Annotated in this window: 112 protein-coding genes and 7 pseudogenes (2 of these 119 cut by a window edge); 35 read left to right on the forward strand and 84 right to left on the reverse strand. The window is 48.7% G+C overall.

What is annotated here, in order from left to right; all coding sequences use genetic code 11:
• The 3 genes from BQ5375_RS04310 to BQ5375_RS04320 all read right to left on the reverse strand — a co-directional run.
• Positions 1-84: the 5' portion of a DUF1819 family protein gene (locus BQ5375_RS04310; protein ID WP_076917464.1), read on the reverse strand. 522 nt of this gene lie to the left of the window's left edge; the window shows 84 of its 606 coding nt (coding positions 1-84); it begins with the start codon at positions 82-84; its stop codon lies off the left edge, out of view.
• Positions 85-96: 12 nt separating this feature from the next.
• Positions 97-315 carry a helix-turn-helix domain-containing protein gene (locus BQ5375_RS04315; RefSeq protein WP_076917465.1) on the reverse strand — a complete coding sequence of 73 codons (219 nt, stop codon included), beginning with the start codon at positions 313-315 and terminating at the stop codon, positions 97-99.
• A gap of 444 nt (positions 316-759) precedes the next feature.
• Positions 760-1068 (reverse strand): helix-turn-helix domain-containing protein, encoded by a 309-nt coding sequence (locus BQ5375_RS04320; RefSeq protein WP_076917585.1) that lies wholly within the window; start codon positions 1066-1068, stop codon positions 760-762.
• Positions 1069-1240: 172 nt separating this feature from the next.
• On the opposite strand from BQ5375_RS04320, the gene BQ5375_RS04325 reads away from it, so the two are divergent.
• Together BQ5375_RS04325 and BQ5375_RS04330 are read left to right on the forward strand one after the other, a co-directional pair.
• Positions 1241-1711, forward strand: a complete 471-nt coding sequence (locus tag BQ5375_RS04325) for a hypothetical protein (protein WP_076917466.1) — start codon at positions 1241-1243, stop codon at positions 1709-1711.
• Between the two features lie 26 nt (positions 1712-1737).
• On the forward strand, positions 1738-2247 hold the full coding sequence (locus BQ5375_RS04330; protein WP_076917467.1) for a hypothetical protein: 510 nt from the start codon (positions 1738-1740) through the stop codon (positions 2245-2247).
• Positions 2248-2301: 54 nt separating this feature from the next.
• On the opposite strand, the gene BQ5375_RS04335 is transcribed toward BQ5375_RS04330, so the two are convergent.
• From BQ5375_RS04335 to BQ5375_RS04470, 25 genes and pseudogenes are all read right to left on the reverse strand, one after another.
• Entirely contained in the window at positions 2302-3711 is a 1410-nt protein-coding gene (locus BQ5375_RS04335; RefSeq protein ID WP_076917468.1) for a relaxase/mobilization nuclease domain-containing protein, read from the reverse strand.
• Positions 3712-3771: 60 nt separating this feature from the next.
• Entirely contained in the window at positions 3772-4077 is a 306-nt protein-coding gene (locus tag BQ5375_RS04340; protein WP_083687507.1) for a hypothetical protein, read from the reverse strand.
• A gap of 105 nt (positions 4078-4182) precedes the next feature.
• Positions 4183-4515: a plasmid mobilization protein gene (locus BQ5375_RS04345; RefSeq protein ID WP_076917469.1), complete on the reverse strand. Its 333-nt coding sequence runs from the start codon at positions 4513-4515 to the stop codon at positions 4183-4185.
• The gene (locus BQ5375_RS14615; protein ID WP_456264882.1) at positions 4515-12674 is read right to left on the reverse strand and encodes a helicase-like domain-containing protein; all 8160 of its coding nucleotides are present in this window, start codon (positions 12672-12674) and stop codon (positions 4515-4517) included. Before BQ5375_RS14615 ends, BQ5375_RS04345 begins: the two co-directional genes overlap by 1 nt.
• A 16-nt stretch (positions 12675-12690) precedes the next feature.
• Positions 12691-12900: a transposon-transfer assisting family protein gene (locus BQ5375_RS04365; RefSeq protein WP_076917471.1), complete on the reverse strand. Its 210-nt coding sequence runs from the start codon at positions 12898-12900 to the stop codon at positions 12691-12693.
• A complete protein-coding gene (locus BQ5375_RS04370; RefSeq protein ID WP_076917472.1) occupies positions 12897-13499 on the reverse strand; it encodes a YodL domain-containing protein in 603 nt (200 codons plus the stop codon). Before BQ5375_RS04370 ends, BQ5375_RS04365 begins: the two co-directional genes overlap by 4 nt.
• A gap of 12 nt (positions 13500-13511) precedes the next feature.
• Complete coding sequence (locus tag BQ5375_RS04375; RefSeq protein WP_076917473.1) at positions 13512-14348, reverse strand: LPD16 domain-containing protein; 837 nt, start codon at positions 14346-14348, stop codon at positions 13512-13514.
• Entirely contained in the window at positions 14345-16423 is a 2079-nt protein-coding gene (locus BQ5375_RS04380; RefSeq protein ID WP_076917474.1) for a DNA topoisomerase 3, read from the reverse strand. Before BQ5375_RS04380 ends, BQ5375_RS04375 begins: the two co-directional genes overlap by 4 nt.
• Positions 16424-16520: 97 nt before the next feature.
• Entirely contained in the window at positions 16521-17219 is a 699-nt protein-coding gene (locus tag BQ5375_RS04385; protein WP_076917475.1) for a DUF4366 domain-containing protein, read from the reverse strand.
• The gene (locus BQ5375_RS04390) at positions 17209-17466 is read right to left on the reverse strand and encodes a DUF4315 family protein (RefSeq protein ID WP_076917476.1); all 258 of its coding nucleotides are present in this window, start codon (positions 17464-17466) and stop codon (positions 17209-17211) included. Before BQ5375_RS04390 ends, BQ5375_RS04385 begins: the two co-directional genes overlap by 11 nt.
• Before the next feature lie 19 nt (positions 17467-17485).
• Positions 17486-19237, reverse strand: a complete 1752-nt coding sequence (locus BQ5375_RS04395; protein ID WP_076917477.1) for a C40 family peptidase — start codon at positions 19235-19237, stop codon at positions 17486-17488.
• A 3-nt stretch (positions 19238-19240) separates the two neighbouring features.
• Complete coding sequence (locus tag BQ5375_RS04400; protein ID WP_076917478.1) at positions 19241-21628, reverse strand: VirB4-like conjugal transfer ATPase, CD1110 family; 2388 nt, start codon at positions 21626-21628, stop codon at positions 19241-19243.
• Positions 21588-22022: a PrgI family protein gene (locus BQ5375_RS04405; protein WP_076917479.1), complete on the reverse strand. Its 435-nt coding sequence runs from the start codon at positions 22020-22022 to the stop codon at positions 21588-21590. Before BQ5375_RS04405 ends, BQ5375_RS04400 begins: the two co-directional genes overlap by 41 nt.
• Before the next feature lie 18 nt (positions 22023-22040).
• Complete coding sequence (locus BQ5375_RS04410) at positions 22041-22907, reverse strand: VirB6/TrbL-like conjugal transfer protein, CD1112 family (RefSeq protein ID WP_055230815.1); 867 nt, start codon at positions 22905-22907, stop codon at positions 22041-22043.
• 23 nt (positions 22908-22930) lie between these two features.
• Positions 22931-23026: pseudogene (locus BQ5375_RS14620) on the reverse strand (Maff2 family mobile element protein); the annotation flags it as partial.
• A gap of 87 nt (positions 23027-23113) precedes the next feature.
• A complete protein-coding gene (locus tag BQ5375_RS04420) occupies positions 23114-24538 on the reverse strand; it encodes a recombinase family protein (protein WP_143529425.1) in 1425 nt (474 codons plus the stop codon).
• Positions 24539-24563: 25 nt separating this feature from the next.
• Complete coding sequence (locus BQ5375_RS04425; RefSeq protein WP_005934733.1) at positions 24564-24959, reverse strand: recombinase family protein; 396 nt, start codon at positions 24957-24959, stop codon at positions 24564-24566.
• Positions 24956-26563 carry a recombinase family protein gene (locus BQ5375_RS04430; protein ID WP_076917480.1) on the reverse strand — a complete coding sequence of 536 codons (1608 nt, stop codon included), beginning with the start codon at positions 26561-26563 and terminating at the stop codon, positions 24956-24958. Before BQ5375_RS04430 ends, BQ5375_RS04425 begins: the two co-directional genes overlap by 4 nt.
• Entirely contained in the window at positions 26564-28270 is a 1707-nt protein-coding gene (locus BQ5375_RS04435; RefSeq protein WP_076917481.1) for a recombinase family protein, read from the reverse strand.
• Positions 28271-28285: 15 nt separating this feature from the next.
• A complete protein-coding gene (locus tag BQ5375_RS04440; protein ID WP_076917482.1) occupies positions 28286-29920 on the reverse strand; it encodes a recombinase family protein in 1635 nt (544 codons plus the stop codon).
• A gap of 214 nt (positions 29921-30134) precedes the next feature.
• Complete coding sequence (locus BQ5375_RS04445; protein WP_006573495.1) at positions 30135-30377, reverse strand: DUF6870 family protein; 243 nt, start codon at positions 30375-30377, stop codon at positions 30135-30137.
• Between the two features lie 511 nt (positions 30378-30888).
• Positions 30889-31371, reverse strand: a complete 483-nt coding sequence (locus tag BQ5375_RS04455) for a hypothetical protein (protein WP_005934739.1) — start codon at positions 31369-31371, stop codon at positions 30889-30891.
• A 208-nt stretch (positions 31372-31579) separates the two neighbouring features.
• A complete protein-coding gene (locus BQ5375_RS04460; protein ID WP_005934741.1) occupies positions 31580-31822 on the reverse strand; it encodes a hypothetical protein in 243 nt (80 codons plus the stop codon).
• Entirely contained in the window at positions 31822-32550 is a 729-nt protein-coding gene (locus BQ5375_RS04465) for an ImmA/IrrE family metallo-endopeptidase (RefSeq protein ID WP_008816141.1), read from the reverse strand. The genes BQ5375_RS04460 and BQ5375_RS04465 overlap by 1 nt, the downstream gene beginning before the upstream one ends.
• Positions 32547-32873 carry a hypothetical protein gene (locus BQ5375_RS04470; RefSeq protein WP_033119693.1) on the reverse strand — a complete coding sequence of 109 codons (327 nt, stop codon included), beginning with the start codon at positions 32871-32873 and terminating at the stop codon, positions 32547-32549. Before BQ5375_RS04470 ends, BQ5375_RS04465 begins: the two co-directional genes overlap by 4 nt.
• Before the next feature lie 203 nt (positions 32874-33076).
• On the opposite strand from BQ5375_RS04470, the gene BQ5375_RS04475 reads away from it, so the two are divergent.
• From BQ5375_RS04475 to BQ5375_RS04615, 29 genes are all read left to right on the forward strand, one after another.
• On the forward strand, positions 33077-33505 hold the full coding sequence (locus BQ5375_RS04475; RefSeq protein WP_005934745.1) for a helix-turn-helix domain-containing protein: 429 nt from the start codon (positions 33077-33079) through the stop codon (positions 33503-33505).
• A 68-nt stretch (positions 33506-33573) separates the two neighbouring features.
• Entirely contained in the window at positions 33574-34110 is a 537-nt protein-coding gene (locus BQ5375_RS04480) for an ImmA/IrrE family metallo-endopeptidase (RefSeq protein ID WP_005934746.1), read from the forward strand.
• Positions 34111-34134: 24 nt separating this feature from the next.
• Complete coding sequence (locus BQ5375_RS04485) at positions 34135-34959, forward strand: hypothetical protein (protein WP_033119694.1); 825 nt, start codon at positions 34135-34137, stop codon at positions 34957-34959.
• Positions 34960-34992: 33 nt separating this feature from the next.
• Positions 34993-35301 carry a hypothetical protein gene (locus BQ5375_RS04490; RefSeq protein WP_006573501.1) on the forward strand — a complete coding sequence of 103 codons (309 nt, stop codon included), beginning with the start codon at positions 34993-34995 and terminating at the stop codon, positions 35299-35301.
• Positions 35302-35421: 120 nt separating this feature from the next.
• On the forward strand, positions 35422-36153 hold the full coding sequence (locus BQ5375_RS04495) for a hypothetical protein (RefSeq protein ID WP_006573502.1): 732 nt from the start codon (positions 35422-35424) through the stop codon (positions 36151-36153).
• Positions 36146-36625: a flavodoxin gene (locus BQ5375_RS04500; protein WP_006573503.1), complete on the forward strand. Its 480-nt coding sequence runs from the start codon at positions 36146-36148 to the stop codon at positions 36623-36625. The genes BQ5375_RS04495 and BQ5375_RS04500 overlap by 8 nt, the downstream gene beginning before the upstream one ends.
• 34 nt (positions 36626-36659) lie before the next feature.
• Positions 36660-37079 carry a nuclear transport factor 2 family protein gene (locus tag BQ5375_RS04505; protein WP_006573504.1) on the forward strand — a complete coding sequence of 140 codons (420 nt, stop codon included), beginning with the start codon at positions 36660-36662 and terminating at the stop codon, positions 37077-37079.
• 44 nt (positions 37080-37123) lie between these two features.
• Positions 37124-37333, forward strand: coding sequence for a hypothetical protein (locus BQ5375_RS04510; protein WP_006573505.1), 210 nt, complete (start codon positions 37124-37126; stop codon positions 37331-37333).
• A gap of 19 nt (positions 37334-37352) precedes the next feature.
• Entirely contained in the window at positions 37353-38396 is a 1044-nt protein-coding gene (locus BQ5375_RS04515; RefSeq protein WP_076917484.1) for an O-acetyl-ADP-ribose deacetylase, read from the forward strand.
• 5 nt (positions 38397-38401) lie between these two features.
• The gene (locus tag BQ5375_RS04520; RefSeq protein ID WP_076917485.1) at positions 38402-39934 is read left to right on the forward strand and encodes a hypothetical protein; all 1533 of its coding nucleotides are present in this window, start codon (positions 38402-38404) and stop codon (positions 39932-39934) included.
• Positions 39935-39956: 22 nt separating this feature from the next.
• On the forward strand, positions 39957-41465 hold the full coding sequence (locus BQ5375_RS04525; protein WP_076917486.1) for a Y-family DNA polymerase: 1509 nt from the start codon (positions 39957-39959) through the stop codon (positions 41463-41465).
• Positions 41462-41884, forward strand: a complete 423-nt coding sequence (locus BQ5375_RS04530; RefSeq protein WP_008396798.1) for a YolD-like family protein — start codon at positions 41462-41464, stop codon at positions 41882-41884. The genes BQ5375_RS04525 and BQ5375_RS04530 overlap by 4 nt, the downstream gene beginning before the upstream one ends.
• 101 nt (positions 41885-41985) lie before the next feature.
• On the forward strand, positions 41986-42642 hold the full coding sequence (locus tag BQ5375_RS04535; RefSeq protein ID WP_076917487.1) for a VWA domain-containing protein: 657 nt from the start codon (positions 41986-41988) through the stop codon (positions 42640-42642).
• On the forward strand, positions 42642-43301 hold the full coding sequence (locus tag BQ5375_RS04540; RefSeq protein ID WP_076917488.1) for an SIMPL domain-containing protein: 660 nt from the start codon (positions 42642-42644) through the stop codon (positions 43299-43301). Before BQ5375_RS04535 ends, BQ5375_RS04540 begins: the two co-directional genes overlap by 1 nt.
• 236 nt (positions 43302-43537) lie before the next feature.
• A complete protein-coding gene (locus tag BQ5375_RS04545; protein WP_076917489.1) occupies positions 43538-43867 on the forward strand; it encodes a plasmid mobilization protein in 330 nt (109 codons plus the stop codon).
• A complete protein-coding gene (locus tag BQ5375_RS04550; RefSeq protein WP_076917490.1) occupies positions 43828-45192 on the forward strand; it encodes a relaxase/mobilization nuclease domain-containing protein in 1365 nt (454 codons plus the stop codon). Before BQ5375_RS04545 ends, BQ5375_RS04550 begins: the two co-directional genes overlap by 40 nt.
• 194 nt (positions 45193-45386) lie before the next feature.
• Entirely contained in the window at positions 45387-45605 is a 219-nt protein-coding gene (locus BQ5375_RS04555) for a helix-turn-helix domain-containing protein (RefSeq protein ID WP_020990070.1), read from the forward strand.
• A 52-nt stretch (positions 45606-45657) separates the two neighbouring features.
• Positions 45658-46263 carry a DUF1819 family protein gene (locus tag BQ5375_RS04560; RefSeq protein WP_008982893.1) on the forward strand — a complete coding sequence of 202 codons (606 nt, stop codon included), beginning with the start codon at positions 45658-45660 and terminating at the stop codon, positions 46261-46263.
• Between the two features lie 16 nt (positions 46264-46279).
• Entirely contained in the window at positions 46280-46834 is a 555-nt protein-coding gene (locus BQ5375_RS04565) for a DUF1788 domain-containing protein (protein WP_008982892.1), read from the forward strand.
• A gap of 13 nt (positions 46835-46847) precedes the next feature.
• On the forward strand, positions 46848-50393 hold the full coding sequence (brxC, locus tag BQ5375_RS04570) for a BREX system P-loop protein BrxC (protein WP_076917491.1): 3546 nt from the start codon (positions 46848-46850) through the stop codon (positions 50391-50393).
• Between the two features lie 15 nt (positions 50394-50408).
• Positions 50409-54095: a BREX-1 system adenine-specific DNA-methyltransferase PglX gene (gene pglX / locus BQ5375_RS04575; RefSeq protein WP_076917492.1), complete on the forward strand. Its 3687-nt coding sequence runs from the start codon at positions 50409-50411 to the stop codon at positions 54093-54095.
• A gap of 16 nt (positions 54096-54111) precedes the next feature.
• Positions 54112-55230, forward strand: coding sequence for a DUF4238 domain-containing protein (locus tag BQ5375_RS04580; protein ID WP_008982889.1), 1119 nt, complete (start codon positions 54112-54114; stop codon positions 55228-55230).
• Between the two features lie 32 nt (positions 55231-55262).
• The gene (gene pglZ, locus BQ5375_RS04585) at positions 55263-57851 is read left to right on the forward strand and encodes a BREX-1 system phosphatase PglZ type A (protein ID WP_076917493.1); all 2589 of its coding nucleotides are present in this window, start codon (positions 55263-55265) and stop codon (positions 57849-57851) included.
• 14 nt (positions 57852-57865) lie between these two features.
• Positions 57866-59935, forward strand: a complete 2070-nt coding sequence (brxL, locus tag BQ5375_RS04590; RefSeq protein ID WP_008982887.1) for a protease Lon-related BREX system protein BrxL — start codon at positions 57866-57868, stop codon at positions 59933-59935.
• Between the two features lie 32 nt (positions 59936-59967).
• Positions 59968-60843 carry a hypothetical protein gene (locus BQ5375_RS04595; RefSeq protein WP_076917494.1) on the forward strand — a complete coding sequence of 292 codons (876 nt, stop codon included), beginning with the start codon at positions 59968-59970 and terminating at the stop codon, positions 60841-60843.
• A 7-nt stretch (positions 60844-60850) separates the two neighbouring features.
• Positions 60851-61483, forward strand: coding sequence for a hypothetical protein (locus tag BQ5375_RS04600; protein ID WP_020990057.1), 633 nt, complete (start codon positions 60851-60853; stop codon positions 61481-61483).
• A gap of 56 nt (positions 61484-61539) precedes the next feature.
• The gene (locus BQ5375_RS04605; protein ID WP_076917495.1) at positions 61540-62934 is read left to right on the forward strand and encodes an NYN domain-containing protein; all 1395 of its coding nucleotides are present in this window, start codon (positions 61540-61542) and stop codon (positions 62932-62934) included.
• Positions 62935-62963: 29 nt separating this feature from the next.
• Positions 62964-65012 (forward strand): ATP-dependent DNA helicase, encoded by a 2049-nt coding sequence (locus BQ5375_RS04610; protein ID WP_076917496.1) that lies wholly within the window; start codon positions 62964-62966, stop codon positions 65010-65012.
• Between the two features lie 74 nt (positions 65013-65086).
• On the forward strand, positions 65087-65698 hold the full coding sequence (locus BQ5375_RS04615) for a hypothetical protein (protein WP_076917497.1): 612 nt from the start codon (positions 65087-65089) through the stop codon (positions 65696-65698).
• A gap of 276 nt (positions 65699-65974) precedes the next feature.
• Here the strand turns inward: BQ5375_RS04615 and BQ5375_RS04620 are convergent, their stop codons facing one another.
• Positions 65975-66550 (reverse strand): SLOG family protein, encoded by a 576-nt coding sequence (locus tag BQ5375_RS04620; RefSeq protein ID WP_076917498.1) that lies wholly within the window; start codon positions 66548-66550, stop codon positions 65975-65977.
• Between the two features lie 151 nt (positions 66551-66701).
• Here BQ5375_RS04620 and BQ5375_RS04625 point away from each other — a divergent pair, with 151 nt between their 5' ends.
• Complete coding sequence (locus tag BQ5375_RS04625) at positions 66702-67031, forward strand: helix-turn-helix domain-containing protein (RefSeq protein ID WP_006573527.1); 330 nt, start codon at positions 66702-66704, stop codon at positions 67029-67031.
• Positions 67032-67174: 143 nt separating this feature from the next.
• Here BQ5375_RS04625 and BQ5375_RS04630 read toward each other — a convergent pair whose 3' ends face one another.
• The 31 genes and pseudogenes from BQ5375_RS04630 to BQ5375_RS04780 form a co-directional block, all read right to left on the reverse strand.
• A complete protein-coding gene (locus tag BQ5375_RS04630) occupies positions 67175-67396 on the reverse strand; it encodes a hypothetical protein (protein WP_076917499.1) in 222 nt (73 codons plus the stop codon).
• On the reverse strand, positions 67393-69165 hold the full coding sequence (locus BQ5375_RS04635) for an antirestriction protein ArdA (protein WP_235849978.1): 1773 nt from the start codon (positions 69163-69165) through the stop codon (positions 67393-67395). Before BQ5375_RS04635 ends, BQ5375_RS04630 begins: the two co-directional genes overlap by 4 nt.
• 13 nt (positions 69166-69178) lie before the next feature.
• Positions 69179-69394 carry a transposon-transfer assisting family protein gene (locus BQ5375_RS04640; protein ID WP_008396825.1) on the reverse strand — a complete coding sequence of 72 codons (216 nt, stop codon included), beginning with the start codon at positions 69392-69394 and terminating at the stop codon, positions 69179-69181.
• A gap of 1 nt (position 69395) precedes the next feature.
• Positions 69396-70589, reverse strand: a complete 1194-nt coding sequence (locus BQ5375_RS04645; protein ID WP_076917501.1) for a MutS N-terminal domain-containing protein — start codon at positions 70587-70589, stop codon at positions 69396-69398.
• Positions 70590-70601: 12 nt separating this feature from the next.
• Positions 70602-71819, reverse strand: coding sequence for a DUF3849 domain-containing protein (locus BQ5375_RS04650; protein WP_235849979.1), 1218 nt, complete (start codon positions 71817-71819; stop codon positions 70602-70604).
• Positions 71806-72843 (reverse strand): tyrosine-type recombinase/integrase, encoded by a 1038-nt coding sequence (locus BQ5375_RS04655; protein WP_076917502.1) that lies wholly within the window; start codon positions 72841-72843, stop codon positions 71806-71808. Before BQ5375_RS04655 ends, BQ5375_RS04650 begins: the two co-directional genes overlap by 14 nt.
• The gene (locus BQ5375_RS04660) at positions 72840-73775 is read right to left on the reverse strand and encodes a tyrosine-type recombinase/integrase (protein WP_076917503.1); all 936 of its coding nucleotides are present in this window, start codon (positions 73773-73775) and stop codon (positions 72840-72842) included. The genes BQ5375_RS04655 and BQ5375_RS04660 overlap by 4 nt, the downstream gene beginning before the upstream one ends.
• On the reverse strand, positions 73768-74997 hold the full coding sequence (locus tag BQ5375_RS04665; RefSeq protein WP_076917504.1) for a tyrosine-type recombinase/integrase: 1230 nt from the start codon (positions 74995-74997) through the stop codon (positions 73768-73770). Before BQ5375_RS04665 ends, BQ5375_RS04660 begins: the two co-directional genes overlap by 8 nt.
• A 150-nt stretch (positions 74998-75147) precedes the next feature.
• Positions 75148-75942 (reverse strand): annotated as a pseudogene (locus tag BQ5375_RS04670) (ArdC-like ssDNA-binding domain-containing protein); the annotation flags it as partial.
• 16 nt (positions 75943-75958) lie between these two features.
• A complete protein-coding gene (locus tag BQ5375_RS04675) occupies positions 75959-76717 on the reverse strand; it encodes an adenine nucleotide alpha hydrolase family protein (protein WP_076917505.1) in 759 nt (252 codons plus the stop codon).
• Positions 76714-78783 (reverse strand): DNA topoisomerase 3, encoded by a 2070-nt coding sequence (locus BQ5375_RS04680; RefSeq protein WP_076917506.1) that lies wholly within the window; start codon positions 78781-78783, stop codon positions 76714-76716. The genes BQ5375_RS04675 and BQ5375_RS04680 overlap by 4 nt, the downstream gene beginning before the upstream one ends.
• On the reverse strand, positions 78780-79559 hold the full coding sequence (locus BQ5375_RS04685; RefSeq protein ID WP_076917507.1) for a DUF4366 domain-containing protein: 780 nt from the start codon (positions 79557-79559) through the stop codon (positions 78780-78782). Before BQ5375_RS04685 ends, BQ5375_RS04680 begins: the two co-directional genes overlap by 4 nt.
• Positions 79552-79788 (reverse strand): DUF4315 family protein, encoded by a 237-nt coding sequence (locus tag BQ5375_RS04690; RefSeq protein WP_076917508.1) that lies wholly within the window; start codon positions 79786-79788, stop codon positions 79552-79554. Before BQ5375_RS04690 ends, BQ5375_RS04685 begins: the two co-directional genes overlap by 8 nt.
• Positions 79789-79804: 16 nt before the next feature.
• A complete protein-coding gene (locus tag BQ5375_RS04695) occupies positions 79805-82009 on the reverse strand; it encodes a C40 family peptidase (RefSeq protein WP_076917509.1) in 2205 nt (734 codons plus the stop codon).
• The gene (locus BQ5375_RS04700) at positions 82009-82962 is read right to left on the reverse strand and encodes a DNA-methyltransferase (RefSeq protein WP_076917587.1); all 954 of its coding nucleotides are present in this window, start codon (positions 82960-82962) and stop codon (positions 82009-82011) included. Before BQ5375_RS04700 ends, BQ5375_RS04695 begins: the two co-directional genes overlap by 1 nt.
• A gap of 28 nt (positions 82963-82990) precedes the next feature.
• Positions 82991-83614, reverse strand: a complete 624-nt coding sequence (locus BQ5375_RS04705) for a nitrogen fixation protein (RefSeq protein WP_076917510.1) — start codon at positions 83612-83614, stop codon at positions 82991-82993.
• 14 nt (positions 83615-83628) lie between these two features.
• Entirely contained in the window at positions 83629-86028 is a 2400-nt protein-coding gene (locus BQ5375_RS04710; RefSeq protein WP_076917588.1) for a VirB4-like conjugal transfer ATPase, CD1110 family, read from the reverse strand.
• Position 86029: 1 nt separating this feature from the next.
• Positions 86030-86410, reverse strand: coding sequence for a PrgI family protein (locus tag BQ5375_RS04715; RefSeq protein WP_076917511.1), 381 nt, complete (start codon positions 86408-86410; stop codon positions 86030-86032).
• The gene (locus tag BQ5375_RS04720; protein ID WP_076917512.1) at positions 86379-86867 is read right to left on the reverse strand and encodes an XF1762 family protein; all 489 of its coding nucleotides are present in this window, start codon (positions 86865-86867) and stop codon (positions 86379-86381) included. Before BQ5375_RS04720 ends, BQ5375_RS04715 begins: the two co-directional genes overlap by 32 nt.
• On the reverse strand, positions 86855-87424 hold the full coding sequence (locus tag BQ5375_RS04725; RefSeq protein ID WP_008816178.1) for an MT-A70 family methyltransferase: 570 nt from the start codon (positions 87422-87424) through the stop codon (positions 86855-86857). Before BQ5375_RS04725 ends, BQ5375_RS04720 begins: the two co-directional genes overlap by 13 nt.
• A 13-nt stretch (positions 87425-87437) precedes the next feature.
• Complete coding sequence (locus BQ5375_RS04730; RefSeq protein WP_007046101.1) at positions 87438-88307, reverse strand: VirB6/TrbL-like conjugal transfer protein, CD1112 family; 870 nt, start codon at positions 88305-88307, stop codon at positions 87438-87440.
• Positions 88308-88346: 39 nt separating this feature from the next.
• Positions 88347-88445, reverse strand: a pseudogene (locus tag BQ5375_RS04735) (Maff2 family mobile element protein); the annotation flags it as partial.
• Between the two features lie 148 nt (positions 88446-88593).
• Positions 88594-90480: a group II intron reverse transcriptase/maturase gene (gene ltrA / locus BQ5375_RS04740; RefSeq protein WP_076917513.1), complete on the reverse strand. Its 1887-nt coding sequence runs from the start codon at positions 90478-90480 to the stop codon at positions 88594-88596.
• A 722-nt stretch (positions 90481-91202) separates the two neighbouring features.
• Positions 91203-91331 (reverse strand): annotated as a pseudogene (locus tag BQ5375_RS04745) (Maff2 family mobile element protein); the annotation flags it as partial.
• Between the two features lie 157 nt (positions 91332-91488).
• A complete protein-coding gene (locus BQ5375_RS04750; protein ID WP_076917515.1) occupies positions 91489-91809 on the reverse strand; it encodes a hypothetical protein in 321 nt (106 codons plus the stop codon).
• 16 nt (positions 91810-91825) lie between these two features.
• Positions 91826-92638, reverse strand: a pseudogene (locus tag BQ5375_RS04755) (VirD4-like conjugal transfer protein, CD1115 family); the annotation flags it as partial.
• 86 nt (positions 92639-92724) lie between these two features.
• A complete protein-coding gene (locus BQ5375_RS04760) occupies positions 92725-93090 on the reverse strand; it encodes a hypothetical protein (RefSeq protein ID WP_007860222.1) in 366 nt (121 codons plus the stop codon).
• A 77-nt stretch (positions 93091-93167) separates the two neighbouring features.
• Positions 93168-93362, reverse strand: coding sequence for a transposon-encoded TnpW family protein (locus tag BQ5375_RS04765; RefSeq protein ID WP_002596333.1), 195 nt, complete (start codon positions 93360-93362; stop codon positions 93168-93170).
• A gap of 43 nt (positions 93363-93405) precedes the next feature.
• Positions 93406-94269 carry an ATP-binding protein gene (locus BQ5375_RS04770; protein ID WP_007860224.1) on the reverse strand — a complete coding sequence of 288 codons (864 nt, stop codon included), beginning with the start codon at positions 94267-94269 and terminating at the stop codon, positions 93406-93408.
• On the reverse strand, positions 94266-95015 hold the full coding sequence (locus BQ5375_RS04775) for a phage replisome organizer N-terminal domain-containing protein (protein WP_021413286.1): 750 nt from the start codon (positions 95013-95015) through the stop codon (positions 94266-94268). Before BQ5375_RS04775 ends, BQ5375_RS04770 begins: the two co-directional genes overlap by 4 nt.
• A 113-nt stretch (positions 95016-95128) precedes the next feature.
• Positions 95129-95527, reverse strand: a complete 399-nt coding sequence (locus BQ5375_RS04780) for a cysteine-rich VLP domain-containing protein (RefSeq protein ID WP_007860226.1) — start codon at positions 95525-95527, stop codon at positions 95129-95131.
• A 126-nt stretch (positions 95528-95653) separates the two neighbouring features.
• Here BQ5375_RS04780 and BQ5375_RS04785 point away from each other — a divergent pair, with 126 nt between their 5' ends.
• Complete coding sequence (locus BQ5375_RS04785) at positions 95654-95932, forward strand: type II toxin-antitoxin system RelB/DinJ family antitoxin (protein ID WP_005924829.1); 279 nt, start codon at positions 95654-95656, stop codon at positions 95930-95932.
• Complete coding sequence (locus BQ5375_RS04790; RefSeq protein ID WP_002596328.1) at positions 95929-96219, forward strand: type II toxin-antitoxin system YafQ family toxin; 291 nt, start codon at positions 95929-95931, stop codon at positions 96217-96219. Before BQ5375_RS04785 ends, BQ5375_RS04790 begins: the two co-directional genes overlap by 4 nt.
• A 107-nt stretch (positions 96220-96326) precedes the next feature.
• Here the strand turns inward: BQ5375_RS04790 and mobQ are convergent, their stop codons facing one another.
• From mobQ to BQ5375_RS04850, 12 genes are all read right to left on the reverse strand, one after another.
• Positions 96327-97772 (reverse strand): MobQ family relaxase, encoded by a 1446-nt coding sequence (gene mobQ / locus BQ5375_RS04795; protein WP_076917517.1) that lies wholly within the window; start codon positions 97770-97772, stop codon positions 96327-96329.
• A gap of 190 nt (positions 97773-97962) precedes the next feature.
• A complete protein-coding gene (locus BQ5375_RS04800) occupies positions 97963-98253 on the reverse strand; it encodes a DUF3847 domain-containing protein (protein WP_007860237.1) in 291 nt (96 codons plus the stop codon).
• Positions 98254-98281: 28 nt separating this feature from the next.
• Positions 98282-98743, reverse strand: coding sequence for an RNA polymerase sigma factor (locus BQ5375_RS04805; protein ID WP_007860238.1), 462 nt, complete (start codon positions 98741-98743; stop codon positions 98282-98284).
• Positions 98744-98753: 10 nt separating this feature from the next.
• Entirely contained in the window at positions 98754-99206 is a 453-nt protein-coding gene (locus BQ5375_RS04810; protein ID WP_021413289.1) for a sigma-24, read from the reverse strand.
• A 103-nt stretch (positions 99207-99309) separates the two neighbouring features.
• On the reverse strand, positions 99310-99723 hold the full coding sequence (locus tag BQ5375_RS04815; RefSeq protein WP_007860240.1) for an RNA polymerase sigma factor: 414 nt from the start codon (positions 99721-99723) through the stop codon (positions 99310-99312).
• 455 nt (positions 99724-100178) lie between these two features.
• Positions 100179-100640 carry a hypothetical protein gene (locus BQ5375_RS04820; RefSeq protein WP_007860242.1) on the reverse strand — a complete coding sequence of 154 codons (462 nt, stop codon included), beginning with the start codon at positions 100638-100640 and terminating at the stop codon, positions 100179-100181.
• 7 nt (positions 100641-100647) lie between these two features.
• Positions 100648-101427 carry an ABC transporter permease gene (locus BQ5375_RS04825; protein ID WP_076917518.1) on the reverse strand — a complete coding sequence of 260 codons (780 nt, stop codon included), beginning with the start codon at positions 101425-101427 and terminating at the stop codon, positions 100648-100650.
• Between the two features lie 2 nt (positions 101428-101429).
• Positions 101430-102215 carry an ABC transporter permease gene (locus tag BQ5375_RS04830; RefSeq protein ID WP_076917519.1) on the reverse strand — a complete coding sequence of 262 codons (786 nt, stop codon included), beginning with the start codon at positions 102213-102215 and terminating at the stop codon, positions 101430-101432.
• Complete coding sequence (locus BQ5375_RS04835; protein WP_007860248.1) at positions 102208-103134, reverse strand: ABC transporter ATP-binding protein; 927 nt, start codon at positions 103132-103134, stop codon at positions 102208-102210. The genes BQ5375_RS04830 and BQ5375_RS04835 overlap by 8 nt, the downstream gene beginning before the upstream one ends.
• Before the next feature lie 135 nt (positions 103135-103269).
• Entirely contained in the window at positions 103270-104187 is a 918-nt protein-coding gene (locus tag BQ5375_RS04840) for a sensor histidine kinase (RefSeq protein WP_076917520.1), read from the reverse strand.
• Positions 104188-104192: 5 nt separating this feature from the next.
• Positions 104193-104885 carry a response regulator transcription factor gene (locus BQ5375_RS04845; protein WP_007860251.1) on the reverse strand — a complete coding sequence of 231 codons (693 nt, stop codon included), beginning with the start codon at positions 104883-104885 and terminating at the stop codon, positions 104193-104195.
• Positions 104878-105066 carry a helix-turn-helix domain-containing protein gene (locus BQ5375_RS04850; protein ID WP_007860253.1) on the reverse strand — a complete coding sequence of 63 codons (189 nt, stop codon included), beginning with the start codon at positions 105064-105066 and terminating at the stop codon, positions 104878-104880. Before BQ5375_RS04850 ends, BQ5375_RS04845 begins: the two co-directional genes overlap by 8 nt.
• Positions 105067-105210: 144 nt before the next feature.
• Between BQ5375_RS04850 and BQ5375_RS04855 the strand changes: the two genes are divergently transcribed.
• The gene (locus tag BQ5375_RS04855; protein WP_007860255.1) at positions 105211-105579 is read left to right on the forward strand and encodes a helix-turn-helix transcriptional regulator; all 369 of its coding nucleotides are present in this window, start codon (positions 105211-105213) and stop codon (positions 105577-105579) included.
• A gap of 27 nt (positions 105580-105606) precedes the next feature.
• Here BQ5375_RS04855 and BQ5375_RS04860 read toward each other — a convergent pair whose 3' ends face one another.
• The 12 genes and pseudogenes from BQ5375_RS04860 to BQ5375_RS04920 all read right to left on the reverse strand — a co-directional run.
• A complete protein-coding gene (locus BQ5375_RS04860) occupies positions 105607-105906 on the reverse strand; it encodes a hypothetical protein (RefSeq protein WP_007860257.1) in 300 nt (99 codons plus the stop codon).
• A 16-nt stretch (positions 105907-105922) separates the two neighbouring features.
• Positions 105923-106276, reverse strand: a complete 354-nt coding sequence (locus BQ5375_RS04865) for a TnpV protein (protein WP_007860259.1) — start codon at positions 106274-106276, stop codon at positions 105923-105925.
• Positions 106277-106302: 26 nt separating this feature from the next.
• Positions 106303-108183, reverse strand: coding sequence for a recombinase family protein (locus tag BQ5375_RS04870; RefSeq protein ID WP_007860261.1), 1881 nt, complete (start codon positions 108181-108183; stop codon positions 106303-106305).
• 90 nt (positions 108184-108273) lie between these two features.
• A pseudogene (locus tag BQ5375_RS14650) lies at positions 108274-108498 on the reverse strand (VirD4-like conjugal transfer protein, CD1115 family); the annotation flags it as partial.
• A gap of 133 nt (positions 108499-108631) precedes the next feature.
• A complete protein-coding gene (gene ltrA, locus BQ5375_RS04880; RefSeq protein ID WP_076917521.1) occupies positions 108632-110542 on the reverse strand; it encodes a group II intron reverse transcriptase/maturase in 1911 nt (636 codons plus the stop codon).
• Between the two features lie 691 nt (positions 110543-111233).
• A pseudogene (locus BQ5375_RS04890) lies at positions 111234-111965 on the reverse strand (type IV secretory system conjugative DNA transfer family protein); the annotation flags it as partial.
• Positions 111965-112447 carry a PcfB family protein gene (locus BQ5375_RS04895; protein ID WP_076917523.1) on the reverse strand — a complete coding sequence of 161 codons (483 nt, stop codon included), beginning with the start codon at positions 112445-112447 and terminating at the stop codon, positions 111965-111967. The pseudogene BQ5375_RS04890 and the gene BQ5375_RS04895, both read right to left, overlap by 1 nt.
• A gap of 34 nt (positions 112448-112481) precedes the next feature.
• Positions 112482-112796, reverse strand: a complete 315-nt coding sequence (locus BQ5375_RS04900) for a DUF5720 family protein (RefSeq protein WP_076917524.1) — start codon at positions 112794-112796, stop codon at positions 112482-112484.
• Positions 112797-112805: 9 nt separating this feature from the next.
• Positions 112806-113447: a DUF3846 domain-containing protein gene (locus BQ5375_RS04905; protein ID WP_076917525.1), complete on the reverse strand. Its 642-nt coding sequence runs from the start codon at positions 113445-113447 to the stop codon at positions 112806-112808.
• 54 nt (positions 113448-113501) lie between these two features.
• On the reverse strand, positions 113502-114017 hold the full coding sequence (locus BQ5375_RS04910) for a hypothetical protein (protein ID WP_076917526.1): 516 nt from the start codon (positions 114015-114017) through the stop codon (positions 113502-113504).
• An 11-nt stretch (positions 114018-114028) separates the two neighbouring features.
• On the reverse strand, positions 114029-114955 hold the full coding sequence (locus BQ5375_RS04915) for a ParB/RepB/Spo0J family partition protein (protein ID WP_076917527.1): 927 nt from the start codon (positions 114953-114955) through the stop codon (positions 114029-114031).
• Positions 114912-115343: the 3' portion of a ParA family protein gene (locus BQ5375_RS04920; RefSeq protein WP_076917528.1), read on the reverse strand. Its footprint extends 396 nt past the window's final position; only the last 432 of its 828 coding nucleotides appear in the window; the start codon falls outside the window, past its right edge — the gene reads right to left on this strand; its stop codon occupies positions 114912-114914. Before BQ5375_RS04920 ends, BQ5375_RS04915 begins: the two co-directional genes overlap by 44 nt.

Below are 115343 nucleotides of genomic sequence, written 5' to 3' on the forward strand. Positions count from 1 at the left end.
TAATAATTTTGCCGTTGTTCGCATCTCATAAAACAAAAATGGTTCCCTTGTTAAAGATGCAATATATGGATATGTATTGTCCATCAAAAGCCCCCCTTATGATCTTTCTCTTGTTTCAGGAAGGACTTCCATAATATCTTCGATGCCGCAATTTAATTTTCTGCAAATGCGCACGATGACTTCCATAGAAACAAGTTCATTCCTTGAAAGTTTTGCGAGGGTATTTGGACTGATACCAACATCTTTTGCAAACTCCATTTTTTTCATTTCTTTGTCTATCAACAGCTTGAAAAGCTTATTATAGGTTACGTCCATACTTGACCTCCATCTTCAAAACTATTGCTTAAAAAGTTCTATTCTAAATTATAGCACAATTACATTCAAAAAGGGATAATAAATTTTGCATTTGCAGAGTTTTTTTCTTTTTCTTATAAATCAGTTTTTTGTTCAGGTAACTATTTCCCCAAACATGAAAGTCTGTGAAGGATGCGTAGGATTCACAAATTGGCAAGCAGTGTAAACCTGTACAGGTTCACTCATTTTCTCGAATTTCCCTTTGGGTCATTCTTCGCAAATTTGCTTGTTGGGGAAACATCCCCAATCCCCTTTGAACATCATCTGCGATGATGGCTGCACAGTCATTCTGACCGTTTTGTTTTACTTAAAATAGAAAACCTGAGTAGCCATAAAACTACTCAGGTTAATTTTTTATATCCATATTCATTTATCCAATGCCCAAATTCTGATAAGCATTGATTATTATGTGATCCAGTTTATAAAAGTGGAGATTTTCTCTAAATCTTCATCACTGAGCATCCGCAACTGTTCGCAGAGCTTACGATAGGGAGTGTCATCATTCTCCAATGGTGCAAAAAACTCTGAAGGTGTCATATCAAAATACGACATAATATTGAAAAGTTCTCTAAGTGAGGGTAAAGCCGCACCACTGGTTACTCCACGAATATAAGAACCGCTTTTTCCTAAATCCAAACTCATCCGATGTTCAGAAACATCTTTTGCAATACGCAATTCCGTAATGCGAGTTCGGATAAAATCTTCGTATGGCATATCAACCACTGCATCTCCTCCCTTCCATAATTATTTTATTACGAATCAGGAGATGACATTGGTAATGCTAAAGTCAATTTTCGCTTTCTTCTTCTTTTGATTGGTAGTATAATTATGAATATAGAAAATTGTTGGTGATTACATTACTAATCTTTCCTGTGGAGGAGATTTTATGAATTTATTTTCGGTCAGTTTTTTCGGGCACAGGCAAATCGACAATCCACTTCACATAGAATCACAGTTAGAGGAAATTATTAGCTCTTTGTTAAAACGAGAAGAATATATTGAATTTCTGGTCGGACGTGACGGTGAATTCGACCAGCTCGTATCCTCAACCATACGCAGATGCAAAAGAAGAATTCGGGACGATAATAGTGCTTTGATCTGGGTCATGCCGTATCCGACCGCTGAATTTCGTGATAATGAAGATTCATTTCGTGACTATTATGACGAGATTGAGATTTGCGAACAGGCGGCAACGACACACTACAAATCTGCTTTTCAAATCCGAAACCGGGTAATGGTAGACCGCTCTGACTTAGTGATTTTGTATGTAGAGCATCCTTCCAGCGGAGCATATCAGACCTTTCGGTATGTCCAAAAATCAGGGAAAAAATTTATCAATCTGGCTGCTGAAGAATAGCCAGTCAGTAAGAGGCAGGAGGAACCATGGGAAAAAAACGAAATTTATTTATTCCAGTTATTGTAGTGATTTTATTGATAGCAGTTGCATTTTGGTTGGTAAAATTAAATCCAACGGATACCGCATCATCTGATGTTGATGAAATGGTACAGCGGGTAGAAAACGCTTTAGGTGATAACTTCAAGAAACAATCCAAAACAGAAGTGGCGGCAACTTTGGTGTACGGCAACGGAGAAGAAGATGCAAATATCAATTACCATATCCTCAAAACCACCTATTACGAGGCTGATCCCAACGAGATAACCGGTCTGAATATAGATGCCCTCAACGTTCTTTTTAACCCTGAATCCGCCAACAGCTGTGAACAAATGAAAATTCAGGACTGGGATGCCGTACTTTATAAAACAAAGAGCCGTGGCTATTTATGCTGGACGGATTCTCCGGAAGTCAGCTATGTTCTGGAATATAATCCACAAACAATCGCTGATGAAGAAATCATTAAAATGGCTGAAAGTGCAGAACCATACGAAAAATAAAAAAGAAAGCCATAGGCTAACCCAGGAACAGGGCTGCCTATGGCTGTTTCTATTCTACTGTCGATTTTCTTCTTCTCGCTGTTTTTCTTTTTCTTCTCGTTTCTTCCTGTCAATGCCCAGAATATGCTCCACAGTCTGTTTTGCAGTCAGATATTCTTGCATATCTTTTCGGACTTGTCGATACTCAGCATAGGCTTTTTTCTTCTCTGCTGACAACCGATAGAACTCCTCGTTTAAGGTTTTTCTGGACGGAACTTTCTTATCCGGTAGCTGGTCAAATGCCTGCTTTGCAGCTTTATGAATCTGGATTTCTTCACGATGTTCTTCAAAGAATTTTCTGCTGTATCCAGATTTTCGATAGGCTTCATACACAGATCTGGTTCTTGAATAGTTGTTGATGTGAGTCTGTAATGCTCCAATCTCAACCATTCTTTTTTCATTGGCTTTAATAGTATCGGATAGCTCCGCAAATCGGTGGCTGAGCTGCTCTGTCAAAGCAGTCAATTCTTCATAATTGCCGATACCTTTTTCTTTCAAAAGGCAAACTGTCCTGGCAGCTTCTTTGCGGTTATATTTCTTTGCCCACCGCTCATAGCCCGCTGATTTACCTTCTGCCATCTTCGCCTGAATATCTATCAGCAAATTAAAATTTCTTTGAGTATGAACCTGCTTGCTTGCTCTGGATGCTTTCTGAACAGACTTACCGGACAGAATCGCAATTATATCCTCCTGACTGTATCCCTTTCCAAGAGAGCGCAGACGAATAAATCGCTTCTCCCCACTATGCCGGAAAGCCGGTTGCTTTCCATCCTTAAATTCATACCCAAGCTCTGAAAGCTGAAGAACAAAATCCGAAAAATCCTTTGGTTTCTTTTTTAATATCTGGTCGATTGCCGCACACAGCTCATCACGTTTGGTACGCTTTTTGGGAAAGGTCGTTCTCTTGACCCGTTCCCGGTATGGCTTTGGCTCTATGACTGATAAGCCATGCTCAATACAAACCATATCGCTTAATCGCTGAACCGCAAGTCCGGAAAGAAAAAAGTTCTTGAATTTACGGGTACAGTCCAGAGAGGTCGAATTATAAATGATGTGGTTGTGGATATGGGAACGATCAATATGTGTCGCCACGATAAAGGCGTGTTTTCCTTTTGTCCAGCGCATTGCTGTTTCATATCCGACCTGGTTGGCTTCTTCTGGAGTAATCTCTCCCGGCTTAAATGACTGGCGTATCTGATAAGCAATGATGTTATTTTTCTGCTGTCTACCTGTGATATGTTGATATTGCCTCTTTGTCAGAAGAAATTCTTCATCGGCTGTTTTCGGGTCACATTCATAAGCGCTGATATACTTCCCATCTTCTGTTTTGGCAGCATTTTGGGAATAATCTGTACGATCTGCCAGACACTGCGCTACCGTTTTCCCCTTGTTAATATGAAGGGCAATCAGTCTTGTTGCCGCCATTTTCTCACCGTCCTCTCAAAAAAATAAGACTGCCCGCAGGCAGTCTTACAGCATATTTTCTTATGAAAAAATAAAATCACGAAGGTTTCCCTTTATGCTTTCTCCAATCTCCTGAAATACAACAAAGAGAAACAGTGCCGCATAGATCGCTAAGCCAATTCCCACAAGAAGTGCAAGCTGCAACCACAGAGACTGAAAAACACAATAAATACAGCACCCGATGATATACAGAATCAATGCGCCTATAAAAAAGGACGACAGCTCAAAGGCGATTTTCGCCAACAGGCAAACAAGACCTAAAACCAGTAATACCGGCAGCGCAATCAGTTTTAAGATAATCTTCAAGAAAAAACCAAGGATTTTCACGATCACACACTCCTTTCTGTTTTTATTGTACCGCCTTGCGGCTGATAACACAACGATGTCAATATGTACGGCTGCGGCATTTTCTGCCACAGCCCTTTTTTATGATTACTGAATACTGGACAGGCGCACCAGCACCTCCTTCATATCTGTCCAGATTTCCTCCAATCGTTCCTGCAAATCCCTGATGTCCGACTCATAAATATTGCCGGTTTCATTGGCTCTTTTAGCATACTGATTCAGGTTGTTGCTGCATCTCCTCAGAAGAGAAACCAGCTCTTTCACATCCTGTAAATCCAGGTTGATGCAGTATCCATCCAGAGCCATCTTCCTGAGATATGCCCCCATGCTCCGGATACCCAGCTCATTCATTTTTTCATGGATTCGCTGTACTTCCTCTTTCGATGCCAGGAAGTGAACATCCTGATCCCGTCTGCCCATTACAGCACCTCCTCACGCCCACCAGATGCCCGATACGGAGGAATATGCTCTGACTTGGCTTTCAGATCTGCCAGCACAGAAGGTTTATCCGCCTGTTCTGCTTCCTCACGCTCCGGCATGGAGTCCTCCATATTAAGAGCCGCATCCAGTTCTGCCAGACGAGCACTTTTTTCAGCAAGCTCCGCTTCCTGCGGGAAGGGTTTCCCCAGTTCCGCTCTGGTCGCTTCCTGCTGATTTTGAAGATTGGTGAGCTGTTCATGGGCTTTCTCCAGCTTCTCAGGGATGCTGGAGAGGGCATTGTCCAGTCGGACGATATTTCCCCTGGCATCAGTTCCAAGCGATACACGATGGCTTACAGCGCCTTTCAGGGTAATATCAAAGTCATGCCGGAAACTATCAAAGGAAAGTTCCATCTGAAAGCCACGATAACTGCCAAGAGGGATTGGCTCGGTCGTTTTCATCTCCTTGCAGGCGGCAAGAATCATTTCACCGGCATCCTCTTTTTCCGTATAGTGCTTGCCCAAAATTTCCATACCGCAGAATCCTTCCGCAATCTGGGGATGAGCTGTAACCGTTTGGATGTCTGCTTCAAAGCCACGAATATAGCCTGTCTGCCTTTCAATCTCCGCAGGGAAGTATTTCAGGAGTTTATCTTCCATGCGATACTGCTGGCTCTGATGGTCGGCTTTTAGAACCTTAAGCCTTGCCACATCAATGTCCAAGTCCATTTTCTCTTTAATCAGCGGATTCCCGGCACATAGAGCCTTAATTTCGGCATAGGACAGAGCTTGCTCGTCTACATCGTCACAGGAACGGACAGGCGATTTCGAGGTCATAATCTGAGAAATGAATTTTTGCTTGTTTTCCAGTGTCTGATAAAGATACGCATCAAAAGTTCCCTCGGTTACATACTGATAGATCTGCACCTCCTTGTTTTGGTTGCCCTGACGGATAATTCGACCATTTCGCTGGGTCATATCAGATGGACGCCAGCCCACATCCAAGTGATGAAGCGCCACCAGGCGATCCTGGCAGTTTGTTCCGGCTCCCATTTTCTGTGTACTGCCCATCAGCACACGAACCTGACCAGTACGCACCTTTGCAAACAGTTCTTTTTTCTTTGCTTCAGAATCTGCATCGTGAATAAATGCAATTTCTTTCTCTGGCACACCGGCTGCTATCAGCTTCGCCTTGATGTCATCATAGACATTAAACGTGCCATCGTTTTTCGGGGTGGAGAGGTCACAGAACAGGAGCTGGGTCAGTCTGTCAGCCTTTCCTTCTTCCCAAATCCGCAGCACATTTTGCACACAGGCATTGAGCTTGCTTTCCGGATCATCCGGCAACAGAGGATTGATTAAACGCTGATCTAACCCCAACTTTCTTCCATCGCCTGTAATCTTGAGCATATTGTCCTCGGATGGGTCAACCATACCGGAATGAACCGCCGCTGCACGTTCCGAAAGGTCTGCTACCATGTCTTGCTGATAATCAGAAGGCTGCACAACAACCGTTTCAAATTTCGCATCCGGCACTGGGAGATGAAGTTGGTCGGAGGTTTTAATATCCGCAACTTCCTTAAACATATTCATGAGTTCCGGAAGGTTAAAAAACTTTGCAAATCTGGTTCTGGCACGATAGCCGGTTCCTTCCGGAGCCAACTCAATAGCGGTGGTTGTTTCACCAAAGGTAGATGCCCAGCAGTCAAAATGGGTCAGATTCTTCTTTTGAAGTGTCCCGTACTGAAGGTATCGCATAACCGTATAAAGCTCCGTCATGGAGTTCGATACGGGAGTACCTGTTGCAAAGATAACGCCACGCCCGCCGGTCAATTCATCCATATAGCGGCACTTCATAAACATATCCGAAGATTTCTGTGCTTCCGAAGTGGAAAGACCAGCAACATTCCTCATTTTTGTGTACAAAAAGAGGTTTTTGAAAGCGTGGCTTTCATCTACAAACAGCCGATCAACGCCCAGCTGTTCAAAGGTAACAACATCATCCTTTCTGTCAGTAGAGAGAAGTTTATCCAGTCTGGTTTGCAGGGATTTTCTCGTTTTCTCCATCTGTTTGATGGTGAAATTCTCGCCGTTCTGATATTTGAGTTCTGCAATCGCTCCCTCAATCTCATCAATCTGTTCCCGCAGCTGGCGCTCCTGACGTTCCGGAGAAAGAGGGATTTTTTCAAACTGACTGTGACCGATAATGACTGCATCATAGTCACCGGTGGCAATTCTCGCACAGAATTTCTTGCGATTTGCCGTTTCAAAATCCTTTTTGGTTGCCACCAGAAGTTTGGCACTGGGATACAGATGAAGAAACTCATTTGCCCACTGCAAGGTCAGATGGTTGGGAACAACAAACAATGCCTTCTGGCTCAGTCCCAGGCGTTTACTTTCCATAGCGGAAGCCGCCATTTCAAAGGTTTTGCCCGCACCAACCTCATGTGCCAACAGGGTATTCCCACCATACAGCACATGGGCAATGGCATTTCGCTGGTGTTCCCGAAGGGTTATATCGGGATTCATGCCACCAAATCGGATATGGCTGCCATCGTATTCACGAGGTCTGGTGGAGTTAAACAGTTCATTATACTTGGTCACAAGTGCTTCACGGCGGTGCGGGTCTTTCCAAATCCAGTCCCGGAACGCATCCTTGATTGCCTGTTGTTTCTGCTGTGCCAGAGTAGTTTCCTTTTTGTTCAGCACACGCTTCTGCTTGCCGTCCGCATCCTCAATGGTGTCGTAGATACGAATATCTTTCAGATTCAGAGTTTCCTCCAAAATGCGGTAGGCGTTGGCACGTTCCGTACCATAGGTCGTGTATGCTGCCACATCATTTTGGCTCGGAGAACTCTTTCCGTTGATTCTCCATTCTGCTGTCAGTTCCGAAAACTTGACCTCAATCGTGCGGCGGAGATAATACGGGGTTTCAAAAGTTTCCTGCATAAACTGCTGGATATAGGCAGGGTCAATCCATGTTGCGCCCAGACGGACATCAATCTCAGAAGCATCCAAATCCTTTGGCTGTGCCTTTTCCAGTGCCTGCACATTGATTTCAAAAGAACTGTCTTTCTGTGCCGCCATCTGTGCAATCCTCAGCTTACTTCGTACATCGCCGGAGAGATACTCATCAGCTGTCTGCCAGCCCGAAACAGGGTCATCCGGAGCCATCGGGTCTTTGAAAATCACACCTTGCAGCTCAGTTTTAATGGAATCATATTCGCCGGGAGTCCCCAGCAGTTCTGCCATATAGGGCAAATCCACCTTGCCATGCTCACCAATAGAAATCGCCAGTGCTTCAGACGGTGTATCCACGCTGTTCACTTTACGTTCCGGTTTAATGGTACGCTTAGTGAACATATCCGCTTTGCTCTTGAGATGACCATCCTCATCCAAGTTTTCCAGTGAACACAGAAGATAATAGCTGGAATCATCAGCAAAAGCCTGACTGTTGGCTCTGTTGTTGATTAACCCGTTTTTTGCGGTAAACGCATCATAGGCAGCATTCAGCTCTGCCTGTTTTGCCTGAATCATATCATCCGGATAGTCCTCCAGCTGATATTCAATCAGTTCATTTACAATGCGGCGAAGTTCCACCATGCCGCTGACACGTTCTTTGGCTTTGTCATTCAGCTCTACCAGACGCATGACAGAGTTTTCCCGGAAATATACCTCACCGTCTACAACCGTGTAGGAGAAGTTTTTCACATCTGGGCGGGCAGGAATGGTAATCTGTTCTTTTTCCTGCCTGTCTGCTTCTTCAGTTAGCTCCGCAGGAGCATAAGTGCCACCGATACGGGTAACAGCTTCACGAAGAAGGTCAGCCAGTTCCATATCTTCACGGGGACGGACTGTGAGATCATCCTTACCATATTGGGTACTTTCCATAGAAAGTTCTCCCAAAACCATTTCCGGATGCTCTACAAAGTAGCTGTTCATGGTGTAACCGTCCGGTGTAGTATTCAGCTGCACCCAGTCCGGCATGATGTCGATGGGGTGGTCACGCTTTTGCAGAAAGATGATGTCAGATACAACCTCTGTACCGGCGTTTGCCTTAAATGCCGTATTGGGCAGTCTAATGGCTCCCAGGAGTTCCGCTCTCTGTGCCATATATTTTCTGGCATCAGAATTTTTTGAGTCCATCGTAAAACGGCTGGTCACAAATGCAACCACACCGCCCGGACGAACCTGATCGAGCGTTTTTGCAAAAAAATAGTTATGAATAGAGAACCCAAACTTATCATAGGGCTTATCCGAAACCTTATAGTTGCCGAACGGAACGTTGCCGACTGCCAAATCATAAAAATCCCGGCGATCCGTAGTTTCAAAGCCCGCCACCTTGATTTCAGCGTTAGGATAGAGTTTCTGAGCGATACGCCCACTGATGGAGTCCAACTCCACTCCATAGAGATTGCTGTTTCGCATGGCGTCAGGGAGCATACCGAAAAAGTTACCGATACCCATTGCAGGTTCCAGAATATTTCCTGTTTCAAATCCCATCTGTCCGACCGCATCATAGATGGCACGAATGACAGTAGGACTGGTATAGTGGGCATTCAGGGTACTGGCTCGTGCTGCGGCATATTCTTCCGGAGACAGGGCTGTATAAAGTTCTCTAAACTCCTCAGCCCAGCTTGCCTTGTTTTCATCAAAAGCATCTGCAAGCCCACCCCAACCGACATATTGGGAAAGGATTTCCTGTTCTTCCGGAGTAGCATTTCGCTCATCAAACTCCAATTCTTTTAGGACACGGATTGCATCCATATTGGCTCTGAATTTTGCTTTCGCTCCGCCCTCGCCAAGATGGTCATTTGTGATGTGAAAATTGATTGCTGGAATATCGGGACTTTCCTTTGTTTGAATCGCAGTTTCAATTTTTTGAACCAAGTCCAGAATCTCAGGGTTTTCCCAACCAGCAACTTTTGTGTAGTCCTGGACAAGTTTATCTTCGCCATCTTTACACTGAATCAGATCCAGGCTACCGGGGAATGGAGTCCGTGTGTTTTGCACTCCCAGAGCTTTCATTCTTTCAGCTGGAAGGGACTGGTATGCTCTCATTGCGTCCTCGAATGTGCTGTACTCCTTGAGCTGAAGCGCCCCTCGAACCTGCAAATCTTCTACCACATAGTAATGGTCGATAAAATGTTCCGGCTCAGCTGTGGCAACAGTTTTTTCCGGTTCTTCACCTGAAATAAATCGGGCATTGCGTTCATCCTGTCTTAAAAGACGTTCAAAATTCTCTTTGCTTTCTGCCCGATAAATTGGGTACACCATTCCTGGAGGCAGCAACTGTACATCAGTAGTTCCAATGGCAGTGATATTGTATGCTTCTCCTTCCAGAAAAACAGTATCGCCCACCTGATATTCCGGTTCCTGTGTTGCTTCAAATTTAGAGCGTTCATTGTACAGCCACTCTGCAGCTTCTTTTTCGGAAACCGCCTTTTTGACCTCCTGTAAATAATCATTTGCCTGCCACTCACTGGTGAATTCCTCACTGACACCTTCATCATCTACATAGATTTCATCCCGAATATCATCCCAGATAGCATAACCGTTTTCCGTTTCAATCACACTGAATCGCTCATAGGATTCTTCCCCGGCAGCAATAGCTTCTGCATCTCGCATAACCTGTGCAACAAACGGGCTTTCCTCTGCTTCATCCACAGAGAGAGCTTCTTCCTCCAAGCCGATTGCCGGAGTATCTTCTACACGGAAGCCTCTCGGCGGCGGGTCGAGTTCACTGAGAAAGTCCTGTGGGATGGTTTTTCCTTGTTCATCCCGGTACAGAACCACAGTGAGCGGAACACCATAGAATGTCTCATCCTCAATTTTTTTCATAAACCGTTCCGGATCAGTATATTCAATAACTTCACCCGGTCTGCCATTTGTTCCAAGATATTCAATGCGTCCCACGGGCTTCGGCTCGTTTTCTTCATCTGGTACACGTTCTCGTTGAACCTCTTTCAGTGCTTCAGGGGAAATATAACGCTCCTGCTTAATCAACGAATCAATGCGGTTGGCAACCTGTGTCCAGGATAGCTGCACCTTATCACAGCCGCTTTTGGTGTATCGAATTCCTTTGGCATCGTGATCTTCACCACTGCCAGAAGCACCGGAAAGTGCATGAGAGTGACCGCCTGTCCCATACTCATTTTTCAAAAAATCCGCCTTTTCTTTTGCAGAATGTTCTTCCTGCCAATATTCATAGATACGGACTTTTCCACCGGAGAAACCACTGCCTCCGGACAGGGATTCATTGATTTCATCATCAGTAATGAACTGACGGACAATCGGGGGCATGGTCATACTGCTCTGGTATTCTCTGAGCGGCAGATCAAGCTCCTCCAGCCGCTGTGCCAGGCGTTCCAGCTTATGATAATGGAATCGCAGCAAAGAAGAATCCTCATTGTGTGCCTGTAAAAAGTTCTGATATTCAACTTTCAGTCCGGCTCTAAATTGACTGTCATTCAACTTTTGAGCCAGCTCTGCTGTTTCTGCCGGAAATCCCACGCTACGGACTTCCTGTAAAGACGGGAAGAAGCCTTGTTCTCTGGCATTATCAGAAAGATCATGATACAAATACCAAAAAGATTCTGCAATCTTTGTTCGCTCATAACCCGGAGCCTCCACCAGCTCTACATTGGTGGCGTATTCACCATTCTCCAGCAGCTTACCGATACGCTCGGCGGCTTCCTGCCAGGATACGATCTGTCTGGACGGTGCAAAACGGGCAGTCTTTCCTCTAGCAAGATGAATACACTGCTCATCAAACCATGCGCTGACCTCATGACCGTCCAATTTAAAGCCATTGCTGCCACGATAGAGTTCAGGCAGACGCTTTGCAATCTCCTCTGTGGATTTTCCTTTCATATATTCCAGCGCCACCATCATTCGGAGATTAGCTTCATTTCCTCCAACAGTGAGCACCTGGTCGATCTGATTTTCAGATAAAGAAAAAGCAGAGAGCGTTTTGCTCTCTGCTTCGTCAATAAAGCTGATTTGTTCTGATTCTGAAAGGAAAAGGTTCAAACTCAGCTGTTGATAAGCTCCGCTGTCACGATTTCCTCTGCCTGTGCTTTCAGGCTGTTCATGTGCTGCACCCATGCCATCTGCTGTGTCGCTTTGTCCGGTGCCGGATTCTTCTCCAGCAGTTCTGTCATCAGCTGCTCCACTCTGCGGTGCGCTGTCTCGTCGATCTCCTGGAGATGCGGGAACAGCTGCTCGCTGAGAATCAGGTCGTTCAGCAACATCGGGTTGTTCTCTTGCAGAAACGCCCTCCGCATTCTGCCGTACTTGCCCAACGGTTTCGTTTCGGTATTCTTCAGTTCGATGTCCGGAATCCGGTAATCCCCGACCTGTGTGTAAGTCATTTCGTTCATAATCATGGCTCCTTTCCACGTTTTTTGTCTGTTCAAAGGCTTCTATGGCTTTTTCGATTTCTCCAAACATTCGGGAGCTGACTGCATTGACCGCCGTACCAAGAGCATTTACCGTCTGACGGGTATTAAAGTCGAATACATTTTGAAAATCTTCATGCTCAAAATAGTTATCCGGATTCTCGGTAATACGGCTGTACATCGCATAGGAGACACTATTTGCCACTGCGGTCTTAAATGCTACCTCGATGTTATATTCATCATACTCCTCAAGGAAGCTATCTGCAACGATGTCGAGGATCGGCTTTTTGAAATCGTCCCAATACTCTCTGGCAAGGTTGATTGCGATATTTTCCAGCTGATATTCCAGAATTCCCTCTGACGGAACCTGAAAGACACGCTCCATCTCATCCATTACAAAACGGCGGTTTTCATCGGTCACTCTCCACGGTGTAATAGCCGGGGAAGAACGACGCACACCTGTATCAGCCACATCAAAGACATACCGCAGGTACGGTTTATCCTGGTTCATCACAAAAAGGGCAATACCAGTGGAACCCCTTTTTACATAGCGTCGATACTGCTCTGTGTTCCATTCCTCATAAGGTTTGCACAGGGTAGCATTGGGACGCTGTGCATAAATCATCACCTGTTCCGGATAGGTGAAATCATAGTTTCGAGCCATCGTCGCCAGAAAAGAAGTCCAATTTTCTCGGTTGGCAGTGATTTTATGGATTGTTTCTCTTGCCACACCGGAATAATACCTCTCTTTCGGATTCATTGTTTCCCTCCAATCTTCATAAATCCAGAGAAAGATTCAGCTTTTCAAAGGTTTCATCATCCATATCCGATAATTTCTGCAAAACAGAATTGGTCAAATCCAAAAGTTCTGTTTCATCCTCCTCAAGCTGTTCTTTCATTTGCTGCAATGCTCCATACAGCCCCATTCTGGTTCCTGGACTGTATAAGAGTATCAGCATTTTTTCATCAATGGTTAAATCCATCATTCCATCTCCCTCTCTGAGTGAGCTTTGGGCGGTTTATGGGGACTATCCAGAACAGGCTGTTCTTTCAGCTGTGCCAGGACAGAAGAACGTTCTTCCGTGGCAGGTGCTTTGCCATTATTGATAACGCCATCCAGCATCCCATAATCGTCCTCCATCGCCATCTCTGCATTTTTCAGGTAGTTCTCCAGCTTCATAAAGCCCTGAAGCTCCTGAAAGCCGATAGAATCCACATAGTGAAAAGATACCACAGCATCGGTTTTCAGTGCCACGATGTCGCTAACGGACAGGCTGTGTCCCCGGAAATCCTCTGGACGATCCACATTAAACTTCGTGTACAGTCCTTCCAGCATGGCAGTCTGGTCAGTATAAGAGGAGAGCGGAGCCATATAGACCACATCATAATGGTCAATGTCCGGCTCTTTTCCCTGACGTTTCAGGGCTTCATAGGATTCAAAGCGTTCATAAACGGTTTCGTCTGTACGGCGCAGCTGCAAAATCGCATACGCATCCGTGGTGCTGTCCAGAAACGCTTGCATCTTTTCCTCATTACCGAGATTGCCATCGACTTCATTCCAACGTTCAATCTTTTCCTGTGACATAGATTATCCTCCTTATCTTTCGGGTTCCTTGAAGCTGTGCGACATTTTCGATGGTGTTGTCTGTCCCGAAATCTGCTTTAACTGGTCAATCACGGATTCTTTAGGTCGAGAAACCGCCTTATCCAACTCATTCTTTAACTGTGTTGCTGTCTGTACCACAGAAATTTCATCCGAATCTTCAATAACCTGTTCTAAAAAATCCCGGTACGGAGCAGCGTTTCCATTTGTGAGATCATGATAAATCTGAACAATGTTGCTCTTTTTATCATCAACTCTGTCAGCATATTCATAGTGATCGTACTCATCAGAGAACTGGTCAATTTGTTTTGCCAGGTCAAGCAAAGCAGCATTTACAGCTTCAACAGCCTCTGCTTTTTCCATGACTTCTTCATATACTTGTACTCGCAGTTCTCTCATCTGAAGTCCAAATCCAGCCAGAATTTCAGCTCGTGCTTCCAGCATAGACAGCTCTGGATTGTCCAGCTGACCGCCATCAATCTCATGAAATTCTTTATCAAATAGCGTATAGTCATAACCATCTTCACAGGTCTGGATTGCAAGATACTGATCTCGCCCAACCTGCCATGCAGCTTCATCACCCATGATTTCCGGCTCCGCCTGACAATAGCTTCCGTTACGCTCCAGGAGTTCTGCAAACTGGCAGATATGGAACACATTGTTTCCAATCTGTGTATGGTACTCATCAATAAACTTGCAAGGTTTAATGACTACCGAATCATCAGAGTAGTGTACCTGAATCGTTCCGCCATCCGGGATGCGAAACAAATCTCTGTAATGGCTGTCAATGAACCGAATGTCCTTGCCATCCGGATTAAACTCATTCATCATTTACTGTTTCCTCCGTTCTCAAAATTCATATTAAACTGCGGTTTACCTTCCTCCGTTACTGTCATCACAACGGTTGCATCGTACATTCTGCCGGTCTTAGCAGATTTACATCCTTTGAGCTTAACCTCTCCATTGGACAGGAGCTTTTGTGCCACCGCTGATGTCAGGCTTTTTCCGATGCTCTCGAAGTAACGGCTGTTTTTCCATAGAGCGAAATGGCATTCTCTTTTGGAACAGAAAAATCCTTTCTGCCGTTCTATGACGGAACTGCCACAGACAGGGCAAACCCCCACCGTCTGCACTTCCTTTGCCATCAGCACATCAGACCCTTTTACCTTTTCATAGGTCTGCACCAGTGCAGAAATCATATCCTGAATTTCTTTCAGAAAAGCATTGCTGTCATATTCTCTACGCTCAATCATGAGCAGCTTTTCTTCCCAGTCAGCGGTCATGGATGGAGATTGAATCTGTTCCGGCATCACGGTTACAAGTGCGGTTCCTTTATGGGTAGAAATCAGGTGCTTGGTTTTCTTATCACCTTTACGTTCCAAAAAGCCGATTCGTACCAGCTTTTCAATCGTGGCAGCACGAGTCGCCGGTGTCCCCAGTCCCTTACGCTCTGCATCTTCCGGCATTTCATCTGCACCGGCAGTTTCCATACTTTGCAGAAGAGTGTCCTCTGTAAAATGCTTGGGCGGTGATGTTTTTCCTTCTTTTACCTCAGCGGAATGAACACTCAAGCCCTCACCAACTGTAAGAGAAGGAAGCTGCTTCTCACTCTCTTTATCCTTATCAGCAGGTTTTCCAGAGAAAATTTTCCATCCAGGCTGTACTATTGTTTTGCCCTTGGCAGAAAAAATATAATTTCCATCCGAAAGTTCAATCACGCTTTCACTGTACCGGAAAGGCTCACCGACCGCACAAAACAGGCGGGTTGCAATCAGTCGAAGAATCGCCTGTTCGCCTTTAGGCAGTTCCTCCAGACTGAATTTTAGAGTTTCTTTGGTGGGGATAATTGCGTGGTGGTCAGAAACTTTCTTATCGTTGATCACTTGCTCCGCATGAACCGGAACGTTTTTCACATCCTCCACAGGGAAAATGTTGAAAAGCGACTTTATCAATTCCGGAAGCATATCCTTCATGTCACTTGTCAGATAACGGCTGTCAGTACGGGGATAAGTGACCAGCTTTTTCTCGTATAGACTCTGGGTATAGTCCAGTGTCTGCTGTGCTGTGAATCCCAACACCCGGTTTGCATCCCTCTGCAAAGAAGTTAAATCATACAGGGCAGGCGGCTTTTCAGATTTTTCCTTATTTTCTGCCTTTGTGACATTCAGAACCGAACCAACACACTTCCGGGCAACATCATCCGCAAGAACTTTTTGCTTCATCCGCTCGCCAGACGCAGTGAAGTCCTGAAAAGCCAGCTCTACTGTATAAAAAGGCTCCGGTCTAAAAGCTGAGATTGCAGCTTCACGCATCACGACCATTGCCAGAGTAGGGGTCATAACCCGTCCCACATTCAACGTCTGTCCATAAAGGGTTGAAAAAAGCCGGGTAGCGTTAATTCCAACCAACCAGTCGGCTCGCTCCCGGCATAATGCCGCTTCATACAAAGCATCATATTCTGTTGACGGTTTCAGCTGCTCAAAGCCCTCTCTGATAGCGGAATCCTCCATAGAGGAAATCCAGAGCCTTTCAAAGGGCTTTCGGCATCCAGCCTGCTGATAAACCAGACGGAAAATCAGTTCACCCTCACGTCCGGCATCTGTCGCACACACAAGGCTCTCTACATCTTTTCTTGCCATCAGTTTTTTGAGAATTCCAAACTGCTTTTTGGTGCTGGCAGACACCTGATACTTCCACTGATCCGGAAAAATAGGGAGGTCTGCATACGCCCATTTATTATATTTCTCGTCATAGGCTTCCGGCTGTGACAGCTCCACCAGATGCCCCACACACCAGCTGACCACATAACCGTTTCCCTCCAAGTATCCGTCCTCACGCTTTGTCGCACCCAGCACCTTTGCAATACTTTGTGCCACTGATGGCTTTTCAGCCAATACTAATTTCATTTGCATCTGCTCCTTTCTGGAAAATAAAAAAGCAGCCATATACCAAAATATAAGACTGCTATGTAAGACAGCCTGAAGGCTGTCCGCCGATGGTCATTTACACCGGCTCGTTGGTATCTTCCTCATCCAAATACTCTGCATCATCCTCATCGGGAGACTGGCTATCGGATTCTTCATACCCGTAATCTTCATCATCTACATAATCGGCATCCGGGTCAGGCTTTTCCTGGGCTTTTTCTGCTTTCTTACCCTTGAGTTTTTTGAAAGCAAAGAAACCACCACCGCCGGCAAGCAGAAGGATGGTCAAAATAGCAGGAAGAACATTGGGTTTCTTTTCCGGCTCCGGCTCTGGCTCTTGAACTTCAGTGTCAGGCTCAGGTTTGGTTTCCGGCTCAGGAGTCGGTGTCGTTTCCTCAACAGGTTTCAGTTGCTCCAGTTCTCCTTCATCCATCAGTTTCATCAGATCAGCTTCGTCTACCTGGTTCAGGAAGTGAACTGTTTCTTTACCTTCATCATCACGGTCGATAATGAGATAGAAATAATTGCCGGTTTTTGTTACAACGGTGATAAACTGTTTCCCCGCAGAAGGGTGTTCCCCCTCATCGTCCACCAGTGTCATATTGCCATCCGGAGTAAGCGGCTCCATCGGCTCACTGGTTTCCGGTACGGTTTCTTCTGTCTGCTCCTGCGTAGTTTCAGCAGGAGCCTCAGAAGCATAGGCAAATGCCGTTGTGGAAAACATCCCGATGCTCAAAAGCAGCGCCATACAGGTAGCGCCCAGATATTTAATTTTCATGTGTAGTTTCCTCCTCTTTTACAGATTGAATCGTTCCCGGCTTCGGTGCGGAATCTTCCGCAAACATTTTAAGAAGTTCGGAAAGTTGGTCAGGGGTCAGGTTCGCAGCGTGTACCATCTCGTGAATCTCGGAGTTTTCCTCCTCACGGTATCTGCGCTCCAAATCCTTTACTCTGGAATCCCATTCTGCTTTCTTTTTTCGTGCCTTTGCAAGTTCAGCACCAAGCCTTTCTAATTTTGCGCCCATAGTTCTCCTTTCCGGCAGCTTAAGGGATTCTGCCAAAGCAGTAAAAGTGTTGCTGCCAATAATTTGTTTCGATGGAAGCATAAGAAATCGGATCACCACAGTGAATCATCATTCCATTGCCCACATAAATCCCCACATGAGAAGCGCCCGATGTGTTGTAGGTTCCCTGAAAGAAAATCAGATCTCCTGGTTTCGCTTCAGAAGGTGGGATAATATCACAGAGATTTTTAAGCCCGTTCGCAGTTTGTCTGCCAACGCTCCAACCGTTGCCACAGTTATTGATGACCCAGCTGACAAACCCAGAGCAATCAAAACTGGTAGAAGGAGAGGAACCACCCCATACATACGGATAACCGAGATATTTTTCAGCTTCCCGTATCATGTTGGCAAAGGCAGTGTCCGTCAGTGCTTCACCTGGAATATCATAGTCGGTGTATTCACCACCACCTCCGGGAGCAGAGGAAATATCTTCACCAAACAAATAGGAGCGATTTCCCAAGGTTTCCAGCAGCACTTCGTATCGCTCAAGCTGATCTGCGCTCAATCCGGATGAACGAATCACACTCCCCAGACCATAATTTCGCAAAGTCACATTGAGAATATAATATTCATATTCGACTTCCACCTCGTATTCATATTCTTCTTCCCAAGTCTCTCCGGTTTCCGGGTCAGTGTGCGTTCGAGTGCCGGTTCTGGTTTCTGTTCTTGTGCGGATTTCCACTTCTTCTTCCAGAATCAGTTCGTACTGCTGTTCAAAAAGTTGCTGCAAAGTTGCCTGCACTTCTTCACGGGTATAATCCTCAAAGACAACCGTCAAATAAGCTGCCAGTTCATAGGGGTTGTGTCCGATTTCATCAAGAGCATAACGGTATTCGTCGTATCCCGGATGGGTAGACTCAATATTGTCCACCTGGCTTCGCAAATCATTTTCCAAAGCAGTATAATCTTCATCTGCCCCCAGAATATCCTCATCTTCCGCAGTAAAAGAAGTCCCCAGCACCACCTGAGTTCCTCCCTGGAACATGGTAGAGCAGGCGGAGAACATTCCGGATATGACCATGAATAACAGTCCTATTGCCAGAACCCAGAGCAATGCTGTCTTGTGTGATACACAAAAATCGGTAATCTTCTGTGTCAGATTTTTTGCCCCTTTTGCAGTCTTTTCTGCACCCTTTGCCGTAGCCTTTCCGCCTTTTCCGGCTCGTGCTGCGGCATATTCTTTCTTGATGTTATGCTTTTGCTGCCATCGTGAAAGAGGATTGGAAGAAGCATTGGGATTGTCCTTTTTGAACTTTTCAAACAGTGCATTCACATTTGCCTTATCTGATTTGCTCACCAGCTTTTCTGCCTTGTCATAGGCTTTCAGTTTATGACTGTAAACCGCATGATCGGCAACATGGTAAGCAGTTTCCGCACCAAGCTCTGTCTGATGGGCTGTCTGAACGCCCACATTATCATCTTCATATCGAGAGATAGATTTGTGGACATTCGCAGACAGGGTATCTACCGGTGCATGAGTTGCCGTTCGTTTGATACCGGAAGGCTTTGGGGGAATATCATCTGCCTTTGCCTTGCCAAAACGAAGTTTTGCAGTCCTGCTAGCGGAAACATCAGCTTCCTGCCGCAGCTTGCGGTGTTTCTTTGGAGTGATTTTATCCACTGCCTTTTCTGCCTTCGCTGCGGCTTTTTCCGCTTTCCCAGCAGCCTTTTTTACCGCATCGCTGGACAAATCATCCTCAGTAAAACGGAGTCGGGTAGGTCTTTTCGCCATCTATTACCCCTCCTTTTCTTTGGATACCTCAGACAATTTGGTGGTCATAATACGGTACAGCTCAATGTCCTTCGGGAATCGGTCAACAAACGGAAGAATCACGTTGCCATAAAACAAAAGTCCTTCACCCTCACCGGAGTTCGTGACATAGGAAAGCTGATGGGGAGAGATATTCAGGCGCTGAGCCAGAATGGTTCTGTCCTCGCTTGCCTGGTTGAGCATATAGATGAAGTCCGAATTTTCCAAGATGTTGGCAATCTCCGGACTGCGAAGCAGGTCTTTTACATTCTGGGTGATGCCGGTCGGAATACCGCCCCATTTACGGAATCGCTTCCAGATTTCAATGGAATAGGTTGCTGTCTGTTCCTCTTTGAGCAGCAAGTGGAACTCGTCGATATAATATCGAGTAGATTTTCCTGCATTACGGTTTTGGGTGACACGCCCCCAGACCTGATCCTGTACAACCAGCATCCCAATTTTTTTCAACTGATTGCCCAGTTCCTTAATGTCGTAACACACCAGACGGTTCTGAATATCTACATTGGTTCGGTGATTGAACACCTTCAGAGAACCTTTAACATAGATTTCCAAGGCAGTCGCAACATGGTGTGCTTCTTTTTCTTCCTGTTTCAGAAGGGCATTGTACAAATCCTCCAGAATAGGCATATTTTCCGGTTTGGGATCATCAAAATACCGCTGATAAATTTGATGCACACAGCGGTCAATAACTGTCTTTTCGACCGGCTGCAATCCGTCCTTACTGCCTACAATCAGTTCACAGAGGGACAGGATAAAATCAGCTTTCAATGCCACCGGATTGTCGTCCTCTGAATAATTGATGTTAATATCCATTGGATTGATATAGTTGGTGCTGGAAGAACTGATTTTCACGACCTGTCCATGGAACTTGTGAACTAGGGCGGTATATTCCGCTTCGGGATCACAGATAATGACATCATCGTCCGTCACCAGGAAGGCATTGGTGATTTCTCGTTTTGCACTGAAGGACTTACCGGAACCGGGAGTACCCAGAATCAGTCCGTTTGGATTTTTGAGTTTCTTTCTGTCCACCATAATTAGGTTGTTGGAAAGTGCGTTCAGACCATAATAGAGCGTTTCGCCGCCGCTCTGGAACAGTTCCTGTGTAGTGAACGGTACAAAAATAGCCGTAGAACTGGTAGTCAGTCCACGGCGAATCTCAATCAAATTTTGCGCCAGGGGCAGGCTGCTCATCAGTCCCTGCTCCTGCTGAAAATCCAGACGTCGCAGATTGCAGTTGTGCTTCTGAGCGATACTCTGTGCCTGAAACACGTTGTTTTCCAGTTCCTGCTCAGTGCGTCCGGTATTCATAATGAGGAACGTGACCATGAACATACGCTCATTTTGGCTTTGCAGCTCCTTCAGCAGTGCCTTGGCATCCCTGCCATAGGTAGCAAGGTCACTCGGAATGATGTCCATATCATATCCGGCACGAACTGCCTTTTTCTGCTCCTCAATCTTACTGCGGTCAAGCTCTGTGATGGTGCGCTTAATGGTTTTGATAGCAGCGGTCTGGTCTACCGACTGAATATGCATGGTGACAATCTGACTGGATTCCATATCCAGAAAATCTGCCAGCATCCGGTCACTGAGATCGGATGCCGTAATAGATAGAAAGGACATGGAGCCATGCAGACTGCCCATCTGAAAAGTGCGGTTTCCTTTGAACGCAAAGGCGGTAGGGGCGATGAAGTCCTTTACGGAAAGCCCGGATTCTACCAGCCACTTCCAATCAAAGAAGAACTTATCATCGTCCCCCATGTGGAACATAGCGTGCATCAGGCGCAGCCGCTCTTTACCATCCATCGGAGTTGCAATGACACCCAAACGGCGGAAATTATTGAGAAGGTCATTTTCAATATGAGCCAGTCTCGGCTTTGCCTGACGCATAGATTCTGCTTCAATACCGAAGGTCAAATATTTTGTTTTGGTCAAGCCGTTATTTCCCTGAGCCAGCTGCTTCTTCAGCATCTGGCTGTACTCCGCACGAACAGGATTGAACTCGTCCTTTTTGAATGGGATACGGACACTTTTTTCAAAGCTCTCCGCATCAGTCCCCATGTTCATAAAGGACAACTCAAAGTGAATGGAACTGTCAAAGAAATTCAGGAAGCTGCACCATTCATCGAAAATGGCAGTTTTGTCCTCCTGCTGTGCCAGCTGGTAGTTGATGTCTTGGAACTGAATGGTTTTGGTGTAATAATTGTCTGTCACACGACAAATCCCATCCGGGAACATTCTCTGAAACGGGATAGACTGCTGGGCAGTCTGCGGAATCCCGTTATCTTTTTTTGCTCGTTCGACAACAGCTTTAATTTCTCTCTGCTGTTTCCGATTGAGATGGGCGGGCATTTTTATTTCTCTTGCCTGGTTTTTCTTCTGGAAAAACAATGCGTTCTACCTCCTTTTCGAGTTGGTACTGACGAAGCAGTACGTCATAGTAGTTGTCGGTCTGATATGGTCGGATTTTGGGGCGAACAAACTTCGCCTGAATAAAGTGGTGTGCGATAACCTCAAGCGGCTGCCCGTCTTTTTCGTACATTGCCAGGAAGAACAACGGAAGCATGACGATAATCATGCCCAATGCTGCCAGACTGACATTGCCAGAAGATTTGAGCAAAAAGAAAAACGGCACTCCGATGAGCGCCGCTGCTCCAAAGCAAATGAGCTGTCGTTTTGTCAGGTTAAAGAACACCTTGGATTTTACCCTCGTCAGGTCACGAGGGACAGGGATATATGCTGCCAAACAAACACCTCCTCTCTGTTAGTGTGCATTGAATACGCTCTTTGCAAGCGTTCCTGTCTTAAACAGGGTAAAGCAGAGCAATACGGTGTAGCCCATGATCCCCCAAATATCCGCAATAATATCATCTGTAAATGCGAGGGACTGTACCAGTACCGCATAAATGCCAACACAGATGATGATTAAAAAGCCCTGAAAACCGAGAGCAAATAAAGAGCGCAGATAGTTCTGCCCGATCTGATTTTGTTCACGATTTGCAAAAGTCGAGAACGGAATGGGTGCAAGGCTCACCATTAAATAGATTTCAATCATTCTGCCATAAACAATGACAAAAATGATAATGGCAAGGGCAGACATCGTGATCTGCACAACAAAAGATTGCAGCAACAAGCCAATCAGCGGACCTAAGTCCATTCCCTGAAGTGTTTCTTCCAGCGCTTCCAATCCAGAAGCGTCTATGGCTGTGTTACCGGCTATAATGCCGCCACTGGCATTTACAACGTGCTGCGCTACATCGAAAACCGCCATTGTAATATTGAACGTGTTGGTGATGAGCATGACCGCAACAAAGGTCTTAAAAACCCATTTGAAGAAAATCCAGGTTTCAAAATTAGCAAGATTGTTGTGGTCAATTATCAGCTGAATCAGCTCATAACAGGCTATGAATGTTAAAATCAAGCCTGCTATAGGAATAATTACCGATTCGGAGATGTTGCGAACCATAGCAAAAATCTCCGGAGAGAAGCTCTCCGGAGTTCTGCCAACGGAGGTTGCTATCTCGCCAACCTGATTGTTGACGGACTCAAACATCCCCGACAGATTTCCCATAATGGCACTAATAAGCATTTCTTTCAGCCAATCTGTGATCTGTTGGAGTATGCTGTCCAAAGGCGATTACCTCCTTTTTCTGTTTAGCCAAACAATCCGGAAAGCAGCGGAACCAGCATGGTTCCGATCAGAGCGACACCGCCGCCCGCCATCAACTGTTTCATTCCCTGTGACTTTGCTTATGTGTGATAAAGAAGCAATAGAAGTGCAAAAAATTTTGCCGTTCCTATCCGACACTTGGCCATTGTGTCGGATAGGTCGGGCGGTTATTCGGGCAAGTCAATCTTGCCGACAAAGCTGTAATAAATCTCAATGTCCTGCCTGCGGGTGCCGTTCTCATCATAGCTGCACTCATGCACCACAATTTTCTCGATCATTTCCCGCAAGAGAGTGGGGGTCAGTTCTTCAAAGGCAAGGTGCTTGCGGACAATGCCCATAAATTTCTCGGCGTTGACGGTAGCTGCCTGTGACTTGTCCAGTTCGGCTTGCAGGGCGGCGGCTCTCTTTTTCAGCTCCGCTTGCTCGGCTTCGTAGTCAGCCGACAGTTCCATGAAACGCTCATCGCTGATTTTGCCGTTTACATTGTCCTCATACAGCCGCTTGATAATGCGGCTGATTTCAGAAATGCGTTCCTGCGCCTGTTCAAGCTGCTTGATGGCTGCGGCGGTCTTTCGCTTGCCGCCGATCTCGTTCTGCTGGACAAGTAGTTTCACAAACCGGCTCTCATGCTTGGCTGCGTATTCGGTCACTTGCCGGAGATTTGCCAGGACACCAGCGGTCAACAGATCGGTGCGGATAAAGTGCGCCGTACAGTTGCGGGTGCGCTTCTTGTAGCTGCCGCAGATGTAGCAGTCCTGTTTGCGGTCTTTGTTCTGATACCGCTGCTGATACAGCACATGGCCGCAGTCGGCGCAGAACAAAATCCCGGAGAACAGCCCCACTTCATCGTAGCGGTTCGGGCGTTTGCGCTGTTTGCGTAACTCCTGCACCCGTTCCCATGTTTCCTTGTCGATGATCGGCTCATGGTGGTTCTCGAAAATGGCCTGCTTCTCGACGGGGTTCTCTATGCTGTGCTTGACCTTATAAGAAGGCTTTTCCGTTTTGAAGTTCACCAGACATCCGGTGTACTCTCGGTTTTCGAGGATATGAACGACGGTGTTGGTCGCCCATTTGCACTCATAGCCTGGGTGATAACGGCGGGTGCTGCCTGTCCGCTGATATTCCAGCGTCCCCGGCGTGGGGATTTGCTGCTCCGTCAGCATACGGGCAATCTTGGTCGGGCCGTTCCCGGCAAGGCAAAGCTGGTAAATCTGCTGCACCACCGGGGCGGCTTCCTCGTCTATAATAAAATTCTCGTCCTCGTCCATCACATAGCCGTAAACCGGCTTGCTGGTAACAGGCTTGCCGCTCATGCCTTTTGACTTTTTCACTGCCTTGATTTTCTTGCTCGTATCTCTCACCAGCCATTCATTGAACAGATTTCGCAGCGGGGTAAAATCGTTGTCCATGCCCTCGCTGGCACTGTCCACATTATCGTTGACAGCGATAAAACGCACACCCTTTTGAGGGAACAGCATTTCCGTGTAAAACCCTACCTGCAAGTAGTTTCGCCCTAACCGGCTCATGTCTTCTTGTGTCAAGTAGGGACTAAAAAAATTTTGAGAATTTACAAGCCGTTCATAGGTGGACAACCACCCGTGAACGGCTTGCGTTTCTCTATGCTCTTTTGCCGTTCTTTGTGCGACGTTTCTTATACGCCGCTTCAAACGCCTCCATCATCGGAGTGACCGGAAGCTCGTTGTCAGGCTTGGACAGATACTCGAACCGGATGCCGTTCTCCCGGAACTTTCGCTCAAACCTCATGAAAGAGGAAGTGTCCCGGCTGATTCGCGAGGTGTCGCGGGTGAGGATCGTACCGATGTCCTGACGCTTTGCTTCATTCAGCAGGAAGTTCATGATACCTTCCGTATGGACGCCGGAGATGCCGTCTGCCGCCACAGCAGCAGCCACCTCATAGCCTTTGTCCTTCGCATAGCGTTCCAGCTCTTCCCGCTGGTCTGCTGCCGCAAGCTGATCCGCACAGGCAACGCGGATATAAAGAAATACTTTCATTTGGTTTCTCCTTCTGAGGTAGTGAGGAAGTCCTTGACCTTCCAGACGATTTCTATGTTGTCAAGATCGTAAATGTAGACCGCAGAAATGAATGCGTGGGTCAGCTCATAGGTCAGAGCTTTGCAGTCGGCGTACTGTTCGCAGACCGCATCCAGCTTTTCATCTGAACAGGCGGTCTCGGAGTCAAGCTCCTTCATCCGCTCGTGACTGCGCTGGATTGCTCCATCGTTTTCAGCAATCTTCACATCCGCTGCCGCCTTCTGCTGAATGTACGCCTCCTTCGTGATGCTTCCGGCTGCATACTTCTCGTAGAGCCTCAGTTTGGACGCCTTGTGCTGCTCGTTCTGCTTTTGCAGAGTGCGGATTTTATCAGCACATTCCTTGATGGCAGATTTCCGCAGATCACCGACTTCGCGGTTCTGTATTGCTTCCTTCTGTGCCAAAGCAAGAAACTGAGTAAGGGCATGGAAGACAACCTTCTCAATATCCATTTCCGGAAAGCTCCTGCCAACCGGACAGTCTGTGTTTCCGTTGTTGACCGAGTGAATGCACTGGAAGTATCGAATGCCAGCCTTGTTCTTTCGGCGTGTCATAGCACGTTTACAGTTACCGCAGCGGACGAGTCCCTTGAGCGGATAGTCATGCTGCTTGCGCGTGGGATTCCGTCCTCCGCCTCGAATGACCTTCTGAGCAAGCTCAAAGTCTTCCTTGCTGATAATAGCTTCATGCGTTCCTTCTACGATAATCGGCTCATTGACAACACGCTTTTTTGAGCCGACACCGCAGGACTTCATTTTGCGGCTGACCAGTGTTCCGGTGTAAACAAGGTTCTTGAGAATGTTATAGACCATCACGGTTTCCCAACTGATTTTCTCGCTCATGTTACTGAACTTCTTCTTGTCGGGATGCTTGCTCTTGAAGTATTGCCCCGGCGTCGGGATGCCTTCATCATTCAGGCTGCGGGCGATCTGAGAGGTGTTGCTGCCTTCCAGTGCCTCGCGGAAAATACGACGGATCACATCAGCCGCCTCCGGGTCTACGGCAAGTTTGTTCCGAATGGTGGGATGCAGGACGTAGCCGTATGGGGCGTAGCCACCGACATACTTGCCCTGCTTCATCATCTGGATTTTTGCCGATGTGGTCTTTACGGAAAGGTCTTTGCTGTATGCGGCGTAGATGATGCTGCGCATAACCACTTCCAGACCGCCCGTTGTGCCTTTGTAATCGTCGCTGTCATAGCCGTCGTTGATGGAAATAAAGCGGACGCCCATGAATGGAAAAGTGCATTCCAGATAGTTTCCCGTTTCAATGTAGTCACGAGAAAAGCGGGAAAAGTCTTTGACGCAGATCAGATCGATTTCGCCGCGCTTGACCTTCTCCATCATCTGCGTGAACTGAGGACGGTGAAAGTTCGTGCCGGTATAACCGTCATCCGCAAACTCAGACCGCTGACAGTGAGACAACTCCGGATGATTGTCGAGAAAGCGATTGATGAGCATACGCTGGTTGCCGATGCTGTCACTTTCCGCCTTGCTGCCATAGCCGGTATCTTCATCAGCCATTGAGAGGCGGATGTAGATGCCGATGTTGTATTCCTTGCTCATTTACATCGCCTCCTGTACTTCCTTGATACTCTGAACGGTCAGAGCGTAAATATCGCCGTATTTCATGACCAGCTCGATTGAGCCGTCCTCATGGACTTTCACAAGCTCTACGGACTCGTCAACTAACTCCTGAGAGAGTTTTGCTGCGCCGCTGGCAGATTTCATCAGCGTGAGCCACTTATTGTCCTCGGACATTGCCTCGGCAAACTTTACCTTCCGCTGAACCGCTTCATCCAACCGCCGTGAAAGATCGACATACTGCTCATCGTAGGCTTTCTTGGCAAAGGCGTATTCCTCTTCATCGAGAACGCCTTCCGTGAAGTCCTCATAGAGACGGGTACGCTTCTTGGAAATACCGCTGAGTTTCAGATTCAGGCTTGTAATGAGCGCATTCTGCTGATCTCGGATGCTGCGTTCACCTTCGCTGTTTCTCAGTTTGGCAAGCAGCTTGTCGTAATTGAGAGCCGCCTTGACTTGAAGCTGAATCGCCGCAAGCACATCGGCTTCGAGTTTGTCCTGCCGCGTATAGTGTGGCGTACAGAGATTGCCGCGCTTGACGGATGAACTGCACTCATAGAAGGCGTACCATGCGCCGTCCTTGCGCTTGTCAACGCGCTTGCGATGGAAGTAGAGCTTTTTGCCGCAGTCTGCGCAGACGATTTTGCCTTCAAAGAGATTGATCAGCGTAGCGCGGATTTCTTCCGTGCGCTCCATCTTCTCAACCCTTGTCCTTGCAGCAGCGTTCCGCATTTCTCGTACCTTCTGGAAGTCCTCACGGGAGATAATCGCCTCGTGAGTATTGGGAAAAACAATCCATTCCTCACGGTCAATGTGCTGATTCTTGACGCCCTTGTAGATGGCGTTCAGCGTCCGTCCGAGAACGGTATCTCCGACGTAATGGGGATTATCCAGAATGGTAGTCAGTGAAGACTTGTTCCAAATCTTCTTTGCCGTAGCATTGCCTGTGCGGACGCCGACCTGATACTTCTGAAACTCCGGATTGGGCGCGTTCATTGCATCAAGCCGGTCTGCAATCGCAGGAAGGGACAGTCCTTCAATTTTCCATTGGAAAATCTTCCGGACAATCGGTGCGGTTTCTTCATCGAAAACCATATTGCTGTGTTCTTCATCCCAGCGATAACCATACGGGAGATTGCGCTTCTTGAACTCTCCACTTTCCATCTGTGCTTTGAGCGCAGTAGAAACCTTGCGGGAGATGTCCTTCGAGTAAAGGGTGTTGATCATGTTTTGCAGAGGGATAATGAGGCTTTCGCCGGAGCCGTCCGTATCAAAGTTGTCGTAGTTCTCTTTGATGGCGATAAACCGAAGCCCGATCTGCGGAAAGACCCGTTCCAGATAGGTTCCAGCCTCGATGTAGTCACGCCCGAACCGGCTGAGATCACGAACTACAAGGCACTTGATCCTGCCGGTGCGGATGTCGTTCATCAGCCGGTTGAACTCCGGTCTATCAAAAACCGTTCCTGTTCGTCCGTTGTCCACATAGGTATCTATCAGATTCAGGTAGGGCCGCTCTGCAATGTAGGACTTGCAAATCTCAATCTGATTTGCGATGACATCCACCTTTTCGGACTTGCCGCTGTTTTCAACGGAAAGACGGGCATAGATGGCTGTTGAGAAGACCTCGGAAGAAACAGATTCGATAACCGGCTCTTCGACTGCAATTTGCTTTCTGCTTTTTCTTGCCATTTGCTCATCCCTCCTTTATACGGCAATATCCAGTTCATCGGCATAGCCGAGAACGTATTCAATCGTCTGCTGGTATTCGTCCCTGTATTTGAAGACGATTTCGATTGCATGGTTTTCGTGAATCAGAATGCGGTCAACAAGGGACATCAGCACACGGCGGTTCAGTTCTTCGACGTTTTCATACTGCTTGAAAAGCGTTACCCAGTTCCGTTCGGTCGTGCCGGTTGTCACCGTCTGCTTCATTTCTTTTTTGACCCGCAGAAGTGCCTCCTGTTTGTCCTCAATGATTTTGGTGTAGCTGCTGCGGAACTCGAAGTATTCCGATTTATCAATGACGCCGCCGATGAAGTTCTCGTAAAGCCCCAGCTTGAGCTTTTGGTACCGTTCAATCTCTTCCTCGATTTTGGCGATCTGAGCTTCGTAATTGAAAGCCTTACGGCTCTGAGACGGAAGCCGTTCTATCATCGCAAGCGCGTGTTCCAGATTGATGACAAGCTCGATCTGGTCATGAATGGCACGGAAGACCTTCTCTTCAACCTCTTTTGCGGCGATGCTGTGCGGGCTGCACGTCCGGGTGTGCTTATTGGTGGAGCAGACGTAGTAGATATACTTTTTCGTCTTCGACGGGACGGTCTTGCGGATCATTGGCTGCTGACAGTCTCCGCAGAACAGGAAGCCGGAAAACAGATGCGCTTCGTCCTGATCGGGCGAACAGCGCATATCCCGCTGCATCATGACCTTGACTGCCATGAAGTCCTCGTAGGACACAAGAGCTTCATGCGCATTTTCTACCTTGACCCACTCGGATTCATCCTTGCTTTTCACAACGCGGACTTTGTAGTTGGGAGTGCCGCGCTTGCCTTGCGCCAGAACGCCGATATAAACCTCGTTGGTGAGAATACGCTGGACGGCTTTGTATGTCCATTTTGCGGTATCGCCGGTTTTGAAGACGGTATCGAACTTTACACCGGCGGAATGCTTGTATTCCATTGGGGACAGGACGCCCATCTGGTTCAGACGCTTTGCAATGCGCCCAATGGAGAAGCCGTCCTTGTACATGGAAAAGATCATCTGCACATATTCGCTGACCGCTTCATCCACGATGAGCTGGTTTTTGTTCTCCGGCGATTTCATGTAGCCGTAAGGGGCGAACGAACCGACGAACTCACCGCTCTTCTGCTTGACTTCCAGACTGCTTCGGATTTTCATGGAGATGTCCTTGCAGTAAGAATCGTTAATCAAGTTTTTGAACGGGATAACAAAGGAGTCGGATTGCGGATCACCGGTCAGACTGTCATACGCATCATTGATTGCGATGAAGCGTATGCCGAGCTGCGGGAATATCTTCTCAATGTAACGTCCGCCGTCGATGTAGTTTCTTGAGAAGCGGCTGAGATCCTTGACTACAATGCAGTCAAGCGCACCCTTGCGGATTGCCTCTTCCAGCTTTTCGAACTGAGGACGATTGAAGGAAACGCCGCTGTAACCGTCATCCACAAACGGCTCACAGACAAGCTCCAAATCCTCATGTCTTGCGATATAGTCCTCGCAGATGGCTCTCTGGCTGGCGATGGAGTTGCTTTCTACTTTGTCTCCATCCTCACGGGACAGACGGCAGTAGATCGCCGTGCGGTAAACCTTGTCTGGCATAAAAATAACCTCCGTTTTTCTGTTTGGTGTGGTACATCAAATCAGAAAGACGAAGGCTTGCTTCAACTCTTATGAAGAGGAACACGAAAACGCCACATGACCATCAAGGCAAGCGGCTTAATCCGTATTCTTCTTTTTTTGACCGATTAAATTATACCACAGGCTCAATCGCTTGTCCATAGAACCGGGCGAAAAGATTCAGACTGTTCATAAATCAAAGACCTCTCAGATAGTGTTCCAGACAATCTTCCATTGTCGTATCCGTCTCGGTGAAGCTGATCTTCACCACAGTTTTTCCGTCCAGATAACAATAGGGATTTCTGATCTGCTTAATGAACTCCCTCAGCCTGTCCTCTCGCGGTGCCGCAGGATCAAGCCGGATGCTGCTTCTCTGAACGAGTGTGCTTCGGTCAACCGTTTTCGGGCTGACATTTTTCATTGTTTCAATGCCCATCATATTCTAAGCACCTCCTGTTTCGTGAAAATATTCAGGACAAAAGGATATGGCAGAGCATCTTGTGAAGATACCCTGCCACATAGTTTTCATCCTGAAACTATATAGTAAGTTTCTTTTGGGTTTGTTTCATTGTCCGGCATATTTGCAGCACGCGCCCCTGCCAGAAGAACTTTGCAGTTCCGGGAATGCTGCGGACTACCAATGGTCAATCGGTATCATGGGACTCTCACCCCTCCGAGGATCGCTCCGAGCCGCCCATTCAAAGAAAAGACGGAAGTATCATTATACCCGGCATCTGCATCGTCGCAAGCAGCCGCACCACACGACTGTTATAGCTCTCCGGAGGTCGCTCACTCCCTTTCGGGAGGTCTTGGCGTCGGAAGCTGTGTTGCTTCGCAGAAGCGGAAAGATCCGCAGCACTGAACTATTCAGTTTTCAAGGAGCAGTGAAGTGGTCTGATTGACCCTTTCACTTTACAACGGACATCTTTTTGCCGTTTGTTGAGTACCGCTCAAAAAATTCTTTGAAATTTTTTCTGCACCGCTGCTTTGAGGTCAAATGCAGCTCTGATGCCGATGCCTTTCCTTCGGGCAAACTCTCGAAGAGTCAGTCCTTCACGGGTCATCGCAAGATACAATTCGCGCTGCTTCTCGGTCAGAATGGAAAGAAGCTCCTTCTCTTTGAGGGCGGTAATCAGTTCCTCCATGCAGTCGCGGGAGTCTGCCAGCCATGCAGCGGACTTCACATCGTCCTCCGGCATAGCGTCAAGGGACAGCACGGTATCAGAAATTTTCTCTGCGCCGTCCTCATCCTCAGAGGTGTTGTCAGAGCCATACGAGCGTCTGATCCGCTTTTCCTCTGCGCGAAGGATTCTCATAACCTTGCGGTCAACCTCGGAAACTTCGCCGGTTCGTTTCACGCGCACCATGCACTTGCCGTCCTCCGTAGTCCAGAGGTCGTAATCGAACGCGATAGGGGTCTTAGGGATTTTCATTGTTCATCCTTTCCGCTGCGCGGGAGCAGCGGGAAGGGTGAAGACAGAAAAAGAGCCGCATGACGGTGAGGTTTGAATCCCATGCCGATAAAACAGAGCAATTAAACTCTGTCTCATGCGGCATTAGGATGACTTCACCTATCAGGCGGCTCCACAGCTCAGCTATGACATATATTTTATTTTAGAACAGAGGCTTGTCCTCCGGTTTTTACTTGGTACGCGGTCGCAGTCTTCTCATATTCAGCACATCAAAGACTGTGATCCGCCCGCATTTCTTGCACTTGGATTCTACATGACCTCTCGTGTCCTCGTAGACAGCAATGGCATTATGCTGACAATAGGGACATTTCAGGTATCGGGGCTTTTGCTGGGAAATGGCAACTCTTGCCCTGCGGATTTTTTCGATCAGCTCCGGCGTCGGTTCCTGAACCCGAATGGATGCTCTCTTCATTACCACACCTCCAATGGGTCAACATACTCACTGAATGGACGATCTACCATGTAGCCGAGCTGACGAAGGCGGATAGACGCCGTTGTCTTGGAGACACCGAACAACCGGCAGAAAAGGCGCAGCGTTAAGTGATCACCATACGAATACCTCCCCTCGTAATTGATCAGCGGCGTTTCTGCAAACCGACGCATTGCCAGGTCAACCTCTTTTTGAGGAAGCAGGATCGCCGCGCCCAAGACATTTGCTTGCCACTCGTTCCAGTCCTCGCGGGTTTTCAGCTCTCGCGGCGTATAGGCTGTCCGTGCGGAATATTTCATTTCGCAGGAAGCCTTTACCTCTTCCGATTCCAGTTGGAAGAGAATCTGATGGGCGCACTCGTGGGCAAGGGTAAATCTGCGCTTGGCGCAGAGCCGCTGCACGTTGCCGGATCGAATGAAGCTCTCGTCCAAGATGACCTGATTACGCTTCAAAGCCAGTGTGCGCGTAATACCAAGTTCCGTGATCTTGTACTCAGTGTCGGCATAGGCAGTGACACCGCAGATGCTTCCATCCGGCGAGAGACGGGCGAATGATACGCGAAGACCGAGATAATTCTTTGCAAACTGATCAATGGGTGTTGGCAAAGCTGATCGGTCGGGCTTGTCCGCCTCATCCCCGAAAAAGAACCGATTGAAGTCCTTTGTTGTTGAGGCTGCAATTTCTTCAAGTTGGCGCTGGGATAAAATCATGAGCAGTTGTCCTCCTTTGCTTCGACAAACCACTTGTCTCCTTCGTGAAAAAGAAATGACTCCTTTCCGCGAATCTGAACTGTGTAACGGATGCCTCCGCCCCCAACCTTCTTGGATGTGGCGCGGCATTTGTAAAGAATCTGGTCGATTTGAAAGATTACACCGTTGTCCCACCAGATAAGGCGAGGGAGGATTGCCCCCTCCTTGTCCACATCCAGCGTAACCGAGACGTATGCTTTTCTGTACTGTGTAGCCATTTCTGTTTTTCTCACTCCTGTTCCCTCATACCGGTGTATGCCGGTACGGATGATCTTCGGCAGCATAAATGCCTGTCCATTTGAACTGCTCAAAAGATGTAACTTTTTCGTGTACAACTACTCATGCCCCTTGACAGGATGAGCAATTCAGGATATACTATGAGTAGTTGGATTGCTCAGTCATTATTATACGCACTTCAAGTGCCTTTGTCAATAGACTTGCGCAATTTGATGTCGCAAACTTTTTGTGAACAGGAGTGATTACCAAAATGACGTTTGGAGAGAAATTCAAGGCTGAACGGGAGAAGCGGAAGCTGACCCAGCAGGAAGTAGCCGATGCACTAGGGATCAACAGGCGTATGATTACCCGGTACGAGAACGGCATTTCCTTTCCCCGTACCAAGGACGCTTACAGAAAAATCGCGGAATACTTCAAGGTGGATGTGAACTATCTGCTGACCGAGGACGAAGAGTTTGTGGTTCAGGCATCCGAGCAGTACGGCTCCCGTGGCATGAAACAGGCAAAGGACCTGATTGAAGGGATGTCCGGTTTGTTTGCGGGCGGTACGCTGTCCGAGCAGGACAAGGATGCGGTGATGAAGGCGTTGCAGGATATATATTGGGAATCCAAAGCCCGGAATGTTGAGAAATACACGCCGAAGAAATACAAGAAGACCGGTACGGACGCAGAGGAATAACTGTCTACGTCTCGGTTTCTTGACGGATTTACTTTGACTGTTTTCAACATGAAAGGGGTGAAGGTCCCGTGATAATTCGCTCCGAGGAAATATACAAAAAGGCGAACAGCATTGTCAAAAGCTGTGGAACAAGAGATACCTTGAAGATTGCCCGTGAGCTGGGCATTCATCTCCATTTTCTTGACAATCTGAACGATCTGCTCGGAATGTACACCTACCGCCATAAAGAGCGGCATATTCTTCTGAACTCCAACATGGAGTATCTGATCATGCAAATGGTTTGCGGTCACGAGATCGGGCATGATACCTTTCACCGTGATCTTGCCAAAGGAAACGAACCGCTCCCGGAGTTCGTGCTGTTCGATATGCGCACAAAACACGAATATGAGGCGAATGCGTTTGCCTCACACCTGATCATTGACGATGATGAGCTGATTGACCTGATGAAGCAGGACTACGATGTGGTGCAGCTCTCGGCTGCAATGGGAACAAACATCAACCTGATGCTGATCAAGCTCAACGAACTGAACCGCATGGGCTGGCAGCTCAACTTGCCTTATGTACCGCACTCTGACTTCCTGAAAAATGTCAGACCGGAGGGCTGAATGAGGATGAAGGATAGCAATTAGATGAACAACAACGACTATAAAGAAGCCCTTTTCTATGCCGCTTCCATCTTTAACGAACGCTTGGGAACGGAGTTCGGAGTGGACAATCTTGTGCTGCGCTGCTTTCAGACGGAAAACCAGCAGGAAGTCTTTGAGCAGTTCTGCAAGCAGTATTTCCCGGATCGCCTGACAGATCAATATAAAGAGGACGGCTATTTTGACTTTCACGCTTCCGCTTTCGTTGGCAAAGAAGATGGCGTGGACGGGATCCTGCTGCGGACAGACATAGCGCGTCATCCGGCAGAGTTGAAGCACATTCTTCTGCATGAGCTGGCGCATATCTTCTGCACCCGCAACGAGCTTGGCGGAGACAACTTCTATGAACGATATTGCATGGACGATACCATCAGCCGCGAAGAGGACGGAACCATTAACGCCGGATATGCGGTCTGGCGGGAACTCGCGGCGGAGCTGATTGCATTTGAGCTGGATGACAACTGCGACGTAGTTCCGCTCCGACGCAAGAAAGACCTTCTCAGCTATTACGAAGGAGAACTCCTGACCGGCAACGGGAAAATGGGCGTCAGCATGATTCTCTGCGAGGCGATGACCAGTGCTGAGGGCGAGGCGTCTATGACATGGGACGCTGCCAAAAGCAAGTTTACGCGGTTCAAGCCCTTTGATGATCCACTGTACAAGGACTTGCTGGAACTGGTTTTTACACACGTTAGAGAATACTTTATCGTGATCGACCGCGACTTTATCTATGAAATTGGAGTTTTGTATCTAAGCATTGCCGCACAAGCGATGATTGCGTCCCTAAAGAACAGATTTCAGGAAGAATAGACAGAACGATAGAGAGAAAGGACGGGCAATGATATGAAATATAAGCTGTTTCGCTCCCCCGGTGATCTGGACAAGGCGGTCCGGAAGCACGAACTGGTTGCCGTGGAGACCGGCAAAAGCATTGATGATGTGGCAGATGCGCTTATCCGTGCCGTTCGGGATGATCTTGCGGAAATGCCGGAGTATGCGCACTGCGAGACTGCCGCCTATGTACCGGAACCGGTTAAGTCGTTTCGCAGGGTGAGGCGTTACCGGTATGAGATGATGGGTATTGTCTACCCGAAGTACGCCGAAGAGAACGTCCTGATTGACTACGGAATTATCGAGGAAGAAGAGGTATGAGCAATGAGTAATATCATTGAGACCCGCAGGAATCTAAAGAACGTATCCTAAAACATCTGCAATCACGTCTGCCTAACGCGACCAAAATGCAGCTTGAGAAAATCATAAAGGGGTAACGCAATGGACGATATTATCTTTGAGAAGGATTACCGGGAAACCGAGTCTGCCGAATACGATAAATGGTGCGATGAGGTGTTTGACCGCGCAGTTAATTGTGGTATGCTGAAAGCGTACTCCGAAGCAATGGACAAGATACCAAAGATCATTGTACCGGAGGACAAGAAGAACTACGAGTATCTTCTGGAACGCTGTGATGCGTTTGTCAAGCAACACCGCGGGTATATCAAGGGAATCGTGGACTATCATCGTTGGCACGCGGAAATCAATATGTTTCTTCCGTTTGCGGAGTTCGATGACTCAGAAGACCTTGCATTTTTGAAAGAAATTGCAGAAAAATCGCAAACCGTCTGCTTCTCCCCGGACGAAGAAGGTGGCATTCGCGTTCATATTTTTATCAACTACTTTGAAGAATTGATGTCAGCCGAACACAAGTCATACATCGAATACGATGCTATTATGCAGGACAAGAAACTATCTGAGTTACTTGGCATACCGGAGCTTTCTGACGAGGAAAAAGAACTCGCCCTGAAAATGAAGGGCATACTTGACCGCATTGATGAGGAAACAAGGATTGACCGTACCACGGCTTTTCGAGCCGTGCTTGATAAGATGACAAAAGAGCCGGAAGAAAACTGGTCGCTTCATTATATGGCAACATTGCTGGAAGCTCTGCTATACTTCATGCTGAATGAAGGAAATGAAAAGATTGATGAGGAAGAACACAATGAGTAATAAACTTGTAGCATATTTTTCTGCGTCCGGCGTGACTGCAAAGGTAGCCGAGACGCTGGCTGAGGCAATCGGCGCGGACATCTTTGAGATTGAGCCGAAGGTGCCTTACACGGAAGCTGATCTGAACTGGATGGAAAAGAACGCCCGCAGCACGATTGAAATGAACGATCCCGCTTCACGACCGGAAATTGCCGTGAAGCGGGACAACATGAAGGACTACGATACAATCTTTGTGGGCTTCCCAATCTGGTGGTACGTTGCGCCGACGATTATCAATACGTTCCTTGAGAGTTATGACCTGAGCGGCAAAACGATCATCCCGTTTGCAACCTCCGGAGGAAGCGGCATTGGCAAGACGAACGAACGCCTTGCGCCGAGCTGCAAAGGCGCAAAGCTGATGGACGGCAAAGTTTTCAAGGGCAACGTCGGGCATCAGGAGCTTGCGGCGTGGGTTGAAGGACTTGGACTTTAAGGGGCAGACAAATCGGAAGTTGTGGAGGTGCTTTATGAACGAGAGAGAAAAAATTATCCGATTATGGTTTGATATGTGGATTAAGAAAGCAGATTTAGGAATTGACAATATTTTTACAGATGATGTTGTATATACTGAGAGTTGGAGTCCTAAATATGAAAACCGCAAAACGGTAAAGCACTGGTTTGACGAATGGAATACACGCGGAAGTGTTCTTGTCTGGGAGATTAAGCAATTTTTTCATCAAGGCAATCAAACAATCGTGGAGTGGTATTTTAAAAACAAAATGAATAATGGAAATGTTGAAGAATTTGACGGAATATCTTTAATTGTATGGACACAGGATAACAAAATAAAATCATTAAAAGAGTTTGGTTGCAATCTTCATAATTACAATCCATATCGAGATAGTGATATTCCCGTATTTCGAGAAGAAAAAGCAAATTGGTTTTGAGAGGACTATAAATTCCAGTTTAACGAACAGGAGATGATGATCGCATGAAAATCCTACATGAACTTTCTTGGCTATGGGAAACGCTGGGCATTGCGCTTGTTGCTGCGGCTGTCTGCATGGCTTGCGCTGCGCTGATTGGCAAGGCAGCGAAGAAGAAGCTCGACAAAAAGGTGTTGGCGGTCGTAGGGGCAGCGGCATTTGTGGGCGCGATTCTGGCGGTCATTCTGATCGCCCGGACACCGATGCCGCTTTGATAGGACGGAGGATAGAATCATGCCGCTTCAAATCGTCAGAAATGACATCACGAAAATGAAGGTGGACGCCATCGTCAACGCTGCCAACGAGTCGCTGCTGGGTGGCGGCGGTGTGGACGGCTGCATTCATCGTGCTGCAGGACCGGAGCTGCTGACGGAATGTGAAACGCTCCACGGCTGCAAAACCGGGAGCGCAAAAATCACGAAGGGCTACAAGCTGCCCTGCAAATATATCATTCATGCTGTCGGTCCGCGCTGGTATGACGGACGGCATGGTGAGCGCGAACTACTGACATCCTGTTATCGGACATCGCTCATGCTGGCGAAGGAATACGGCTGCGAATCGGCTGCGTTCCCTCTGATTTCCTCCGGCATTTTCGGCTATCCGAAGGATCAGGCTCTCAAAGTGGCGATTGACACCATTAGCAGTTTCCTTCTCGAAAATGAAATGACGGTGTACATCGTCATTTTTGACCGCAAAGCCTATCAGATCAGCGGCAAGCTGTTTGCCGATATTGCAGCGTACATAGATGACCGCTATGTGGATGAGCATACTGATAATCGTTCCGAGCGTCTGCGCAGGATGAACGCCTTCCGGATGGAAGAACCCATGCCTTGCGAGGCATCCGTTTGTGAAGAGGCAATCGAACAGCTCATGCCTCCCGTCTCTGCGGCGGCTGCCCCCAAAAAGGCGGCAACCCTTGATGACGCGCTGGGACAGATCGACGAGAGTTTTTCCGAGATGCTTCTGCGAAAGATTGATGAGCGCGGCATGACGGACGCGCAGTGCTATAAGAAGGCGAATATTGACCGGAAGCTCTTCTCGAAGATCCGCTCGGACAAGTCTTATAAGCCTTCCAAGCCCACGGTCATTGCGTTTGCCATTGCCCTTGAGCTGCCGCTTGTTGAAATGAAGGATATGCTCATGAAGGCTGGCTTTGCGCTCTCCCACTCCAACAAGTTTGACATCATCGTGGAGTATTTCGTGGAGCATGGGAACTATAATGTCTTTGAGATCAACGAGGCTCTGTTTGCCTTCGACCAAAGTTTAATAGGAGCATAAGGTCTATGGATAAAGTGTTTCAGAAATTTTTGCGAAGTGGTATTGACCTTTCGCCCGTAGGGGTGGAGCGTCGTGAAGATAACAACCCATACTTTTGCACGCCAAAAGGTGCATCTATTTTTGGCTGGGCGGGTGTGGACGGCATCCACTTCTGCTTTGTTCGAGACTTTGGCGGTATGGTATTTTCCGTCAGTCCCATGAACTCGGCTCCGGATTTTGTTCATCCGCTGGCAAACGATTTTGAAGACTTTCTGAGGTTGCTCCTTGCTTGCAGTGATTCGGCAGCGCTGGAACAGGCGTGGATGTGGGATAAAGCCCAGTTTGAAGCCTTTTTGCAGGACAACCCTCCAACGCAGGATCAGCAAAGAACGCTATCAGAGCTTGCTGAGAAAATGAAATTGACGCCTATGGAACAGCCGTGGGTATACATCAAAAAGCTGCAAGCATCTTTTGATTATAGTAAGATCAAGTACACCGAGGACTATTATGATGTTGATATGAACCCAGAAGCAGAACCGACCATGCCTGAGTGGAAGGTCTACTTTGATGGAAACTTCTGGGGACATTCGGGAAAAGACCATGCCGGAACGGAAATCCGGTTGAATAAGCAATTTGACTGGGCGAGGCATCATTGGGTTATTCCTGCGGCGTATTCTTGCAGCAAGGGACTCGTCATGGACTTTTGTATGCGTACCCCGGAAGAAGACATTCGCAAGTTCATAACTAAATGGGATTTACACCCCGAAAACGACTCCTGCGAATACTTCACGCAGGAGCAGCAAATGCAGATAGATTTAGACAATCCACTTTGCCTTAACTTTATTCCTCGTTTGGAATTGAACGGGAAAACAATGCTGACCTCCCACGGCTGTTCCGTGGTCTTTAATCCATGTTTGCCAGACGGGATGATCAATGAAGCGGAAGCAAAGTGGGCATTGGAACACTATGATTTGGATACATCCTATGGATGGATGATTTTTCGGGCAGCTTTTCCGTGGACAAGCAAACGCCGTCCTGAAATAAAAGCCCTCTCCCTTACAATGGAGCAGCAGTCGTGTCGTGTCCCGGGACCACATTTCAAGGCACACGCTCCCGGTGATTCGTTTTCTTTCCTCCATCCGGTCAGTGGAAAAAAATACACATTGACTGTACAGGAATTAGAGCAGCAGACAATTTCCGAAAAGCGTTACGGTTCTGACCGCTGGTTTTATCCTACGCATTTTACTGCTATGAGCTATACACTTTCTCCTGAACCTGACAGCGATGTTACGATCTGTGATTGCGCTGAGGGGGACAAGCCTTTGGAAATTGCGCCATGCTCTGACCGCTATGCACCAGAGGCACGAAACGATATTGCTTGTATCGGCATTATCGGCGGAGCGGACGGTCCAATCGCAATCGTGTGTGGAGACAGCTCAAAAGAAAAACTTCATGCAGTTTGTTCCTCTCTACACTTTGAGCCGGTGGAGGGTGATATTGAATGGCGTATCGTATTCAACATTAAAAGCTCCAATGAAATGTCATTAGGGCTGATCTAAGAAGAAAGCGGAGGCAAAGAAGGTGAAACAACACACTTACATCGCAATCGACCTGAAATCCTTCTACGCCTCCGTGGAGTGCCGGGAGCGCGGCTTAGATCCTCTGGACACAAACCTTGTTGTTGCGGATGAAAGCCGTACCGATAAGACCATCTGCCTTGCCGTCACGCCCTCCCTCAAGAGCTACGGTATCTCCGGACGCGGGCGGCTGTTTGAAGTCAAGCAGCGTGTGAAGGAAGCAAATGCCGGACGGCAGCACGACGCACCGGGACGCAGACTGGACGGCACATCACACTTCTTCTCGGAGTTGCAAGCAAACCCGTCTCTGGCGATTGACTTTATCATTGCGCCGCCCCGAATGGCGTATTACATGGAGTACAGCACCCGCATCTATCAGGTCTACCTCAAGTACATCGCGCCGGAGGACATTGTGGTCTATTCCATCGACGAGGTGTTCATGGACGTGACGGACTACCTGAACACCTACAAGCTCTCGGCACATGACCTTGCCATGAAGATCATCCTCGACGTGCTTGAGACAACCGGCATCACGGCAACCGCTGGGATTGGGACGAATCTCTTTCTCTGCAAAGTGGCAATGGATATTGTGGCGAAGCACATCCCCGCCGACAAGAACGGTGTCCGCATTGCAGAGCTGGATGAGATGAAGTTCCGGCGTGAGCTTTGGTCTCATCAGCCTCTCACGGACTTCTGGCGCGTGGGTCGGGGCATTGCCAAGAAACTTGAGCAGAACGGGATGTTCACGATGGGTGATGTTGCCCTCTGTTCAGAGCGGAACGAGGACTTGCTTTACAAGCTGTTCGGCAAGAATGCGGAATTGCTCATTGACCATGCGTGGGGATGGGAACCGACCACCATTGAAGCAATCAAAGCGTACCGTCCCAGATCCAACAGCCTCAGCTCTGGTCAGGTTTTGCACTGCCCCTATGAGCCGCAGAAGGCGAAGCTGGTTGTGCGGGAAATGACGGACTTGCTTGTGCTGGACTTGGTAGACAAGGGGCTTGTCACCGACCAGATGGTTCTCACAGTTGGCTACGACATTGAGAACCTGACTGATCCGGCGCGACGGGCAAAGTATCACGGCGCGGTGGAGACAGATCATTATGGGAGGCAGATTCCGAAACAGGCGCACGGCTCTATTAACCTCGACGGTCACACATCCTCTACTCGCAAAATAATGTGTGCTGTGTCAGAACTCTTCGACCGGATCGTGGATAAGAATCTGCTTGTCCGCCGTATGTATGTTGTTGCAAATCATGTCCTGCCGGAAGCTGATGTACCGAAGAAAAACGACGGTGCAGTCCAGCTCGACCTCTTTACCGACTATGCCGCCGAAGAGGAAAAACAGAAAGCCGAAGATGCCGCTTTGGAGCGTGAGCGGAAGATACAAGCCGCCACGCTTGCCATCAAGAAGAAGTATGGAAAGAACGCCATCCTCAAGGCAATGAATCTTGAAGAAGGTGCAACCGCGAAAGACCGCAATGCGCAGATTGGAGGGCATAAGGCGTGAACGGAAAATACGACGAGATCATGGGACTTCCTCACCACGTTTCCAAAACGCGACCACAAATGCCGATGTCAGATCGTGCAGCGCAGTTTGCGCCCTTTGCCGCCCTCACCGGCTATGATTCTGCAATCAAGGAAACCGGACGTCTGACCGACGAAAGGATTGAGCTTGATGAGGGAGCCTTGACCGCTTTGAACATGAGGTATCAGCTTCTCATGGATGCCCTTGATGAAGAGCCGGAGGTTGAAATAACCTACTTCAAACCTGATGAGCGCAAAGCTGGCGGTGCGTATGTAACTGCAACCGGCGCAGTCATAAAGGTTGATGACTTTGAGCGCCTGATTACCATGCAGGACGGCACGAAGATTCCGATGGATGACATCCTAAGCATTGACGGAGAGCTGTTCTTGTCCTTAGAATAATGTCGCTTGCCATGCGACCAAATGAAGTGAATACCGAAGTACAATATGACTGTAAGGTGAGACACCAAGCAGTCATATTTTTATATACGGAGGTACAAAACATGAGAAAGAACTTGACGGAGATCGTATTCATCCTTGATCGCAGCGGCTCTATGAGCGGACTGGAAACAGACACCATCGGAGGATTCAACTCCATGATTGAAAAGCAGAAAAAAGAGAATGGCGAGGCATTGATCTCTACCGTTCTCTTTGACAACGTGAGCGAGGTTATCCATGACCGTGTGCCGGTTCAGAAGGTGGATCCGATGACCGACAGAGACTATTCCGTTCGCGGCTGCACCGCGCTTCTGGATGCTATCGGCGGAGCGATTCATCACATTGGGAATGTCCATAAGTACGCAAGAAAAGAGGATGTCCCTGAACACACACTGTTCGTCATCACAACGGATGGCATGGAGAATGCAAGCCGCCGTTATGACAGCGAGAAGGTCAAGAAGATGATTGAGCGACAGAAGGAAAAGTACGGCTGGGAGTTTCTTTTCCTCGGTGCAAACATTGATGCAGTTGAGACGGCAAAGCATTTTGGAATTGGAGCAGATCGAGCGGTCAATTACCACTCTGACCGCGAGGGAACGCAACTCAACTATGAAGTTCTGAGCGAAGCGGTTTCCGCTGTCCGATGCAGCGTACCGCTGGGTACGAATTGGAAAAAGCGTATTGATGAGGACTACAATTCCAGAAAGGACGGGAGAAAGTAATGAGAATAATCACCGTAAAAGGGACAGGCAATGTCTCCGCAAGACCGGATTACATCATCCTATCCCTGAACATTGAAGTCTTATCTGAAACCTATGACCGCGCAATGTCGGAAGCTGCCGAGAGAATCGAAAGACTGCAAGGTGCCGCAGTCCGCGTTGGGTATCGCAAGGAAGACCTGAAAACCACGAGCTTTGATGTCCAGACAAGGTACGAGAATGTCAAGGATCGGCAAGGAAATTACAAGCGAGAGTTTGCCGGATATGCTTGCAGCTATCGCTTGAAACTTGCCTTTGACTTTGACAGCAAGCAGCTTGCAAAGGTCATTTCTGCGATTGCGGATTGTGGGGCGCAACCAGAACTCAGCATTGCGTTCACCGTGAAAAATCCGGCAAGAGTCAGCGAAGAGCTGCTGATCAATGCGACGGAGAACGCCAGGGCAAAGGCGGAGATTCTTTGCAAAGCATCAGGCAGTACGCTTGGGCAGTTGCTCAACATCGACTACAACTGGGGCGAACTCAATGTTTTTTCCAGAACAAGCTACGATGTTGAAGACTGCATTCAGCCTCTCATGGCGATGAGCAAGTGCGCCGCACCTGAGATTGAGCCGGTTGATATTGATGTGACAGACACAGTGGCTTTCACATGGGAAATCCAATGATTTTTTGACTTTTTTGAAATCCGGTACTCAACAAACGCCCTTTTTGTGTCCGTTGTAAAGTGAAGGGACATTTCACGGAGGAATCTTCGGGGAATACGATTTTGGGAGATTAGCAAGCAAATCCGGTGAGTACCCACCGGAGAAAAATCAGTTAAGGGGACCCTGCCCTTAACATTAGATTTTTGCTTGTTGGGATAGTCCCAAACCCTTCTAATCTTTACGACGGAGGGCGCAGCATGGTACGAAGAACACGAGACATTCAGAAGAAGATTTGGCTGACACCACAGGAAGAACGAACGATTGCAAAGAAGATGGAAATGATCGGCACGGAGAACTTCGGTGCGTATGCAAGGAAGATGCTGATCGACGGTTACATCATTGTCGTAGACTACACAGAGCAGAAAAAGCTCGCCGCCGAAATCAACAGGATCGGCGTGAACATCAATACCGTCTGCCGCAGAATCAACTCGACGGGACGATTCTATCAGGACGATATTGACGAGCTGAAAGAAAAGATGGATGCGGTATGGCAGTTACTAAAATCAAAGCAATCCGAGGAACTTTGAGCAAGGCAATCGCGTACATTCTGAATCCCGAAAAGACCGACGAGAAGCTGCTGGTCTCGTCCTACGGCTGTGCCAGCGAGACCGCAGCGCGGGAATTTGAATGGACGCGGAAAATAGCCGAGCAAAAAGGGATGAATCCGGTCAGGATCATAGCCCGTCATGTGATCCAGTCCTTTGAAATTGGAGAGGTCACACCGGAGCTTGCCCACGAGATCGGCAAGCAGTTTGCAGATGAAATCCTCGGAGGAAAATATGAGTATGTGCTGACCACGCACATTGACAAAGACCATGTTCATAACCATCTGATTTTCAATGCGGTTGACTTTGTGAACTACCACGCATACAAGAGCTATAAGCGGATTTACTATGATATGCGTGAGGTCAGCGACCGGCTCTGTAAGGAAAACGGTCTCTCTGTTATCCCTCCCTCTCAGAACAAGGGCATGGGCTACAAGGAGTACACCGAAGCCAAACGCGGCACGAGCTGGAAGCAGAAACTCAAGCAGACCATCGACCGGCTTGTCATTACAGCGAAGGACTACGATGACTTTCTGCGGCTCATGCAGGAAGCCGGTTATGAAATCAAGACCGGCAAATACATCTCCTTCCGCGCTAAAGGTCAGGAGCGGTTTACCCGGTCTAAAACCATCGGAGAGAACTACACCGAGGAACGCATCAAGGAACGGATTGCCGGACGGACGCCCCGAAGAAGTCAGAGACAGACCACGCCGAAGGGCATCTCTCTCATCGGAGATATTCAGGAGCGGATCAGGCTCATCGACAGCAAGGGTTACGAATATAAAGCAAAGCTCACTATCCTCAAAGAAGCTGCACGGACACTCAACTATCTCACGGAAAACAACTTGCTCCAATACGCCGATCTTGAGAAGAAGGTCGAGGACGTTCACAGCTCCTATGACCGCACCGGCAAGGAACTGAAAGGCGTTGAAGCACGACTGCGGGAAGTCCAGCCGCTTATCAAAAACATCTCCAACTACCAGCGCCTCAAGCCCGTATATGACGCATTCCAGAAGGCAAAAGATAAGTCGGGTTTCAAAGCAAAGCACGAAGCCGAGCTTGTGATCTTTGAGGCAGCGAGAAGCACATTACTTGCCATGCAGGGCGATGAAAAACTGCCGAGCTTGAAGACACTGCAAGCGGAACAGCAGCGACTTCTTGAAGAGCAACAGCGGCTCTATGATGAACGTGCGAAGCTCAAAAAGGAAGCTCGGATGATCGACACCATGAAGGCAAATGTAGATATTTTCCTCAAGCCGAGTGTAGTCCAAGAGCCTGAGCAAATTCAAGATAATCAAAGAGAATAACAGAAAGACTGTGCTGGTTTTTGACCAGCACAGTCTTTCCCTTTAGCTGTATATCATCCAAATCGAAAATGATGAATGTCTCGTGCAAATCGGTCGTATTCACCCAAAGTTTACGAAACTCTATTGAATAGCAGACCTTCTTGTGCTATAATATAAGTTAGGTTTATTTTACATACTTTGCTGAGGTGAAAGTCATGAAAGCAAGCTACAAAAAGTTGTGGAAACTGCTCGTCGATAAGGAAATGAGCAAGGGTGATCTTCATAAGGCGTCCGGTCTTTCTTCAAGCACAATGACCAAGCTCAGAAAAGGTGAAGACGTGTCAATGGAAGCTCTGAGAAAAATCTGCATTTGCCTTGACTGCAATATCGGTGACATTGTGGAGTTTGTCCCTGACAACACAACACAGTCCTAAATATGGGACAGGAAATATGGTACAGTATGCTATTAGGAATGGAGCAAATATAATGGATCAGACGCACCCTTATAACGGCAGCTTAACTGCTGAACAGTTTCTCTTCTACGAGATAAGAATTGCTGCAAAATACTATGTTTCTGGCTTGAAAATTGATGAGGCAATCGAGCGGATTAAGAAGAATAACCTCTTTCAATATCCAACAGAGAGACAAGTTTCCCGTTTGGCAAGAGCTTGTTATAAGCGGCTGGACGCGCTCGGCAACGATCAGCTTGTTCACGAGCTTGCCTCTGCACCAAATGAGATTGCAAAGCAGATCAATCTATACGCGGTGATGAGGTATAATCGTTTGGTCTGGGAGTTTATGATTCAGGTGATAGGCGAAAAATACCGAAATCAGGACATGAACTTCTCAAGGAAAGACATGAATGCGTTTTTTTCCAGATTGCAAGCACAGGATGATTCTGTTGCCGCTTGGAGTGATGCGACAATCACCAAAATCAAAAGTGTTCTCGTTCGGATGCTGATAGAGACAGGGTATCTGGACGGGCTGAAAGACACCACGCTGAATCCCGTTTTTCTCTGTGAAGAACTTGAACGAGGTATCGAAGCAAACAACGATTATGATGCACTTCCGGCATTTAATTACTTTAGATAGGCGGGCGGACACGACCATGATAAAACAGGAATTAGACAGGATCAAAGAGCGTATCTCGAATAAGGATTTCCTTGAAAACAAAGGACTGAGCAACGAAGTTGGTATCCATGTTTTCTGCTACAAAGCGGAGGATGAGTTGATCGTTCAGGATTATATTCGCAGATTAAAAAGTGAGGTGAACACGCCATATCGGATCATTGAGTGCGACCTTTATGAAGTGTTTCTCTCCCTTTTGGAGGACAAGCGCATTCTGAAATCAGTTGCAGGGTTAGAAGAAAAACGAGGCAAAAAGTATCTTCTGGATCAGTTGCAGAAGATCGCCACACCGGAAGCTCTCCTTGCCAAGATGGACTATTCACCCCATATCAAAGGGCAGGATGTTCTCTTCATGACAGGAATTGGAAAAATTCATCCGTTTATGCGTTCCCATAAGATGCTTGATAGTATGCAGCATCTCTTTGAAGACATCCCTATTGTGATGTTCTATCCCGGAACCTTCAATGGACAGACGCTCAATCTATTCGACGAGTTCAAAGAAGGCAATTATTATCGGGCATTCAATCTGCTATAATGGAGGTAGCAACGTGAAAATACAGAATATGTTCCAGAAGGACATTGAAAGAGACATCAACGGCGTTATCAAGGTTATGCAGGATGATGACCGGAGTTTGGAACAGGAACTCAGCGAATACATAATTACCAAGGAGCTTCGCCGTCACTTCCGCACATTCTTTGACAACTACACAAAGGCTATCGACCAGCCGACTGATAAAATCGGCGTGTGGATTTCCGGCTTCTTTGGAAGTGGTAAATCTCATTTCCTGAAAATCCTCTCTTACCTGCTTTCCAATCAGGAAGTCTGCGGTAAAAGAGCGATTGACTACTTTGCAGACAAATTCGATGACCCGATGATGTATGCTCAGGCGGTTAAAAGTGTGTCCGTGCCTACGCAGTCTATCCTTTTCAACATTGACATCGAAGGTCCTCTCACGAAGGATAAGACCGCAGTGCTGCGCGTCTTTGCAAAGATGTTCTACAATCACTGCGGGTTTTACGGCGATGATCTGAAAATTGCCAAGCTGGAACGCTTCATTGAAAAGCAAGGCAAGACGCAGCAGTTCCGCGAAGCCTTTGAGAAGGTCAATGGTGCGCCTTGGACGGAGACTCGCGATTCCTTTGCGTTCTTTGAGGATGACATTGTTTCGGTTCTGCAATCTACGCTCGGCATGAGCGAACAGGCGGCGCGGAACTGGTTCAATGGTGAGGAAACGAATGAGCTGAGCATCGCCCAGCTCGTAGCTGACATTCAGGAATATGTAGACGGCAAGGGCAAGGATTTCCGACTGCTGTTTATGGTGGATGAAGTCGGTCAGTACATTGGTGACGATGGTGACTTGATGATCAATCTGCAATCTCTTGTAGAAGAGATTGGCATTCGCTGCCACGGCAAGGTTTGGGTCATGGTGACAAGTCAGGAGGCGATTGACTCCGTTGTCCATATCACCGGCAATGACTTTTCCAAAATTCAGGGACGCTTCAATACGCGCCTCAGCCTTTCCTCGTCCTCCGTTGATGAAGTTATCAAAAAGCGTGTTCTGGCGAAAACAGATGCGGCAGATCAGCTTCTTCGCATGGTCTATGACAAGGAACACGCCGTACTCAAAAACCTCTATACTTTCAACAATCCCGTTCTTGACATCAAGGGCTTTACGGATGGTGCGGAGTTTTCTGCAACTTTCCCCTTTGTGCCGTATCAGTTCATCGTGATCCAGAAGGTGCTTGCCGAGATTCGCAAGCACGGCAATTCCGGCAAGCATCTGTCCGGCGGTGAGCGTTCCATGCTCTCCGGCTTCCAAGAAGCAGCACAGGATGTGAAGGATAAGGATGAAAATGCTCTGGTTCCATTCCATCTTTTTTACAATACAGTTCACACATTCCTCGAAAGCCCCATCCGACGGGTTATCGACCGCTGCCAGACTGCGGCAGACAATCACGATGGGCTTGAGCAGCAGGATGTCAGCGTCCTGAAGCTCCTTTACCTTGTACGTTATATTGAGGACATCAAGGCGAATATCGACAATATCTCCATCCTCATGATCGATGACATCCGCACAGATAAGATTGCGCTGCGGGCTTCGGTTTCCGCCTCGCTGGAAAGGCTTCTCTCGCAGAACTACATTTCTCGCAATGGCGATACCTATGCCTTCCTGACGGACGAGGAACAGGACATTGCCATCGACATCAAGAACACACCGGTTGACAGCGCACAGGTCATCACCAGCATTGCACAGACCGTTTACGGAGAAATCTATCCCTCCAAGAAATTCAAACATGACAAGTATGACTTCGCCTACGACCAATACATTGACGAGACCCTGAACGGCTCTGCTTGCGGAGGAATGCGGCTTCGCATTGTTACCGTGGCAAGCGACTACTACGGTGCGCCGAACGAACGGCTTATTATGGATTCTCAGGTCAACAACGAAGCAATCGTTGTGCTCTCCAATGAGACGCCGTATTTTGATGAGCTGGAACAGGCGATGAAGATCCGCAAGTATGTCAAGCAGCGGAACGTATCTCAGCTTCCCGAAAGCATTCAGGACATTATCCGCAAGCGGCAGCAACAGGCGCGCATTCTGGAAGAAAGAGCGCGTAGCTATATTGAAAAAGCTATCGTCGGTGCAAAGGTCATTGTCCACGGCGAGGTCATGGACATCAAGACTGGCAACGCGAAAGACAAGCTGGACGCCGCGATGAACGGTCTGGTTGAGAGCGTCTATTCCAAGCTCAACATGGTCAACCGGTTCGTAGAGAGCGACGCAGACATTCTTTCCATCCTGAATGGAACGGATGACGGGCAGATTGCCTTCACCGGTCAGGGCGCAAACAACGAGGATGCGCTGAACGAGATCAGCCAGTGGCTTGAGCTTCAAAATCAGAAGATGCTCAGCACCTCAATGGGCGATGTGCAGCGCCGGTATCAGGCGATTCCCTACGGCTGGCGTGAAATTGATATTGCTGCGCTGATTGCTCGTTTGATCTCTCAGCAGAAAATCTCCATCAAATACGGCGGTGCTTTGGTTGGCAAGGACGAGCGTAGACTGGTTGATTATCTGCGCAAAAAATCCGAGATCGACAAGGCAGTCGTTACCCGCAGAATTGCCCCGTCCGAGGACCTTATGCGCAAGAGCATCGCCTTCCTCCGGGACTATCTTGGCGCGATGGATATTCCTTCTGATGAGGATGGGCTGATCCGCTTCGTGCTGGACACCTTTACCCAAAAGCAGGAGCATTATCAGGAGCTTCTTGATAAAGCCTATTCTGAGTTCCGTTACCCGGAAAAGGAAGTTGTCACAAAAGCCCACGACCTTATGAATGATGTTCTGAGTCAGCGTAGGGACAATGTTGCGCTTCTCACACGCATGGTGCAGCGTCAGGAAGACCTTCTGGATTGCTCTGAGGACATGGAGGGTGTGGAGTTCTTCTTCAAGTCGCAGCGGAGTGTGTATGATGAGGCACGGCGTCAGATGGAGCGCGTGAACAAGGAACGTGACTACTTTGCTTCTGATGCGGATACATTGGAGGTCTTCCATACTATTGCGACCATCCTTGCACAGCCGAAGCCCTATGACCGCATTGGTGAGCTGCCGGAGCTGATTCAAAAGGTCAAAACGGCATACTCCGGTCTGCTGGATTTGAAGAAGGATGAGGTTGTCGAGAATATCCGTCAGTGTATGCAGGACGTTCATCAGCTTGCAACCGAGGCACGGGATGCTGGAGTTCTGCTACGTCAGGCAGACGATTACTTTGTCGGCAAGCGTGAGGCGGCGAAGAACGCATCTTCTCTCACCGAGTTGGACGCTATGATCACCCAGCTTCTCACCTACAAGGACAATATCTGCCGTCGCATGGAGGTTATGTCTGCATCTCATCAGGAACGCACTACCCCGGTCGGTACAGGTACGGCACAGCCCGCTCCGAAGATGCCGAAGATTACGACACTTCGCCGGTATGACCTCTGCTCTGTCAAGCGTCTGCAATCCAAGGAGGATATTGACCGGTACGTCGATGGAATCCGCGAGAAGCTGCTGAAAACGTTGGAAAGCTGCGACGGCGTTCAGATCAACTAAAGGAGAATTACGAGCATGAATAAAGGTGCAATACAAAGATTTGCAATCTGGGCGCGGAACGAGCTGATCGCTCAGGTGTCGCAGAGAGCTTATCAGTATGGAATCACGAAGGAAGGCTGCGGCGAGGCAAACGCCGTGACGGTGGGCGGACGCGCACTGACTGGCGATGAGCAGAAGCAGCGCAAGGAGCTTGTCGATCAGATCCGCTCAAAAGGCTATACACAGGTTATGGAAGAGGTTGCCTACACTTGGTTCAACCGTTTTATTGCCCTGCGCTTTATGGAGGTCAACAACTATCTGCCCTCCCACATTCGTGTCTTTTCCGACAGTACCGGCGCGTTCAAGCCGGAGATTTTAAGTGATGTCCTGCACCTTGACCTTCCGGGACTGAACCGGGAGAAAGTTGCGGAGTATATCGAAAGCAACGACACCGAAGGTCTCTATCGCTATCTGCTGCTGACGCAGTGCAACGCACTGAACGACCCTCTTCCCCGTATGTTTGAGAAAATGGGCGGCTATACCGAGCTTCTGCTGCCGAACAACATTCTGAAACAGGACAGCGTTCTCGGTCACATGGTTGCGGATATTCCCGAAAAGGACTGGACGGATCAGGTGCAGATCATCGGCTGGCTGTACCAGTATTACAACTCCGAACTCAAGGATGACACCTTTGCTCTGCTCAAGAAGAATGTAAAGATCACCAAGGAACGCATTCCTTCTGCAACGCAGCTCTTCACCCCGGACTGGATTGTCCGCTATATGGTTGAAAACAGCCTCGGCAGAATCTATGTAGACAAGCGCAAGAACGAGGGCATCTATGCGGACGGTCGCGGCTTGGATGAAATGACTTGGCACGAAGCGGAATCTGAACGCATTGCAACAGAAACGCTGATTGCCGACAAAATGGGTTGGAAGTATTACTTGCCCGAAGCGGAACAGACGCAGGAAGTACGCAAGCAGCTTGACGAGATTCAGAACGAGTACGCCACGCTGGATGTCAAAGACATCAAGGTCATCGACCCCTGCATGGGCAGTGGTCATATTCTTGTCTATGCCTTTGATGTGCTGATGCAGATTTATGAGGCAAGCGGGTATAGCCAGCGGGACGCTGCGCAGAGCATTCTTGAAAACAACCTCTACGGTCTCGATATTGATGACCGTGCAGCGCAGCTTGCCTATTTTGCTGTCATGATGAAGGCACGGCAGTATGACCGCCGCGTATTCTCCCGTGGCATTCAACCTCATGTGTATGCTATCGTCGAGAGCAATGGGCTGGACAGCAGCTCCGTTGAATACTTCACCAACAACGATCCGAAGCTCAAGAAGGACTTTGGAACTCTGATGGACGAGCTGCGAGATGCAAAGGAATATGGTTCCATTCTGAACATTTCTCAGGTGGACTTTGCCGCCCTCTATGCCAGAGTCGAGGAAGTGCGGGCTGACATCAGTATGTTCCGCGAGATCGTGTTGAACAGCATTCTGCCGCTGATTCAGGCTGCTGAGGTTATGGCGCAGAAGTATGACGTGGTGGTCACGAATCCGCCGTATATGGGGATAAGTAACGCATCAGAAAAGCTAAATCAATATGCGAAAAAGGCTTATCCTATTTCAAGGTATGATTTAAGCACTATCTGCATGGAGAAAACTCTTTCCATGTGCAATAAGACCGGAATGATGGCAATGATAAACATTCCTGTTTGGATGTCTAAGTCGAGTTTTGAAGACCTCAGATACTCATTGCTGACTAAACATACATTTGTAAATATGCTGCATTGTGGAAGAGGTATTTTTGGATCGGACTTCGGTACAACTGCCTTTGTTATCAGAAAATCCTTTGAAAAAGGATATGCTGCAACGTTCCATCAACTTTTTGATGAAATGGGAGCGGTTGATTCTGTTGAGCAAAAAGAACGGTGGTTTTTTGAAAGGAAAGGTCTCTACATTGCTGAGCAAAAGAAATTCTTGAACATTGGGAGCTATCCGATTGCTTACTCAACAAGTAAACGGCTTTTGGAGATCCTTGACACTGAAAAACCCCTGAGCGACTTTGCGTACCCCCGTAAAGGACTAACTACGGGAGACAATGATACATTTATCCGCTTGTGGTTCGAGGTATCTGGTCAGAAATTCAGCATGACTGGTAACGGGCGCAAATGGTTCCCGATGACCAAAGGAGGAGACTTCCGACGCTGGTATGGAAATAACGACTACGTTGTAAATTGGGAAAACAATGGATTTGCATTAAGGAACTTCAAGGATGAAGATGGAAAACTTCGATCCGTTTTGCGAAATACACAGTTTTACTTACGAGAGTGTATTTCGTGGAACGATACTACTGCAACCGGAAAGATTGCATTTAGGTATCAGCCCGAAGGGTATATTTCCAATGCGTCCGGACCGTGCGTATTCGCAGATCACGACTTGTTCTATCTGTTTGGACTTCTCAATTCTATTGTGTCGCAGAAGCTACTTGAAATTCTGGCTCCAAACATGAAGTTTGAAGTTGGTCAGATGGCATTGGTTCCGATTATAAAGAAGCAGTCTAACTATATTGATGATTTAGTCCGCAAGACAGTCGATATAGTGAAGTCTGACTGGGATTCGTTTGAAACCTCATGGGATTTCAAACTTCACCCATTGGTTGAAAACCAGCAATACGCCGCTACTTATCATTTCGATGAGCAAAACTCTCCTGCTCATCATATTAGCGCAGCCTATCAGATGTGGGTAGCAACAACTGAACGAAGATTCCAGCAATTAAAAACTAACGAGGAAGAACTCAACCGTATCTTCATTGACATCTACGGATTGCAGGGAGAACTTACGCCCGAAGTTGAGGACAAGGATGTCACTGTGCGAAAGGCTGATCTTGGAAGAGATATTCGTTCCCTCATTTCTTACGCCGTAGGATGTATGTTCGGGCGGTATTCGCTGGATAAGCCCGGTCTGGTTTTTGCCGGGTACAGCAAGATCGAGCAAACCACAAAGACGCTTGACGGTGAGGATCCTGAGCTTGAAAAGTTCGCAAAGCAGAACGCGGATGGTTCTGTCTCCTATGGCTCCTATTATCACGAGGTCAATCAGAATAACTATAAGTCCTTCTCGATTGACACGGACAATATCATTCCCATCTGTGATGATGACTATTTCGACGATGACATCACCGGACGTTTTGTGAAGTGGGTCGAAACCGTTTACGGAAAGGAAACGCTGGAAGAAAACCTCAAGTTTATCGCAGATGCGCTCGGCGGCAAGGGAACACCCCGCGAGGTCATCCGAAGCTACTTCCTGAATGACTTCTATGCTGACCATTGCAGCACATACTCCGTTACTGGTTCGGGCAAGCGTCCGATCTACTGGCTCTTCGACAGTGGCAAGAAGAACGGCTTCAAGGCTCTGATCTATATGCACCGCTATCAGAGCGACCTTCTTGCCCGGATGCGAACCGACTATGTTCACGAGCAGCAGGAGCGTTATCGCACCCAGCTTACCCATCTCGCGGACGCCATCGAACACGCCGGAGCTGCGGAGCGTGTGAAGTTGACCAAGCAGCAGAAGAAGCTCCAAGAACAGGCACTTGAGATTCAGAAGTACGAAGAGAAAATTCATCATCTTGCCGATCAGAACATCCAGATCGACCTCGATGACGGTGTGAAGCACAACTACGAGCTGTTTGCCGATGTGCTGGCGAAGATAAAGTGACGAAAGGAGTGTAACTGTGGGAACAACTAAAAAGCAGCATTATGTGCCTCGTGTTTACCTCAAAGCGTGGGAAACATCAGTCACAACAGATCAAGAACCAAACAAGCAGATACAAGGTGTTTACAGACTTGACCACGATGAGAAACGTGGACATGGAACGCCAATAACTGCTGTACTTTGGGAATCCAGACTATATACTGTTGACTTTGCCCACAGCTACATCACACAATCTTGCCCAAAGATACTGGCTGATTTTGTTGAGCAGATATATGAGATCCTGCGAATAAAGCGCACACCGCCTGTTTATGGAAAACTTGGTTATAGTGTAATCAAAACGAAATCAAGCATTCGCAAGCATCTCTCGGAGATTGACCAATGGGATTTCTTCTATGACACAGGAGATCGCGCCCGAAAGAACGCCATCCTGAATGATATTCATGCCATCAACTCTTATTTGATTGAAGATGGTCTGGATTCGCATTTTGAAACACATTGGCAATCTCTATTGGAGCAGTTCATCACTGAAATGAACTCAGATGAATCGGGAATTGATGGGAAAAGCGAGAGGCACATTTCTATGGAAACAGCAAAGGATATGCTTGCGTTTTTCTTTATGATGCTTTGTCGAAATCCCCGGTTTGATGGGACAGGTATATATAGCTGGATTCGAGACGATATACTCGTTCCAGCTTTTCGCGGAGAACCTGATACACAGTCTGGCGAGAGCAACGGGAACGAAATTGAAGGATGGGCTGATGGCTTTATAGATGGCTTATGGTATGCAGAACTATACCGAATGCTATATAAAAACAAAGGCGGTCATTTCCATACATTCTTGGATATTGGAAGTCAGCGGCTCCAAATGATTCTATTTGAGGCTTACGGCGATGCCGGAGACTTTATCACTTCGGATAATCCAGCGTTTCAATATCATAGCGTTCCAGAATCGAAAAACATGAACGGCTATATCTTTCCGTTGTCTCCCAAGTATCTGTTGTTCATAGGTTCTGGCAATCTTCCAATCAATATTGTCGATATGCGATATGCTGATCGCAACACAGTTGCCTATTTCAATCAAGCCATCAGCCGAAACAAAGTCCAAACGGTCATTTCGCGTTGCAGGGACTTATCGTAATGGCTGTCATTCGCAATTAAGGAGAAAGAAAAATGTCCGAAGAACGCATACAATTTGATCTAATAGAACGCTTTACCGCCCCTCTACCTGAGTTCTATCAAAGACGGATCATCTTCTGGCAGGACGAGGATCGAGAGTTCGAGTCTATGCTTGACGAGCTTTACATCCCCGATGTAACAATTCTCAAGCTCACCGGCACGAACAACTTTGCCGTGAAAAAGTTGCTTCTGCACGATGATCTAACAGACAATTATCTGATTTATAATCCCTTCTCTTATGCTGACCCAAAGGATAATTGGCTGCTGGATATTGAAAAATTCAGTGAAGAATACCGTTCCGACCTCATCTCCACGCGCATGAATGAGCTGAATATTGAGGCAAGTCCGGCGATGCGCAAGACGGTAAAACTGTACGCAAAATTCTTTGACAGCAAAGAGCGGATTGAAAGGCTGAAAAGAATTGGGCGAGAATACCATACACCGTTGCAGCTTCATATTGACATTATGGCTGTGCTGGCAGGACTAAACGGCGGCTCTGCGCAGGATGTATTTATTGCTGTCCTTTCTGCAGGACAGGGTGAGGAAAACAATGCCGTCCTCAGCAATATCAAAAAGTTCGGCAACATTGACGCTTTCTGGCAGCTTGTCCGCAAGTACACGGGCTACATCCATGAGGATGAAAAAGCGCTTGACCTGTTCGCTGCCCATGTGCTGCTGACCGCCCTTGCGCAGACGATGAATCCCAGCGTTCTCAAAGGCTTGGAGCGTTTCATCTCTGATTCCAACAAGGCGTATTGTTACAGTATTGTCCACGAATGGCGCAACCGCGAGGACAACGGTGCGCTCTGGGAATTGTGCCGCAGTGTGGAGCAGGAGTTGCATCTTGCTTCCCGATTTGAAAAGCAGGATATTGAAACGCTGCTGACAGCAGACATTTTCCCGTCCATTCATGAGGTCATCCTGAGCCGCTTCTTCTCCGAAATTGCAGATCATGTGGTAAAGACCGAGCTGATGCTGAAAACTGCGGAAAACCGCCGCACTTCCGGATGGATTGAGCGGTTCGAGAACTATTATGACTGTCTCTACTATGTTGCAAAGATGCAGAACTTTTATCAGGAGAATGCAGCAGGCTTCCATATCGTAGAACCGAAAGTAATCTGGAAGCTCTATACGGAGAAGGCGTATGAGATGGATAGCTTCTATCGGCACTTCCACTATGCCTTCGGATGCACTCTCAAGAACAGCAATGTGCTTCTGGAAGATAAGCTGAAACACGCAGCAGATTACGTTGAGGGGCTGTATCAGAACTGGTTCCTCAAGGAGTTGACCGGCTGCTGGACAAAAGCAATTTCTGACAACCTTGCCGCATTGGGTTATGTGTCCGAGATCGGCAAACAAAGAGACTTCTACTCTCACTATGTTAAGCCGCTTGCGGGGAAAAACTCCCGCGCTTTCGTGATTATATCCGACGCTCTGAGATATGAAGTTGCTGCGGAGCTATGCGATACCATCACCCGGACAACCAAGGGAACAGCGAAGCTCGATGCTGTTCAAGCAGTTTTTCCCTCAATCACAAAATTCGGTATGGCGGCTCTTCTTCCGGGGCGAAAGCTGTCTGTCAATGACGGCATGGATGTTCTCGTGGACGAAATGCCCACCCGTTCTACTGATGAGCGTGGCAAGATACTCTGTGCTGCTAACATGAACAGCGTGGCAGTTCAATACATGGACGTTCTGAACATGAAACGCGCCGAGCGGCGTGAGCTTGTGAGCGGCAAAGAAGTCGTGTATATCTACCACAACACGATTGATGCTATTGGTGACAAAGCTCCAACTGAGAAAAAGGTGTTTGATGCTTGCGAAGACGCTATGCAGGAGCTTTCCAATATTCTTCGTATTGTCATCAACGATATGCAGGGAACAGACATTTTCATCACCGCAGATCACGGTTTCCTCTACACATACAGTCCTTTGACCGAAAGCGATAAGCTGGGTAAGGACGCGATCAGCGGCAAGGTCTATGAAATTGGACGGCGGTATGTGCTGGCAGAACCCTCCGCAGCAGCAGAGTACCTTGTGCCGGTTCAGCTTGACGGTGAGATCGTCGGTACTCCGGTCAAGGGCTACACGCCTTTTGATTCCACACGCATACGGGTTTCTGGTGGCGGTGAGAACTATGTCCACGGCGGTATCAGCTTGCAGGAGCTTGTTGTGCCTGTTATTAGCTTCAAGAATCTCCGCTCCACAAGCAAGAAGTATGTGGAGGTTTCCAACGCAGAATTGAAGCTGTTGAGCGAAAGCCGCAAGGTGTCCAACCTGCTATTCTCTCTGGATTTCTACCAGCGTCAGCCAGTCGGGGAGAAGATTCAGCCCTGCACCTACTACATCTATATGACGGATGATGAGGGCGTGGTCATCAGTGACCGTCAGACTGTCATTGCAGACCGCACAAGCACAAATGCTTCCGAGCGCGTCTTCCGTGTGCGCCTCAATTTGAAAGCCGGTGCCTATGACAAAAACAAGATTTACCGCCTTGTTATTGCCAACGATACAGATGTCCCGGAAGAGGCTGAGTTCCATATAGACATTGCCTTTGCGGATGACTTCGGATTTGACCTGTGAAGGAGAAGCAGAAGATGAGCGAGTTTATTGAAACGGTATCACAAGAGGATGCAAATGCCGTAATCGACAGCAAACTGCGCAAGGTGTTCGACGGCAGGATTGTCCGCAAAGACCTCACAAAGAAAATCAAGGAAGGGGCAAATGTCCCCGTTTATGTCCTTGAGTTTCTTCTTGGACAGTATTGCAGTTCCGATGACGAGGATGTCATTGAAACCGGGGTTGCAAACGTCAAGCGGATTCTGGCTGAAAACTACGTCCGTCCCGACGAGGCGCAGAAGATCCTTTCTGTCCTCCGTCAGCGAGGCAGCTATACCGTGATTGACAAAATCACGGTGAATCTCAACATTAAGACGGACAGCTATGAGGCTGAGTTTTCCAATCTTGGAATCAAAGCTATTCCTATCTCTGAGGATTACCCGACTAAATACGACCGGCTTCTCTGCGGCGGTATCTGGTGCATTGTCCAGCTTGAATATGAATATGTGGAAGAGGATAAGCGCAGATCCCCAATACTCATTCATAAGCTCACGCCTATTCAGATGCCTCATGTGGACATTGAGGAATTGAAGCAGGGGCGAAAAGCGTTTACGCAAGAAGAATGGATCAAGATCCTACTTCGCTCCATCGGTATGGAACCGGACAAGTTGAACGACCGCGAACGCTGGCTTCTGCTTGCCCGTATGCTGCCGCTTGTCGAGAACAACTTCAACCTCTGTGAGTTAGGTCCGCGAAGCACTGGTAAATCCCATATCTACAAGGAAATCTCCCCGAACAGCATCCTTGTTTCCGGCGGTCAGACCACCGTCGCGAACCTGTTTTACAACATGGGCAGAAAAACCGTGGGCTTGGTTGGCTTGTGGGACTGCGTAGCGTTTGACGAGGTTGCCGGTATCAACTTTAAGGACAAAGACGGCATCCAGATCATGAAGGACTATATGGCGTCCGGCTCCTTTGCCCGTGGCAAGGAAGAAAAAGCCGCAACCGCTTCTATGGTCTTCGTCGGCAACATCAATCAGAGCGTGGATGTGCTGCTGAAAACGTCCAGTCTCTTTGACCCATTCCCTCCCGAAATGGGAACGGACACGGCATTTCTCGACCGTATGCACTGCTACATCCCCGGCTGGGAGATACCGAAGTTCCGCCCCGAACATTTCACCAATGACTACGGATTCATCACCGACTATCTGGCAGAGTTTATCCGGGAGCTTCGCAAGGAGCAGTACGGCGATGCGCTGGACAAGTATTTCCGCCTCGGCAAAAACCTTAATCAGCGCGATACCATTGCCGTCCGCAAGATGGTCGGCGGAATGATCAAGTTGCTCTATCCGGACGGGGAGTTCACGAAAGAACAGCTTGAAGAAATCCTCAAGTTTGCGCTCGAAATGCGCCGCCGCGTCAAGGAACAGCTCAAAAAGCTGGGCGGTATGGAGTTCTATGACGTCAATTTTTCGTACATTGACAACGATACCTTTGAGGAACATTTCGTGTCTGTCCCGGAACAGGGCGGCGGAAAACTCATCCCCGAAGGAATGTGCAATCCCGGTCAGGTCTATACGGTTTCTCAGGGAAAGAGCGGTATGATCGGCGTCTTCCGTCTGGAATCGCAGATGCTTCCCGGCAACGGCAAGTTTGAGCGGACAGGACTGAACTCTGACGGAAAGTGCAAGGAAGCGGCAAATACCGCATTCAACTATCTGAAAGCGAACGGCAACCGCATCAGCGGCACGATTAGCACAACAACAAAGGACTATATCATCAACTATCAGGATTTGCAGGGCATCGGCATGACCGAGAAACTTGCGCTTCCCACGCTGATTGCACTCTGCTCGATTGCGCTTGGGAAACCGACCCTCAGCAGTCTGGCGGTGCTGGGCGAGATCAGCATTGCCGGAACCATGCTCAAGGTGGACGAGCTTGCAAATGCCCTTCAGGTCTGCCTCGATAGCGGTGCAAAGAAGGTGCTTCTTCCCATTACCTCTGCGGCTGACCTCGGAACAGCTCCCGCCGATCTAATCGGCTGCTTCAACCTGATTTTCTATCAGAGTGCGGAAGACGCTGTTTATAAAGCATTGGGCGTTGAGTGACGCCAAAGCCCTGATTGGAAGGAGGCGTACCCGTGTCCAAGAAAAAACGTTCAAAGAAGCGTGAGCGTATTCCCGTAATAGATACCTTGATTGATCTTGCCGGAGCAATGACCTTGGATTATCTTGCAGCAAAACGTAGGCAGAAATATGGTACAAAGCACAGCAAGAAAATTGATCCATACGCTGCCACCGGTGCTGCAATGGGCATGGGTCTAATTAAGGACACAGATGACCTCATCAAGTTTGGCGGTGTCCTTGGCGCAATGGGAGCTTTTGATTCTGATGATGATTCACCAGTCAACAAAGTCGCATACATGGCTCCCCGTGATAACCGCTACGCTTGGCGCCTGAATTGCGAGGATGGCAGCGCATACGGTATTGATCCAAACAATTATGAGACAAGAGACGAATATAATGAGGCTCTAAGCAGGGAAAAACACGGATGGCGTGATTACTGTGAAGATGGCTCAGACTACGGGATTTCACCAGAAGACTACGAGACTGCGGAAGAATATAGTGCAGCAATAGATTCAGCGGAGTTCAATAGCTTTAATGAAAACGAGGATGATGAATTGATCATCCCGGATGATTCCTCCGAGAATATTGTGGGTGAGACATCTCCCGAATGCACGTCAAAAAGTGGCAGTGACCCGATTGAAAAACATGATCCGTATGCAGCAGATGATTTCCATGTATATATTTACTGCCTTGTAAAGCTGGATGGAACAAACACGATAAAGTTCTACCGAACGGAGGATCGTACCTTGAAGCGAGGTGAGGCGGTTTTCGTTCCAGACGAAAGCTCAGGCAGTAAATTGAGAGGAACAATATGTTCTATTGAGCATCACATGAGTTTTTCTGTTCCAAAGCCCGTAGAGGAAACTCCTGTAATCATTGGAAGGGCGTGATCAATGAATGGATTGGGACTCCTATTATGAGAAGTTCTACGAATGGGCAACCAGCACGCAGATCAAGAAGATGTCCTCATTGACCTCGTTTGGTGCATCCGCCGAAATCTCTGAGGTCGCGCAGGAGTATATGGATGAGAAGGCAGCATCACGACTTATAAAAAAAGCGGTTGCCTATGGTGTCCAGTTCACGCCAGATGAAATCTATGACCTTTCCGGCTGCTGCGATATATCAGCCATGAATGAACTACTGAAATCTGCAAAATGCACCTTTACGCAGGAGCAGTTGGAAGACCTTTGGGGTGCCGTAGACGATGAAGTTCTTGAGCTTGTAGCAAGGCGCAATCATGTGACTATGTTTGCAGATGACGAGAATGAAGCCCCTTCCGTAGAAGAGGAGATCGATTTTGACGAACCGAAGCAAAAAGAGCCAAAGCTCGGGTTCTTCTCAAAGCTCGGTATGGCACTTGCGATTGGAAGTCTTTTGGATAAGAAAAGCCAGTCTCACGACGGACATTGTACTGGTGACTGCGCAAATTGCCCTCCGCATTACGGGTACCGCTATGGAAGGTGGTATTATGGGCATGATCATACACACGGTTGCGAGTTTGGCGGAAATAAAGGCGGAGGCGGACTGTAAAGCACAGGATGAAAACAAACTCACTGCTTTTCGACTGAACGTGATAGGAGGCACACATGGATAACCCTTCTCTCAATCAGAATGGTATCGAATACAACGGAGAACAGATTGCCTACAAAGACAGCACCTATGAGCTTGTGTCAAAGGTAGCCTACCTGATCGGCGTCCCGCTCCGTATTTTTCAAAATGAACACGAGCCGCCGAAGATAGAGATATACGACCGGCTTGAACAGGATAAAAATGCCCGTATCATTCGCAATCTCTGTATCATCCGCACCGCCATTGAGCGCAACTACCGGAAAATAAATGACATCATGCGGATGGAATACCGTGGGCTTCTTTCGATGCCGGAGATCCTTCCAACATCCAGTATGCAGCAGCTTTCAAACGACGGAATCAGCTTTATCAAAAAGTCGAGTACAAAGCTCTGCCACCACATTATCGAGATTAACCGGCTGATTTCAGACCGCATTAACAACTGCAAAAGCCTCTTTCCAATCTGGATTAACTGGACGTACATAAAAGAGCTGTTCATTATGCCAAACGGCTTGACAGAGGACGGAACGAAAGATGCTGCCGATATTTATTACGCAAGTCTCTCCTACTACCCCTATCAAATGTATATCAACTGGGTACCGATGGACGAGGGTAATGTCCTCTATAATGATAAGAAGTTTGCTACCCTGCTTTATCAATGGCATTGCGACGCCTTCACGGAATACAGTAAAGTCTCTGATGCAGGGGCTTTTGTAAAAAACAATATCTATGACTTCATTGATGACAGCGAGAAGACCGTATTGGTAGTGGACTGCGAAAACTCCGACCCGTACAAGCTGTGTGCCACGCTCAAAAATCTTGATTATGAGGTCATGCAGAAAATTACGGCGATCATTCTCTTTGATGACGTACATACCGCTACGGCATGGCGGATTCTTGAAAACTACACCCGCATCCCCGTTGAGCATATCATGATTGAGCGGATCAAGCAGAACAAATCACTGGTAGACATCAAGCTCACCGCAAGAGCCTGTCAGGAACACTACCAGAAGCAAGTGGATTCCTTCGTCATCGTCTCAAGCGATTCCGACTACTGGGGGCTTATCTCTTCCTTGCCGGACGCCAGATTCCTTGTCATGATTGAGCGGGAAAAATGCGGACCGGATATGAAGGCGGCACTCGCAGAATCCGGGATATTCTACTGCTATCTGGATGACTTCTACTCCGGCAACAGCGAGGACATCAAGAAAAACGCACTGTTCAAGGAGATGTACCGCTGGATTGACAACTCCGTTCACCTGAACGTCAACGATATGTTTGACGCTGCTCTGCGAAACACGAGGATCGAAATGTCTCCCGCAGAGCGGTGGCAGTTCTATGAGAAGCACATCAGACACATGACGCTGACCATCGACGAGAACGGAAACGTCAGCATTGAACTGAAACGCGGATAGCATAGGTTTCTATTCCGGGAGGAATGTGGATGAACAACAGATTCTATTTTGGATTCAATACATCGGAGGAACGGAAAAAGCGCAGAAAAGCAGAGCTGTACTCCATGAGTGAGCAAGTCAGCACCTTCTTTTGGGATGAAGCCCCGCAGCATGGCTTGGAAATGCGTGAAGGACAGCAGGATATGTCCTTTGAGATTGTGGACGCCCTCATAAACGATCAGCATTTTGCGATTGAAGCTGGCGTGGGCATTGGAAAGTCCTTTGGCTATCTTGTGCCGGTGCTGCTGTACAGCAAACGCATGAACAAGCCGGTTATCATCGCAACCTCGACCATTGCGCTTCAAGAACAGCTCTGGCGCGATGTCCACGCGGTAATGCCCCTTCTTGGGCTGAACAGAGATGTTATCCTCGCAAAAGGACAGACCCATTATCTCTGCAACAAACGCGCAGATGAGTATATGTGTGACCCGAAAGCAGACCCACCGGACGCGATCAAAGAAGGAATCAAGCAAGGGTATGAGGAACGCAAGGATTTCCCGGAGTTTTTGCCGCAAGGAGTCTGGGACAAGGTAAACGTGCAGCGGTTCAGCATGAAGAATTGTGGCTCCTGTGAAAAGAAGTGCAAGTATTACAAAGTCCGCGCAGCATTAAAGTTTACGGATGGAGTGGTACTGTGCAATCAGGATTTTTTAACCCAGCATCTCATGAAACTCCGGCGCGGTCAGGAAGGGCTGATTAACGCCGCCGCTGATCTGCTTGTCGTGGATGAAGCACACAACTTGGATGATAAGGTGCGGAGTGCCACAACGGAGCGTTTCGGGCAAGGTATGCTCTTTGGAATGATTAAGAACGCATTCTATGAGCTGCGATCCTTTGACCAGAGCAGTGTGTCAGGTGAAAAGCGAGAGGCAGAGAGCGCAATCATCGCCTTCTATAACTGTCTGAAAGCACAAGTCCAAAAGCAGATCAACGAGGCAGAACAGGATATGCGCTACGCTGACCGCTTTTTCTTCGACAACAATGGCAGTGCGATTGAACTGCTTACCGAGATGAACGCCGCCATACACAACCTTTCGTCCAGCATTCAGATTTATTCCAGCATGGATTTCAGAAACAACCGTTCCTTTGCTGCCTCTGATGATCTGGATGCCGTCAGCGAGTCCCTTTCAGAGCTTCTTGACCAGATAGACGATATGCTGATCTGGATTGAGCAGCACGGCAGCAACACGGAACTCGTCTATTGCCCTAAAAACACAAAAGAAATTGTGAGCCGCCTATACTTCAATGGTGATGAAAGAACCATCTTGACCTCTGCCACGCTGACGAACGCCACGAGCGGGTCTCTGGAAGAACAGTATTCTTACTTTATCAGCAATACCGGCTTTCCCGCTGGTGACCGCGGCTGCTTATCCGAGCCAAAGCCTTCCCCATATCCATACGATGAACACGCCATGATCTACTATTGCGACGATCTCCCGCACCCGACCAGAGAACATGAAGCCTTCATTGAAAAGGGTGTGGAGCGACTGCTTGAGATCCTGAGCATTTCCAACGGAAAGGCACTCGTGCTGTTTACGGCAAAGACCGACATGGAAGAGGTCTACTCCATTCTCAGTGAGAAAAATCTTCCGTACAAAATCTTGATGCAGCAGCCGGGATCGTCGCAGGACAAGGTGCTGAATGAGTTTAAGGAAGATACGAACTCCGTGCTTCTGGGGACGGGTGCATATTGGGAAGGTATCAGCATTGAAGGAAAAAGCCTTTCCAATGTCATCATTTTCCGGCTTCCGTTTCCTGTCCCCGATCCAATTATCGAGTATAAGTGTTCCGTTGCTAAGGATGCCCTGATGGATGTTCGTGTTCCCGAAATGATTATCAAGCTCAAGCAGGGCATCGGGCGATTGATCCGTAATTTCACAGACACCGGCATTGTCTGCATCATCGACCGAAGACTGCGGGATGAGCCGCCTGAACGCTATCATGACATTACATGGGACTCCCTGCCTATCAAAAATCGGACAAGCAGTTTGGAGGAACTGAGGAAGTTTTACGAAGGGCTGCCATCAGCCAAGGAATGATGATACAAACGGCAGTCTCTTCGGAAACATAGAGCAGCCCCCCAAAAACGAGAATCAGAAAATGGAGGTGTATCATGGTGTACAATGAAAATCTGCACGAAGAAGAACAACATCTGATCCAGCAGATCGCCGAACAAACAGAGAGAGGTAAAATCGACTGGGAACTAACAGAGTACAATCCGCTGTCCTTTCTGAATGAGGACAAGATAGACAAGAACCCAGCAGTAATCTGTCAGTCCTTCTCCTTTGAAGCGATCATCGGCGGCTCCCGTTACGAGCTTGATGTCATGGAGAATATTGATGTGCCGTCCGGTATGGGAGACTACACCATAACCTTGACGCGGGATGAAATCGAAAATTATCTTAAAATTGAGGAAGCGCTTTCCTTTGACTGTGACCGCTATGAATGCACACCGGAGGAAGTCGCAGAGCGATTTACGGACAGCCCCATTGTCCGTCTCTGCAACGCCATCATTCCTGCCACGCTTGGGCAGGAAGATTTAGAAGAGGTCTTCACATGGGCAAGGTTTTTCAACGAGACTGGCATTTCTGCAAAGCTGATGAATCATCCGCTGACCAAGCTCTGTGAAAAGCTGTTCGACGAACACCGTCTGATGGACTTCCATCGCTGCGTCTTGGATGTGGGCTATCGAAAGCTGCTCCTAAATGAACTGGCTCATAACTAAGACACGGAAAAACGCCCCCGACACTGTGCCAGACGCACAGTGCCGGGGGCGTTCCCGTTTCCAGCGATTTATTTTTCTCTCGGCAAGGGACTGTTCATAAGGTGACACTTTCCGTTTTGCGAAGCCGTGAAAATTCGATGTGTTCCGTGGAGATGTTCACTGGGCAGCATACGCCGTACACGTTTCCAATAATCACCGAGTAGTGCAATGTGTATTCACTATCGGGAAATACTTCACGGTTTTCGCAACGCTTGATTCAGGAGTGGGATTTTTGCCTTATTCCCGCGTGACATCAAGGGAAACCGGATTGATGACGATGATGGTCTTGCTCTTTTGGTGGGCATATCTCACAGTATTCCCGGTACCGCTGGGGCATCCATTCCATACTGCGAGAATATAATCGGCGTGATCGACCATGTACCGATTTCTCTTGTCCATGCAGTCCGGCGTGTACTCCCGTTGCAGCATGGCCTCCTTGTCACACTTTGCCGCGATATTATAATACCGTTCCCGTGAAGCCACAGACCATTTGATCGCTTGTGTCTCACAAGGGATTGCGCTTTCCAGAGTAATGTGAGGGTATTTTGATTTCAAATCGAGTACAATTTCCGCAGCGTACATATCGACGCCAAGAGCCATGCCGGTAATAAAATGCGTGACGCCCTCGTTCTCAATGAGTGCTACAATCTGATCCCGCATAACAGACTTCAAAGAAGTACAACGCTTATCGGATTCATCAAAGCCGAACGGAAGACTCTGCGGTCTATGACCGGTAAACGCACAAGTCATGCCTTGAACGGATTGCTTTTCAACTTTTTGAGCAGACTTTCTAAACTCAATAATGCGCAACATGACACCCCTTCTTTCACTCCTTTGGTAGGTAACTCCATTCTATCACCCTCATCACGGACAGTCAACGCATTGTCGTTAGCAAAATCAACGACGTCGTACCGTGGATAATGACCCCGCCGTTAGGTACACTAAATGCAAAGGTGGTGAGGCTATGCGAGAGAAGAAGGACATCAATATTGAAATCGGCGGCAATATTCAAGTGGCAAGAGAACAGGCGGGCTATACGCAGGACACGCTCTCAGAAATGCTTGGCATGACGCCGAATCACCTGAGCGCTATTGAGCGTGGTGCTTCCGGTATTTCTCTTGAAGCCTTGCAGCGTCTTTGCCGTTTGCTGGGCGTCAGTGCGGACCGAATTATCTTTGGGACCGATGAGCCAGAAGCGGAAGCCCTTGCGCTTGCCAGACGTATTTCGGATATAAAGCCGGAATACCGGCAACAGGTTCAAGAGCTGCTGTCCGCTATTTTGAATATGTCATAAAAAAAGAGCCTCTGCCGACGCCCAAAACGGGCATCGACAGAGGCTCTTGGTTCGTTTTCCGGGCATTCAAACAAGTGCCGAAATCGACACTTATTTCCGCGCTAAAGATGAAACCACGCAGGGAATACAATCACTTAGGCTGGTCAATTTGCGCCGCTCTGGGGCTTGCAATCACAGGCTATTTCGCCCCTTAACTGTCTACACTGCGATGCCTTGCGGGAGAAATGCGGACAGGCGATGAGAACGGCACGGAAGCTCTGCTTGCAGCTATGGACGCAGCGGACGCAGAAGCGGTTATACTTCCGGCGTCCGCTGTCCCCGATGAAGAACGACCACTCATGCCGCCATTTCTGACTTCTGCTCATAAGTCAAGCTCTCCTTTGTGCTTTTTGGGAGGGCAGCATTCCTTCTGCTTTTCAGCCTTTGCAGACTTGAGCCTGTCCATGATGGAGGACTTCTCGCCGGTTTCGGGGGCTTTGGCATCAAGGGTCTTGTCCTCCTTCGGACCGTTGTTGATGATCCCGTCAATCATGCCGTAGTCATCCTCCATCGACATCTCCGCTGCCTTGAGGTAGTTTTCCTTCTCAAGAGCTGCCATCCAGCTTTCCTTGCTGATACCGAGCATTCCGCCCTTTGCCGCATGGTCGGCAATCTCCTTGGCATCCACGCACAAGCCCTCGGTGTTATCGGAATAGAGACGGTAAACCTCGCAGCCCTTCTCCAAAGCCTTTTCAGCCGCCTCCTGACCGGCGGGAAGGACGCCAGCCCATGCGTAGCCGTAGTCCTTCATATCCTGAACGGAGAGCGTGGGATCGGGCATTTCCGGCACTTCCTTGACCTCAAGGTCGAGAAGGCGGAGCGTGTCATCGTCAAAGCCGTTGTAGACATCATCAAGGACGAGCTTGCCGCGCTCATCGACGATGATGCAAGCCGCCTCATCGCCGTAGGTGTCATGCTCCATCAGGTAAAAGCTGTGACCGCCGACCTCGTGCTGGTCAATGGTGTGCCACGTCCCGATGTGACCGGCAACCGTCAGACCGGAGGTGTCGGCATTCATCTCAAAGTCCTTCTGCTCGGTAGCTTCCTGCTTCTGCTGCTCCTTCGAGATCATGGGGATCGCCACAATCTTATCGCCCAGCTTTGCAAACTGTTCCGGCACTTTGAAGTGGTCAGAGAACTTCTGCATCTGCTCTACGGTCAGAGAACCGAAGCTGTCATCCGTCAAGCCAACTACCAAGAATGTTCCGGCAACAACGTCGTAGATGTCACCGTCCTCATCACGCAGAGCGCGGTTCAGCGGCAGCCCTTCCAGCTTGCCTTCCTCGTTGCAGACTAAGGCAACCGGGTCTTCGTAGGGATAAATCGCCTCGATGCAGCCGCCGACCTCATGCTGCAAGGACTTGAGATCCGAGTCAATCTCCTTCACATAAGGCTCCTTTCCCGGCTCAACGACGAGAACGGCAATGGTGCTGTCACGCTCGACGGCTTCCCCTGAGCCGGTGATCCGGTATTCGTCGGGAATGTCATCAAGCTCCCCGTTAAACTGCCTGTCCCAGCGTTCGCTTGCAACACGGACATAGCCCTCATCAGTGAAGCGTCCCTGCTCATCCATCGCAATGTCGCGTCCATAGCGTTCATAGTCAATGTAATTTGCCAGAGGACCGAGATCCTTTTCGGAGTAAATACCGGCTTCGTGGGCGTAATAGTAGCCGAGATCGGATTCGTCGTTGATACCGGGCATGATGTCGTAGCAGTCCAGATTGAACGTCAGGTTGATGAGATCGTCGATGTCGTTGACCTCATCGCAGCCAGCCTCCATAACGGCAACGAGCTTTTCCTGATCGCTCAGGGAAAGCTCGTCAATCAAAGCGGCAAGGTAGTTGAGCTTATCAAGGCTCTCGTACTCGCCAAGCATCTTCTGAACGCCATAGATCGGGCATTCGTAGTCGGTGATAAACCACTCTTCATAGGGCTGACCGAACTCATCCTGCTTACCGATCCCGATGCGCTCAAAGACCTTCTGCATCTCTTCCTCGGTAGTGGGCAGCTTCACCCACTCACCGACCAGCATACCCTCGTTGTACTTGCCTAGGTTCGTGACGAAGGCTTCAAAATCACCGTCTAATACGGGCATAGGCATCCTCCTTTCAGTCATCCACCATGCCGTCCGGCATGATATACAGTTCCTCAAACTCCGCGTCGGTCATTGCTTCGAGCTTCCGGACGGTCTTATACATTAGCTCTGCGATCTCGCCGTCCATGTCGTTCAGGGTGACGCTCTTCATATCGTCAATCAGCCGCTTCCGGCTGGACGTATTGAAGCAGCACATCAGGTTGATTTCTTCCACGGTAAAGTTTTTCATATCAGAGTACCATATCCTTTCCTTTCGATTTCTGCGGCTTCGGTGTGTGGGACGGCTGGGCTTTCTGTGCGGATTTCAGCTTGTCGCGGATGGATTCACGGGCAGCGGGCTTCTTCGGGATGGTGTCGTAGATGGCAGTTCCGGCATCCTCCACATAGGCGCGGACATACTGGATGCTCTCAGAAAAGCGGATGGGGCGGTTCTTGTCCTCGATGTTGGTCAGCCGGACTTCATCAGCGGCAAAATCAACCGCGTCGATTCTGCACTTGATGCCGTCCACATTCAGTGCCGCGCCGACAGGAATGTAATCTGTGGCTTTGAGTTCCTTGAAGGTCTCGCCGTCCTTGCTGAGAAAGACATCCGCGCCGGACTGCCAGAGCTTCTTTGATGCTGCTACCCACGCGGCTTCACGGAAGCCGGTCACCGGCAAGGAGGGCTTGCCGCGTACCTTCTTCTCAAGGAGCTTTGTGCCGAGAAGCGGCGCAGCTTTTTCCGCGTCCTTGCCGTACAGCTCAAAATAGCCGTTCTGGGCAAAGCAAACCAGCGCGTCGGGATGCGCCTTTTTGACTGCCTCATACTTCCGAAGTTCTGCAACGGACAGAGGCGAAAGCACCTCTGTTTTTTCTGCATCCGGCAGTCTGTCACGGCGGCTTTTCTGCTTGGACAGCACTTCCGCCAGAGCATCCGCGTCCTTCGGGAGCGTCTGGTAGGTTTTGACGCCGCCATGCTCACCGACCAGAGCCATTGCCTCATCAAAGCTGCTGCGGCAGGGTGCGTCCAGCACATAGCCGTCTGCGAAGGTCAGCCGGTCATGATCCGGCGCAATCGAGTTCTGCGCCACATTTGCCGCCTGTTCCCGGTAGTTGATCTCAAAGACGTCCCCGAACACCTTGCCGCGCTTGACGGTTTTCGGGACAATGACGCGGGCAATGCACTCGTCGTAGGTCTGTTCCGCATAGAAACGGAAGGTGTTGTGATCTCGCGTTCCCTGAATAAAGACCTGATTTTCACTCAGGCAGTGCGTTCCATGCGGACGGCAGAACCACATCAGCGTCTTGTCTTCGGGATTCCGGCTTTCGGCAGCGCGGCGGATGATGCGCTTGTCGATGTCGAAGTCTTCCTTGTAGCTGTCCACATGACTGTCCACGAGCTTCTGCAGCTCCGCAACGATGTCAACATCTGTGTATTTCTTCATGCTTCTCCTTTCTCACAACTCCATGTCGTGCGTTTTGGATTTGACCGGAGATTTCTTCTCTGGCTGCTGTTTTGCGGCAGTCCTGAGCTGATCGCGGATGGAGGGCTTTTCCTGCGTCTGCTCCTGCTTGATGTATTCCAGCGTCGGCATCAGCTCACGATAGCAGCCCTGCATTTTCCGCGCCGCATGACGGCGATGGATTTTGAACAGCGGCTCACCGTTCTGCGTGACCGTGTTGCCCTCGATCCTGACGCCGTTCCGCGCCAGCAGATTGAAGGAATGATTGGAAGAGCGATAGGACGCCCGCATTCCGTCATTGTTATAGGCAATCTGCCCCTTGAGCGTGTCCATGATGGCGGCTTTGATTTCCTTCTCTTCGGCAGTCAGACGGTGCGCTTTCGGTGCTTGCGCTGCTTCCTCCGGCATGGGGGCAATGGGAGAATTGACCTCTACGGTTTTTACCTCAATCGAGGTAATCTCATCGTTCTCCCATGCAACGACCTCCGGGGCTCTTTCCTCCGTTTTCTCAGAAACAGCTTCCTTCTGGGGTTCGGTCTGCTGACGGAACGCATCCACGAAAAGTGCCGTCAGTCCGGGATTGGGTTTATCCACAAGGAAACGGGAGGCGTTCTCCGGACAGACCTCAACGCTCTTCGCCCACTCCTTGAGGGGCTGCGGAATGCGTCCGTCAAAGTCTTTCTGCTGGATGGTGTTTGCGAGGACATACCGGACGCGCTCCGGAGAGAACAGCTCAAGGACACTTTTCACGGCAGCATCCGCATCCAGCCGGTTATCTCCGTAGTTGGTGCTGATCGCCGCTTCAATCGCACGGCGGCATTCCACGTTTGCAGCGAGAGAAGCACGATATGAATCCAGCTCACCAGCTTCATAGGCATAATTCGCCGTCTCGCGGTAAATGGGGACTTCCGGCTTTTCCTCCGGAACAGCTTCCTTTACGGGAGCTTCGACTTCCATCTCTGCGGACTGTGCTTTCTCTGCCAGCAGCACCTTGAGCTTGGCGTCAATGCCCTCGATCATCTCAGCCGCCGTCTTCCGGATGGTGTCCAGAGAGCTTTTCAGTTCCTTGGTTTCCTTGCCGGATGACCAACCGGCTAATTCCGATGTTTTATTTATTCCGATAGAGGCGCTAAAAGCGCCCCTATTATGCCTTTGATAATCATAAATGTCGGAATAATTATTTTGTGTTTTTGTTGCTTTATTCCAATCCATATAGTTTACGTATTGCCTCCTCGTCATTTTTGTAGATGAATTCCTCATCGGAAAACACCATATTGTTTGCGTCTGTTATCTTTTCAACTGCGTTCCGTTTCATTCCTGTATCCGCATAAGCATAGATCAGGGTGGTTTCCAAATGGGAATGTCCAAGCCATTCTCCAATCAGGGCTAACGGCATCCCTGCCTGATATAAATGCATTGCTCTTGTATGGCGGAACAGATGCGGGTGTAAATGTGGGATTTCCGGGTTTTGTGTTTTATATATTTTTTCGTATTTATTCAGTATCCTTGCTGCGTTGTCCGGGGACATCTGTGTTATGGCTGCCCTGTGTTTTATGTAAAAGAGCGGGGTATTGACGTCACGCCCTGCATGGAACCTCAGTATATATTGCCGGTAATTAGCAGTTACTTCTTTTGATACCGGGGTGATGCGGAACTTACGGCCTTTCCCAATCACCTTTATTTCACCGCTCCCATCTTTATGGGTCACAAAATCCCCGCGGCTCAGGCTGAGGAGTTCGTCATTCCTGCACCCGGTGTCATAAAGCAGGGCCATATAAAAATAGTCACGGAGTCCAAAATCAGTTGTAACGTCAGGTATGGATAAAAGGATTTTTACCTGTTCTGTCGTTAACACTTCACATAACACTTTATCCACTGTTTTGGCTGGCTTTATCTCACTGATTTTTGAATATGTGTCAAAATCGGATGCATTGTTAAAAAGATATCTGCAGAATACCCGCAGCGCAGTCAGGCGCAGGTTGCGTGTGGAAACCGCACACTTTCTTTCAGTTTCAAGCCATTGCAGGAACTTGAGGAGGTTCTCCGCCGTGAAATCGGCCGAAAGGATCTGGGACAGTTCCTTATTGCCGTCTTCTTTTATGAACAGAAGGTAAAGGTTCAGCGCATCTTTGTATGCCTGCACTGTATTGGGGCTTAAAGCCCTGACATTGGGAAGGTATTCCGTCAGGAAAGTTTTCATTGTTTCAAACAGCCTGGCATCTTTGATCTTTTTCATTGCGGCACCTCCTGATATAACGATTGAAAGCGTGACCAGTCAATCCCTCTGCTCTTAAGCAGGTTCTCCGGGACAAAATGGATATAATACAAAGTGGAATCCAGAGTGGCATGTCCGAGGTATGCGCTCAGGAAAGGCATCAGCGCATGGACATCCCTGCCCTCATCCAGCCATCTTATGATCGTCCTTGTGGAAAAGTTATGGCGGAAATCATATGGGCGTGGGTTTGCGCCCCTTTTCTCCAGGCCGCTTAAGCCCCATGCAAGGTTAAACTGACGGTCAACCCAGCAGGTATTAAGTTTTTCACCCGGAAGCCGTTCCAGAAAATATATTTCCGTATGGACAGCCCCGGCATACTTCCGGCACAGGCTTAAAAGATCGTCTGAAATAACAATTCGCCGGTCTCTCTGCCTTTTTGACTGGCGGATGAATATTTCGCCTGTATCCAGATCAAAATCCTCTTTCTTTATAGAAGCCGGTTCCTGTGGACGCATTCCGCAGCAGTACATCATCCTGAATAAGACAGGGACAATGTATTCCCGCATGGGAGAATGGGAATCCGGCGGAAAACCGTCAATCGCCTTGAACAGCTGTTTCAGCTCGTCATCTGTGTATATATAGGGATAAGGTTTTACCCTGCTGACAGAATAATCATCCCCAGGGATAAAAACATCTTTCCCGGAAACAGAACGGAGATAACGGAGGAACATGCGTATCCGGGTAATGGCGTCCGCATGGCCTGCACGTGAATGGAACGCCCGCTGGTTCAGCCATGAATCGAACATCTCTTTTGTAACGATGTCTGATTCCGGGTATTTTTCCAGCAGATATCCTATAAATTCCCGCACCGGGTAATGTGGGTGCTGCGCATATCCAAGCGATACCCGCAGCTGCCGGTAATCATTAAAATACTGCTCCAGATTTTTAACCATAGTAAACACCTCCCATGACAGGGATATCTTCAAATCCCATAGCGCACATGGATACCGCTGTATCCTGGAAAGACAGGTATGGTTTCCCGGATTCCATGTCCGTATGCCCCATCAACTGGGAAATCATAGGCAATGGCACTTCCTCGCTGGCCAGCCATGTGCCAAAAGTCCTGCGCAGGCTGTGGAACGCCCTCCCGTTTTTCTTTTCGACTCCCGCAATGGCGCTTTGCCGGTCAATGATCGTGTTCAGCCCAGGGACTGTCCCTAAAAATCGTGTAAAGGGCGCACGGCTTCTTAGGAACACATATTCCGAGCTGCTTTCTGGACGTCCATGGAGTATATAATCAGCCAGCGCATTGCAGCATTGTCCGCTTACCGGGAGCAGGATGCCATGCCGCGTCTTTGACTGGATAATGGAAATTTCCTGTTTGCGCCAGTCAATGTCGGCAAGCCTCAGGCCTTCGATGTCCCTTGCCCGAATCCCAGTGCTGATCCCCAGCAGGAGCATCGCATAGTTACGCTTACCGACAGGGGTTTCACGGTCAACGGATTCCAGTATCTGTTTTATCTCTCCTTCAGAATAACAGGGCAGGAACCTGTGGCCGGGGCTTTTCGGTGTGAGGAATTTTAAATCTATTTCATATGGGAAAATCCCTTCTTCCACCAGATGCCGCATGACCATTTTCAGGGAACAGCATACCCAGTTCATGGAAGACGGTGTTTCCTTATGGGATTTTTCAATAAATGCCGCGATAGTTTCAGGGGTAATCTGTTTTTCATCCAGACCCTGCCCCTCAATAAAACAGAAAAATTTACGCAGGTAGGTTGACCGTGTATTTTTAGTACGTTCGCCCAGCTGCGCATCCTTAAGTATCTTATCAATCGTTTTTAATGCCTGTTCGCTTGGGATATAGGTGCCTTTACGACGGCATCTGTCATAGTTGAGATTTATATCTCCTGTGTGGTAATAGCTTTTTAGCTGTTCTGCGCACCTCATTTTTGTATTGATCCAACCCTTATCATGACCTTCAGCCAAGAGTTTCTTGAGGGAATCAACATATTCCCCCAAAGATTCATCGCTGTAAACGCCGTTAGCGTTTTTGTTGAACCATTTACGGATGTTCCGAAATGCCTGTTGGAAATTGAGTGTGCGTGCTGCAGAATAATTGAATTTTTCCAGTTCCTTGAGAACTTGTGCGGAAAGGAAATTTATGTCATTCATTTTTAATACCTCCTTCAAAAGGAGTATATCGGAGCAAGAAAAATATTCCGATACTTTTCTTCCAGAAATGCCAGATAACCAACTGAAAACTGAAAATATCGGAATAAATAAAACATCGGAATTAGCCGGTTAATACCGATATCGGTATTACCCGGCGATGTACCCGAAGGAGTAGTCCGAGGTTTCAATGCCGTACCGCTGACAGACAGTGTAGGCTACGCTTTCTGCCTCAACCTCCTTGGTATGCCGATCCTTCTTGTCTTCGGGAGCGGCTTTCTCATCCGGCTTGACGGCGTGGAGCTTGGCATGAGCAATCTCGTGAATGGCGGTTTTGACCGTCTGGATTTCACTCATGCCCTCCTGAATGGCGATGCGGCTTTCAACCGGAGAGAAGAATCCCTTTGCACCGCCCGGAATATCCTCAAAGGAAACGGGGACGGGAGATTCCTGCTTAAGCGCATCGAAGAACGCCTCGTAGTTCTCGACGGTGCCTTTCAGCTCATCGACGATAATGTCCGGAAGCTCCTTGCCGTCCGTCTGGGAAACATCAAAGACACTTACCACCTTGAAGGCAGGACGCAGGACCTCAACCGTTTCCGTGACAGCCTTCCCATCTGCGCCGATCACCGGCTTCTGCGTCAAAGGGTCAATCTTCTCACGCTCTTCCTGCGCCTTGTACGGCGCGGGTGCAAGAATCTTGATGCCCTTTTCGCCCTTCATGACCTGACGGTCAAAGTTGCGCTGCCACGAGGTATAACCGGCAACATAGGTTGCCTCCGGCTTCTGCATCGCAATGAGCAGCGTGTTGTTGAAGGAATAGTTGTAGAACTTGGACATCGTGCGGAGATATTCCTTGAACCGCTCGGATTCAAAAAGCTCCTTGATGCCCTGTTCCAGCTTGTCCGTGATTTCGCGGACTTGCTGTGCATTTTTGTTTTCAGCCATCTCAAACCTCCATTTCTTATTTGCTTTTGTGCGAAGAAAACCCCGTCTGGGATTTGCTCAGTAAACGAGCCTTTACCTCAGACGGGGTTTCTCTGCGCGTCATCCGACGATGGAAGATGTTATCCTCGTTCTCCCATTCAATCAGCCGATCAAACATATCCGGGTGCTTTGTGACCATGTGCAGCAGCTCCGAGTCGCTTGCGTTGGGACAGAACCAGCAGCCGTTTCTCCGGCAGTGACCGTAAATCGGAGAAAGCAGCCCGTGTTCCTGACAGAGCTTGTAGGCGTCCGCCTCGGTCATACCGTATTTGGCAAGCAGACTGACCTTCGTTATTCCATCCAGACGAGCAAGGCGTTTTGGCTCATCCTCCGCGATGCCGACATAGCTCACAGTGTCCGGCGAGAGTGCGGCATTGTACTTGCGGACTGGCGGGATTTTGCAGTCACGATTGACTGCACACATACCAGCCCATGCAAAGCCGCGAACCTCGCCCTTGTGCGGTCCGCGGGTGATGACGTGATGGAACACATCATCGTAGGTCTTGTCTGCATGGAGAATGGCGAACTTGATGCCCAGCTCCTTTTCACAGAAGGGCTTGAGCCGGTCATAGATGAAGTCCCGATGTTCTGGGACTTCGCCGCTTGTATCCTTGTCGAACATGACCTCGCTGAAAACCGCCTCGTCCAGCGGCTCATTGTGCTGTGCCGCCAGCAGGAGCGTCGCTACGCTGTCTTTGCCTCCGCTGCAAGAGGCAATATACTTCGGGCGGCTCATCGGTCGAACTCCACCTTGAAGCTGACGTATTTGCCGCCGCTGTCATCCAGACGGATCACTGCGTCGTAGAGCTGAGGCTTCTTCGGCGTGTAAAGCCCAGTCACTCGGCACCAGCCCTTGTCCAGCAGCTCCTTTGCAATCTTCTTGGTCAGCTTCTTTTTCTTGCTGGAAAAGAACTTGTTGTCTTCCCACAGGCAGAAGGAGCATTCCTTGTTCGAGCAGTAGAAATTGCCCTTGCCGACGTAGACAGGAGAGCCGCAGCGGGGACATTTTCCGATTTCCTCTTTGCCCGTGCCGAAACGCTGGGCTTCGGCGTCGGAGAGAAACGGGTAGGCTTTTACAAGATCCCCGGTCATCCGAACAATACCGCTGAGGAAGGCGTCCGCATCCGCATTGCCGCGCTCAATCTCCATGAGCGTGTTTTCCCATTCCGCCGTCATTGCGGGAGATGTGATCTGTTCCGGCAGAACACAGACAAGGTTGCAGCCGTCCTTCGTGGGAATGAGGGATTTGCCTTTACGCTCTGCAAAGCCGGATTTCACCAGCTTTTCAATGATACCGGCACGGGTCGCGGGAGTGCCGAGACCTTTCTTCTCGGTGTCATCGTCGAACTGATCGTTTCCGGCAGTCTCCATTGCAGACAGGAGCGTGTCTTCCGTGTACTGCTTCGGAGGCGTTGTAAAGTGTTCGGTGACACCGGCAGACACACCTTCCAGCATATCGCCCTCATGGACTTCGGGCAGGGACTTCATGGGATCGTCCTTTTTCTTCGTCTTGAGGGAAGCCTTGAACAGTTCTTCAATGGCTTTCCATCCGTTTTGAACGACGGTCTTGCCCTTGGCTTTGAACGCATAACCCTCGCATGAGAGCGTGATCTGCGTTTCTGCGTAGGTGTGCTTCTCGCCGGTCGAACACAGAAGGCGCATCCCGACAAGATTGAGGATTTTCTGCTCCGATTGCGGAAGCGCGGAAACCTCCTGCTTTTCAAGCTGGACGGTCGGGAGAATGGCATGGTGATCCGTGACCTTGCTGTTGTCGGTTACGCGGGCAATGTCCGGCGTAATCGAAACGCCAGAGAAGAGCGGAAGTTGGCGGCAGACGATAGAAATGACCTGACGGGCGGTGTCCTCCATATCATCCGTGATGAACTGGCTGTCCGTGCGCGGATAGGTCAGGAGCTTCTTTTCGTAGAGCGTCTGAACGAGATCAAGCGTCTGCTGGGCAGTGAAGCCGTAATATCGGTTTGCCTCGCGCTGCAAGGTGGTCAGATCATAGAGCTTCGGAGGATTGACGGTTTTCGTTTCCCGCTTGAGAGAAGAAACGACGGCTTGCTTTTTCTCGCAAGCCGCCGCAATTCTTTTTGCTTCCTCTTCGGTTTTGACCTTTTCCAGATCGGCGGTCAGATCGCCCTTGCCGACGTGGACGTTGAAATACTTTTCCTTCTGGAACGTGGAGATTTTCCCGTCACGCTCCACCAGCATTGCAAGGGTCGGCGTCTGGACGCGCCCGACCACCAGCTTCTTGTGATAGAGCGTGGTGAACAGGCGGGTGCCGTTGATACCGACAATCCAGTCCGCCTTCGAGCGGCTGAGTGCCGCTTCATAGAGACGGTCATATTCCTTGCCGTCCCGGAGATGGTTGAAGCCTTCGCGGATGGCGGAGTCCTCCAATGAGCTGATCCACAGACGCTTGAAGGGCTTGGTGCATCCGGCTTTGTTGTAGACCAGCCGGAAGATCAGCTCACCCTCGCGTCCTGCATCGGTTGCGCAGACCAGCTCGGTGACGCGCTTGTCCTTCATAAGAGAGGACAGCACCTTGAACTGCTGGGCTTTGTCCTTTGTGACCTCGAACATCCAGCTTTCCGGGACAATGGGCAGATCGTCATACCGCCACTTGGCATACCGCTCATCGTAGGAGCTGGCGTCTGCCAGCTCCACCAGATGACCGAAGCACCACGAAACGATGTAATTGCCGCCCTCCATGTAGCCGTCCTTGCGGGATGTCGCGCCCAGCACCTTTGCGATGAACTGGGCAACGCTGGGCTTTTCAGCAATGACTAAGATCAATCTTCATCACCATCCGTTTCAGCATCCTCCGCAATCTGCGGCGCATCATCCTCGTTAATGTACGGCTCTTCCTCGTAGCCTTCATCGTCGAAGAAGTCCAGATCCTCGTCCTTGGGCTTTCTGCCCTTGACGAACTTGATGTAGTAATACGCCGCGCCCGCAGCTCCAACAAGGACGAAGACGATAAGAACCATACCGACATTGGATTTCTTTTCGGGTTTAGGGGCGGGGGTATCGGTTTCCGCATCCTTATCCGGCTCAGGTGTAACGGGGGCTGTGCCGGTGCATTCGCTCATGTTGGTCTTGCAGACCGGGCAGTCGGTGTTGACCTGACCGGCAGCGCATTTCTCCTTGCAGTTACAGGTGGTCAGAGCCGCCGCAGTATCATCATCCAGCAGCGCAAGCAAATCGCTTTCATCGACCATGTTGAGGAAGTATGTCTGATACTGTTCCTCATCCTCATTGATCGGCGCATCGTAGTCGATGACAATGAAGAAGGTGTTGCCGCTCTTCGTCTGGACAGTGATGAACTGTTTGTTGGTTGCCTTGTCATAGAGCAAGTCGCGGGTGTAGGCGTTGCCCTCATCATCAATCGGCTCACCCTTCGGCTTTTCCGGCGTGGGAGTGACTGCGGGCTGCTGTTCGGGCTGAGTTGCCTCCGTAACGGGAAGGTTCTGCTCGGTATCATCGGCGTAGGCAAACGCAGTCACCGAGAAGCAGGACAGCACCATGACGCAGACCGCAAGGACGGTCAGAAAACGAAACTTCTTACGCATTGTCGATTACCTCCGTATTTTCAGCGGGCTTGGTGCCGCCCTTCATGGAAGACAGGAACGCCATGATCTGACCCTTGTCCATCACCATAGAGCGCACGGTATTGATGATTTCAAGGTTTTCCAGTTCTGTCTTCTTGTCGTACAGCTCCTTGAGCTGACCTTCGATTTCGGACTTCTTCTTTTCAGCCTTCTCAATGTCGGAGAGGACTTTCTGATACTTGGGATTCATGCAAAACTCCTTTCTGTTAATAGGCGGGTCTTCCGAAGGCGTAGAAATGCTGCTGCCAGTAGGAAGAGTTGATGGATGTGTACTGAATGGGGTCGCCGCAGTGGATCATGACTCCATCACCGACATAAATGCCGACGTGGGACACGCCGGGGGTGTCATACGTCCCGACAAAGAAGATGAGATCACCGGGCTGTGCATTCGCCTTTGAAACCGGCGTACAGACGTTGTAAAGCCCCTGTGCGCCCAGCCGTCCGGTGTTCACAAGTCCGCTGTTCGTGAGAACGTAGCTGACGAAGCCGGAGCAGTCGAAGGACGTGTCGGGATTGGAGCCGCCCCACACATACGGATAGCCGAGATACTTTTCCGCCTCGGTGATCAGTGTCGCAAACTTCTCGTCGTTCAGGTATTCCGGGTTGACATCGTAGTCGGCGGGAGGATTTGTAATGTACTTGTCCACATAGGGAGAATCACCGAACAGATCCTCGCGGTTGCCCAGCACCGACATATACGTCGCGTACATGGTGAGCTGTTCCTGAGACATGATGTAGACCGGGACGTGGGAGAGATTGAAGTTTTCGAGCTTCACATTGCAGATGTAGTAGTCATACGGGACGCGGTAGGTTTCCGTGTGCGTATTGCCGTCTGCATCCGTCCATGTGTCGGTCTCCGTGCGGTATCTGGTTTCGACGATGACCTCTTCTGTGAGGATATACTGCTTTTCAAACAGCATTTGGAGCGTACCCTGCACCTCATCCAGCGTGAACTCACCCTCATGGAGAGCCGAGAGAATGGAGATCAGCACATAGGGGTCATGCTCAATATCATCCAGATCGAAGTGATATTCGTCATAGTCATGAGTGCCTTCATAGTTATCCAGATAGCTTTGCAGCTCTTGCTCCATCCGGCAATACTGCGCCTCCGCGCCAAGCATCGCGTCATCCTCACTAAGATAAGAGGAAGCGATTACCGTCGAGCCGGTAGAAGTAAGCATCGAACACGAGCTGATTCCGGCACCGAGCAAAACGAGAAGGGCAATTCCGACGCCGATCCAGATGAAGACCTTCTTGTTTTTCTCAAAAAACTCCTTGATCTTGTCGGACGCCTTCTCACCGAGCTTCTTGCCGGTATTCTTTGTGGCAGTCCCGGCAGTCTGAGAACCGGCATTTCGAGCGGCGGCATATTCCTTCTTGATGTTCTGCTTCTGGTAGTGCTTGTTCATGTTCTGCTTCTTCATCTCAGGATGCTCCTGCTGATTTCTCTCATATTGGAGCTTTGCATCCGCAGCATCCGCCTTATGTTCCAGCTTGGAGACCTTCTCGTAGGGCTTGTTGACGCTGCTTTCCCGATGATGACTGAAATGCCGAGCGGCAGTCTCAGCGGCGATCTCCGTTTTATGCGCCGCCTCAACCGCCGTGTTTTCCTGTTCGACCTCATGGATTTTGCCGTGAATGCCGGAAGCGAGGGTGTCACCGACCTTGCGGACGGTTTTATCTGCCTCAAATTGCAGCTTGCCTTTGCCCTTTGGCTTTTTCAGCTCATCCTCAAAATGAAGGCGGGTTTTGCCCTTGCCGGTCTCTTCATCAAAAACGCGCTCTTTCTTGAGAACCTTGTGCGTGGGCAGCTTTTCACGGGCAGCATCCAGACGCTCATGTGCCTTCTCAGACTTCCTTTCGAGCTTCTGCATCCGCTTCGTGGGCGGGACTGCATCGTCCGAGAGCGGCTTTGCAGAGGCAGTCTCCGCCGCTTGAGTGAGAACGGCATCTGCATCAACGGCTTCAACCGCAGAGGTCTTGCGCAGCTTGTGGGTGACAACCGTTTCGGCAATCACCGTGCCGGTATGAGAAGAAACACCGTGCTGCTCCAAAACAGGAGGCTTGAACGGCGTTTCCGAAGGCAGCGGTTCGGGTACATTCTGGGGTGGATTTTCTGCCCTTCTCTCTTCTGTGACGGGCGTTTCCGAGAGCGGCTGTGTGTCATTATCCTCGGCGTGTTCCGCCTGAAACTGACGCTGCTGATGGCGCATCTGCACCTTTTTCTGTTCCTCCGCAGAAAGAGCTTCGGAAGGCTCGACTGTCTCACCGGGCTTCACCAGCTCCGCATCTTCCAGCCTCTTTGACACACGCTGTTCGGTGCCAGCCGTCAGGTTTTCCTCGACCGCGCCCTCCCGCGTCATCCGCACGACTACCTTGTCGCGGGCTTTGAGTTCCGGTTCCTTGGACATCAGATTTCACCTCCAATCCGCTTGTAGGCAAGCTCGGTGTATTCAGGGTTCAGCTCGATGCCGACGAAATGACACCCCATCTGCGCGGCAACCATGCCGGTTGTGCCGCTCCCCATAAAGGGGTCAAGCACAATGCCGCCTTCGGGACAACCGGCGAGAAGACAGGTTTCAACCAGCTTCGGAGGGTAGGCGGCATAATGACCGCCCTTGAAGGGGACGGTGTTGATCTTCCAGACATCGCGCTTATTGCGGAGCGGATTGATGTCTGCGTCCTTGATCTCGCCATGCTCACGGGGGCGGTTGATGGACTGCGGCTGAGGCTGACCGGGAACGGGTTTGCCGTATTTGTTGCCGCCCTTCATGCCGCGCTTGAGGCGTTCTGCCGTTGCAGGGGCAATCGGCTCTGAAATCGCTTTGTAGTCAAAGAAATACTTCTTGGACTTTGAGAACAGGAAAATATGCTCATAGCAGCGGGCGCATCGGTCTTTGACGCTCTCCGGCATGGGGTTATCCTTCATCCAGATGATGTCGTTGCGCAGATACCAGCCGGTATCGCGGAGGGCAAAAGCAAGCATCCACGGAATACCGATCATGTCCTTCGGCTTGCAGCCCTCAACCTTGTTGTTGAGAGCCACAGCCTGACCGTTTCTGCCGTATGGGTTCTTCGGGTCAATGAAATCTCCCTGATTGCCTTTTCCGGCGTAGGTGTCCGAGATGTTCAGCCAGAGCGTTCCATCCGGACGCAAAACGCGCCTGACTTCGGTAAACACTTCCGTCAGGCGCGAGATATATTCCTTCGGCGTTGTCTCTCTGCCGATCTGAGCCTCCATGCCGTAATCGCGGAGCGCGTAATACGGAGGGGACGTCACACAGCAATGAACGCTGTCATCGGGCAGCGTTTTCAGGATTTCAAGGCAATCGCCGGTATGAATGATGTCAAGCTCTATGGGTATCAGCTCCTTCCTTTGAGAGCCGGACGGCTCAGTCAGAGAAGAACTCGTCCGGCTCGTAGTCCTCATCGAGATCGTCAATCTCGTCCGCCCAACGGTCGAAGATTTCCTCGGCTTCCTTCGCCGCCTCACGATAGAGGCTCAGGCGGTTCTTCTCAAAGGCGGCAAAGGCGGGGACGAACTTGCCGAACTCGCGGATTGCCTTCACATCCTGCGTGCGCATATCTGCGACGCACTGAATGATTTCGGACATCGTGAGCAGATCGTCGATCATGGTTTCGTAGTCTTCCTTGGCGATGGTGACGGTATCGGCATCGTCCTCAGCCGCTTCCTGCTTGCGGACTCGGAACGTCTCGTGGACATCCTTCATCAGCTTGATCACACAGTCAGTGGTCTCATCGAAAATCTCCTGCATACGCTCTGCCATCTGGTCGGCGCAGTCCTCCAGTTCCTCATGAACGTGGAGGTAGGCGCGATGGTGCTTTTTCAGTTCGGTTTCCTCGTGGATGAGGGCAATGAGATCGGCGCTCATGTCGATGACCTCAAGCAGAAGGTCAATCGGCTTGGTGATGCTACCAAACGTGGTATTTACGGGAACACCGCTGGCTTCTGCGATGATGCTCTTGGCGTTCTCAAGGTTAAAGTTCTTATCCATATTCAAAATCCTCCTTAGTTCTGTACGGTTTCTTCGGGCTTGGTGGTCATGATGCGATAGAGCTGCGTATTCTTGGGAAAATCGTCCTTGAAAGGCACGATGGTGGAGCCGTAGAAGATCAGCCCTTCACCGGCATTGGAATTGGTGATGTAGTTCTGCTGGCTGGGCGAGATGTTCAGTGCCTTCGAGAGAATCTGCCGGTCGCCGGATGCCTGATTCAGAAGGTAGACAAAATCCGAGTTTTCAAAGATGTTCTCCACCTCACGGGACGCAAGCAGATCCTTGACGTTCTGAGTGATGCCGGTCGGGATGCCGCCCCATTTTCTGAAACGCTTCCAGATTTCCACGCTGTACGCGGCGGTCTGTTCCTCTTTCAGCAAAAGGTGGAACTCGTCCATGTAGTAGCGCGTTGCCTTGTGCTGGGCGCGGTTGATGGTGACTCTGTTCCACACCTGATCCTGCACGATCAGCATACCGAGCTTTTTGAGCTGCTTGCCGAGTTCGCGGATGTCATAGCAGACGAAGCGATTGTTGACATCCACATTCGTTCTGTGATTGAAGACGTTCAGAGAGCCGTGAACATAGATTTCAAGGGCAGTTGCGATGCGCTGTGCCTCCGGTTCCTTCTGATTTCTCAGAATGTTGTAGAGGTCTTCGAGGATCGGCATTTTCTCCGGTTTGGGATCTGCAAGGAACTCCTGATAGACCATGCGGACGCTGCGGTCAATGATGGTCTTCTCAACCGGCTGCAAGCCGTCCTTGCCGCCGACAATCAGCTCACACATGGAGAGGATGAAGTCAGATTTCAGCGTCAGCGGGTTTTCCTCTTCGGAGTAGTTCGTGTTGATGTCCAGCGGATTGATGTAATCCGTGCTGACCGGCGAGATGCGGATGACCTGACCGCCGAGCTTCTGCACAAGGGGAAAATACTCGGCTTCGGGGTCGCAGACGATGATGTCATCCTCCGTGATGAGGAAGGCGTTCGTCATTTCTCGCTTGGCGGAGAAGGACTTGCCAGAACCGGGCGTACCCAAGATCAGCCCGTTGGGGTTCTTGAGCTGCTTGCGGTCCACCATGATCATGTTGTTGGACAGCGCATTCAGCCCGTAGTAGAGAGCTTCGCCGCCCTGAAAAAGCTCCTGCGTGGTGAACGGCACGAAAACCGCTGTGCTGGAAGTGGTCAGCCCGCGCTCGATTTCCACCTGATTGACGCCGATAGGCAGAGAGGACATCAGCCCTTCCTCCTGCTGGAAGTCAAGACGCTTGAGCGCACAGTTGTACTTCTGAGCAATGGCGGCGGTCTGGAATACCGCGTTTTCGAGCTTCTGGCGATTGGTTGCCGTATTCATGATGAGGATAGTCACAAGAAACAGTCTCTCATTGCGGGTCTGGAGATCCTGCAACAGACGCTTTGCCTCACCGCCGAAGGTAGCGAGATCGGACGGAATGATGTCCATATCGTAGCCGGAGCGGACTGCCTTTTTCTGCTCTTCAATCTTCATCTTGTCGAGGTCGGTGATCTTCGACTTGATGCTCTTGATCGCCTTCGCCTGGTCAATCGTCCGGATATGAAAATTGACCGTGATGTTGCTGTCCATCTCAAGGAAGTCGGCAAGCATACGGTCATTGAGTTCCGGCGCGAGGATTTGCAGGAAGCTCACCGCGCCGATGGTTCTGCCCATCTTGAAGCACTTGCCTTCACGGAAGTCAAAGGAAGTGGGAGCGATGAAGTCCTTGCTGGAAAGTCCTGTCCGAGCAACCATATCGAAGGAAAAGCGGAACGGCTCATTGCTGTCAATATTGAACACATCATGAAGCACTTTCAGCCGTTCGTAGCCGGACAGCGGCTCGGTTCTCACGCCGAGAGTTTTGAAGTTGTTGAGGATGTCGGTTTCAATGCGTTCGAGCTTCGGCTTTGCCGTGCGGAGGGAGTCCGCCTCAATGCCGAAGGTGATGTACTTCCTCTTGACCAATCCGTTGTTGCCCTTGGTGAGCTGGCTTTGCAGCATACCGGAATACTCGGAGCGGATGTCGTTGAAGGCGTCCTCCTGTGCCGGAATGTTAATGCGCTTGCGGAACTCATTGAGGCTTGCCTTCTGATTGATGAAGGAGAGCTGGACGAAAATCGAGCTGTCGAAGTAGTTCAGAAAGTCGCACCAGTTCTCAAAGATGGCAGTTTTGTCCTCGTTCTGCGCAAGCTGGTAGTTGATGTCCTCAAAGGCGATGGACTTCGTGTAGAGGCGGCTGTTCACCTTGCAGATACCGTCGCGGCACATTTCCACATAGGGAATGGTCTGCTGGGCGGACTTGCGGACTTTCTTTGCCTTCCTGTCCTTTTTCTTCTGCATGACGATCCGCTTCTTTTCCTGAGCGGAAAGGGCATCGCCGTAAACGACGCCGTTTTTGACGGTCATCTTAGGCTTTGCCTTTGCTGTGCTGTTGTTCAAGCTGCAATTCCTCCTGTTCTTTGATTTTCTGCTGAATCTCAGCGTAGAGATTGTTCGTGCGATAGGGACGCACCTTGTCCCGGATGAACATGGACTGTACGATGTGGTACAGATACTTCTCGGCTGGCTGACCGTCCTTCTCGTAAAGCGCGAAGAAGATGAACGGGAGCATGATCACCACCATCAGCATTGCCGCCGTAGACAAGTCGAGATGTGCCTTCGTCAGAAAGAAGATCGGAACGCCGACTGCCGCAGCGATGGAAAAGCAAATGAGCTGCCGCTTGGTCAGGTTGAACATGACCTTCGTTTTGACGCGGTTAAGATCCTTCGGGACCGGAACAAATGCCATTGACTGTTTCCTCCTTTCTAAGCTGCTTTTCATAGCGCAGCTTCATTTGTGCGGGATATTGATCCTCCTTCGGTTGACGCTTGCCCGTCCAGCGAAGTCCACCCGCTTTGCCTTGACAGATCCAGCCGGAAGCCCGAAGGCTTGCACCGTTTTCACTTTCCAGCGTGTAGGTGATGATGCGCTTATAGCCCATAGCCGCAGTAGCTCTTGCCGCCGCGCCGTAGAGAAAGCTGCAAGCGTTCTTTGCGCCATTGGTGCATAGCCTTGTGACCTCCAATGTGAAGCCGTCATCCAGATACCGGCTGACGGGACGCCCAGCGATGATTACACCGACCAGTTCACCGTCTGCTTCACAGCCGATGGAAAACTTGTGACCGGCAACAGGCTTGTGATGCCGGTGATGCTGCCGGACATACTCGTTGGCGTCACGAAGAGAGATGGGTTTTAGCCGCAGCATGGTGTTTCCTCCGTTGGAAGATGAGCCGTGCATTCGACCTCGTTGCCCCAAACATCCCAGCCTTCGGGAGACTGACGGGCAAAAAGCTCTACGCGGGGAAGGTCTCCCATGAGCCGAACAATGCGCTCCCGCGCTTCATCCGGCTTTTTGGAATGCTCTTCAATATGACTGAGAATGACCTGACGCACACCGGCGTCAACACGCTTCGGATGTCCCTTCGTGGCAAGGATGCAGATTTCCGCGTTTGCCCTTGTCCAATACCCCATGCCGGTGAAGAGGTCATCGTTCCTGCGGTTTTGCTTCACCCATACAAAAGCCACGGTCTTATAAGAAAAGCCCCATGCCGTCAGCACTTCGAGTGCTTCACAGAGGCATGGGAACGTGATCCAGAGGAACAGAGCGCAGTCCTTCGCAGCCAGTTCGCCAACCGGAAGTGCCTTGATGTCTTCAATGCACATCGTCGGATAATGGCTTTCTGCCGACCGCCCCTGTCCCTTCTTGGAGTAAGTCCGATACGCCCAAGGGGGATCGGCGTAGATGATGCTGTACTTCTTCATGCTGCCGACCTCCTTAGTGCGCATGGAAAATGGATTTTGCGAGGCTTCCGGTCTTGAACAGCGAGAAGCACAGAATAACCGTGTACGCTGCCACAGAGAACAGAGCCGAGTGAATGTTGTCTGCGATAATCATGCCGTTGATCAGCACCGCATAGATGCCAACGCAGACCATGATGAGAAAGCCCTGAAATGCCAGAGCAAACAAGCCTTTCAGATAGTTCGTTCCGATGCTGCCCCATTCGCGGTTGCTCATGGTTGCGATGGGAATAGGCGCAATGCTCACGGTGCAGTAAATCTCAATCATGCGCCCGTAGAGAATGACCGTAATGAGGATCGCCATGATTTTGAGGCACAAGCTGATCAGAAGCGTTTCTATCGACAGTCCGAGCAGTTCTCCGACACCCATGTTCTCCATGCCGGTACGCATCTGCGCAATCGTCGAATCAATATCAATGCTGGTGTTGCCGTGGATGACTCCGGCTGCACCGGAAACCACGTTCTGCCCGATGTCGAATACTGCCATCACGATGTCAAACGTGTGTGTCACGAGGTAGATCGCCACAGCCGCCTTGAAAAACCACTTGAAGAACATCCAAGTGTCCATGTCGTGAAGGTTGTTTTTCTCGGTGATCATGGAAATCAGCTCGTAGCACAAAACGAAGGTGATGATGATACCAGCGATGGGGACTATCACGTTTTCGGATAGTCCCCGGATCATCTGGTACACGCCGCCGTTCCAGCCGGACGGTGTTTGCCCAACTTCGGCGGCAATCGTTCCTACCTTCTCGTTGACATCGGTGAACATATTGGTCAGGTTGCTCTCGATCCATCCGATCAGCATATCCTTGAGAGCCTGTTCGATCTTTTCTAAAATGCTGCCCAATATTTCACCACCCTTCGGTTAAGCTGGGCTTGCCGTGGATTAGCCGAACAAACCGGAGAGCAGGGGGATAAGGGTCGTGCCGATCAGCACCACACCGCCGCCAGCCATGAGCTGCTTGATGCCCTGAGACTTAGCGCCGGATAGCGATAGGTAATCCTTTGAAGTTATCTCCAGATTTTCCCCCGCTCCACACCGTGCATGCGACTTTCACCGCACACGGCGTTCCATCGAATTCAGCCGTCCAGGGTTTTAAACACAACTTACACACTTCGTTACAGCATTAAATTCAAAGAATAATAGGTGGCATTTCTGCCATAGTACGAAGTTTGTTAAGCTTTTCTATTTGTTTATCATCAAGATTTAAGGATTTCAGGTACTTCTCAATCGTAGGTTCTGAAGAAGCATGGATAAGGATATGAACTTCTTTGCTGACAAGAATAAGATTTGTGTATTCATCCGAACCACCATTGTTTACGGGCACTTTATGGTGGCAGTGAATATCATGAGAATCCATCAGAATTCCCGTCACTGCACATTTACCATACTGTGCCGCATACAAGGAGATACGGTTATCCGCATATTCAATGGTTCTGCCCTTTACAGGATTTCTCATCAGCCATAACATTGTCGCTGTGTCGATTGCAAGATTCTTATGAATCTGTTCCCGACCTTTGACCGTATACTTATTGATGGATTTCCTTTTATGCTGGGCATTCTTCGGCTGGACATATCCCAGTGGAATCACCGGACGTTCATGAAGGAACCTCATCTGTCTGCTTGCTCCATACTTTTCTTTAATAAACCCATTTCTGAGCTGTCCCTTTTTGGATAAGTCACCTTTCAGTCTGTTTCTGAGTTGTTTGTTGATACTGAAGGCAAGTCTGCTGAAATCATGGGATACTTCTGTGGAAATACAATAGTATTCATGAAGTCCGGCAACTACAGCGTTATATTTCTGAAGCTGCATGAACTGAGCATTATCATCTGACGAATGAGCCAGTTTCTTTACTTCTTCCGAGACTTTTCCATGAGCCTTTTTGTATGCTTTATCGCTCATATGAGACCGAACTACATACTTCTTACCCTTTTTACGGACTTTCAGCTTGAACCCGAGAAAATCAGAATACTGTCTTTTGAGATTAACTACTTTGGATTTGTCAGGGCTGATTTCCAGCCCCAGCCTGTCCTTTAGCCATAACTCTGTTGCCTTGTATGCTCTGACAGCATCCTCATGTGATGCGCAGAAAATTTTAAAATCATCTGCGTACCGGACTGCATGCATCTCTTTTAATCTGCTCCGACGCAGAGCCCTGTAAGCGTGGCTCTTAATCTCTGTTCCCTGCGCATTGCTCCTCTTTTTGAATTTTGTCTTTGTTGGCATCTGCTCCCATTGGGAAGCAATCCACCAGTCCAGTTCATTCAATACGATATTTGCAAGCAATGGCGACAAAATACCGCCTTGCGGGGTACCCCGTGTGGGATATGTTTTCTCCCCATTTGGCAGAACAACAGGTGCTTTCAGCATCTCTTTTATAATGCATAACAGCTTTTTGTCCCGGATTCCCAATGCCCATATCTGACGCATCAGCTTTGTATGGCTGATATTATCAAAGAATCCTTTAATATCGAGGTCAACCACATGGTACAGATGCTGTATCTGTATCAGCCTCATGCATTGCGCAATAGCAGTCTCAGCAGAACGGTTCGGGCGGAACCCGTTTGAGTTCTCACTGAATTTTGCTTCACATATCGGCTCCATAACCTGTAAAATACATTGCTGTACGATTCGATCAACGATAGTTGGAATTCCCAGAGGTCTGGTCTTTCCATTGGGCTTTGGTATCTCCACTCGCCTTACGGGTCGTGGATGATAATTACTGAATTGTCTCCGTATGAGACGGACGTAAGCTTCCTCGCTTAACTTTGCAAGGTCGGCTATCGTCCTTTTATCCACTCCCGAAGTATCACTTCCTGTATTCTTCTTTATCGTCCTGTATGCAAGCTTGATATTTTCTTCACTCTCGATGATTTCCATCAGATGGTTGAAGGTTTTATTTTTCTTACTTTCTGCATACAGCCTGTCAAAAGTGCCCTCCATGTCGTAATACTCTGAGTTGCGGATTTTTCTCTGTTTACTTTTCCTTTCTTGCTGCCCCGAAGTCAACACAGGCATCCTCTCCCTTCGGTTTGGATTTTCTTTGTCATACTCGAAGCTGTGTTTGTTGTGTTTTCATTTTTATTGCTGAATTCGACTTGTGGCTATCCCTCCACCGCTTACTTATTCACGGTTTCATAGGTACTGTGCCACTACTCTCACTGGAATAAAGAATGGTTATTGCCCTCTCGCGAGGGTATTCCCATCCACCACATCATTGGCTTGCAACCGCCTCCGTGTTCCCAGCTTTCCACGTTCCGATATTCCTATCATTAGATATCTTTAGGTTCTTCCTCTAAGCCTGTATCTGGTCATGCATAACCGCACCGCCTGTAACGATGCATGGACTTTCATAACAACCAATTTTACTCGCCCACAGATACCACCATAAAAGGTGTACTGCCTTTCGACAGCATCAACGTTTAGACTCGTACATTCGGAATTTCGTCAGTATTTTCATACATTCTCACCATGGATATCCGACCCCCGGCATATAGGCAACATCATCCACCTCTGGACAGCTTTCGTGTCTGGTCTGAAAACCAGTCTTACGGTTGCTCTCTGCCGACTTCACCGAGCTCTATAAACTTTTGGAGAGAGCCGTTGCATGCTCCCCGCCATTCGGAGTATTAGGGTGGCGCTTCGGGACGTTACCCCCTCATTTCACCCATCGGAATATCAGTTCTCCAAAGTTTCGGGCTACAATTGCCCTTCGACTTTGTGCGCAAGCTTTTCACTTACGAACGTGTCGCACGGTTGTCGTTACCGTAGCCTTCCAGAAGATTGATTGCACCCCAGATACCGAGACCTGCACCCAGAGCCACTACCAGAGTCTGAAGAACACCAACTGCGCTATTGAAAAATTCCATATATTTTCCTCCTGTAATTTGAATTTGTTTTTGAAATAGAAAAAGCCCTCCGTGATACCGGCGAACCGGTCGGAGGGCGAACACATGAGAGCTATTCAATTACAATCATATCTATCACCACCGCCTTTCTGGGCAAAAAGAAAAGCCCTGACCGAAGTTACACTTCACTCAGAGCAAAATCCTTGTAGACCATTTCATTTTTACTGCGTTTCCTGCCTACGCTCTCCGTAGGGGCAAGATTAGGGTAGGTTGCCTGCACCTTCTGTCGGCTTCTGCGGACAGTCTCAAAACCCGGAAAGCTGTGCTTGTCCAGTTCCTTCAAAAACACAGGAACCGTCATGGCATGAATGTCGATACCACGCAGACCGGAATAGCGTTCCAGCACCTTCAGATACAAATGATTGTCGGTATTTCTTGCCTTATGGTCAGTTTCCAGAATGTTCTTGACCAGGGCAGATACAGTTTTCAGATTTTCCAAATGCAAACCTCCTTCGTTAATCGGCATCGACTACTACATATTCATCACCTGCCTTTAATTTCAGTCTGCGACTGAGGAACTGTTCGATGTTAAACTCGTTCTTCTTGTCGTAGTCTGAGGTGTACTTATAGTTCGGGTGCTGTGTCAGATCGTACTTGTCGGATTTGAACGGTCTCGCACCACGCAGCTGTAGGATGCACTTACCACCATCCAAAACCGCCAGTTCATCCACGGTTGCAAGGTCTTTGCCCAGCTTCTGATAATTCATGCCGTAGGACGGGCTGTTACCTCTGGTGTTGGAGGTGTTGTAAGTGTCGATTGTTTCTTTACCCAGAGCCTGATTCAACTCTTTCAGGGTAGTCGGCTCAGAACCACCGAGGAAAATACGGGAGTCCATGTTGCCAATGATGGTATCAGCGTTGTCCTTGTAGATGGCTTTCAGCTGTGACTGTGCCTGAAGCACCAGACAGGCCGAAATCTCACGGCTTCGGATGGTCGCAACCAACTTCTCCAGATTGGGAATCTGTCCGATGTTCGCCGCTTCGTCGATCAGACAGCGCACATGAACCGGCAGTCTGCCACCGTACACATCATCTGCTTTTTCGCAGAGCAGATTGAACAACTGGGTATAGATCATGGAAATCAAGAAATTAAAAGTCGCATCCGTATCCGACATAATCAGGAACAGCGCCGTTTTCTTATCTCCGAGGGTATCCAACTGCAATTCGTCATAGGCAGTTACATCTCTGACTTCCTGAATATCAAACGGAGCAAGTCTCGCACCGCAGGAAATCAGGATACTCTTTGCCGTTTTACCAGAGACAAATTGTCAAGGACTTTTTAATCAAATTCACAAAAAATCTACAAAAAAGGTGCCAGAAGCATTGTATGGCTCCTGACACCTCGTTTGATAGATTACATTTTTCCGTTCAGCAGGTCTTTGCAGAGATACGCGTAGTCTGGCAGCTGGTTGATATATGACTCCCAGCGCCGCTTGATTTCGGCCAATTCCAGCGGGTCGGCTGCTTCCAGTGCATGATCGTTGCCCGTCATATACAAAACATCCGTAGCAACATCGTCCAAACACCTGCCGCAGAGATCGGCGGCTGATTCTATCCTGATACCGGTATCCACATAAAGCGGATTTACGCCAATCGTCAGCCAGACATAGCCCACCTTGTCCGACCAGAGCAGTTCAAAATCGGGGCTTTGCCGCAGATGTTCCGCAAAGACTTCCTTTACTCGCTCAATTTCATGTTTCTCTTTTTCTGTGTAAAGCATTTTTGTGTCCTCCTTGACAAAAATTTTGGTGCATACCATCATCAGTTTAGCACAAGGCGGCTTCGTTTATCAGTCTGTCACATCTGCTGAATTTCATTTTTGAGCATACGCTTGATTTTATCGCTCATGGTTTCTGTGCTGGTATTGCTGAAATGGACATGAACCTTGTAGGTCGTCTTACCGATTTTCTTTACCATCGCCGGCGTGTTTTCCGGCGCTCTGGACGCAGTAACGGCGTCTGCCACCTGCATAGTACGGGGTTCTTTGTTCATGGCGCTCCTTTCTCCGAACGGGTCTGTGCCGCCCGGTAAAAAATCAGTCGTGCTTACTGTTTACAATGTCTTTTGCTGTCTGTCGGGTAGCACCGGCATTTTCTTCCCGAAAATTCTTCCCGTCAAAGAGGATCGGCGCACACCGTTCCAAAATACGGTCATAGATACGGGCGTGGGCCAGATCAGGCGGGTTTTTCAGCTCGGACAGTTTCAAGTTTGTTGTGATAATCATGGGTCTGCGGCTGCGATAGCGGCTGTCAATGACGAAAAACATCTGCTCCATAGCATATTCGGTACTGCGCTCTACACCCAAATCGTCAATGATAAGCAAGTCATACTCATCAAAGCTGGCAATAAACTCCGACCTGTCCTCAGCGAACATCCCGGTCAGGCGGTTCAGAATGGTGGGAAAGTTCGTCATCAGCACCGGCACATCCTGGTCAAGTAGAGCGTTGGCAATACATCCGGCGAAAAAAGACTTGCCGGTTCCCACATCTCCAAACAGCAAAAGCCCGATATTGCTCTTATATGCCTCTTTCCAGTTCTCCACATAGGCATGAGCCTTGTCCATCAATGGGTTTTGCCCGTTATCATTGGAAAATGTGTAGTCGTACAGATAACGGTCTTGCAAGCCCTGTGCCTTTCGGCGTTTGATACGCTCCATACGGCGCTGCCGTTCTTCAGCAGCCTTGCGCTGCTCCTCAGCTTCCCGCTGGCACTGGCAGATGCAACGCGGCATAAAGTAGCCGGATTTCCCAAAGCATGGCACAACGGTCTGCCTCTGGCCGCCGCATTTCTTACAGTGAATGAGCCCGTCTGACAAGTCTATATACTCGTCCTCAGCCAATTCCACACCGGCAGCTGCCTTGTCGATGAACGCCCGGATTTCTGCGGTAATCTCAATCATACAGTTTCATCCTCCTTTACGCTGTAATCCCGGTTGCGTGAGGGTGTGACAGTTTTTTTAGCGTCCTCACCGGCCCAGCGCCGGATGGTCGCTGCATGGCTCTGATAACGCTTGCCGGTAGAAGCCATGTACTCGGACAGTTTTTCGATGTACTGTTCCCATACAGCAGGAAAACTGGCCTGCAAGTCAGCCAGTTCTTCATCCGTCAGGAAAATATTCTGGTAACGGCCATAGGTGTGGGAAGGGTGCCCCATTTCAGGGCGTACCTTCTCTATCTCTCTCTTTATCTTTATCTCTTTCTCTAACTCTATCTCTATCTCTGGTGGACGAATGTCGGACAAATGTCCGCCACTTGTCCGGAGCGCAGAAAGAGCCTTATTTTGAAGCCTTGCAGCCCGCTTTCGCTCAGCCTCGGTAGAGGACTGGCCGATTAAAAGTTCGATGTTGCTCATGTAGAATGTGCCGCTGTCCAGCACTTCCACAAGACCCAGCTTCAAAAAGATTTGCAAGGCTCTCTCCACAGTGCCGATCTGCTGGCGGGTGATGGTGGCGATTATCTGCGCCGTGTAAGGCATGTCCTCGTCAAGCTGGAGCCGCCCGCCATGTTTCAGCGATTTCAGATACAGCTTGAGCAGAATGTTAGAATACAGCACACCGTCCTGCATACTTTCCAGCAGCACGATAGAATCATCGTCAAAATAGTTTTCTTTGAGTTTCAGGTAATAATATTTTCGATTGTCTGACATAGGGTTCCTCCTTGGGGATTCTCTTGGGATTCTGTACGCATTTTAAGGCTATTTTAGGAGTCAGAGGATAAATCTATCAGCCTGCCTTTGACACCCTCGAAAAAAGCCTTGATTTACAAGGGTTTTTCAGCCCCTAAAGCGTGACATTTCTCCCGTTGTTTCCGCTTGCGCTTTGCGGCGTTGATCCGCTTCATGCGCGCGGCACATTCCGGGCAATATTTGGCCCTGTTAGAACCGGGGGTAAACAGCGCCCCACATACAGCGCATTTCTTAGCATTCAGTCGGTGGAACAGCGCCGTTTCCAGTTCCTTATCCTGCGGCAATACCGCCGCCCGAAACCACCTGCACAACAGGGAGTAGGAAATGGACTGGACACAGATGCATTCCTCCCCATCGTCCAGGGCGATACAGTTTCCGTCAATGTAGTTACAGCACTCATGCACCAGCCTCCGCGCTCTGCGGTACTGGCGGTAATCCATGACAGGGATAGGTTCAGTCTTGTTGTTCTTCATAAATGATTTCTTTCATAAAGCGTGTAACCTCCTCGAATGAATTTATTGTTAAATATTCGTGCAAAGTATTGTTTTCTTCGTGCAAATGGCATATACTATAATTGCCAGCAGAAAGGGGTTGATCGTATGGCTGGAAATACCACAAACATCAGTATCCGCATGGACGCAGATTTGAAAGCGCAGGCGGACGCACTGTTTACTGAACTTGGCATGAACCTGACTACGGCGTTTAACATCTTTGTGCGCCAGTCGCTTCGTGAAGGCGGCATTCCCTTTGAGGTAAGGCTGGAACAGCCGAACAAAGAAACGGTTGCTGCCATGCTGGAAGCGGAAAGGATTGCAAAAGACCCGTCTGTAAAGGGCTACAATGACCTTGACGAGTTGTTTGCTGACCTGAAAAGATGAAAGAAACCAAATATACCGTCAAGTACACGACCAGTTTCAAAAAAGACTACAAACGAGCCATAAAGCGTGGCTTGAAGATTGAGCTGCTGGAGCAGGTCGTAGCATTGCTGGCAATGGGCGAACCGCTGCCGGATAAGAACCGCGACCATGACCTGTCCGGCGATTGGGCAGGCCATCGGGAATGTCATATTCTCCCGGACTGGCTGCTTGTCTACCGCATAGAGGATGATGTTCTGGTGCTGACGCTGGCCCGCACCGGCACACACAGCGACTTGTTCGGCAAATAAACAGTCTGCCGCCGTATGGGGAAACCTGTACGGCGGTTTTTCTGTATGCAAAGGTATGTCGTGAAACGCGACACACTTGACAGGGGTACGCCAAAACGCGGTAGCCTTTACCGCTCCGGCCCACGGTCGTGAGACTTGTCCCTTTCCTGTCGGGACAGCTGCTCGGCGGTTTTGCGGAGCCGTTCCACTGCTTTCAAATCCTCCCTCATGGATTTCATGGCAAGCGTGTCCGTCTGCTTTCCGGCGGTCAGCTGGTCGATCTCCCGCTGCCATGCCTTCGGGGTGATCCCCTCGCCGCTGTCTTTCAGTTCTTTCAGATACCAGGCTGCTGCGTCATACAGGATCAGTTCCCGGCTGTGGCGCTGCTCAAACTGTTCCCGCTTTTCCGGCTTTACTTTGGCAAGCTGTTTGTGGATGGGCTTGTACTGGTTGTACTGTTCCCACATCTCCCCGCGTTCGGTAAGAATGGCGATCCGGCGCTCAGCCTTGACAATCTTTCCGCGAAGGTCATAGTAACGGCTGTTCATATCAGCGATTTTTTCATGAAGCTGCTGCATAGACTGGATGCCGTTTGCCTGTAAAAAGCTGAATAGTGCAGCGCTTTCCTGCAAAGCCCGGATTTTGCCGGTGCGGGTGCGGGGAGTGTTCAACTGCTGCTGGGCCTCCCACAAAGCAGTCAAGCTGCTTTGCTGTGTTTGTGGTTTTTCCGCTTCGTCTTTCGACCAGCGATAAAGACGGGTAATGCGGGCTTTAATTTCTTTCAGCAGTTTGTTGTCGGCGACGATCTGTCGGTTTACTTCCCCCTTGTCGGTGCGGATACCGCGCTTTTCCATTTGGCTGGCAGCTGGCCCCAGATGGACAGAGGGAATTTTATCAATGCCCTGCCGCTTGTAACTGCGGTGGTCAATGCGCTCCGGTCTACCGGCAGATTCCAGCGCCCGGTTGGTGTAGGCTGTCCACGCTGCCCGCCAAATCTCCACATTTCCTTTATCGTTCCAGTCGGTCGTATCCTCCCGATGATTTTTCCAGCCGCCTTTCCCATCCGGGATACGCTGTCCATTCTCGTCCAGATCGTATGCCTTGCGGCACTTTGCGCCCCACTGTCCGTTTTCTTTCAGAGGCCGGAGCGTCAGCATGATATGGACATGAGGGTTGCCGGTTCCCTTGTCATGGATGGCAAAGTCGGCGCACATTCCTTTGTCTACAAAATTGTCCTTCACATAGGCACGCACAAGGGCAAGCTGTTGTTCGCCGGACAGTTCACGGGGCAGGGCTGCCTCGATCTCACGGGCAAGCTGGCTGTCCCTTGCTTTCTCGATTTGCTCCACGCTGTTCCAGAGGATAGAACGGTCTGCAAATTCTGGCGGGGCGTGGGCAGGCAGCATGATCTCCGCATGGACAATGCCGCCTTTCCGGGTGTAGTCGTGGGTCATTCCATCCCATTCATTTGTCAGCTTGGTTCCGCTGCGGTAAGCAGCTGCGGCAACGGCAGAACGGCCTGCGCTGCGCTTGATGATACTGACGGGGATATGACAGAAATCTATGGGGAACACCTCCTTTCAGTGAGGGGGATAGCAGGCTCTGTGGAGCCGGACAAACGCAAAGCGGGTGTCCGACGACTGCGCAGAGCGCACAAGGGGTTTGGGGAGCGTAGCTTCCCATCGCGGACGAAGTACGCAACGCCCCCGGCAGGGCGCACAGCACCGGCAACGGTGTATAAGTGCGCCCTTGTAAACAAGGGACTTATGGCGTGTCCCCGGATTTTGGCAGGTTTGCAGTTAATTCCGCAGCCCCCGGAAGATGGGACAGGGTAATCAGAAATGCTTTGACCTCTGCGCCGGAAAGGTTGGAAGCCAGTGGGAAAATCCCCTCCAAAATGGCTCCGCGCTCAATCAGGCGGCGGGTGCGAACCCTGCGTTCTTCGTTCCGCTGCTTGTTCTCCAAAATCTTCTTGCGGTTTTCAAGCTGCCGGATCTCCTTCAGGACTTCCTCCCGTTCTTCTTTTTGTGGGTGGGCTGTAATTTTTTCGTTCATGTCAGGCACCTCTTTTCTTTGGAAATACTCATAGATTGACCGTCCATTTCTGTCGAGCAAAGTACCGGCGCAGTCTCCGCAGTGCGGCATGGATGGATTTTCCCGCCTGTGCTGGCGTGATACCCTCCATTGCGGCAATATCTTTCACTTTCATACCCAGCATATAGCGGGCGTGAACACGGCGAGCCTGCATAGGCGGCAGGGAGGAAATGGCTTCATACAATCGCCGTATCAGTTCTTCGTATTCGGCTAATTCTTCTTTTTCTATCAGGTAGTCCTCCGGCGATGGCTGCGCCCAGCCGATGGCGGCATTTTCGATTCCATCGTTACAATCGAGGGAATAAAACGCCTTATACCGGAACATCTTGCGATCTCTGGCGGCCTCGGCTCTCTTGTCCAGAAGAAACGCTTCGACGATCTCATCGGACACCTCCACAAAAATGTCCTCTTTGCAAAATGGATAATATTGTTTGAGATTGATGGTCTGCATAGGCATGCCCTCACTCTGTTTGGAAAAAGCCATCATAGCAGCGGCGCATATTCCGCAGACCTCGACGGATGGCAACGCTGACCTTGCTGCTGTGGACGCCCTCTATCCGAGAGATTTCCGGCTGCTTGATACCAGCAATGTAGTAGGCGTGAACACGGCGGGCCTGTGTCGGAGTGGCATGAGCCAGAGCCACCGGCAAAGCTGCAATTAGGTATAGGCGGGTGGTCATTTCTTCTCGTTCCAGCAAAATATCTTCCGGCGATCTGCTGTGTTCCAGTGCGTAATTTTCCAGCCAGCTGTATGCGTCCAGAGAGTAGTAGGCGCGGTGGTAGACTTTCCGACGCTCATAGTTCTCCATCTCCCGCTTGGCCTGATACATCGCTGCCCATACCTCGTCCGTAACATCCACAAACTCGTCATGCCGGTAGTGGGGATACATCCACCGCAGATTGATTGTTTTCATAGGCTTACCTCCTGAAAATCGGAGAGGCGGACAGCTCGTCCGCTGTCCGCCCCTCGCTGAGATAAGGGAAATGATCCCTTTCACTTGGTAGCCAGAAAACAGGTCATTCGTTAAGCCTGTTCTCAAAGAAATTTATAAATTTTTTTCTGACCGCCTCCACACTTTGATACACAGCCACTTTGGAGCAGCCGCACAGCACACCAATCTCTGCAAGGCTCAGCCCGTCAAGCGCATAGAGCAGGAACCGGCGGCGCTGGGCCTCGGTACAGGTGTCCAGAACAGCCATCAGCTCATGCAGCGTTTCCATGCGGCAAAGGTATTCCTCCGGCGTTTCGCCGTAGACCCCTACACCCTCGGTGGTAATGATGTACTCGTCAAACTCCCGGCCATCCCAATGCCGCCGCTGTTCATGGAACAGGTTCTCCGTTTTATGATCGGCCCGGTCAAGAAATTCATAGACTTCCAGCGTAACCTCCACGGCCACAGCTTGTCCGTTATAATTGATGGTAACTTCCATCTGTCTTTCCTCCATTCAGATTTTTTTGGTAAATCTGAATGGGGCGGCGGAGAACGGCACTGGGGCCAGGGTTCGGGCCATGCTGGCCCGATGTTTCGGCTCCATAGGGACAAAAAAGCGCCCGGACGGCATAAAGCCATACGAGCGTAATAGAGTATATTTTGCTGTTTAGTTACATGGTATAGTGCATACTTCTGACCGCATTGCTCCGCTGCTGGGAACAGGCTTTTTTTAGCTGGTGCAGGTCATGGGGACTGTGAAAAAAGGCAAAAATAGACACGGCGGCAATCCTCCTATGTGCCGCCGTGGATTTACACGGTGTTAGGTCGTCGTTAGATTGGGATAGACGAAAAGAAACGGCGGCTCTGATCTTCTCAAAGCCGCCGCTTCATAGGCGCGTGGAAATGTGTCTGCTGTACGACGGCTTTTTTCTTTTGCCGTCGTGCGGCAGAATGTTATTCAATATTCAATTCAATGTTTCCAGTAAAGTCCTCACACTCAATGCCGATATAATTTCCACCATCAGGAAGTGTAATTGTGTCACTATAAGTTCCGGTTGTTTCAATCAAAGTGACTGCTTCATCCGATCCAGAAATCCAAAATACTTTTGCAGTACCTTCCGTAACCTCCAAAGTGCAGTCAATAGACAGCTCCTTACCGGCTTCTCTTTTTATGGAAGTTCCTCCGAACACATACTCTGTATCTGAAAAATTCTCATAATCAGCCGTATAAGTTCCCGTATAATCATCGATCCCTTTTTCTTTTGTTCCTTCCAAAGATAACTTTCCTGTAAGCTCTATGGTTCCAGCCGACTGAACGATATTATTATAATGATCGAGAATTTCATCTTTTGAACAGCCAGAAAGCATAAAACTTCCAAAAAGAACAAATGCCAATGCTAAAACTGTTTTCTTCATAAAATCATCACCAGCCTTTCTTTGGTGCTACCTTTTTGGCCTTTTTCTTTGTTTGGGTTGCTTCTCGCTCTTTCATGCACAAAATCAAGATGGCAGAAATAACGACAGCAAGCACAAGACTGCAAGAACAGGTTCCGATATTCCAGTTGACTGCGGTATCATAGCTACGGTAGCCTACCATTCCGAGACTTGCGGTAATCGGATAAAGGTTTGCTAATGTCATATTTCCTGCGGCAAACATCCCTCCATATCCATAGACAAAAGCAATGATTACACCGACTAAAAAGCTACCTGCCCTCCGACAAGTAAGAGCGATAATCGGTAGAACCGCAAGGTATAAAAAGAAATTAACCGCGGTAATCTGCAAGATTGCTTTTAGTGCTAAGGAAATTTCAAAGCCGGGAAATCCCACAATCATTTCTGCTATGATTGTAAACAGGCTGCATATCAGCCCGAAAATAATAGACAATACGCCGCACACAATCAATTTTCCGGTCAGCAGTTTCTTAAAAGAGATCGGCACAGTCAGAATATTTTTCAATGTGTCATCCGTCTGCTCACGAGAAATCATATATCCAGCAATTAGGCTGATACACATCGGAAAAATCATGGACATATTGTTTTTGATGACCTGTTCTGTAAGATAGGCGAAATCCCAAACGGAACCATCATTCGCCATAGAGGTAAACAAGGTCAGCAGGACGGATAGGAGCATGAGCGCAACGCCCGCCCAAAGGATATGATACCTTTTCAATTTATAAAATTCTGTTTTTACAATGCGAACCATGTTTATTCCCCCCTCTGTTTATATAATCTGTCAATCAGTAAGAACGAAACTAATGCCATAATCCCAAGAATGAATACAACTTGAAATGTTGAAGGAATTAGCCCTGCCATTTGCTCCAAGTCCATTTTTATTCCATGAGCCGCCATATCTCCTGCACTCCAAAATGTAGTCAGCGGCGTGGGCAGAAGCCATAACATGGTTTTAGGCAGTGTGTCAAACAATGCAGTAGCACTCATGTTCAGAACACTGTAAAAGACACACAGTAAAATGGAAAAAACATAGGTCTTACTAAAAAAGACAACAAGGACAATCAACGGGAGTGTTCCTGCCGTAATGAAAATTCCTGTTTCAACCGCTAAAAACAATTTATAGCCTATTCCATAAACTTCTAATGTTCCAAATCCACAGAGAATTGTTGCCAGCGTAGAAGCTACACAAAAGATAATTCCAAAGAGAAAGAGGACAATAATCTTTGCAAGTACCATTTGCGTACTGGTTACGGGAATTGTACGCAGATTTTTGAATGTATCGTTGTCGCGTTCCATAAAGAACAGGATAGCGGCAATCACTCCGATAATGCAGGGCAGTAAAAACTGGATACCATACCCCAGCACCATATTAAAAAGTCCATCAAAAGCATCTGCCTGATCCGTATATCGCTCCATCATAGAAGGCGTTGTCATCAGATAAGTCAGCGGGATTGGAAACAGGAAAGCAGCCAGAATAATCAGCGGAATAAATTTCTTCCGTTTCAATTTCAAAAATTCGCATTTGATTAGTTTAAGCAATTCCTTCGCCCCCTGTCACACGCTTGAAGTAATCTTCAAGACTTTCTTCACAAGTATGCGCCTCCGATACCTCCAATCCGTTTTCTACAAAGGCAGTTACAATTTTCCCAACAGGCAGATCAAGGTTGTGCAGGCGCAGATTGTGGTCGTCCTGTATAGAGAAATGATTTTCATGGAAATTGCGTTCCAAAATTCTTGCCGCCTGTGCAGTATCCGAAAGCGTAAAACGGATATGCTTACTGCTTTTTTGCTCCAGCTCAGCAAGGCTTTCTTCTTCCAGCAATGCTCCGTGGTCGATAATTCCAATATCGTCAGCCAGCAAGGAAATCTCCGAAAGAATGTGACTGGAAATCAAAATGGTTTTTCCTCTTGCGTCGCAAAGCTCCCGAATAAAGGAGCGTACTTCTGCAATACCGATGGGATCGAGACCGTTGATCGGCTCATCCAAAATTAAAAGTTCCGGATCGTGCATAACAGCAAGAGCGATGGCAAGCCGCTGCTTCATACCAAGAGAATACTGTGAAAAGAGCTTTTTATCTTTGTAGGGCAGTCCTACCAGATCCAGAGCGTCTTTGATGGCATGATTGTTTGGTACGCCCCGCAGGGTAGCAAAGATACGCAGGTTCTCTGTGCCGGTCAGGTTGGGATAAAAGCCGGGGGACTCGATCAGACTGCCAATACGGGGCAGCAACTTCTTTTCATTCCCCTGTAAAGACTTTCCCCAGATTTTGACCTCCCCGGAAGTCGGCTTCGTTAAGCCCAACAACATTTTCATGGTAGTGGTTTTTCCGGCTCCGTTTCTGCCCAGCAGACCATAAATTCTCCCACGCTTCACATGGATATTTAAGTCAGCCACACTCTTTTGAGAGCCGTATTGCTTCGTCAGATTTTTTGTTTCAATGATGTAATTTGTATCCATATTCAAAACCTCCTGTTCTGTAAGGTATTCTATCACGCCAACCTTGCATTAACCTTGCCGCAACCTTGCATTAACCTTGCAATTTGAAATCCGGCAAAAATGACAAAGGTTCCCGCCATAAAGACGGGAACCCGCTTAAATCTCCAAAGGAAAAAGCAACATAAATTCAGTTCCTTCTCCCGGAAAACTTTCAACTGTTATGCTTCCACCCATCTTTTCTACAAGCTGATGGACAATAGAAAGGCCAAGTCCGCTACCTTTTTCGGAGCGTCCTTTATCACATTTATAAAGCCGTTCAAAAATGTGTTTCAAATCGTCTTTTTCAATCCCTACACCATTATCCGCCAGCAGCAGCTCCATGTGATTTCCCTGCTTTGACAGGGCAATTTTAATTTTGTCCGCATGGCTGTGAGCAATTACATTTTGAATGAGATTATTGATGATCCTCATATAGCTGTCCATATCCAATCTTACCCGGACAGGCTGTTCAGGAATATCAATGTCATAATCAACCTGTTTATCCTCAAAAATCGGTATCCAGTCGATCAGGATATTTCTTGTCAGCTCTGCGGCCTCAAGGCTCTGGATCTCCAAAGCAAACTCGTTGGAATTTAACTTGAACCAGTCAAAAAGCACATCAATATATTCTTTCAGATCGTGGGCCTTCCGGCGGGCGGTTTCGATATAGTCATCCCGGTCTTTTCCCGTGACAAGCCCTTTGTGTGCGGCGTCAAGATACCCAATCAGAGTGGTAAGGGGTGTCCGGACATCATGGGAAAGGCTCGTCATAAGCTGGCGGTTGGTTTCCTCTGTCTGCCGGACAATCGAAAGTCTGCTTTCATAGGCCACAACGATCTCATTGATTTCATAGGCAAGAGGGGCTGTCAGTTCATTTGTTGCAGACAGAATACGCCGATTGCCATTTCCGTTTTTCACATCAACCAACACATTGGTCATTTCTGCTATTTGTTTTTTTACACGCTGAACTAAAACAATGGAAGTCAACACAGCCCCAATAGCAATCACAACGGACAAGAAAACGATGATTTCCATGCTGGCTACACCTCCTTATTAAACCGGTAGCCAATCCCTTTGACCGTTTGTATATACTTTGGGCTTGAAGGATTGACTTCTAATTTTTTACGAAGCCGACTGATGATCGCCATAATGTTGCTGTCGTCATAGAAATATTCTTCACCCCATACTTCCTCATAAATCTGCTGTTTGGTCAAAATTTTTCCTTGATGCTTTGCACAGTACAGGAGCAGATCAAATTCCTTTGGCGGAAGTTCAAAAGTGCCGTTTGCCGTCGTAACAGAACGATTTTCAAGGTCAATCTGCAATCCGTCAAAATCCAGTTTTTGCACAGCTCCGGCTTGCTGATTAAAGCGAGTGTAGCGGCGAATGAGAGAAACAATTCGGGCAATCAGTTCGTCCATATCAAACGGTTTTGTCAGATAATCGTCCGCCCCAGCCCGTAATCCCCGCACTTTAGAAATGCTGTCATTTTTGGATGTAAACATCAAAATCGGCAGGCTGTTCTCTTTGCGGATTTCTTCCAGCGTTTCAAAACCATCCATACCGGGCATCATCACATCCAGCACCACAAGCTGATACTCCTGGTCTTTTAATTTCTGCAAGCCCTCTTTTCCGGTATTACAAAAATCAGCTTCTATATGTTCCGATTGTACGCTGCGTTTAATCAAAGCGCACAGTTCTCTGTCATCATCTATAATCAAAATTTTATTCATGGCGCAGTTCCTTTCCTTGTTTTGTCCGACCATCAATCGGCTTCTCCGCAGTTTTTGGGAGAAGCCAAACACCAGCCATTTTCACAGCGCCGGGGATACGCCCTCCGGCGCAATAATAATTTACCCTACGAGGTGTTACGCCCCATTTCTCGGCGGCCTCTTTCAATGTCATATAGTCCATTTCGCACCTCCATAGGATATATTATAGTTCTCTTTCTCGAACAATGCAAGAAACGAAATATGAATTATAAACTTCAACTAACCTGCATATAGCAACATTCCACGGGCAAAGTATGAATTATACAATGTAACCGGGTGATGTTATATGGCGAAAGTTGAAGATTGTCCCGGTTTTGAAACCTTCGGCGCAGATGTCAAAGCCGCACGAGAGGCAAAGCGTCTGGCACGAAAAACATTGGCAGAAATGGTTGGGATTGAATGGCGGTATCTTGCCAACATTGAGAATCAAGGTGCGATTCCGAGCCTGCCTGTGATGATCCAGTTGATTAAGATCTGCGGACTTCCTGTGGAACGGTATTTTAACCCGGAGATCATGCGGGAAGAAAGCGAACAGCGGCAACGGGTCAGCCACAAGCTGAAGCTTTGCCCTGAAGAATACCTGCCGATTATCGAAGGTGCCATAGACGGGGCGCTCAAAATGGAACACACTGCGAAGCAGAAGGAGGACGCATAATCGCGGCCTCCTTCTGGCGTTTCTATATCAAGTTTCCCGGCACTTTTCCCAAAGTTCCCGGCACCTCTGCTGGATTTCTCCGGTTTCTGTCACAGTCAGCTCGCGGTCATTTCCGGTAATCTTATCTTCCAGAAAGTTGGCGTATGTACCCAACAAAGCGTTCCGTAAATCCTCCGGAGTTTTCTGTATTTCGGCGCTGTACCAGTCATTCCGGTGAGGTTCCCATGCCATCAATGTATAACCGTGGCTGGTCTGCACCACCTCATACAGAGGATCATCATCCAGATATGCCTGAAACACTTTCAAAACCTTTTCAAAGGTCAGCATTTCCCGCACCTCCCATTCAGCTGCAAATCAGTTCCCTGATTAAAATTTCCTCAATCTGTGCCGTTAATGTGTTCATCAGCCCCACCCAACGCATAGGATCACAGGCTTTCAGTTCCTCCGTGACACCCGCAGCCTCCATCATGTGAGGTAACATGGTGTCCATACGCTCCTGCGCTGTCCGGTCAATCTCTAACAGGTGTGGATACAACTTCTCGCTCATCAGCAGTTGGTTGTAGAGAATAGGACGATGTTCCTTCAGGTAGGATTTTCGCATCCTGCCGTACTTGCCGATAGAAGTTTCCGGCTGTTCAGAAAGTTTTAGGTTGGGTATATCATAATCTCCACAACGAATGTAAGTCAACTTATTCATATTCATGCTCCTTTGCTCCGTGATGGTTAAACCGCTGCGCTGGCTGCTATGCTGCCTTTGCGCGGTTCTTCTTTAGGCAGCTGGCTAACAGTAGAATAAACGCCTTTTTTCATGTCCTCAGCCCGGATCAGGGATTTCTTAGCGTCCATTTCCGCTTTTTTCTTCGCCTTGATTTTGTCCTCATATCGTTTTTGTGCGCCGCTGGCTTTCCGCTTCAAATAGTTCTGATGAAGCCTGTCCTTGCGTTCTTCTTTTTTCCGCAGTTCTTCCTGTTCCTCCGTGGTTAAAGGAACCGGCTGTAAGGATGGTGGAATATAGCGTCCTAAAAAATTAAAGTAGATTTCAATTTCCTGCGTGGTATCCTGACTGCCTTTTCGGGAGCGTTCATGGACAAGGATTTTCTCTACAAACTCGTTGAGCATGGTATTTGTCAGCGTGTCAAAATTCTCGTACTTATCAATCAGGGCTATAAATTTCTCTGCTGATTTCTGGCTCTGCTCATAGCCGGTAACAGCCTTTTCCAACTCCGCAATTTCAATCTCAAGTGTGTCCTGCTCTTTGGCATACTGTGCATCAAGCGCCTTATATCGTGTATCCGGCAGCTTGCCGAGGGCGTTATCCTCATAGATTTTGCAAATCAGTTTTTCCAGTTCTCCGGCTCTCTTTTGGGCAGTAGCCAGACGCCTGCGCTTTTTCGATATATCGGCACTCTGTTGAGCAACCTGCGTCTCCTGAACAGTGTGAATAAATTCCGTCCGGTCATTTCTCGAATATTCAGCGATAGCCCGGAGTGTGTCGGAAACCAATGTCAGAACAGCACTCTCATTGATACGGTGTTGTGTAAGGCATAGTGTCCCACACGGAACTTTGGTATAATTGGAACAGGTATATTGAGAAATCCGCTTGCCATTGTTGGTGCGGTGGACATACATCTTGCCGCCACAATCGGCACAATAGAGTAAGCCTGTGAGGGGAGCTGCTTCGCCCCAGCCGTTTGGATAACGCCGTACATTGCTGCGGATTTTCTGCACCAGATCAAAGGTCTGCTGGTCGATAATGGCTTCATGGGTATTCTCAAAGATCGTCCACTCGTCCTCAGAAACATAGTGGCTTTTCTTGTCCTTAAAGTGCTTGCGGGTCTTGAAATTGATGGTGTGCCCCAAATACTCTCGTTTTTTCAAAATGTTCACGATGGTAGATGATCCCCATCCATAGGGGTCTTTGACCGGCTTTGAACGGTTCACACCCTCGTTGAAGCGGGCAAGGTGTACGACAGGAATTTCAATCCGGTCTGCGGATAATTTGCAGGCGATCTGATAAGGCCCATATCCCTCCAGCGTGAGGGAAAAGATACGGCGTACCACTTCGGCGGCTTCCTCATCTACCAGCCAATGTTCCCGCTTTTCATCCCACAAGTAGCCGTAAATCACGGTGCCTGTCAGGTGCTTACCGCTCATGCCTTTTGACTTAAACACAGAGCGGATTTTCCGGCTGGTATCACGGGCGTAAAATTCATTCATGATGTTGCGGAACGGGGTAAAATCGTCATCGCCTTTCAGACTGTCCACACCGTCGTTGATGGCGATCAGCCGAACTCCACGCTGCCGCAAAACCTCCATGACCTGACCGACCTTCAGATAGTCGCGCCCCAACCGGCTCATGTCCTTGATGACGATTGCCTCTACACGCCCTGCCTCCACTTCCTCCATCATCGCCAAAAATCCAGGGCGGTCAAAACGGGTGCCTGAGATACCGTCATCGGTAAAGTGCGTAGGGTTTGGCAGTCCATTCCGGCGGGCAAAATCCTCTAACATCTGTTTTTGGTTGGATATGGAATTGCTCTCGCCCTGTAACTCATCGTCCCGGCTCAGGCGCTCGTACAGTGGGGTGATTTTTTCGTTTCTCATAGCTGTACCTCCTGAAACAAAAATGCTCTAAGTGATTGCTTCACTAACCATGACAAAATCATGATTAAGAAGTCACTTAGAGCATATATCACCGGCAGCCAGTTTGTACTTCTTGTACTGACGAACCGCAAAATGATTTGGCTTTTTCTTTTCCAGAGCTTCAAACATCAGATCAACAGGGTTTTGGAACTCCTCATCGTCCTCACGCACCTCCATTGCGTTTAAGAACTCAATCAGAGTTGAGAAGTTCTGTTCCTCAACCGGAGCTTCGTAGTGGATATAGCCGATCAGGGCGCAGTACAGAAGTGTTTCTGCTTATAGTGATAGGTAATCCTTTGAGGTTATCGCCGGATTTTCCCCCACTCCACACCGGACATGCGACTTTCACCGCATCCGGCGTTCCATCGGTTGTTTTCACAAGCATTTAATCAATCTCCAAATGAAAATATTATATTTCTATTGCTGACAAACCAGCCTGCTCACGCAAACTGTTCACTTTTAACATCAGTTCCTTTGTCGCCTTGAAAGTATCAGCTATCGCTTTCAGCTCATTTTGCGGACAATCTTGCAGAAGCGGAAGAAATCTCTCGTGGAACAAAATCATATTCTGATAGCGTTCCTTACCGCCCATTTCTGCCGGAGTTTTTAGCCAACATACTATTTCAGCCGCATTTTCAAAAAGTTCTCCGCATAATGCACATTTTCCACGCTGAGCAGAAAATAATGAAATCCTGCTGTCTGTGAGTTCTGTGCTTCGACCACCAGACGGTTGGCTTCTCAAACCAGTCAGAACAAATGAGTTTAGACTTAGGTTCGTGTGTATCAATGCCCGCCCGTCAGCCGTGTAACTGCATACTGCCGTTTTCTTCGCCATTGGTATCTTGTTCTTGATGTAAGCAATAGGGTAGATTGGTTGGTCGATTCCTGATACATACCGCACCATTGCCGACTTTCCAAACCGTTCCTTTTCGCTCTGGGTCATAGTGCCGCCCTCACGAACAAGTTTGCACCCGGTTTCTGTATTGAGCCGATTTGTTAAAACCGTCATAACCTGCCTATGGATTTTCCTGCAATCAATGCTGATACAGGTAGCAAGCTGATAATAATTCTGTATTCCAAGAACCATTGAATTGTATATCCGTATTTCGTCCAAAGGTCTTTTTCCCTCGGACGGTCTGGCAATTCGTTTTGCTTGCTCCACCAGTTTTTGGCGTTCCAGCTCTAACTTTTTGTCGCAGATGTGGGATTGCACGATGTACTTATTGCTTTTCGGTCTGACCCGTATCTTGAATCCGAGAAATTCTGAATAGCGTTTTCTGACATTGACTATCCTTGTTTTCTCCGGCGATACTTCGAGCCTCAACCTCTCGGTTATCCACTCCGTTACAGCTTCTTTTGTTCTCAGAGCGTCCTCTTTGTTCCGACAGAAGATTCTAAAATCATCTGCATACCGCACGATATACATTTCTTTCAGACCCGTTTTCCTCATTTTGAGAAATGCTTTGCTCCGGTCAAAAGTAATCGAGTTTCCGATTTTTCTCTCATACCCGTATTCCTTTACAAGTGGGTGGTTCTGCCATTGGCTCTCTATCCATTTATCCAACTCATTCAACACGATATTGGCAAGCAGTGGTGAAATGATACCACCCTGCGGCGTGCCCCGGTCTGGAATGATAGTAGAGCCGTCCGGCATTTTAATCGGTGCTTTCAGAATCCGCTTGATAATAAAAATCAACTGCTTATCATGTATTCCCAATGCCCATATTTGCCGCACCAACTTACTGTGATTTACATTATCGAAAAAGCCTTTAATGTCAAACTCAATCACATAGTGCAGATTCATGCGTTGGAGCATGGTGTAGGTTCTCTGCATTGCGTGTTCAACGGAACGGTTTGGACGAAATCCATAACTGTTATCGCTGAATTTTGCTTCGCAGATTGGTTCCAGAACCTGCTTGATACATTGCTGTATCAGTCTGTCCCAGATACAGGGAATGCCTAACGGGCGAGTTTTTCCGTTTGGTTTTGGAATGTCTTTGCGTCTGACCGGCTTTGGACGGTATCCGTGCTGACTTCCTGTGACAATAAACCTCACTTTCTCAACAACTGTTTCGGGCGGCAAACACCCGATGTCACTGATGTTTTTGTTGTCTGTTCCTGCTGTGTAGCTTCCTCCGTTTGCTTTGATGTTTCGATATGCCAGAAGAATGTTGTCCCGACTAAGTATCATATCCATAAGGTCGGTAAAAGTATCTCCGTCCATACTTCGGCGATAAAGTTCGTCAAAGGATGGTTGCATACCGTAATACTCGGCGTGTCGTAAATCATCTACACATAGATTTTTGCTTTTCTTTGGCATAAGGCATCACCTCCTTTTGCGAAAGTGACCCTTTTGGTCTTACTCGAATCCTTATGTTGGATTGAATAATGCCTGCTTATTCCAACCGACTTGTGACCATTCCTCCACTCTCATTACAAGAGTTTCACAGGTTCAATCACTACTTTTCAGCAACAGTTCGTCTGCTTATTGTTCTTCGCCAGACTATTCCTTGCGGAATCTGCTGCCTTTCCTCGTTCCGATAGTTCTATCTGTACATACATACCCTTAGGTTCCTGCTATAGACCTGCCGGCTTGCCTGTGCCTGTAACACAGCATGGTCGTTCGTAGGGCAAATTTCTACTAAACCACACCGACTGCGCTTTAACGCACCCACGCATTTCTGCGTGGTCTTCTTTTAGACCTGTACATTCGCAGGTTCGTCAGTCCGCCCGCCAAAGCGAACATTCTAACCATAGGTATCTTGTAGACCCTCGGCTTATAGGTAACACAGTCTGCCTCCAGACCGCTTTCGACCACTTTAGGCAGTGGTTACGGTTACTCTCAGCCTTTGTCATGGGGCTTCGTACACAAGCCATTACAGCCAATGCACGCCCATCAAGGGTAGGCGTTTCAGAGCGTTACCCCGTCATTCCACCTATCAAACTACCAGTTCTCCGAACAACGGAAAACCGTTGCTCGTGCGCAGACTTTTTACCGTCTGCGAACGAGTCGCACTCGTCCAGAACTCGTCACCGGCTTTACCATCGCCCTTGGTGTTCGCAATCAGCGTAGTCACCAGTTTCAGAATGTCTTTCTCTGAGTGGATATAGGCGAATGGGTTGTAGTGCATCGACTTCTTAAAGTTGATGGTGTTGAAAATCTTGATGTTGTAGTTGTGCTTCAACAGGGCATTTCCGCACTCAATGACGATACTGCCCTTGGGGTCTGTGACCACATAGCTGCTGTGCATCTGGAGCAGATTAGGTTTCAGCCAGAACCTTGTTTTACCTGAACCTGAACCACCGATAATCAGTACGTTCTTATTTCTGGCATTAGCGGGATTCTTCGGTCGATTGGACATCATCAGCCTTTCCGTCTTGGTCAGGATAATGTTGTCCTCAAACTTCTGATCCATGAACGGCTCAATATCTTTGGCAGTACCCCAACGGGCAGAGCCGTATTCTTCGTTATGACGGTACTTCTTTGCGTTCTTGCCTTTCATATAGACAGCAAGGCGCAATCCCGCACCGAAGATGATACCGACCACCAAATCCAGAGGATGAAAGCTCGGTAAAGGATTGCTCAGAGCCACCATGAAGGTATCAAAAAAGCCGAGGAGTTTTGCAGACATATCTGCACCCTCGGCTAATCGCCACGCTTCACCCAAGTTGGTTGCGAACAGTCCCAACAGGATATACGGGATATTCAGGATCAGGAGCTTTTTGATGTTTACATTCTTCATCACAAATCACGCTCCTGTTTCTTTTCTCGAACCTTCTTAGGAATAGCAGCGACAATCTCTTTGAACTTTTTCAGCTGTGCCAGAACGCTCGGTTTCTTATCCTTCGTCAAAGCCCTCGCCTGATGTTCCTTGCAGATAGCATCCAGGGCATCTGCATCCTTGGATCGGACAAAGACCAGATAACGGGGAGGATCAACGGACTTATCTTTTCTTACGGCAAAGTCCACGCCGTATTTCTTGGCGAGTCGTTCAAAATCCTTAATACCGCTTTTGTCGATCTCGACATTAGTGGCACCCTGATTCTGAGATAACAGCTGTTTCACAGACTGTTTTCCGTGAACAGCGGGGTCTTTTGCTTTCATCGCCTTTGCTTTTTCTCGGTGCTGCAAATACTTGCGAATACCGGCGACGATAGTTCGTCCAGTCAGCTTCGTTGTGCTGATAGCGAGATTTATCGTCCTGTTTTCAACTTCTTCCTGCATGAATCATCACCTCCTGCAAGCAGTAGAGTGAGGGTCATCGTGCCATATCTCTGCGGTCGTAATACAGATTGCCCTTGGCAACTGCCGCATGGCTGATAATCTTGATGTCACCGGCTTTCTGATGTTCCAGAGCTTTCTGATAGCCAACCTCCCCCAGAAACAGGCGGGTTCGTTCTCCCTTATCTCCAACAGGGGAATTGTGTGTCAGTACATCGAAGATAATCATGTGCTTGGTGTTTTCATCGAAACGAGCCAAATCCAGATAGGTGTGACCCTTGTATTCTTTTGCACCGTCCAGAATGCGGCGGCGTTCCATCAAATCCGCAATAGTGGAACCTCTTTTTTCCATAGTCCCTCCTTACAGTGAATCTCTGTCGTGGTTACTCTTATGCGGAATGGGAGCATCTTTGGCGGGTGCATCAGCTTTCTTCACCTTATCGTCAGGCAAAGGCATAGCCATGATACTGCGCCCCAGACGGACAAACATTTCAGGCTGATGGAAGTGTTCTTCATATTTCTTCATCAGCTCGGGGGAAAGGGAACTGAAATCTTCCTCACCCAGACCTACTACCAGAAAATCACCGGCAACAATGTCGTACATATTGCCATCTTCATCACGCAAGGCACGATTCAGGTCTTTTCCCATCATCTTGCCATCATCGTCCATGATAAGGGCAACAGGATCTTCGTAGGGATAGACCGCTTGAATGTCACCACCCACAGCTTTCTGTAAATCCTCCAACTCACAGCCAATCTGCACGGGCTGGGGATACATATTAGGGCGAATCAGAAGCACATCCATCATGGGAGCCTGTTCATGTTGAATCTCACGCTCTGCTTCAGTTCCAAACTCCACGCCGGTAAAGTTCTCGGCATCCAGAATATACTCGGAATTGTAGTAGGCAGCTTTAACCTGTTCTTCCGCAGCATCACGGGATTCAGCTTCCACCGTTACCGTCTTTTCCAAGGTCTCGGTGATTTTTACATCGTATTCCTTCAAGTTGCGTTACCTCCATTTCTTTGAAAATAAGAAAAGCGACCATCCACGAACCTCTTACAGTTCATAAATAGTCGCTTCATGCTCCCACTGAGATACGCACATGGATTCCAATTCCTCAATCAGTTCCTCAGGCGTAAAGAACAGATCATCTCGGCTTTCAACCTGTTTCTTGAATACACGATAGTCAGAAGTGTAACCAGTATCATCAGGGCCGACAAACATAGTTACGCAGCGAACGATTGCAAAACTCATGTCCTCTAAGAACCACAGTTCTGTTTCGTACATGATCTTTGCACAGTCCAAAACGGCCTGATCCACATCAGAGATAAGCAAACAGGCTCTCTGATTGAAAAGTTCCAGACCTCGATAGTCAAAGGACTTATCATAGCCGCCATCAACAGAATACTGATATACAGTCTGCATAGCCCCTCTCAGAGCAATACATACCTCAGGCATACAAAGCCCACCGGCATAGCCGATTTCTTCCTCATCATAACCCTCGTAATCATCGGGTTCAAACAGTTCAAACAGCCAGTCGATTGCCTTACTCATTTCTTTTTCGCTAAACATCGGTTATCACCTTACCTTTCCATAGATTTTTCTCGTTTCTTCTGCCATTGCTCAAGCAGCTGAATGATTTTATCCTCCATCTGCTTGTTGGTATAGGATTTGGGGAAATATTTTCTCAGGGCATCCGTTTTGAAAGTTACCTTGCCTTGTTCCTCCTTTTTGATTTCATTCATAATGTCGCACATAGCATCCAGAGTACACTCGCCCTCCTGAGCGAGTTTTTTTATTCTCTGTGCCTGTGAAAGAGAAGGCGTAGTCTGGGCATAGTCCATGGCAGAAAGAAAATCCTGCTGTTCTTCTCTCGCAAGATAGGAGAGTTCTACCGCAGGATTGAATTTCAGTTGTCCGTTATCCACCATATCCAACAGTTCGGGAATGAGTTCTGTCAGACGGATATAGCGTTGAACTGTTGCACGACTCTGACCTGCTTCATCAGCTACAATTTGGTCACTTCTCAACTTCGTCTCAAATTGAGACGAAGTTAAATCCGCCCTTGACCCTTGGTGCTTGATGGCGTCCATCTTCATCCTATACGCAAATGCTCTTTCACTCGGAAGGATGCTTTCACGTTGCAAATTGGCATCGACCATTAAAATAATAGCGGCATCATCATCCATGTCACGGACAATGACCGGCATAGTCTCTTTACCTGCAAGCTCAGATGCACGATGTCGCCTGTGACCGGAAATGATTTCATAGCCACCGTAAGGGTCAGGACGAACAATAGCGGGAGTAAGAACACCGAAGTCTCGGACGCTCTCAGCCGTTTTCATCATTTCCTCATCGTCTACCACTCGGAACGGATGTCCCTCAAAGGGGTGTAACTCAGAAAGCGGAATTTCCTGTACTCGTTCCTGCTTGGCTTCAGCTCGTGACTGGTCTGTTGAGAAAATATCATCGTACCCCTTCAAGCTGATGTTTGCGCCTTTTTTCTGCATTGCGTAACACCTCCTTCGTCAGAACTTTATAGGCTTCGGCAACTTTGCCTTTGGGATCATGCTTAAAGATACTGGTTCCCTCGGCGCTGATTTCCTCTGCACGGACAGAACGGGGAATGTCTGTCTTGTAGACCTTCAGCTTACCACCGTAGCTTTCACGGATAAGGTTGCTGATGTCTTTGGAATAATTTGTTCTGCTGTCCACCATCGTCAGAAGAATACCTTCGATTTTCAGCTTGGGATTGATCTGTCTTTTGACCTTGTTGACGGTTTCGAGCAACTGTTCCAAGCCCTTTGCGGGAAGATACGCCGCCTGAACAGGTATCAGCACATTGTCGGCAGCTGCCAACGCATTTACAGTCAGCATACCCAGAGAGGGCATACAGTC

Origin of the sequence: Negativibacillus massiliensis (assembly GCF_900148495.1) — a bacterium.
Lineage (GTDB): Bacteria > Bacillota > Clostridia > Oscillospirales > Ruminococcaceae > Negativibacillus > Negativibacillus massiliensis.

What these genes read in the sequence shown, in the direction of transcription:
- BQ5375_RS04820 (WP_007860242.1), bottom strand. Translation starts at nt 100,640, where the DNA reads ATGAAGAAAACAGTTTTAGCATTGGCATTTGTTCTTTTTGGAAGTTTT.
- BQ5375_RS04475 (WP_005934745.1), top strand. Translation starts at nt 33,077, where the DNA reads ATGACGTTTGGAGAGAAATTCAAGGCTGAACGGGAGAAGCGGAAGCTG.
- BQ5375_RS04345 (WP_076917469.1), bottom strand. Translation starts at nt 4,515, where the DNA reads ATGGGCAGACGGGATCAGGATGTTCACTTCCTGGCATCGAAAGAGGAA.
- BQ5375_RS04470 (WP_033119693.1), bottom strand. Translation starts at nt 32,873, where the DNA reads ATGCTGCCGAAGATCATCCGTACCGGCATACACCGGTATGAGGGAACA.
- BQ5375_RS04515 (WP_076917484.1), top strand. Translation starts at nt 37,353, where the DNA reads ATGCCGCTTCAAATCGTCAGAAATGACATCACGAAAATGAAGGTGGAC.
- BQ5375_RS04725 (WP_008816178.1), bottom strand. Translation starts at nt 87,424, where the DNA reads ATGAAGAAGTACAGCATCATCTACGCCGATCCCCCTTGGGCGTATCGG.
- BQ5375_RS04770 (WP_007860224.1), bottom strand. Translation starts at nt 94,269, where the DNA reads ATGATTGAGATTACCGCAGAAATCCGGGCGTTCATCGACAAGGCAGCT.
- BQ5375_RS04710 (WP_076917588.1), bottom strand. Translation starts at nt 86,028, where the DNA reads ATGACCGTCAAAAACGGCGTCGTTTACGGCGATGCCCTTTCCGCTCAG.
- BQ5375_RS04675 (WP_076917505.1), bottom strand. Translation starts at nt 76,717, where the DNA reads ATGAGCCGCCCGAAGTATATTGCCTCTTGCAGCGGAGGCAAAGACAGC.
- BQ5375_RS04535 (WP_076917487.1), top strand. Translation starts at nt 41,986, where the DNA reads ATGAGAAAGAACTTGACGGAGATCGTATTCATCCTTGATCGCAGCGGC.
- BQ5375_RS04510 (WP_006573505.1), top strand. Translation starts at nt 37,124, where the DNA reads ATGAAAATCCTACATGAACTTTCTTGGCTATGGGAAACGCTGGGCATT.
- BQ5375_RS04315 (WP_076917465.1), bottom strand. Translation starts at nt 315, where the DNA reads ATGGACGTAACCTATAATAAGCTTTTCAAGCTGTTGATAGACAAAGAA.
- BQ5375_RS04635 (WP_235849978.1), bottom strand. Translation starts at nt 69,165, where the DNA reads ATGCCCGTATTAGACGGTGATTTTGAAGCCTTCGTCACGAACCTAGGC.
- BQ5375_RS04495 (WP_006573502.1), top strand. Translation starts at nt 35,422, where the DNA reads ATGGACGATATTATCTTTGAGAAGGATTACCGGGAAACCGAGTCTGCC.
- BQ5375_RS04840 (WP_076917520.1), bottom strand. Translation starts at nt 104,187, where the DNA reads ATGGAAATCATCGTTTTCTTGTCCGTTGTGATTGCTATTGGGGCTGTG.
- BQ5375_RS04560 (WP_008982893.1), top strand. Translation starts at nt 45,658, where the DNA reads ATGGATCAGACGCACCCTTATAACGGCAGCTTAACTGCTGAACAGTTT.
- BQ5375_RS04565 (WP_008982892.1), top strand. Translation starts at nt 46,280, where the DNA reads ATGATAAAACAGGAATTAGACAGGATCAAAGAGCGTATCTCGAATAAG.
- BQ5375_RS04390 (WP_076917476.1), bottom strand. Translation starts at nt 17,466, where the DNA reads ATGGGCGCAAAATTAGAAAGGCTTGGTGCTGAACTTGCAAAGGCACGA.
- BQ5375_RS14615 (WP_456264882.1), bottom strand. Translation starts at nt 12,674, where the DNA reads ATGAATCCGAAAGAGAGGTATTATTCCGGTGTGGCAAGAGAAACAATC.
- BQ5375_RS04805 (WP_007860238.1), bottom strand. Translation starts at nt 98,743, where the DNA reads ATGCAGACCATCAATCTCAAACAATATTATCCATTTTGCAAAGAGGAC.
- BQ5375_RS04865 (WP_007860259.1), bottom strand. Translation starts at nt 106,276, where the DNA reads ATGAATAAGTTGACTTACATTCGTTGTGGAGATTATGATATACCCAAC.
- BQ5375_RS04500 (WP_006573503.1), top strand. Translation starts at nt 36,146, where the DNA reads ATGAGTAATAAACTTGTAGCATATTTTTCTGCGTCCGGCGTGACTGCA.
- BQ5375_RS04605 (WP_076917495.1), top strand. Translation starts at nt 61,540, where the DNA reads ATGGATAACCCTTCTCTCAATCAGAATGGTATCGAATACAACGGAGAA.
- BQ5375_RS04705 (WP_076917510.1), bottom strand. Translation starts at nt 83,614, where the DNA reads ATGGATAAGAACTTTAACCTTGAGAACGCCAAGAGCATCATCGCAGAA.
- BQ5375_RS04720 (WP_076917512.1), bottom strand. Translation starts at nt 86,867, where the DNA reads ATGCTGCGGCTAAAACCCATCTCTCTTCGTGACGCCAACGAGTATGTC.
- BQ5375_RS04370 (WP_076917472.1), bottom strand. Translation starts at nt 13,499, where the DNA reads ATGTCACAGGAAAAGATTGAACGTTGGAATGAAGTCGATGGCAATCTC.
- pglX (WP_076917492.1), top strand. Translation starts at nt 50,409, where the DNA reads ATGAATAAAGGTGCAATACAAAGATTTGCAATCTGGGCGCGGAACGAG.
- BQ5375_RS04915 (WP_076917527.1), bottom strand. Translation starts at nt 114,955, where the DNA reads ATGCAGAAAAAAGGCGCAAACATCAGCTTGAAGGGGTACGATGATATT.
- BQ5375_RS04610 (WP_076917496.1), top strand. Translation starts at nt 62,964, where the DNA reads ATGAACAACAGATTCTATTTTGGATTCAATACATCGGAGGAACGGAAA.
- ltrA (WP_076917513.1), bottom strand. Translation starts at nt 90,480, where the DNA reads ATGCCTGTGTTGACTTCGGGGCAGCAAGAAAGGAAAAGTAAACAGAGA.
- BQ5375_RS04785 (WP_005924829.1), top strand. Translation starts at nt 95,654, where the DNA reads ATGGCTGGAAATACCACAAACATCAGTATCCGCATGGACGCAGATTTG.
- BQ5375_RS04460 (WP_005934741.1), bottom strand. Translation starts at nt 31,822, where the DNA reads ATGAAGAGAGCATCCATTCGGGTTCAGGAACCGACGCCGGAGCTGATC.
- BQ5375_RS04645 (WP_076917501.1), bottom strand. Translation starts at nt 70,589, where the DNA reads ATGAAGAAATACACAGATGTTGACATCGTTGCGGAGCTGCAGAAGCTC.
- BQ5375_RS04900 (WP_076917524.1), bottom strand. Translation starts at nt 112,796, where the DNA reads ATGGAAAAAAGAGGTTCCACTATTGCGGATTTGATGGAACGCCGCCGC.
- BQ5375_RS04545 (WP_076917489.1), top strand. Translation starts at nt 43,538, where the DNA reads ATGGTACGAAGAACACGAGACATTCAGAAGAAGATTTGGCTGACACCA.
- BQ5375_RS04320 (WP_076917585.1), bottom strand. Translation starts at nt 1,068, where the DNA reads ATGCCATACGAAGATTTTATCCGAACTCGCATTACGGAATTGCGTATT.
- BQ5375_RS04845 (WP_007860251.1), bottom strand. Translation starts at nt 104,885, where the DNA reads ATGAATAAAATTTTGATTATAGATGATGACAGAGAACTGTGCGCTTTG.
- BQ5375_RS04445 (WP_006573495.1), bottom strand. Translation starts at nt 30,377, where the DNA reads ATGATGGGCATTGAAACAATGAAAAATGTCAGCCCGAAAACGGTTGAC.
- BQ5375_RS04485 (WP_033119694.1), top strand. Translation starts at nt 34,135, where the DNA reads ATGAACAACAACGACTATAAAGAAGCCCTTTTCTATGCCGCTTCCATC.
- BQ5375_RS04825 (WP_076917518.1), bottom strand. Translation starts at nt 101,427, where the DNA reads ATGGTTCGCATTGTAAAAACAGAATTTTATAAATTGAAAAGGTATCAT.
- BQ5375_RS04400 (WP_076917478.1), bottom strand. Translation starts at nt 21,628, where the DNA reads ATGCCCGCCCATCTCAATCGGAAACAGCAGAGAGAAATTAAAGCTGTT.
- BQ5375_RS04850 (WP_007860253.1), bottom strand. Translation starts at nt 105,066, where the DNA reads ATGGACTATATGACATTGAAAGAGGCCGCCGAGAAATGGGGCGTAACA.
- BQ5375_RS04640 (WP_008396825.1), bottom strand. Translation starts at nt 69,394, where the DNA reads ATGAAAAACTTTACCGTGGAAGAAATCAACCTGATGTGCTGCTTCAAT.
- BQ5375_RS04330 (WP_076917467.1), top strand. Translation starts at nt 1,738, where the DNA reads ATGGGAAAAAAACGAAATTTATTTATTCCAGTTATTGTAGTGATTTTA.
- BQ5375_RS04335 (WP_076917468.1), bottom strand. Translation starts at nt 3,711, where the DNA reads ATGGCGGCAACAAGACTGATTGCCCTTCATATTAACAAGGGGAAAACG.
- BQ5375_RS04465 (WP_008816141.1), bottom strand. Translation starts at nt 32,550, where the DNA reads ATGATTTTATCCCAGCGCCAACTTGAAGAAATTGCAGCCTCAACAACA.
- BQ5375_RS04835 (WP_007860248.1), bottom strand. Translation starts at nt 103,134, where the DNA reads ATGGATACAAATTACATCATTGAAACAAAAAATCTGACGAAGCAATAC.
- brxL (WP_008982887.1), top strand. Translation starts at nt 57,866, where the DNA reads ATGAGCGAGTTTATTGAAACGGTATCACAAGAGGATGCAAATGCCGTA.
- BQ5375_RS04780 (WP_007860226.1), bottom strand. Translation starts at nt 95,527, where the DNA reads ATGAAGAACAACAAGACTGAACCTATCCCTGTCATGGATTACCGCCAG.
- BQ5375_RS04325 (WP_076917466.1), top strand. Translation starts at nt 1,241, where the DNA reads ATGAATTTATTTTCGGTCAGTTTTTTCGGGCACAGGCAAATCGACAAT.
- pglZ (WP_076917493.1), top strand. Translation starts at nt 55,263, where the DNA reads ATGTCCGAAGAACGCATACAATTTGATCTAATAGAACGCTTTACCGCC.
- BQ5375_RS04375 (WP_076917473.1), bottom strand. Translation starts at nt 14,348, where the DNA reads ATGATGAATGAGTTTAATCCGGATGGCAAGGACATTCGGTTCATTGAC.
- BQ5375_RS04790 (WP_002596328.1), top strand. Translation starts at nt 95,929, where the DNA reads ATGAAAGAAACCAAATATACCGTCAAGTACACGACCAGTTTCAAAAAA.
- BQ5375_RS04395 (WP_076917477.1), bottom strand. Translation starts at nt 19,237, where the DNA reads ATGGCGAAAAGACCTACCCGACTCCGTTTTACTGAGGATGATTTGTCC.
- BQ5375_RS04435 (WP_076917481.1), bottom strand. Translation starts at nt 28,270, where the DNA reads ATGGCAAGAAAAAGCAGAAAGCAAATTGCAGTCGAAGAGCCGGTTATC.
- BQ5375_RS04815 (WP_007860240.1), bottom strand. Translation starts at nt 99,723, where the DNA reads ATGGAAGTTACCATCAATTATAACGGACAAGCTGTGGCCGTGGAGGTT.
- BQ5375_RS04855 (WP_007860255.1), top strand. Translation starts at nt 105,211, where the DNA reads ATGGCGAAAGTTGAAGATTGTCCCGGTTTTGAAACCTTCGGCGCAGAT.
- BQ5375_RS04490 (WP_006573501.1), top strand. Translation starts at nt 34,993, where the DNA reads ATGAAATATAAGCTGTTTCGCTCCCCCGGTGATCTGGACAAGGCGGTC.
- BQ5375_RS04895 (WP_076917523.1), bottom strand. Translation starts at nt 112,447, where the DNA reads ATGCAGGAAGAAGTTGAAAACAGGACGATAAATCTCGCTATCAGCACA.
- BQ5375_RS04910 (WP_076917526.1), bottom strand. Translation starts at nt 114,017, where the DNA reads ATGTTTAGCGAAAAAGAAATGAGTAAGGCAATCGACTGGCTGTTTGAA.
- BQ5375_RS04690 (WP_076917508.1), bottom strand. Translation starts at nt 79,788, where the DNA reads ATGAATCCCAAGTATCAGAAAGTCCTCTCCGACATTGAGAAGGCTGAA.
- BQ5375_RS04660 (WP_076917503.1), bottom strand. Translation starts at nt 73,775, where the DNA reads ATGGTTAAAAATCTGGAGCAGTATTTTAATGATTACCGGCAGCTGCGG.
- BQ5375_RS04380 (WP_076917474.1), bottom strand. Translation starts at nt 16,423, where the DNA reads ATGAAATTAGTATTGGCTGAAAAGCCATCAGTGGCACAAAGTATTGCA.
- BQ5375_RS04655 (WP_076917502.1), bottom strand. Translation starts at nt 72,843, where the DNA reads ATGAAAAAGATCAAAGATGCCAGGCTGTTTGAAACAATGAAAACTTTC.
- BQ5375_RS04625 (WP_006573527.1), top strand. Translation starts at nt 66,702, where the DNA reads ATGCGAGAGAAGAAGGACATCAATATTGAAATCGGCGGCAATATTCAA.
- BQ5375_RS04555 (WP_020990070.1), top strand. Translation starts at nt 45,387, where the DNA reads ATGAAAGCAAGCTACAAAAAGTTGTGGAAACTGCTCGTCGATAAGGAA.
- BQ5375_RS04440 (WP_076917482.1), bottom strand. Translation starts at nt 29,920, where the DNA reads ATGCCAGACAAGGTTTACCGCACGGCGATCTACTGCCGTCTGTCCCGT.
- BQ5375_RS04810 (WP_021413289.1), bottom strand. Translation starts at nt 99,206, where the DNA reads ATGAAAACAATCAATCTGCGGTGGATGTATCCCCACTACCGGCATGAC.
- BQ5375_RS04650 (WP_235849979.1), bottom strand. Translation starts at nt 71,819, where the DNA reads ATGGATTGGAATAAAGCAACAAAAACACAAAATAATTATTCCGACATT.
- BQ5375_RS04600 (WP_020990057.1), top strand. Translation starts at nt 60,851, where the DNA reads ATGGATTGGGACTCCTATTATGAGAAGTTCTACGAATGGGCAACCAGC.
- ltrA (WP_076917521.1), bottom strand. Translation starts at nt 110,542, where the DNA reads ATGCCAAAGAAAAGCAAAAATCTATGTGTAGATGATTTACGACACGCC.
- BQ5375_RS04775 (WP_021413286.1), bottom strand. Translation starts at nt 95,015, where the DNA reads ATGTCAGACAATCGAAAATATTATTACCTGAAACTCAAAGAAAACTAT.
- BQ5375_RS04425 (WP_005934733.1), bottom strand. Translation starts at nt 24,959, where the DNA reads ATGAAAGTATTTCTTTATATCCGCGTTGCCTGTGCGGATCAGCTTGCG.
- BQ5375_RS04870 (WP_007860261.1), bottom strand. Translation starts at nt 108,183, where the DNA reads ATGAGAAACGAAAAAATCACCCCACTGTACGAGCGCCTGAGCCGGGAC.
- BQ5375_RS04430 (WP_076917480.1), bottom strand. Translation starts at nt 26,563, where the DNA reads ATGAGCAAGGAATACAACATCGGCATCTACATCCGCCTCTCAATGGCT.
- BQ5375_RS04665 (WP_076917504.1), bottom strand. Translation starts at nt 74,997, where the DNA reads ATGAATGACATAAATTTCCTTTCCGCACAAGTTCTCAAGGAACTGGAA.
- BQ5375_RS04385 (WP_076917475.1), bottom strand. Translation starts at nt 17,219, where the DNA reads ATGAAAATTAAATATCTGGGCGCTACCTGTATGGCGCTGCTTTTGAGC.
- BQ5375_RS04765 (WP_002596333.1), bottom strand. Translation starts at nt 93,362, where the DNA reads ATGAACAAAGAACCCCGTACTATGCAGGTGGCAGACGCCGTTACTGCG.
- BQ5375_RS04550 (WP_076917490.1), top strand. Translation starts at nt 43,828, where the DNA reads ATGGCAGTTACTAAAATCAAAGCAATCCGAGGAACTTTGAGCAAGGCA.
- BQ5375_RS04760 (WP_007860222.1), bottom strand. Translation starts at nt 93,090, where the DNA reads ATGCTTTACACAGAAAAAGAGAAACATGAAATTGAGCGAGTAAAGGAA.
- BQ5375_RS04630 (WP_076917499.1), bottom strand. Translation starts at nt 67,396, where the DNA reads ATGAGCAGAAGTCAGAAATGGCGGCATGAGTGGTCGTTCTTCATCGGG.
- BQ5375_RS04505 (WP_006573504.1), top strand. Translation starts at nt 36,660, where the DNA reads ATGAACGAGAGAGAAAAAATTATCCGATTATGGTTTGATATGTGGATT.
- BQ5375_RS04455 (WP_005934739.1), bottom strand. Translation starts at nt 31,371, where the DNA reads ATGAAAATCCCTAAGACCCCTATCGCGTTCGATTACGACCTCTGGACT.
- BQ5375_RS04695 (WP_076917509.1), bottom strand. Translation starts at nt 82,009, where the DNA reads ATGTCCAAGGAACCGGAACTCAAAGCCCGCGACAAGGTAGTCGTGCGG.
- BQ5375_RS04685 (WP_076917507.1), bottom strand. Translation starts at nt 79,559, where the DNA reads ATGCGTAAGAAGTTTCGTTTTCTGACCGTCCTTGCGGTCTGCGTCATG.
- BQ5375_RS04540 (WP_076917488.1), top strand. Translation starts at nt 42,642, where the DNA reads ATGAGAATAATCACCGTAAAAGGGACAGGCAATGTCTCCGCAAGACCG.
- BQ5375_RS04365 (WP_076917471.1), bottom strand. Translation starts at nt 12,900, where the DNA reads ATGATGGATTTAACCATTGATGAAAAAATGCTGATACTCTTATACAGT.
- BQ5375_RS04860 (WP_007860257.1), bottom strand. Translation starts at nt 105,906, where the DNA reads ATGCTGACCTTTGAAAAGGTTTTGAAAGTGTTTCAGGCATATCTGGAT.
- BQ5375_RS04800 (WP_007860237.1), bottom strand. Translation starts at nt 98,253, where the DNA reads ATGAACGAAAAAATTACAGCCCACCCACAAAAAGAAGAACGGGAGGAA.
- BQ5375_RS04715 (WP_076917511.1), bottom strand. Translation starts at nt 86,410, where the DNA reads ATGGCATTTGTTCCGGTCCCGAAGGATCTTAACCGCGTCAAAACGAAG.
- BQ5375_RS04615 (WP_076917497.1), top strand. Translation starts at nt 65,087, where the DNA reads ATGGTGTACAATGAAAATCTGCACGAAGAAGAACAACATCTGATCCAG.
- BQ5375_RS04620 (WP_076917498.1), bottom strand. Translation starts at nt 66,550, where the DNA reads ATGTTGCGCATTATTGAGTTTAGAAAGTCTGCTCAAAAAGTTGAAAAG.
- BQ5375_RS04520 (WP_076917485.1), top strand. Translation starts at nt 38,402, where the DNA reads ATGGATAAAGTGTTTCAGAAATTTTTGCGAAGTGGTATTGACCTTTCG.